This window comes from Stenotrophomonas sp. YJH_SMC_82 (genome assembly GCF_059368875.1).
Map to the genome: position 1 here is coordinate 57,672 of NZ_JCAFSE010000002.1, position 108,532 is coordinate 166,203.

Annotated in this window: 111 protein-coding genes, 1 tRNA gene and 3 pseudogenes (2 of these 115 only partly in view); 24 read left to right on the top strand and 91 right to left on the bottom strand. The window is 66.1% G+C overall.

Annotation, left to right across the window (positions count from 1 at the left end; all coding sequences use genetic code 11):
* Together AC5P53_RS07770 and AC5P53_RS07775 are read right to left on the bottom strand one after the other, a co-directional pair.
* On the bottom strand, positions 1-2,703 hold the 5' portion of the coding sequence (locus tag AC5P53_RS07770; RefSeq protein ID WP_241886770.1) for a multidrug efflux RND transporter permease subunit. 447 nt of this gene lie to the left of the window's left edge; only the first 2,703 of its 3,150 coding nucleotides appear in the window; the start codon lies at positions 2,701-2,703; its stop codon lies off the left edge, out of view.
* A 36-nt stretch (positions 2,704-2,739) separates the two neighbouring features.
* Positions 2,740-3,888: an efflux RND transporter periplasmic adaptor subunit gene (locus AC5P53_RS07775; RefSeq protein WP_032959482.1), complete on the bottom strand. Its 1,149-nt coding sequence runs from the start codon at positions 3,886-3,888 to the stop codon at positions 2,740-2,742.
* 129 nt (positions 3,889-4,017) lie between these two features.
* Between AC5P53_RS07775 and AC5P53_RS07780 the strand changes: the two genes are divergently transcribed.
* Complete coding sequence (locus AC5P53_RS07780) at positions 4,018-4,734, top strand: response regulator (RefSeq protein ID WP_014646978.1); 717 nt, start codon at positions 4,018-4,020, stop codon at positions 4,732-4,734.
* Positions 4,734-5,810: an ATP-binding protein gene (locus tag AC5P53_RS07785; RefSeq protein WP_014646977.1), complete on the top strand. Its 1,077-nt coding sequence runs from the start codon at positions 4,734-4,736 to the stop codon at positions 5,808-5,810. The genes AC5P53_RS07780 and AC5P53_RS07785 overlap by 1 nt, the downstream gene beginning before the upstream one ends.
* Here the strand turns inward: AC5P53_RS07785 and AC5P53_RS07790 are convergent.
* From AC5P53_RS07790 to AC5P53_RS07800, 3 genes are all read right to left on the bottom strand, one after another.
* Positions 5,788-7,683, bottom strand: a complete 1,896-nt coding sequence (locus tag AC5P53_RS07790) for a DUF7844 domain-containing protein (RefSeq protein WP_495227234.1) — start codon at positions 7,681-7,683, stop codon at positions 5,788-5,790. The two genes, AC5P53_RS07785 and AC5P53_RS07790, sit on opposite strands and share 23 nt — an antisense overlap.
* Positions 7,684-7,693: 10 nt before the next feature.
* Positions 7,694-7,993 carry a DUF2388 domain-containing protein gene (locus AC5P53_RS07795; protein ID WP_014646975.1) on the bottom strand — a complete coding sequence of 100 codons (300 nt, stop codon included), beginning with the start codon at positions 7,991-7,993 and terminating at the stop codon, positions 7,694-7,696.
* Positions 7,994-8,055: 62 nt separating this feature from the next.
* Entirely contained in the window at positions 8,056-9,444 is a 1,389-nt protein-coding gene (locus AC5P53_RS07800; RefSeq protein WP_126412054.1) for an FAD-binding oxidoreductase, read from the bottom strand.
* 168 nt (positions 9,445-9,612) lie between these two features.
* Between AC5P53_RS07800 and serA the strand changes: the two genes are divergently transcribed.
* Complete coding sequence (serA, locus tag AC5P53_RS07805; protein ID WP_005416356.1) at positions 9,613-10,854, top strand: phosphoglycerate dehydrogenase; 1,242 nt, start codon at positions 9,613-9,615, stop codon at positions 10,852-10,854.
* Positions 10,855-10,948: 94 nt separating this feature from the next.
* Here the strand turns inward: serA and AC5P53_RS07810 are convergent, their stop codons facing one another.
* Positions 10,949-11,563, bottom strand: coding sequence for an NUDIX hydrolase (locus AC5P53_RS07810; RefSeq protein ID WP_241886768.1), 615 nt, complete (start codon positions 11,561-11,563; stop codon positions 10,949-10,951).
* 132 nt (positions 11,564-11,695) lie between these two features.
* Between AC5P53_RS07810 and AC5P53_RS07815 the strand changes: the two genes are divergently transcribed.
* From AC5P53_RS07815 to mtnC, 5 genes are all read left to right on the top strand, one after another.
* Positions 11,696-13,171, top strand: coding sequence for an amino acid permease (locus tag AC5P53_RS07815; RefSeq protein ID WP_014646972.1), 1,476 nt, complete (start codon positions 11,696-11,698; stop codon positions 13,169-13,171).
* A gap of 81 nt (positions 13,172-13,252) precedes the next feature.
* The gene (locus AC5P53_RS07820) at positions 13,253-14,680 is read left to right on the top strand and encodes an amino acid permease (protein ID WP_134808819.1); all 1,428 of its coding nucleotides are present in this window, start codon (positions 13,253-13,255) and stop codon (positions 14,678-14,680) included.
* A 555-nt stretch (positions 14,681-15,235) separates the two neighbouring features.
* Entirely contained in the window at positions 15,236-15,877 is a 642-nt protein-coding gene (locus tag AC5P53_RS07825; RefSeq protein WP_041863375.1) for a methylthioribulose 1-phosphate dehydratase, read from the top strand.
* A gap of 92 nt (positions 15,878-15,969) precedes the next feature.
* A complete protein-coding gene (locus AC5P53_RS07830; RefSeq protein ID WP_005409451.1) occupies positions 15,970-16,527 on the top strand; it encodes a 1,2-dihydroxy-3-keto-5-methylthiopentene dioxygenase in 558 nt (185 codons plus the stop codon).
* 3 nt (positions 16,528-16,530) lie between these two features.
* Positions 16,531-17,226, top strand: coding sequence for an acireductone synthase (gene mtnC, locus AC5P53_RS07835; protein WP_014646969.1), 696 nt, complete (start codon positions 16,531-16,533; stop codon positions 17,224-17,226).
* Positions 17,227-17,312: 86 nt separating this feature from the next.
* Here mtnC and AC5P53_RS07840 read toward each other — a convergent pair whose 3' ends face one another.
* From AC5P53_RS07840 to AC5P53_RS07865, 6 genes are all read right to left on the bottom strand, one after another.
* Complete coding sequence (locus AC5P53_RS07840) at positions 17,313-19,931, bottom strand: beta-mannosidase (RefSeq protein ID WP_241886767.1); 2,619 nt, start codon at positions 19,929-19,931, stop codon at positions 17,313-17,315.
* A 77-nt stretch (positions 19,932-20,008) separates the two neighbouring features.
* Positions 20,009-21,235, bottom strand: a complete 1,227-nt coding sequence (locus tag AC5P53_RS07845; protein ID WP_014646967.1) for an AGE family epimerase/isomerase — start codon at positions 21,233-21,235, stop codon at positions 20,009-20,011.
* The gene (locus AC5P53_RS07850) at positions 21,232-22,227 is read right to left on the bottom strand and encodes a carbohydrate kinase family protein (protein ID WP_046430385.1); all 996 of its coding nucleotides are present in this window, start codon (positions 22,225-22,227) and stop codon (positions 21,232-21,234) included. Before AC5P53_RS07850 ends, AC5P53_RS07845 begins: the two co-directional genes overlap by 4 nt.
* 7 nt (positions 22,228-22,234) lie before the next feature.
* A complete protein-coding gene (fucP, locus tag AC5P53_RS07855; protein WP_134808817.1) occupies positions 22,235-23,548 on the bottom strand; it encodes an L-fucose:H+ symporter permease in 1,314 nt (437 codons plus the stop codon).
* A gap of 60 nt (positions 23,549-23,608) precedes the next feature.
* Positions 23,609-24,658, bottom strand: a complete 1,050-nt coding sequence (locus AC5P53_RS07860) for a LacI family DNA-binding transcriptional regulator (protein ID WP_014646964.1) — start codon at positions 24,656-24,658, stop codon at positions 23,609-23,611.
* Positions 24,659-24,754: 96 nt separating this feature from the next.
* Positions 24,755-27,220: a GH92 family glycosyl hydrolase gene (locus tag AC5P53_RS07865; RefSeq protein ID WP_075077211.1), complete on the bottom strand. Its 2,466-nt coding sequence runs from the start codon at positions 27,218-27,220 to the stop codon at positions 24,755-24,757.
* Between the two features lie 1,073 nt (positions 27,221-28,293).
* On the opposite strand from AC5P53_RS07865, the gene AC5P53_RS07870 reads away from it, so the two are divergent.
* Together AC5P53_RS07870 and AC5P53_RS07875 are read left to right on the top strand one after the other, a co-directional pair.
* A complete protein-coding gene (locus tag AC5P53_RS07870; RefSeq protein ID WP_014646962.1) occupies positions 28,294-31,368 on the top strand; it encodes a TonB-dependent receptor in 3,075 nt (1,024 codons plus the stop codon).
* 203 nt (positions 31,369-31,571) lie between these two features.
* Positions 31,572-31,766, top strand: coding sequence for a heavy-metal-associated domain-containing protein (locus AC5P53_RS07875; protein ID WP_008267227.1), 195 nt, complete (start codon positions 31,572-31,574; stop codon positions 31,764-31,766).
* Positions 31,767-31,844: 78 nt separating this feature from the next.
* On the opposite strand, the gene cueR is transcribed toward AC5P53_RS07875, so the two are convergent.
* The 19 genes from cueR to hisS all read right to left on the bottom strand — a co-directional run bounded on the left by cueR (position 31,845) and on the right by hisS (position 52,474).
* Complete coding sequence (gene cueR / locus AC5P53_RS07880) at positions 31,845-32,300, bottom strand: Cu(I)-responsive transcriptional regulator (protein WP_049440847.1); 456 nt, start codon at positions 32,298-32,300, stop codon at positions 31,845-31,847.
* Between the two features lie 11 nt (positions 32,301-32,311).
* Positions 32,312-34,813: a heavy metal translocating P-type ATPase gene (locus AC5P53_RS07885; RefSeq protein ID WP_241886765.1), complete on the bottom strand. Its 2,502-nt coding sequence runs from the start codon at positions 34,811-34,813 to the stop codon at positions 32,312-32,314.
* 150 nt (positions 34,814-34,963) lie between these two features.
* On the bottom strand, positions 34,964-37,921 hold the full coding sequence (locus tag AC5P53_RS07890; RefSeq protein WP_032957985.1) for a TonB-dependent receptor plug domain-containing protein: 2,958 nt from the start codon (positions 37,919-37,921) through the stop codon (positions 34,964-34,966).
* Positions 37,922-38,273: 352 nt separating this feature from the next.
* Entirely contained in the window at positions 38,274-39,005 is a 732-nt protein-coding gene (locus AC5P53_RS07895) for a copper homeostasis protein CutC (protein ID WP_164167546.1), read from the bottom strand.
* Positions 39,002-40,000 (bottom strand): glycosylasparaginase, encoded by a 999-nt coding sequence (locus tag AC5P53_RS07900; RefSeq protein WP_227864045.1) that lies wholly within the window; start codon positions 39,998-40,000, stop codon positions 39,002-39,004. Before AC5P53_RS07900 ends, AC5P53_RS07895 begins: the two co-directional genes overlap by 4 nt.
* A gap of 51 nt (positions 40,001-40,051) precedes the next feature.
* On the bottom strand, positions 40,052-41,074 hold the full coding sequence (locus AC5P53_RS07905) for a glucokinase (protein WP_169412490.1): 1,023 nt from the start codon (positions 41,072-41,074) through the stop codon (positions 40,052-40,054).
* Positions 41,075-41,158: 84 nt separating this feature from the next.
* Complete coding sequence (locus AC5P53_RS07910) at positions 41,159-41,443, bottom strand: hypothetical protein (RefSeq protein WP_046430369.1); 285 nt, start codon at positions 41,441-41,443, stop codon at positions 41,159-41,161.
* A 36-nt stretch (positions 41,444-41,479) separates the two neighbouring features.
* Entirely contained in the window at positions 41,480-43,069 is a 1,590-nt protein-coding gene (locus tag AC5P53_RS07915) for a calcineurin-like phosphoesterase C-terminal domain-containing protein (RefSeq protein WP_111206152.1), read from the bottom strand.
* 98 nt (positions 43,070-43,167) lie between these two features.
* Positions 43,168-43,788, bottom strand: coding sequence for a bifunctional phosphoribosyl-AMP cyclohydrolase/phosphoribosyl-ATP diphosphatase HisIE (gene hisIE, locus AC5P53_RS07920; RefSeq protein WP_014646954.1), 621 nt, complete (start codon positions 43,786-43,788; stop codon positions 43,168-43,170).
* Positions 43,778-44,554, bottom strand: coding sequence for an imidazole glycerol phosphate synthase subunit HisF (gene hisF / locus AC5P53_RS07925; RefSeq protein ID WP_014646953.1), 777 nt, complete (start codon positions 44,552-44,554; stop codon positions 43,778-43,780). The genes hisIE and hisF overlap by 11 nt, the downstream gene beginning before the upstream one ends.
* Complete coding sequence (hisA, locus tag AC5P53_RS07930) at positions 44,548-45,282, bottom strand: 1-(5-phosphoribosyl)-5-[(5-phosphoribosylamino)methylideneamino]imidazole-4-carboxamide isomerase (protein ID WP_014646952.1); 735 nt, start codon at positions 45,280-45,282, stop codon at positions 44,548-44,550. Before hisA ends, hisF begins: the two co-directional genes overlap by 7 nt.
* Positions 45,279-45,881 (bottom strand): imidazole glycerol phosphate synthase subunit HisH, encoded by a 603-nt coding sequence (gene hisH / locus AC5P53_RS07935; RefSeq protein WP_241886764.1) that lies wholly within the window; start codon positions 45,879-45,881, stop codon positions 45,279-45,281. Before hisH ends, hisA begins: the two co-directional genes overlap by 4 nt.
* Complete coding sequence (hisB, locus tag AC5P53_RS07940) at positions 45,878-46,951, bottom strand: bifunctional histidinol-phosphatase/imidazoleglycerol-phosphate dehydratase HisB (RefSeq protein WP_053494372.1); 1,074 nt, start codon at positions 46,949-46,951, stop codon at positions 45,878-45,880. The genes hisH and hisB overlap by 4 nt, the downstream gene beginning before the upstream one ends.
* Positions 46,948-48,042, bottom strand: a complete 1,095-nt coding sequence (gene hisC / locus AC5P53_RS07945) for a histidinol-phosphate transaminase (protein ID WP_069118396.1) — start codon at positions 48,040-48,042, stop codon at positions 46,948-46,950. The genes hisB and hisC overlap by 4 nt, the downstream gene beginning before the upstream one ends.
* Positions 48,039-49,334 (bottom strand): histidinol dehydrogenase, encoded by a 1,296-nt coding sequence (hisD, locus tag AC5P53_RS07950; protein ID WP_111206149.1) that lies wholly within the window; start codon positions 49,332-49,334, stop codon positions 48,039-48,041. The genes hisC and hisD overlap by 4 nt, the downstream gene beginning before the upstream one ends.
* Entirely contained in the window at positions 49,331-50,242 is a 912-nt protein-coding gene (gene hisG / locus AC5P53_RS07955) for an ATP phosphoribosyltransferase (protein WP_032957997.1), read from the bottom strand. The genes hisD and hisG overlap by 4 nt, the downstream gene beginning before the upstream one ends.
* 34 nt (positions 50,243-50,276) lie before the next feature.
* Positions 50,277-50,585 carry a YerC/YecD family TrpR-related protein gene (locus AC5P53_RS07960; RefSeq protein WP_144435278.1) on the bottom strand — a complete coding sequence of 103 codons (309 nt, stop codon included), beginning with the start codon at positions 50,583-50,585 and terminating at the stop codon, positions 50,277-50,279.
* 198 nt (positions 50,586-50,783) lie between these two features.
* The gene (locus tag AC5P53_RS07965; protein WP_495227237.1) at positions 50,784-51,080 is read right to left on the bottom strand and encodes a hypothetical protein; all 297 of its coding nucleotides are present in this window, start codon (positions 51,078-51,080) and stop codon (positions 50,784-50,786) included.
* Positions 51,077-52,474 carry a histidine--tRNA ligase gene (hisS, locus tag AC5P53_RS07970; protein ID WP_032958002.1) on the bottom strand — a complete coding sequence of 466 codons (1,398 nt, stop codon included), beginning with the start codon at positions 52,472-52,474 and terminating at the stop codon, positions 51,077-51,079. The genes AC5P53_RS07965 and hisS overlap by 4 nt, the downstream gene beginning before the upstream one ends.
* A 127-nt stretch (positions 52,475-52,601) precedes the next feature.
* Here hisS and AC5P53_RS07975 point away from each other — a divergent pair, with 127 nt between their 5' ends.
* On the top strand, positions 52,602-53,354 hold the full coding sequence (locus tag AC5P53_RS07975; protein ID WP_010482595.1) for a Crp/Fnr family transcriptional regulator: 753 nt from the start codon (positions 52,602-52,604) through the stop codon (positions 53,352-53,354).
* Between the two features lie 102 nt (positions 53,355-53,456).
* Here AC5P53_RS07975 and thrC read toward each other — a convergent pair whose 3' ends face one another.
* The 3 genes from thrC to thrA are packed head-to-tail and all read right to left on the bottom strand — an operon-like array spanning position 53,457 to position 58,188.
* Complete coding sequence (gene thrC / locus AC5P53_RS07980) at positions 53,457-54,743, bottom strand: threonine synthase (protein WP_241886761.1); 1,287 nt, start codon at positions 54,741-54,743, stop codon at positions 53,457-53,459.
* 29 nt (positions 54,744-54,772) lie between these two features.
* Complete coding sequence (locus tag AC5P53_RS07985; protein WP_049406512.1) at positions 54,773-55,687, bottom strand: homoserine kinase; 915 nt, start codon at positions 55,685-55,687, stop codon at positions 54,773-54,775.
* A complete protein-coding gene (gene thrA / locus AC5P53_RS07990) occupies positions 55,684-58,188 on the bottom strand; it encodes a bifunctional aspartate kinase/homoserine dehydrogenase I (RefSeq protein ID WP_241886760.1) in 2,505 nt (834 codons plus the stop codon). Before thrA ends, AC5P53_RS07985 begins: the two co-directional genes overlap by 4 nt.
* Before the next feature lie 27 nt (positions 58,189-58,215).
* Here thrA and AC5P53_RS07995 point away from each other — a divergent pair, with 27 nt between their 5' ends.
* On the top strand, positions 58,216-58,536 hold the full coding sequence (locus AC5P53_RS07995) for a hypothetical protein (protein ID WP_164077554.1): 321 nt from the start codon (positions 58,216-58,218) through the stop codon (positions 58,534-58,536).
* A 9-nt stretch (positions 58,537-58,545) separates the two neighbouring features.
* Here AC5P53_RS07995 and AC5P53_RS08000 read toward each other — a convergent pair whose 3' ends face one another.
* Together AC5P53_RS08000 and AC5P53_RS08005 are read right to left on the bottom strand one after the other, a co-directional pair.
* Entirely contained in the window at positions 58,546-59,496 is a 951-nt protein-coding gene (locus AC5P53_RS08000) for a DMT family transporter (RefSeq protein ID WP_241886759.1), read from the bottom strand.
* A 167-nt stretch (positions 59,497-59,663) separates the two neighbouring features.
* On the bottom strand, positions 59,664-60,359 hold the full coding sequence (locus tag AC5P53_RS08005; protein WP_241886758.1) for an AraC family transcriptional regulator: 696 nt from the start codon (positions 60,357-60,359) through the stop codon (positions 59,664-59,666).
* A gap of 103 nt (positions 60,360-60,462) precedes the next feature.
* Here AC5P53_RS08005 and AC5P53_RS08010 point away from each other — a divergent pair, with 103 nt between their 5' ends.
* Positions 60,463-61,269 (top strand): DUF6491 family protein, encoded by an 807-nt coding sequence (locus tag AC5P53_RS08010; RefSeq protein WP_241886757.1) that lies wholly within the window; start codon positions 60,463-60,465, stop codon positions 61,267-61,269.
* Here AC5P53_RS08010 and AC5P53_RS08015 read toward each other — a convergent pair.
* From AC5P53_RS08015 to AC5P53_RS08025, 3 genes are all read right to left on the bottom strand, one after another.
* Positions 61,266-62,318 carry a linear amide C-N hydrolase gene (locus AC5P53_RS08015; RefSeq protein ID WP_241886756.1) on the bottom strand — a complete coding sequence of 351 codons (1,053 nt, stop codon included), beginning with the start codon at positions 62,316-62,318 and terminating at the stop codon, positions 61,266-61,268. The genes AC5P53_RS08010 and AC5P53_RS08015 overlap by 4 nt on opposite strands.
* Before the next feature lie 67 nt (positions 62,319-62,385).
* A complete protein-coding gene (locus AC5P53_RS08020; protein ID WP_134808806.1) occupies positions 62,386-62,799 on the bottom strand; it encodes a DUF6691 family protein in 414 nt (137 codons plus the stop codon).
* Positions 62,796-63,233 (bottom strand): YeeE/YedE family protein, encoded by a 438-nt coding sequence (locus tag AC5P53_RS08025; protein WP_134808805.1) that lies wholly within the window; start codon positions 63,231-63,233, stop codon positions 62,796-62,798. The genes AC5P53_RS08020 and AC5P53_RS08025 overlap by 4 nt, the downstream gene beginning before the upstream one ends.
* Before the next feature lie 86 nt (positions 63,234-63,319).
* On the opposite strand from AC5P53_RS08025, the gene AC5P53_RS08030 reads away from it, so the two are divergent.
* The gene (locus AC5P53_RS08030; protein WP_049406519.1) at positions 63,320-63,643 is read left to right on the top strand and encodes an ArsR/SmtB family transcription factor; all 324 of its coding nucleotides are present in this window, start codon (positions 63,320-63,322) and stop codon (positions 63,641-63,643) included.
* Positions 63,644-63,646: 3 nt separating this feature from the next.
* Here the strand turns inward: AC5P53_RS08030 and AC5P53_RS08035 are convergent, their stop codons facing one another.
* The 5 genes from AC5P53_RS08035 to AC5P53_RS08055 all read right to left on the bottom strand — a co-directional run bounded on the left by AC5P53_RS08035 (position 63,647) and on the right by AC5P53_RS08055 (position 69,798).
* Positions 63,647-64,075: a BLUF domain-containing protein gene (locus AC5P53_RS08035; protein ID WP_495227240.1), complete on the bottom strand. Its 429-nt coding sequence runs from the start codon at positions 64,073-64,075 to the stop codon at positions 63,647-63,649.
* Between the two features lie 83 nt (positions 64,076-64,158).
* Positions 64,159-65,292 carry a hybrid sensor histidine kinase/response regulator gene (locus AC5P53_RS08040; protein ID WP_032957670.1) on the bottom strand — a complete coding sequence of 378 codons (1,134 nt, stop codon included), beginning with the start codon at positions 65,290-65,292 and terminating at the stop codon, positions 64,159-64,161.
* Positions 65,289-65,864 carry a chemotaxis protein CheB gene (locus tag AC5P53_RS08045; RefSeq protein WP_046430340.1) on the bottom strand — a complete coding sequence of 192 codons (576 nt, stop codon included), beginning with the start codon at positions 65,862-65,864 and terminating at the stop codon, positions 65,289-65,291. Before AC5P53_RS08045 ends, AC5P53_RS08040 begins: the two co-directional genes overlap by 4 nt.
* Positions 65,864-66,688, bottom strand: a complete 825-nt coding sequence (locus tag AC5P53_RS08050; protein ID WP_075076806.1) for a CheR family methyltransferase — start codon at positions 66,686-66,688, stop codon at positions 65,864-65,866. The genes AC5P53_RS08045 and AC5P53_RS08050 overlap by 1 nt, the downstream gene beginning before the upstream one ends.
* Positions 66,685-69,798 carry a response regulator gene (locus AC5P53_RS08055; protein WP_241886754.1) on the bottom strand — a complete coding sequence of 1,038 codons (3,114 nt, stop codon included), beginning with the start codon at positions 69,796-69,798 and terminating at the stop codon, positions 66,685-66,687. Before AC5P53_RS08055 ends, AC5P53_RS08050 begins: the two co-directional genes overlap by 4 nt.
* Before the next feature lie 151 nt (positions 69,799-69,949).
* On the opposite strand from AC5P53_RS08055, the gene AC5P53_RS08060 reads away from it, so the two are divergent.
* Together AC5P53_RS08060 and AC5P53_RS08065 are read left to right on the top strand one after the other, a co-directional pair.
* Positions 69,950-71,113, top strand: coding sequence for a two-component system sensor histidine kinase NtrB (locus tag AC5P53_RS08060; protein ID WP_401730139.1), 1,164 nt, complete (start codon positions 69,950-69,952; stop codon positions 71,111-71,113).
* On the top strand, positions 71,103-71,462 hold the full coding sequence (locus AC5P53_RS08065; RefSeq protein WP_014646927.1) for a response regulator: 360 nt from the start codon (positions 71,103-71,105) through the stop codon (positions 71,460-71,462). The genes AC5P53_RS08060 and AC5P53_RS08065 overlap by 11 nt, the downstream gene beginning before the upstream one ends.
* Positions 71,463-71,547: 85 nt before the next feature.
* Here the strand turns inward: AC5P53_RS08065 and AC5P53_RS08070 are convergent.
* Positions 71,548-72,442 (bottom strand): annotated as a pseudogene (locus AC5P53_RS08070) (helix-turn-helix domain-containing protein).
* A gap of 146 nt (positions 72,443-72,588) precedes the next feature.
* Between AC5P53_RS08070 and AC5P53_RS08075 the strand changes: the two are divergent.
* The gene (locus AC5P53_RS08075; protein WP_241886752.1) at positions 72,589-73,149 is read left to right on the top strand and encodes a GNAT family N-acetyltransferase; all 561 of its coding nucleotides are present in this window, start codon (positions 72,589-72,591) and stop codon (positions 73,147-73,149) included.
* Positions 73,150-73,156: 7 nt separating this feature from the next.
* Here AC5P53_RS08075 and AC5P53_RS08080 read toward each other — a convergent pair whose 3' ends face one another.
* Both AC5P53_RS08080 and AC5P53_RS08085 read right to left on the bottom strand, forming a co-directional pair.
* Positions 73,157-73,621: a GNAT family N-acetyltransferase gene (locus AC5P53_RS08080; RefSeq protein WP_142234639.1), complete on the bottom strand. Its 465-nt coding sequence runs from the start codon at positions 73,619-73,621 to the stop codon at positions 73,157-73,159.
* Between the two features lie 630 nt (positions 73,622-74,251).
* Positions 74,252-74,560, bottom strand: coding sequence for a hypothetical protein (locus AC5P53_RS08085; protein WP_142234638.1), 309 nt, complete (start codon positions 74,558-74,560; stop codon positions 74,252-74,254).
* Positions 74,561-74,660: 100 nt separating this feature from the next.
* On the opposite strand from AC5P53_RS08085, the gene AC5P53_RS08090 reads away from it, so the two are divergent.
* On the top strand, positions 74,661-74,948 hold the full coding sequence (locus AC5P53_RS08090) for a hypothetical protein (RefSeq protein ID WP_241886751.1): 288 nt from the start codon (positions 74,661-74,663) through the stop codon (positions 74,946-74,948).
* A gap of 278 nt (positions 74,949-75,226) precedes the next feature.
* On the top strand, positions 75,227-75,445 hold the full coding sequence (locus tag AC5P53_RS08095; protein WP_241887017.1) for a tyrosine-type recombinase/integrase: 219 nt from the start codon (positions 75,227-75,229) through the stop codon (positions 75,443-75,445).
* Positions 75,446-75,459: 14 nt separating this feature from the next.
* Here the strand turns inward: AC5P53_RS08095 and AC5P53_RS08100 are convergent, their stop codons facing one another.
* Positions 75,460-76,353, bottom strand: coding sequence for a DUF2207 domain-containing protein (locus tag AC5P53_RS08100; protein WP_142234637.1), 894 nt, complete (start codon positions 76,351-76,353; stop codon positions 75,460-75,462).
* A gap of 146 nt (positions 76,354-76,499) precedes the next feature.
* Positions 76,500-76,603, bottom strand: a tRNA-Ser gene (locus tag AC5P53_RS08105).
* A gap of 73 nt (positions 76,604-76,676) precedes the next feature.
* Here AC5P53_RS08105 and AC5P53_RS08110 point away from each other — a divergent pair.
* Positions 76,677-76,853, top strand: a pseudogene (locus AC5P53_RS08110) (tyrosine-type recombinase/integrase); the annotation flags it as partial.
* 107 nt (positions 76,854-76,960) lie between these two features.
* On the opposite strand, the gene AC5P53_RS08115 reads toward AC5P53_RS08110, so the two are convergent.
* From AC5P53_RS08115 to AC5P53_RS08135, 5 genes are all read right to left on the bottom strand, one after another.
* Positions 76,961-77,500 (bottom strand): hypothetical protein, encoded by a 540-nt coding sequence (locus AC5P53_RS08115; protein WP_401733636.1) that lies wholly within the window; start codon positions 77,498-77,500, stop codon positions 76,961-76,963.
* Positions 77,484-78,065: a type II toxin-antitoxin system MqsA family antitoxin gene (locus tag AC5P53_RS08120; RefSeq protein WP_197639741.1), complete on the bottom strand. Its 582-nt coding sequence runs from the start codon at positions 78,063-78,065 to the stop codon at positions 77,484-77,486. The genes AC5P53_RS08115 and AC5P53_RS08120 overlap by 17 nt, the downstream gene beginning before the upstream one ends.
* A complete protein-coding gene (locus AC5P53_RS08125) occupies positions 78,062-78,403 on the bottom strand; it encodes a type II toxin-antitoxin system MqsR family toxin (RefSeq protein ID WP_401733640.1) in 342 nt (113 codons plus the stop codon). Before AC5P53_RS08125 ends, AC5P53_RS08120 begins: the two co-directional genes overlap by 4 nt.
* Before the next feature lie 515 nt (positions 78,404-78,918).
* A complete protein-coding gene (locus AC5P53_RS08130; RefSeq protein ID WP_197639734.1) occupies positions 78,919-79,362 on the bottom strand; it encodes a RidA family protein in 444 nt (147 codons plus the stop codon).
* 314 nt (positions 79,363-79,676) lie between these two features.
* Entirely contained in the window at positions 79,677-80,609 is a 933-nt protein-coding gene (locus AC5P53_RS08135; protein ID WP_074725417.1) for an aromatic alcohol reductase, read from the bottom strand.
* Positions 80,610-80,752: 143 nt separating this feature from the next.
* Here AC5P53_RS08135 and AC5P53_RS08140 point away from each other — a divergent pair, with 143 nt between their 5' ends.
* Positions 80,753-81,145: a winged helix-turn-helix transcriptional regulator gene (locus AC5P53_RS08140; protein ID WP_312581919.1), complete on the top strand. Its 393-nt coding sequence runs from the start codon at positions 80,753-80,755 to the stop codon at positions 81,143-81,145.
* Here AC5P53_RS08140 and AC5P53_RS08145 read toward each other — a convergent pair.
* On the bottom strand, positions 81,139-81,639 hold the full coding sequence (locus tag AC5P53_RS08145; RefSeq protein WP_495227243.1) for a hypothetical protein: 501 nt from the start codon (positions 81,637-81,639) through the stop codon (positions 81,139-81,141). The genes AC5P53_RS08140 and AC5P53_RS08145 overlap by 7 nt on opposite strands.
* 471 nt (positions 81,640-82,110) lie before the next feature.
* On the opposite strand from AC5P53_RS08145, the gene AC5P53_RS08150 reads away from it, so the two are divergent.
* On the top strand, positions 82,111-82,386 hold the full coding sequence (locus AC5P53_RS08150; protein WP_197620987.1) for a hypothetical protein: 276 nt from the start codon (positions 82,111-82,113) through the stop codon (positions 82,384-82,386).
* Here AC5P53_RS08150 and AC5P53_RS08155 read toward each other — a convergent pair.
* Both AC5P53_RS08155 and AC5P53_RS08160 read right to left on the bottom strand, forming a co-directional pair.
* Complete coding sequence (locus AC5P53_RS08155) at positions 82,383-82,832, bottom strand: BLUF domain-containing protein (RefSeq protein WP_495227244.1); 450 nt, start codon at positions 82,830-82,832, stop codon at positions 82,383-82,385. The genes AC5P53_RS08150 and AC5P53_RS08155 overlap by 4 nt on opposite strands.
* A gap of 113 nt (positions 82,833-82,945) precedes the next feature.
* Positions 82,946-83,113, bottom strand: coding sequence for a hypothetical protein (locus tag AC5P53_RS08160; RefSeq protein WP_167357714.1), 168 nt, complete (start codon positions 83,111-83,113; stop codon positions 82,946-82,948).
* Positions 83,114-83,277: 164 nt separating this feature from the next.
* Between AC5P53_RS08160 and AC5P53_RS08165 the strand changes: the two are divergent.
* Positions 83,278-83,941: pseudogene (locus AC5P53_RS08165) on the top strand (SOS response-associated peptidase).
* A gap of 7 nt (positions 83,942-83,948) precedes the next feature.
* Here the strand turns inward: AC5P53_RS08165 and AC5P53_RS08170 are convergent.
* From AC5P53_RS08170 to AC5P53_RS08285, 24 genes are all read right to left on the bottom strand, one after another.
* The gene (locus tag AC5P53_RS08170) at positions 83,949-84,611 is read right to left on the bottom strand and encodes a hypothetical protein (RefSeq protein WP_495227245.1); all 663 of its coding nucleotides are present in this window, start codon (positions 84,609-84,611) and stop codon (positions 83,949-83,951) included.
* 74 nt (positions 84,612-84,685) lie between these two features.
* Complete coding sequence (locus tag AC5P53_RS08175; protein ID WP_495227247.1) at positions 84,686-85,075, bottom strand: hypothetical protein; 390 nt, start codon at positions 85,073-85,075, stop codon at positions 84,686-84,688.
* Positions 85,075-88,587 (bottom strand): TipJ family phage tail tip protein, encoded by a 3,513-nt coding sequence (locus tag AC5P53_RS08180; protein ID WP_495227248.1) that lies wholly within the window; start codon positions 88,585-88,587, stop codon positions 85,075-85,077. Before AC5P53_RS08180 ends, AC5P53_RS08175 begins: the two co-directional genes overlap by 1 nt.
* On the bottom strand, positions 88,584-89,201 hold the full coding sequence (locus tag AC5P53_RS08185; RefSeq protein WP_495227250.1) for a tail assembly protein: 618 nt from the start codon (positions 89,199-89,201) through the stop codon (positions 88,584-88,586). Before AC5P53_RS08185 ends, AC5P53_RS08180 begins: the two co-directional genes overlap by 4 nt.
* Complete coding sequence (locus AC5P53_RS08190) at positions 89,194-89,934, bottom strand: C40 family peptidase (RefSeq protein ID WP_495227251.1); 741 nt, start codon at positions 89,932-89,934, stop codon at positions 89,194-89,196. The genes AC5P53_RS08185 and AC5P53_RS08190 overlap by 8 nt, the downstream gene beginning before the upstream one ends.
* Positions 89,935-90,024: 90 nt before the next feature.
* The gene (locus AC5P53_RS08195; protein WP_495227252.1) at positions 90,025-90,717 is read right to left on the bottom strand and encodes a phage minor tail protein L; all 693 of its coding nucleotides are present in this window, start codon (positions 90,715-90,717) and stop codon (positions 90,025-90,027) included.
* Positions 90,714-91,097 carry a hypothetical protein gene (locus tag AC5P53_RS08200; RefSeq protein WP_495227254.1) on the bottom strand — a complete coding sequence of 128 codons (384 nt, stop codon included), beginning with the start codon at positions 91,095-91,097 and terminating at the stop codon, positions 90,714-90,716. The genes AC5P53_RS08195 and AC5P53_RS08200 overlap by 4 nt, the downstream gene beginning before the upstream one ends.
* Positions 91,098-91,099: 2 nt before the next feature.
* Entirely contained in the window at positions 91,100-91,651 is a 552-nt protein-coding gene (locus tag AC5P53_RS08205) for a hypothetical protein (protein WP_495227256.1), read from the bottom strand.
* A gap of 9 nt (positions 91,652-91,660) precedes the next feature.
* Positions 91,661-91,990, bottom strand: coding sequence for a phage tail protein (locus tag AC5P53_RS08210; RefSeq protein ID WP_495227257.1), 330 nt, complete (start codon positions 91,988-91,990; stop codon positions 91,661-91,663).
* Positions 91,990-94,776: a phage tail tape measure protein gene (locus AC5P53_RS08215; RefSeq protein WP_495227258.1), complete on the bottom strand. Its 2,787-nt coding sequence runs from the start codon at positions 94,774-94,776 to the stop codon at positions 91,990-91,992. The genes AC5P53_RS08210 and AC5P53_RS08215 overlap by 1 nt, the downstream gene beginning before the upstream one ends.
* Positions 94,777-94,778: 2 nt before the next feature.
* Positions 94,779-95,078 (bottom strand): DUF1799 domain-containing protein, encoded by a 300-nt coding sequence (locus tag AC5P53_RS08220; RefSeq protein ID WP_262086880.1) that lies wholly within the window; start codon positions 95,076-95,078, stop codon positions 94,779-94,781.
* Between the two features lie 8 nt (positions 95,079-95,086).
* On the bottom strand, positions 95,087-95,395 hold the full coding sequence (locus tag AC5P53_RS08225; protein WP_262086881.1) for a phage tail assembly chaperone: 309 nt from the start codon (positions 95,393-95,395) through the stop codon (positions 95,087-95,089).
* Positions 95,395-96,054, bottom strand: a complete 660-nt coding sequence (locus AC5P53_RS08230; RefSeq protein WP_495227259.1) for a phage tail protein — start codon at positions 96,052-96,054, stop codon at positions 95,395-95,397. Before AC5P53_RS08230 ends, AC5P53_RS08225 begins: the two co-directional genes overlap by 1 nt.
* Positions 96,055-96,125: 71 nt before the next feature.
* Positions 96,126-96,482: a tail completion protein gp17 gene (gene gp17 / locus AC5P53_RS08235; RefSeq protein ID WP_142234528.1), complete on the bottom strand. Its 357-nt coding sequence runs from the start codon at positions 96,480-96,482 to the stop codon at positions 96,126-96,128.
* Positions 96,479-96,982, bottom strand: coding sequence for an HK97 gp10 family phage protein (locus tag AC5P53_RS08240; RefSeq protein ID WP_495227261.1), 504 nt, complete (start codon positions 96,980-96,982; stop codon positions 96,479-96,481). Before AC5P53_RS08240 ends, gp17 begins: the two co-directional genes overlap by 4 nt.
* The gene (locus AC5P53_RS08245) at positions 96,979-97,329 is read right to left on the bottom strand and encodes a head-tail adaptor protein (RefSeq protein WP_495227262.1); all 351 of its coding nucleotides are present in this window, start codon (positions 97,327-97,329) and stop codon (positions 96,979-96,981) included. The genes AC5P53_RS08240 and AC5P53_RS08245 overlap by 4 nt, the downstream gene beginning before the upstream one ends.
* Positions 97,329-97,637, bottom strand: coding sequence for a head-tail connector protein (locus AC5P53_RS08250; protein WP_262086888.1), 309 nt, complete (start codon positions 97,635-97,637; stop codon positions 97,329-97,331). The genes AC5P53_RS08245 and AC5P53_RS08250 overlap by 1 nt, the downstream gene beginning before the upstream one ends.
* Complete coding sequence (locus AC5P53_RS08255; RefSeq protein ID WP_262086890.1) at positions 97,637-98,125, bottom strand: hypothetical protein; 489 nt, start codon at positions 98,123-98,125, stop codon at positions 97,637-97,639. The genes AC5P53_RS08250 and AC5P53_RS08255 overlap by 1 nt, the downstream gene beginning before the upstream one ends.
* 66 nt (positions 98,126-98,191) lie before the next feature.
* Positions 98,192-99,403, bottom strand: coding sequence for a phage major capsid protein (locus AC5P53_RS08260; RefSeq protein ID WP_495220398.1), 1,212 nt, complete (start codon positions 99,401-99,403; stop codon positions 98,192-98,194).
* Positions 99,400-100,047: an HK97 family phage prohead protease gene (locus tag AC5P53_RS08265; protein ID WP_142234523.1), complete on the bottom strand. Its 648-nt coding sequence runs from the start codon at positions 100,045-100,047 to the stop codon at positions 99,400-99,402. Before AC5P53_RS08265 ends, AC5P53_RS08260 begins: the two co-directional genes overlap by 4 nt.
* On the bottom strand, positions 100,040-101,299 hold the full coding sequence (locus AC5P53_RS08270) for a phage portal protein (protein WP_142234522.1): 1,260 nt from the start codon (positions 101,297-101,299) through the stop codon (positions 100,040-100,042). Before AC5P53_RS08270 ends, AC5P53_RS08265 begins: the two co-directional genes overlap by 8 nt.
* Entirely contained in the window at positions 101,296-103,203 is a 1,908-nt protein-coding gene (locus AC5P53_RS08275) for a terminase large subunit (protein WP_495227264.1), read from the bottom strand. The genes AC5P53_RS08270 and AC5P53_RS08275 overlap by 4 nt, the downstream gene beginning before the upstream one ends.
* Positions 103,136-103,489 carry a hypothetical protein gene (locus AC5P53_RS08280; protein ID WP_495227265.1) on the bottom strand — a complete coding sequence of 118 codons (354 nt, stop codon included), beginning with the start codon at positions 103,487-103,489 and terminating at the stop codon, positions 103,136-103,138. The genes AC5P53_RS08275 and AC5P53_RS08280 overlap by 68 nt, the downstream gene beginning before the upstream one ends.
* Before the next feature lie 534 nt (positions 103,490-104,023).
* The gene (locus tag AC5P53_RS08285; protein ID WP_322546782.1) at positions 104,024-104,272 is read right to left on the bottom strand and encodes a hypothetical protein; all 249 of its coding nucleotides are present in this window, start codon (positions 104,270-104,272) and stop codon (positions 104,024-104,026) included.
* On the opposite strand from AC5P53_RS08285, the gene AC5P53_RS08290 reads away from it, so the two are divergent.
* On the top strand, positions 104,265-104,648 hold the full coding sequence (locus AC5P53_RS08290) for a hypothetical protein (protein ID WP_322546781.1): 384 nt from the start codon (positions 104,265-104,267) through the stop codon (positions 104,646-104,648). The genes AC5P53_RS08285 and AC5P53_RS08290 overlap by 8 nt on opposite strands.
* 6 nt (positions 104,649-104,654) lie before the next feature.
* On the opposite strand, the gene AC5P53_RS08295 is transcribed toward AC5P53_RS08290, so the two are convergent.
* The 10 genes from AC5P53_RS08295 to AC5P53_RS08340 all read right to left on the bottom strand — a co-directional run.
* Positions 104,655-105,017, bottom strand: a complete 363-nt coding sequence (locus tag AC5P53_RS08295; protein ID WP_262086901.1) for a DUF1064 domain-containing protein — start codon at positions 105,015-105,017, stop codon at positions 104,655-104,657.
* The gene (locus tag AC5P53_RS08300) at positions 105,017-105,295 is read right to left on the bottom strand and encodes a hypothetical protein (protein ID WP_322546780.1); all 279 of its coding nucleotides are present in this window, start codon (positions 105,293-105,295) and stop codon (positions 105,017-105,019) included. The genes AC5P53_RS08295 and AC5P53_RS08300 overlap by 1 nt, the downstream gene beginning before the upstream one ends.
* 1 nt (position 105,296) lies before the next feature.
* On the bottom strand, positions 105,297-105,779 hold the full coding sequence (locus tag AC5P53_RS08305) for a hypothetical protein (RefSeq protein ID WP_021203794.1): 483 nt from the start codon (positions 105,777-105,779) through the stop codon (positions 105,297-105,299).
* Entirely contained in the window at positions 105,776-106,219 is a 444-nt protein-coding gene (locus tag AC5P53_RS08310; RefSeq protein ID WP_223224762.1) for a hypothetical protein, read from the bottom strand. Before AC5P53_RS08310 ends, AC5P53_RS08305 begins: the two co-directional genes overlap by 4 nt.
* Positions 106,220-106,227: 8 nt before the next feature.
* Positions 106,228-106,716, bottom strand: a complete 489-nt coding sequence (locus AC5P53_RS08315; RefSeq protein WP_495227266.1) for a glycoside hydrolase family 24 protein — start codon at positions 106,714-106,716, stop codon at positions 106,228-106,230.
* Positions 106,717-106,813: 97 nt separating this feature from the next.
* A complete protein-coding gene (locus AC5P53_RS08320; RefSeq protein WP_495227267.1) occupies positions 106,814-107,530 on the bottom strand; it encodes a hypothetical protein in 717 nt (238 codons plus the stop codon).
* A gap of 103 nt (positions 107,531-107,633) precedes the next feature.
* Complete coding sequence (locus AC5P53_RS08325) at positions 107,634-107,951, bottom strand: hypothetical protein (protein ID WP_445979039.1); 318 nt, start codon at positions 107,949-107,951, stop codon at positions 107,634-107,636.
* Positions 107,948-108,151 carry a hypothetical protein gene (locus AC5P53_RS08330; protein ID WP_495227269.1) on the bottom strand — a complete coding sequence of 68 codons (204 nt, stop codon included), beginning with the start codon at positions 108,149-108,151 and terminating at the stop codon, positions 107,948-107,950. Before AC5P53_RS08330 ends, AC5P53_RS08325 begins: the two co-directional genes overlap by 4 nt.
* The gene (locus AC5P53_RS08335) at positions 108,148-108,513 is read right to left on the bottom strand and encodes a Ref family recombination enhancement nuclease (protein ID WP_495220384.1); all 366 of its coding nucleotides are present in this window, start codon (positions 108,511-108,513) and stop codon (positions 108,148-108,150) included. Before AC5P53_RS08335 ends, AC5P53_RS08330 begins: the two co-directional genes overlap by 4 nt.
* On the bottom strand, positions 108,513-108,532 hold the 3' portion of the coding sequence (locus AC5P53_RS08340; protein ID WP_065200530.1) for a hypothetical protein. Its footprint extends 175 nt past the window's final position; 20 of the gene's 195 nt are visible here — the last part of the coding sequence; the start codon falls outside the window, past its right edge; it ends in the stop codon at positions 108,513-108,515. The genes AC5P53_RS08335 and AC5P53_RS08340 overlap by 1 nt, the downstream gene beginning before the upstream one ends.

The window sequence follows — 108,532 nt, forward strand, 5'->3', positions numbered from 1 at the left end:
GCCAAGTGGCACCACCAGCATCACCGCCAGCGGAATCGACCAGCTCTCGTACAGCGCCGCCAGCACCAGGAACACCACCAGCATCGACAACAACAGCAGCCACGGCGCCTGCGCCCCCGACTCACGCTCCTGCAGCGACTGGCTGGTCCACTGCAGGGCAAAACCGGACGGCAGCTTCCCGGCCAACCGCTCCATCTCCGCCATGGCCTGGCCGGTCGACACGCCGGAGGCCGGTGCGCCGGACAGATTCAACGCCGGGAAGCCGAGGTAGCGCTGCAGCTGCAGCGGCGCCTCGGTCCAGTTCGGGGTCACCAGTTCCGACAACGCCACCATGCCGCCCTCGCTGTTGCGCACGTACAGTTTCAGCACGTCCTCCAGTTCCATGCGATGCGGCGCGTCGGCCTGCAGGATCACCTGCTGCAACCGGCCCTTGTTGGGGAAATCATTGACGTACTGCGAGCCCATCGCCGCTGACAGCGTGCTGCTGATGTGCTCGAAGCCCACGCCCATCGCCTCGGCCTTGTCGCGATCAATGTCCAGCCGCACGCTGGTACCTGCCGGCAGGCCATCGGCATGCACCTCCGACAGCAGCGGACTGGCCTCGGCCAGCTTCAGCAGCTGCTGCAGGGCCGCGCGCAGCTCGGCCTGGCTCTGCCCGGTACGCGCCTGCAGGGCCAGCGAGAACCCGGACGAACGGCCCAGGCTGTCGATCGCCGGCGGCATCACGCTCATCACCTCACCCTCGGCAACCGTGGCCATCGCCTGCTGCGCGGCCTCCACCTCGCCGGCCGCGGTGGCGCCAGCACGCTCGCCCCAGTCCTTCAGCATGGTGTAGGTCAGCGCCGCGCTCGGGCCGGAACCGGAGAAGCTGTAACCGAGGATCGACTGGTTGGAGCCGATGCCCGGGCGCGAGGCCACGTGCCGTTCGTAGGCTTCGACCACCGCCAGCGTGCGTTCGGCGGTGGCTTCGGCCGGCAGCTGGATCGAGGTCATGAAATAGCCCTGGTCCTCTTCCGGCAGGAACGCGCCCGGCAGCCAGTGCAGGCCCAGCAGCAGCGCCGCCACCAGCGCGGCGAACACGCCCATCACCCGGCCGCTTCGCTGCAGCACGGAGGCCACGCCACGCTGGTAGCGCCCGGTCAACGCCTCGAAGCCACGATTGAAGGCGCCGAACAGCCCGCCACGACCATGATGGCCGTGGGTGTTCGGGCGCAGCAGGGTCGCGCACAGCGCCGGTGTCAGGCTCAGTGCCAGCAGCGCCGAGAACAGGATGGACACCGCCATCGCCACGGTGAACTGGCGGTAGATCGCGCCCACCGAGCCGCTGGCCAAGGCCATCGGAATGAACACCGCGGTCAGCACCAGGGTGATGCCGATCACCGCGCCGGTCAGCTCGCGCATCGCCTTGATGGTCGCCTCGCGCGGCGGCAGGCCCTCCTCGGCCATGATCCGCTCCACGCCCTCGACCACCACGATCGCGTCGTCGACGATGATGCCGATCGCCAGCACCATGCCGAACATGGTCAGCACGTTGATCGAGAAGCCCAGTGCCAGCATCACCGCGAAGGTACCGAGCAGCGCGATCGGTGCAACCAGCGCCGGAATCAGCGTGTAGCGCCAGTTCTGCAGGAACAGGTACATCACCGCGAACACCAGCAGCATCGCCTCCAGCAGCGTCTGCACCACCTTCTGGATCGAGATCTTCACGAACGGCGCGGTGTCGAACGGGATGCTCGCCTCCACGCCGCGCGGCAACAGCGGCGCCAGCTCGGCCATGCGCTCACGGACCGCCGACGCCGTGCGCACCGCATTCGCGCCCGGCCGCAGCTGCACCCCGGCGGCGGTGGCCGGATGGCCGTCCTCGCGGGTGCCCCAGGCATAGCTCTGCGCGCCCAGTTCGACGCGGGCGACATCACCCAGCACCACCCGTGAACCGTCGGCCCCGGCGCGCAGTACGATCGCCGCGAACTGTTCCGGCGTGGACAACTGGCCGTCGGCGCTGAGCGGCACGGTGATGCGCTGGCCTGGAACACCTGGCGAATCACCGATGCGCCCCGGCGAGATCTCCAGGTTCTGCTGCTCGATGGCAGTGGCCACATCGCCCATGGTCAGGCCGTACCCGGTCAACCGGGTCGGGTCCAGCCACACGCGCATCGCCTGCTCGGCACCGAACAACTGCACGCGACCGACGCCATCGATGCGGCGCAGCTCTTCGATGATGTTGCGCGCCATGAAATCGCCCAGCGCGGCCTCGCTGACGCTGGCATCCGGCGAACGCAGGCCGACCAGCATCAGGAAGCCGGAATCGGCGGCCTCCACGAACAGGCCGTTCTGCCGCACGCTGCGCGGAAGGCGCGGCTCGATCGCCTTGATCCGGTTCTGCACGTCCACCTGCGCCAGTTCCGGATTGGTGCCGGGCTTGAAGGTGGCGGTGATCGAGGCTTCGCCGGAGGTGTCCACCGACGATTCGAAATAAAGCAGATGCTTGACGCTGGACAGCTCGCGCTCGATCAGGCCGACCACCGCATCGTTCAACGTCTGCGGGCTCGCACCCGGGTAGCTGGCATAGATGCTGACGCTGGGCGGCGCGACCGCCGGATAGCGCTCCACGGCCAGGCGCGGAATCGCCAGCGCGCCGGCCAGGATGATGAAGATCGCCAGCACCCAGGCGAACACCGGGCGATCGATGAAGAAACGTGCCATGTTGGATTTTCCTGGAGGGGCTGTCCCGGTAAAGGCTCAGCCCTTGCTGCCGGCCTGCACCGCACCGGCGCTGGCGACCGGCTTCTGCCAGTCGCGCGCATCGACCACCACGCCTTCCTGCAGGCGCTCCTGGCCCTCGACCACCACTTTCTCGCCGGCCTTCAGGCCCGCGCGCACCAGCCACTGGCGATCGACGCTGCCGTCCACCTCCAGCGTGCGGATCACCGCCCTGCCGTCGGCGCCGATCACCCAGGCATAGGCCTGGCCACCGGCGCTGCGCAGCACCGCCTGCTGTGGCACGGTCAACGCGCTGGCCGGGGCACCCCGCGGCACCCTCGCGCGCACATACATGCCGGGCAGCAGCTGCCGCCGCGGGTTGTCCACCAGGATGCGCAGGATCACATCACCCGTCCGTGCATCGACATTGATACCGGAGAACAGCAGCTGGCCACGCTCGGGCAGCGGCTTGCCGGCGGCACCGATGATCGTCACCGGCAGCTTGTCGCCGCCGGCCGCACTGCGCTGCAGCGACTCCAGCTGCGCCGCCGGCTGGCGCACATCCACGTAGACCTGGTCGATCTGCTGTACCACGGCCATCGGCTCGGCATCGGCCACGCCGACCAGCGCACCTTCGGTCACCAATGCCTGATCGATACGACCGGCAATCGGTGCGCTGACCGTGGCATAGCGCAGGTCGAGCTGGCGACGGGACAGGATCGCGCGCGCTTCATTCACTGCCGCGCGTGCCTGCTCGTACTCGGCGCTGGCGTCGTCCCGATGCTGCTGGCTGACCGCCTGCGCGGCAGCCAGGGCGTGCAGGCGCTGCGACTGCACGCGACTGCGGCCCAACGCCGCCTCACTGCGCTGCAGTGCGGCCAGCGCCGAATCGACGTCGGCCCGGAACGCTGCCGGGTCAATCTGGAACAAAGCCTGGCCGGCACTGACTTCCGCCCCCTGGTCGAACAGGCGCCGCTGCACGATGCCGCCCACCTGTGCGCGGATCTGCGCGGTGCGCACCGCCGCGACGCGGCCTGGCAGTTCGTCGTCACGCTGCACCACCTGCGGGCCGACGCTGATCACGCTGACGCGCGGCGCCGCCTCGGGGGTGGCTTCGGGAGTGGAGCAGGCCGTCATGGCCAAGGCGAGGGCCGCGATCAACGCGACCGGAGTCCTGAAGGTTCTCATTGCTGTGCACAATGCCGCGCAGGCGGCGGATAGGTTCTGAAGCGCGCAGTCTGCGTGGCGATGATGGGGTTTCGATGGAGGAACTGTGGAGATACGATGGAGGCAAGCACCTTACGGCCCCGCCCCTGCATGCATGCCTCCCCTGCCCTCGCCGCCCTCGTCCTGATCGTCGAGGATGAGGCCGAGATCGCTGACATTCTCTGCGCCTACCTGGAACGCGAAGGACTGCGCACGCTGCGCGCCGCCGATGGCCACAGCGCACTGGACCTGCACCGCAGCGCCCGGCCCGACCTGGTCCTGCTCGATGTGCAGCTGCCGCGCCTGGACGGCTGGAGCGTGCTGACCCAGCTGCGCCAGCGCGGCGAGACGCCGGTGATCATGCTGACCGCACTGGACCAGGACCTGGACAAGCTGACCGCGCTGCGGATGGGCGCTGATGACTACGTGGTCAAGCCCTTCAACCCGGCCGAGGTGGCCGCGCGCGTGCGCGCCGTACTGCGGCGCACGCTGCGCGCCGCGCGCGTGGACGCACCCACCGCGTTGCGCGTCGGCCCGCTGCTGATCGACTCGGCCACCCACGCGGTGCACGTGGAGGGCGAAGGCTACAGCCACGAAGTGCTGCTCACCCTCACCGAGTTCAAGCTGCTGCACTGCATGGCGCTGGCGCCGACGCGCATTTTCAGCCGCAGCGAGCTGATGCACGAATGCCTGCCGGAAAGCGAAGCACTGGAGCGCACCGTCGACAGCCATGTCAGCAAGCTGCGCCGCAAGCTGGATGAAGTGGGCATGGTCAACGTCCCAGCCAGCGTGCGTGGCGTCGGCTACCGGCTGATGGCCGATCGCTGATGCCCTCCCTGCGCCGCTCCGGGCTGAGCCGCCACATCATCGTTTCGATGTCGCTGATGGTGATCGGCGTCATCGTGATGATGATCCTGTCATCGTGGCTGCTGTACGCGGTGCTGGTCGAGTTCTTCCCCGGCAGTGCCGAGGAGCCGGAAAGCTGGCTGCCGACCGGCCCGGAACTGGCATGGATGGTGGGCGTGATCCTGACCGGGCTGGCGCTGGCCATCGCCGCCTCGTTCCGCCTCGCCCACCGCATCCTGTCGCCGCTGAATTCGCTGGTGGACAGCGTGCGTGCGCTCGCGGGCGGCGACCTGGGTGCACGCGCCAGCGTCGAGGAAAATTCGCCGGGCGAAGTGGCGACCCTGGTCGAGGACTTCAATGCGATGGCGCGCCGCCTGCAGCACATGGAGAGCGAGCGCGCGATGTGGCACGCGGCCATCGCCCATGAGCTGCGCACGCCGGTGACGATCCTGCGTGGCCGCCTGCAGGGGCTGGCAGAGGGTGTGTTCCAGCCAGACGAGTCGCAGTTCCGCAGCCTGCTGGCCCAGGTCGAAGGGCTGTCACGGCTGATCGAGGACCTGCGCGTGCTGAGCCTGTCCGACAACGCGCGGCTGGACGTGCGTCGCGCGCGCACCGACGTGGTGGCCGAGGTGCATTCGGTGATGACCCTGGTCGATCCACAGTTCCGCGCCGCCGGCTTCGTGCTGGAGCTGGAAACCAGCCGCGAGGAACACAACGCGCACTGCGACCCGACCCGCCTGCGCCAGGCATTGCTGGCGCTGCTGGAGAACGCGCGGCGCTATGCCAGCCCGGGCAAGGTGCGGATTGCAGTGCATGACACGCCCGGCCACGTGCAGGTGGCGATCGAAGACGAGGGCCCGGGCATCGACCCGGAACTGCACGCGGATATCTTCACCCCGTTCATGCGTGGCGACGGTTCGCGCTCGCGCCAGGGCGGCGGCAGCGGGCTCGGCCTGGCGGTGGTCAAGGCCATCGCCGACGCGCACGGTGGCCGCGTCTACTGCATCCCGGGCAGCGCCGGCGGCAGCCGCTTCGTCATCGAACTGCCGCGCCAGTAGCCGGGCGGGCTGCCTGCGTACGCAGGTGTGCACCGAGTGCGGCCAGATTGGCGTCGATCGCATCCATTTCCTCGCGTTGGCGGATCGGCAGCTGCTGGCGCAGCTGGACGCGCAATGCCTGCCACGCCGGGACCGCCTGCGCACTGGCAGTGGCCACGGCCGCGGACAGCAGCGCCTGCTCGTCGCCCAGCGGCAATCCATAGCCGTCATCCTGCAGCAGCGTCCCCGGGCGCAGCCACTGCCCGCTCTGCTCCAGCAACCCGCGCAGGCTGCGCGTTTCAGCGCCGTCCGGTGCGGCCAGCAGCTGCCGCTTGAGCACATCGCGTGCGCGCAGCTCGGCGCGCCGCTGCGCGGCCTGTTCCAGCAGCAACAGGCCGGCGCTGGCACGCAGGTCACCCTGCAGCAGCCACGGTGCGCGTTGCTGTGCAGGCAGCTTCAACCAGCCGCGCACATCACGAGCGGGCAAGGCCAGCTGGGCCGCGGCCACTGCGAACAACTGCTGGTAATGGTCGCGCGCCGAGGCGAAGTAGTAGCCCTGCGCCTGCGCTGCAGTGCGGTCCGCCAGTACCCTCTCGTCGAGCACGTCCAGCCGCACCAGTCGCCGCTTCAGGCCGCGCGGGCTCAGTTGGGCCAGGCCCGCCTCGCCAAGGCGCGGCACCCCGGCCTGCAGCAGCTTGGCGGTTTCCACCGCGCAGTTGTTGCTGACGAAGTAATAGCGCCCGTCATAGCTCCAGTGCACCTGCGCGGTGCGCTCGAGCAGGCTGGCGATTTCGCTGCGGCCCAGCTGCAGCGGCAGCGACTGCAGCCCGCGCAGCTCGACCTTGGTGTACTCGTCCACCACCTGCTGCAGGGGCAGCACGAACAGCCGCGACGGATAGCCGCCGGTCAGGCCACGCCAGTTGGATATCTGCACGTCGCCCACGAACGCGCGGAACGACAGCACGCGGTGGTACTCCAGGTCCAGGCGGCAGTCCGGCCCAGGTACGCGGCCCGGCTTGCAGACCACCAGCCGCAGCATGCTGTGGCCCCAGCGACTCATCGGCTGCGCACTGCCTTCGGCGAACAGGTAGTCCACCGCGTAGACGCGCGCCGGGTCGAGCTGCAGCAGCGATGCAGCGCCCTCCTCCGATTCGGCCTGCAGCAGGGGCAGCGTCGTGGCGCACCGCGGCCGTGGCAGCGACGGTGGTGTTCCGAAATGCGCCTGGTACCATTGCGCCAACGCGGGCCGCCGGCAGGCGAACTCGCCGTCGAGCACGAAATGCTCGGCATTCACGGCCAGGTACTCGGCCGGGTTCGCCAGTTCATAGACATCCGGGCTGCGATCACGGAAATCGTTGTCGCCCCGGCCGAGGTGCCAGGGCCTGCGCTGCCAGCCCGCAAGGTCACGCCATCGCACGCTCTGCGACCAGTTCGCACCGCCACGGTCGGCGACGTGGGTCAGTTCATGCACCAGCGCACTGCGGCGCGCACGGCGGTTGCCGGGCATGCCGTCATCCAGCAGGGTGCGGCGCAACGTAATGCGGCCGGCGAAAGCGCGCCCGTGCACCTCGGCGGGAAGGTCATCACTCCAGCGCACCTGCACCTGAGCCGGCAAAGCGCGCAGCAGGCCTTCCGGCAGCAGGGACTGCACGTCGGCCAGGGTCTGGCTGGCGAGCTGCTGCTGCGTCGGATCGAGACCGGAGGGATCGAGCTGCAGCCGATCAGCCGCGTGGACGGAAGGGATGAGCAGCCATGCCAATGCGGCGATCCACCCGCACCGCCCGCTGTGCTTCCGTAGAGCCGAGCCATGCTCGGCTGCTGTTGCGATCCGGGTGCGCCGGGCATCCAGCCGGGCATGGCTCGGCTCTGCAGAAAGCGATGACGCCGAGGTCATGCAGCCCGCATCAACGCGCCAGCAGCGCGCGGGCCAGTTCCAGGTCGCTCTGTTGCTGTGCGGCAGCGCTCTGCTCACGCAGGTGGACCAGCGCGGCCTGCAGGCGGGCGCCACGGATCTGGCCGTCGCTGGCGACGAACGCAGCGGCATCGTCGCGCGCGGCTCGCACCACCTTGTCGTCGCCCGAGCTGCTGCCCGAGGAACCGGAGGAGGCACCGGTCGCCGAACCGGCCGAGGTGCCAGCGAAGCTGGAAGCGAAGCCGGCCAGCGGCAGGGACAGCAGGGCGAGCAGCAGAAGCGGACGGGTCATCGGTTCGAAGCCGGTTGTGAAGGTGCGTGGAGCGTAACGGGTACGTGAAGGATTTGCCCGGCTCAGGCGTCGAACAGCTTGCCGGGATTCAGCCGCGCTTGGGGATCGAACGCGCGTTTGACCGCCTTCATGAGCGCGATCTCGGCGGGGGCGCGGGTGCTGTCCAGGTAGCCCTTCTTGACCAGTCCGATGCCGTGCTCGGCGGAGATGCTGCCATCGAAGCGGGCCAGCACCTGCGCCAGCAGCTTGGTCACGTGCTCGCACTGCGCCACGAAGTCGGCGTCGCTGGTGTCGTCCGGCTTGAGCACGTTGATGTGCAGGTTGCCATCGCCGATATGGCCGAACCAGACCACGTCGAAGTGCGGGTAGGCCTGCCCGATCAGTGCCTGAGTCTCGGCCAGGAACGCCGGCATCGCCGAGATCCGCACCGAGACGTCATTCTTGTAGGGCTTGTAGCGCGCCAGCGACTCGGTGATGCCTTCGCGCAGGCGCCACAGCTGGGCGGCCTGGGCATCGCTGGCACTGATCACACCGTCGCTGACCCAGCCGTTGCCCATGCAGTCCTCGAAGGCCGCCATCGCCGCGGCTTCCTGTGCCTCGTCGTTGGCCGCGAACTCGGTGACGACGTAGTACGGATGCACCTCGTCGAACGGTGCCTGCGCGCCATGCGCCAGCACGTGCTCCAGCGCCCGGTCGGTGAAGAATTCGAAGGCCTGCAGCTGCAGGCGCGCGCGGAACGCGGCGAACACCTGCATCAGCACCTCGAAGCTGGGTACTGCCAGCAGCATCACGTTGCTGGCCGGCGGCGGATCGGTGAGTTTCACTGTCGCCTCGACGATCACGCCCAACGTGCCTTCCGAACCGATCAGCAGCTGGCGGAAGTCATAGCCGCTGGAGTTCTTGATCAGGCCCTTGTTGAGTTCCAGCAGCTCGCCGCTGGCGGTAACCACCTTCAGCCCGGCGATCCACTCGCGGGTATTGCCATAGCGGATCACGCGGATGCCGCCGGCATTGGTGGCGATGTTGCCGCCGATCGTGCACGACCCGCGCGCAGCGAAGTCCACCGGGTAGATCAGGCCGTGGTCCAGCGCGGCGTTGTGCACGGCCTCCAGCGGCATGCCGGCCTGCACCACCAGGGTGCGATCGACCGCGTCGTAGGCCAGTGCCTTGTTCATCCGTTCCAGGCTGAGCACCAGCTCGCCGTTGGCGGCCACCGCGCCACCGGAAAGGCCGGTACGTCCGCCGGACGGCACCACGGCCACGCCCTCGCCCGCACTCCAGCGCATCACCGCCTGCACTTCCTCGACCGTGGCCGGCAGTGCGATCGCCAGCGGCGCTGGCGTCCAGCGCCGGGTCCAGTCGCGCCCGTAATGCTCCAGGTCGGCCGGGTCGGTCTTCAGCTTCAGGCCGGGACAGGCCTGCTGCAGCGAGGCAATGCGGGAATCGGTCATGACGGTCCAACGCGGTGCGTGAAGACGGGCAAGCGTGCCAGCGGTACGCGCCAGCGTCCAGCCCCGCAGCGATACAGATAGCTACGGATGCAACCAATTGCGCACTGCACCATGGGCGCTTCGATCTGGCATAGTGGTCAGCCCCTGTCCCACTGGCCGTGTTGCCCCATGTCGCCGAAGAAGACCTCGTTCCCGAAGCAGGATATCCGCGTACTGTTGCTGGAGGGGGTCAGCCAGACCGCCGTGGAGGTGTTCAGCGCCGCCGGCTACAGCCAGATCGAGGCGCACACCAAGGCACTGCCCGAGGACGAACTGAAGGCGCGCATCGCCGAGGCGCACATCGTCGGCATCCGTTCGCGCACCCAGCTCAGCGCCGAGGTGCTGGCCGAGGCCAAGCGCCTGATCGCGGTGGGCTGCTTCTGCATCGGCACCAACCAGGTCGACCTGGACGCGGCCGAGCTGGCCGGCATCCCGGTGTTCAATGCGCCCTACTCCAACACCCGCAGCGTGGCCGAGCTGGTGATCGCCGAGGCGATCATGCTGACCCGTGGCATTCCGCAGAAGAACGCCGAGTGCCATCGCGGCGGCTGGTCGAAGTCGGCCAGCGGCAGCCATGAAGTACGCGGCAAGACGCTGGGCATCATCGGTTACGGCCACATCGGCACCCAGGTCGGCGTGCTGGCCGAATCGCTGGGCATGCAGGTGATCTTCCACGACGTGGAAACCAAGCTGGCGCTGGGCAATGCCCGTGCCGCGGCGAGCCTGGACGATCTGCTGGCCCGCGCCGACATCGTCACCCTGCACGTGCCGGAGACCCCGGCCACGCAGTGGATGATCGGCAGCACCGAGCTGGCGAAGATGCGCAAGGGCGCGCACCTGATCAACGCCGCGCGCGGCACCGTGGTCGACATCGACGCGCTGGACGCAGCGCTAGCCAGCGGCCACGTCGGCGGTGCCGCGCTGGACGTGTTCCCGGTCGAACCGAAGGGCAACGGCGATATCTTCGAGTCGCCGCTGACCCGCCACGACAACGTGATCCTGACCCCGCACGTGGGCGGCAGCACGCTGGAAGCGCAGGACAACATCGGCGTGGAAGTGGCGGCCAAGCTGGTGCGCTACAGCGACAACGGCAGCACGCTGTCGGCGGTCAACTTCCCGGAAGTGACCCTGCCCGAACACGAGGACAGCCTGCGCCTGCTGCATATCCACCAGAACGTGCCGGGCGTGCTGTCCAGGGTCAACGAGATCTTCTCGCGCCACAACGTCAACATCGACGGCCAGTTCCTGCGCACCGACCCGAAGGTGGGCTACGTGGTGATCGACATCACCGCCAGCGAGGCGCAGGCCGCCGCCGTCCGCGACGAGCTGGCCGCGATTCCGGGCACGCTGCGGACGCGCATCCTGTACTGACGCGCGTTCCGCCTTGCACTTGTAGAGCCGAGCCCATGCTCGGCTGCACTTCTGGCCGACATTGAGCCGAGCATTGGCTCGGCTCTACATATGGCTAGCGCGCCAGCCAGCGGTGTGCCATGCGCTGCATGGATTCATCCGATTCCGGATCGGACGCGACCTCGGTCACCGGCCGCCAGGCCAGGTCGAGCGATTCCTCGCTGAGCACGAATGCCTCGCCACCGAGCGCCCGGATCACGAAACGCACGTCGTAGTGCCAGTGTCCCGGCACGTCCTTGCGCTCCGGAATCCAGTGCTTGTCCAGATCGAAGATGGCGGGGTCTTCCAGTACCAGGCCGCTCAGGCCCGACTCCTCCTCGGCTTCCTTCAGCGCCACCCGGGCCAGGTCACGGTCGCCGTCGGCGTGGCCGCCCAGCTGCAGCCAGCGCTGCAGCTTGCGGTGGTGGGTGAGCAGCAGGCGCTGGCCATCGGCGCTGACCAGCCAGCAACTGGCGGTGAAGTGGCCGGCCAGTCGCTCGCGGCGGAACGGATCTTCCGGATCATCCAGCAATGTGCCGAATTCGGCAGCCAGGGCGTCGTGGGCGGGTTCGCGGCGCGCGTAGTCCCGGAGCAGGCCGCGCAGGCGATCGTCAAGCGCGGCAAGGGTTTCGGCGGTCTGGCTCATGAATGGGGACGGTTCGGAAAAATACTGCTCATTATCGCCGTTCATTGTTGCGATTGCGCTTGTGCGTTGGCTTCAGCTTTGGCTAAGGTACAGCGGGCCGTTCGCACGGCCTTCACCATTCAAGGCAGCCGGCAACGTATCGGCCGCCCACCCCATCCGATCACTAGGAAGTACTGCATGCTGAAAGCTCTGTTGAGGGTCAAGCCGGTCGAGCCGGCCGGGCACGTCGATGCCGGCGAACCCATCGAAGGCAGCCTGGACGGCGAAGCCACGTTGAAACGGACCCTCACGGCTAAACACCTCATCCTGCTGGGCGTGGGTGCGGTGATCGGCGCAGGCATCTTCGTGCTGACCGGCCAGGCCGCAGCCAACCACGCGGGCCCGGCGGTGATGCTGTCGTTCGTGCTGGCCGGTTTCGCCTGTGCGCTGGCAGGCCTGTGCTATGCCGAGTTCGCGGCGATGATGCCGGTCTCCGGCAGTGCCTACTCCTATTCCTACGCCACCCTCGGCGAAGGCATGGCCTGGTTCATCGGCTGGTGCCTGGTGCTGGAGTACCTGTTCGCCTCGGCCTCGGTCGCGGTGGGCTGGTCGGCCTACCTGATCAGCTTCATCACCACCACGCTGCACATGCCCTTCCCGGACATGCTCAGCGCCGCGCCCATCGCCTGGACCGGCAGCGAGTTCGTCTCCTCCGGCAAGCTGTTCAACCTGCCGGCGGTGCTGATCGTGGCGGCGGTATCCGGCCTGCTGTACGTGGGCGTGACCCAGTCGGCGTTCGTCAACGCGATCATCGTGGCGATCAAGGTCACCGTCATCTGCCTGTTCATCGGCATCGGCGCGGCCCACATCGACCCGGCCAACTGGCACCCGTTCATTCCGGAAAACACCGGCGTGCCGGGTGAGTTCGGCTGGAGCGGTATCTTCCGCGCCGCCACCATCGTGTTCTTCGCGTACATCGGCTTCGATGCGGTCTCCACCGCTGCCGGTGAGACCAAGGACCCGCAACGCAACATGCCGATCGGCCTGCTCGGCTCGCTGGCCGTGTGCACGATCGTCTACATCATCGTCTGTGCGGTGCTGACCGGCATGATGCCGTACCACCTGCTGGGCACCGACAAGCCGGTGGCGACCGCGCTGGAGCCCTACCCGACCCTGTCCTGGCTGAAGACGTTCGTGGAAGTCGGCGCCATCGCCGGCCTGTCCTCGGTGGTGCTGGTGATGATGATGGGCCAGACCCGCATCGCCTATACCATCTCCCGCGACGGCCTGCTGCCGAAGTTCTTCGGCAAGGTCCATGCCCGTTTCCGCACCCCGTACGTCGCCACCATCGTGGTCGGCGTGATCGCCGCCGCGCTGGCCGGCCTGGTGCCGCTGAACGTGCTGGGCGAGCTGGTCTCGATGGGCACCCTGCTGGCCTTCGCCACGGTCTGCATCGGCGTGCTGGTGCTGCGCTATTCCAAGCCGGACCTGCACCGCCCGTTCCGCGTGCCGATGGTTTGGATCATCTGCCCGCTCGGCGCGGCCACCTGCCTGTTCCTGTTCTGGCAGGCGTTCGTGGTGCATTGGCACCTGTTCGTTGGCTGGACGCTGCTCGGCCTGCTGATTTACCTGGGCTACGGCATCCGCAACAGCAAGCTCGCCAAGTCGCCCTGATCCGCCTTCGGGCCGGCCTCGCGCCGGCCCCTCCGTTTTCCCGCGCGCCGCCCATGGCGCGCTTCGACAAGACCACCACACATGTTCAAGCAACTGTGGGCCACCAAGCATCCGCATGCCGCCCATGAAGACGCCAACGGCCTGAGCCTGCGTCGCCACCTTGGCCCCTGGGGGCTGACCGCCCTGGGCATCGGCGCGGTGATCGGCGGCGGCATCTTCGTCATCACCGGCCAGGCCGCCGCCAACCACGCCGGCCCAGCGATCATGCTGTCCTTCGTGCTGGCCGCCATCTGCTGCGCCTTCTGCGCGCTGGCCTATGCCGAATTCGCCTCGATGGTGCCGGTCTCCGGCAGCGCCTACACCTACACCTACGCCACCTTCGGCGAGCTCTCGGCCTGGTTCATCGGCTGGATGCTGGTGCTCGAGTACGGCGTCTCCGCCTCGGCGGTGGCGGTCAGCTGGACCGGTTATTTCCTCAGCCTGCTCAGCCAGTTCGACATCCATCTACCGGCGGCACTGGTCAGCGCGCCACTGGACGCGGAGCTGCGCCCCACCGGCGCGATCGCCAACCTGCCCGCCGCCGCACTGGTGCTGCTGCTGACCTGGCTGTGCTACGTCGGCATCAGCAAGTCCTCGGCGATGAACATGGCGATGGTCGTGCTCAAGACCGGCCTGATCGTGCTGGTCATCGTGGTCGGCTGGAAATACGTGGACACCAGCAACTGGACCCCGTTCATTCCGGCCAATGAAGGCCCGGGCAAGTACGGCATGGAAGGCGTGCTGCGTGGCGCGGCGATGGTGTTCTTCGCCTACATCGGTTTCGAGGCGGTATCGGTGGCGGCGCAGGAATCGAAGAACCCGCAGCGTGACATGCCGATCGGCATGATGCTGTCGCTGGTGATCTGCACCGTGTTGTATATCGCAATGGCCGCAGTGATGACTGGCCTGGTGCCGTTCCAGCTGCTGGGCACCGACGAGCCGGTGGTGACTGCCGTGGCCGCGCACCCACAGCTGGGCTGGCTGCGCTGGGTGGTCGAGGTCGGTGCGCTGGTCGGCCTGTCTTCGGTGGTGCTGGTGATGATCATCGGCCAGCCGCGCATCTTCATGATCATGGGCCGCGACGGCCTGCTGCCACCGGTGTTCACCAGGATCCACCCGAAGTACCGCACCCCGCACATCAACACCGTGATCACCGGCATCGGCATCGCGCTGCTGGCGGCGCTGTTCCCGCTGGACATCCTCGGCGAGCTGACCTCGATGGGCACGCTGATCGCGTTCGCCGCAGTCTGTGCCGGCGTGCTGATCCTGCGCCGCACCCAGCCGGACCTGCCGCGCCCGTTCCGCATGCCGATGGCGTGGCTGATCTGCGGCCTGGGCGTGCTGAGCTGCCTGGCGCTGCTGTCGGCGATGACGATGCACAACTGGATGCTGATGGGGGTGTGGACGGTCGTCGGTTTCGTGATCTATTTCTGCTACGGGTTCCGGCACAGCCGCCTGCGGGGCCAGTAAGGGGTTTTTGTATTGCAGGGCCTGCGGCCCTGCACCCGCCTTTGAAGCCGGAGCGACGGCAAGAGCTGGGCTGAGGGTTTGGCGGGAAGGGGGGAGATTGCGGGGGACGCTGCAAGTACATCCCTGTAAGCTCGGTCGCCGCATCCATGCGGCTCACGCCCCCGCAACCTCCCCCCTCCCCGCCTCCGACAGTCTCCTGGCACGTCCGGTAGATCCACGCCATGCGTGGATGAATTGCGTCTGAGAGATGAATTCTCTCCGGTCGATGAATCCCCTGTAGAGCCGAGCCATGCTCGGCTCCGAGCAAGCCCAGCGCCGCGACCCGCTTTTCGCTTTTCCTTCTTCACTCCGTGGCTGGCCGCACGCCGGAACCTGTCCGAGGCGGGTGGGTGGGCCGTGCAGGGGCGTTGGCGCCATGTATGGCGCCATCGAGCTTACAGTGACGTACTTGCAGCGTCCCCTGCACGGCCCACCCGCCCCGCCCGCCCATGAACCGCTCTACACGACCCGCCACGAGGGGCTCAGCCGTTGGCCGAATCCAGTAAAATCGCCGGCATGAACGCCCCCACCTTCCCGTACGACACCGCGCGCCTGAGCGAACTGGCCCAGCTGCTGATCGACAACGTCCGCGAACTGGCGCACGCCGGCTGGACCCCGGCCACCAGCAGCAATTTCTCCCACCGCCTGGATGACCGCCACGCCGCGATCACCGTGTCCGGCAAGGACAAGGGCCGGCTGATCGAGGACGACATCATGGTGGTGGACTTCGACGGCCTGGCCGTCGGTCGCCCGCTGCGCCCGTCCGCCGAGACCCTGCTGCACACCCAGCTGTACCGCCGCTTCCCGGAAATCGGCTGTGTGCTGCATACGCATTCGCCGGTGCAGACCATCGCTTCGCGCCTGTACGCGCCGCAGGGTCATATCCGCCTGGAAGGCTACGAGCTGCTGAAGGCCTTCGCCGGCAACAGCACCCATGAAATGGCCATCGACGTACCGGTGTTCGCCAACACCCAGGACATGAACGTGCTCTCGGCGCAGGTCGACGACCTGCTCGACCGGCAGAACCTGTGGGGTTACCTGATCGACGGCCACGGCCTGTATGCCTGGGGCCGTGACATGGCCGAGGCGCGCCGGCACCTGGAAGCCTTCGAATTCCTGTTCCACTGCGAGCTCGAGCTGCGCAAGCTGCGCGGCTGAGCCCGCGCGCAGGTGCAGATGCCGATCCGGAATCTGCGCCTCGCCCCCACCCTGCTACCCTGTCTTCCCCCCGAGACGTTCAAGCTGCCGCCATGAGCCGACTGCGCATCTACGACGACACCCGCCCCGAATCGCCGCTGCTGGACACCCAGGACGGCGCGGTCATCGCTGCCGAGCTGCAGAAGATAGGCGTCACCTTCGAGCGCTGGCAGGCCACCGCGCCAGTCGCGCCGGGCGCCAGCCAGGAGGAAGTGTTCGCCGCCTACCGTGCGGACATCGACCGCCTGGTCGCCGAGCGCGGCTTCAAGAGCGTGGACGTGGCCTCGATCGCCCCGGACAACCCGAACCGCGCCGAGCTGCGCAAGAAGTTCCTCGACGAGCACTTCCACAAGGAAGACGAGGTGCGCTTCTTCGTCGCAGGCTCGGGCCTGTTCACCCTGCACGTGGGTGACAAGGTCTATGAGATCGAGTGCGTGAAGGACGACCTGATCGCCGTGCCCGATGGCACCACCCACTGGTTCGACATGGGCGATGAACCGAGCTTCGTGGCGATCCGCTTCTTCACCGAACCGGACGGCTGGGTGGGTCATTTCACCGGCACCGACATCGCGCAGAAGTTCCCCCGTTACGTACCTACCCAGGCGTCCTGATCCATGCAGCCCCGCGTCATCCTGACCGACATCGAAGGCACCACCAGCAGCATCTCGTTCGTCAAGAACGTGCTGTTCCCCTATGCCCGCAAGGCCTTGCCCGCGTTCGTCGCCGAACATGGCCAGCAGCCGGAGGTCCGCCGCTGGCTGGACGCGGTGGCTACCGAGATCGGCGGCGCCTGCCAGGACAGCCTGGTGGCCGAGACGCTGCAGGGCTGGATTGACCAGGACCGCAAGCACACCGCACTGAAGGCGCTGCAGGGCCTGATCTGGGATGAGGGCTACCGTCGCGGCGACTACACCGCGCACTTCTACCCGGAAGTGGCACCGGTGCTGAAGGGCTGGCATGCCTCCGGCCTGCCGCTGTACGTGTACTCCTCCGGCTCGGTGCCGGCACAGAAGCTGTTCTTCGGCTTCAGCGATGCCGGTGACCTCAGCCCGCTGGTGTCGGGCTGGTTCGATACCGAGATGGGTGGCAAGCGTGAGGCCGACAGCTACCGCCGCATCGTGCAGGCCATTGGCGTGCCGGCCGGCGAGATCCTGTTCCTGTCCGATGTGGTCGAAGAACTGGATGCTGCCCGCGAAGCCGGCCTGCAGACCCGGCTGATCGACCGCCTGGATGACTACCCGATGCCGCGTACCGGCCAGTCCGCCAACGGCCACGAGCGGGTCGAGAACTTCCAGCAGATCCAGCTGTAAGCAGGAAAAAGGGGACGGAGGGGATTAAGTCGTTTGTGGCCCATGTGTGCCACAAACGACTTAATCCCCTCCGTCCCCTTTTTTGCTCAACGGTCGTTGAGGGTCTTCACCCTCAGCGCCTCGCGCAGGGTAACCAGATCCGCCGGGCCGCGCACCGCGATATCGCGGGTTTCGCCCGGCAGCAGATCCAGCAGGTTTTCTTCGACCTGCACGTCCAGCGCGCCGAAGTCGATCCACGCCGCGCGCACGTACGCCGCGCTTTCCAGCCGCAGTCGATAGTGGTCGCCTTCGATGGACAAGGTGGCCTTGAGCTTCTGCCGCGGCAATACCTGGTCCTTGGCTTCGACGAATCCGACCACCTGCCGTGCGCTCACCGCCCCGTTCTGCAGCAGCTCAAACACCGCCACCGTGCGCTTCGGATCGGCACCGGCCAGCAACTCGGCATCGCGAAAATCACCGATCGAGGTGACGCCCGACGCCGCCAGCGTCACCGCATCCTCGCGACGGCGCAGCACCTTCCCTTCCACGTCCATCACCCGCAGCCGCCAACGTGCATCCAGCGCCACACCGTCATTGATCAGGCGTACCCGCGTGCTGCCCTCATCGCGCAGCGCGGCTACCGTGACCGGCGCGAAGAAGCGCCGCGCGGCGAAGTGCAGCGCCTTCCAGCGGCCGAAATAATCCACGCTGGACCACGAGGCGCCCGGCCAGACATCGTTGAGCTGCCAGTACAGCGAACCCATCGTGTATGGCCGGGAGGCGCGATGATGCAGCGCCGCCAGTGCGATGCCATCGGCCTGCATGACCTGGCTGAGGTAGACGAAGTCCTCGAAGTCCTTCGGCGTGCCATAGCCCTGTTCGATGTAGTGCAACAGGCGGCTGTTGCCCTCGCCGGCCATGAACTTCTGGTGTGCACGGATCACCGGGCTGTCGATGCGCTGCTCGGCGCGGGTGGCGATCTGGTCCACCGTCGCCACCGACGGCCACGCCTGCAGCCCGTACTCGGACATGAAGCGCGGCGTCTCACGCAGGTAGGCCTGCACCGGCAGCGCCGGATTGCCCCAGACCTGCCAGTAGTGCTTGTCGCCGCGGGTGGAATCGTTGGCCTTCTCGTCCAGATCGTTGCTGGGCGAACTGGACCAGTACGGTACGCCCAGTCCTTCCTCGCCCACCACCTGGCGCAGGTCGTTGCCAAACAGGTCGACATAGCCCTGCCAGACCTTCGCCGCAAATGCCGGGTCGGCCGCCTTCAGGTCGCGGCCGTGACCCCAGTCCTTCCAGGCGGTTTCTTCCTCGTTGTTGCCACACCACAGCACGATGCTGGGGTGATGGCGCAGCCGGCGCACGTTGTCGCGCGCCTCGGCCACCACGCTGGCACGGAAGGCCGGATCGTAGCCCGGCTGCATGCCGCCGCCGAACATGAAGTCCTGCCAGACCAGCAGGCCCAGCTCATCGGCGATGTCGAAGAACGCGTCGTCCTCGTAGTAGCCACCGCCCCAGTTGCGCAGCATGTTCATGTTGGCGTCGCGCGCGGCGGTCAGCACCTGGCGCAGGCGTGCTGCGTCGACGCGGGCAGGGAAGGCATCGAACGGAATGACGTTGGCGCCCTTGGCGAAGATCGGCACGCCGTTGATGACGAAGGCGAAGCCCTGCCCGCCCTTGCCGTCCTCTTCGCGGCGCAGTTCGACCGTGCGCAGGCCGATGCGCTGCTCGCGCACCAGCGTTGCGTCGGCACCGCCATCCAGGCGCGCCTGCACGGTATAGCGATCCTGCGCACCATGGCCGACCGGCCACCACCGCTTCGGTTCCGCCAGTTCAATCGGTAGTTCAACACTGTTCTGCCCGGGCTTCAGCAGTACGGTGCGCTGCTGCTGGGCCACGCTGCGACCCTGCGGATCGAGGACTTCCACATTGACGACCGCAGAACCGGTGGCGCTGCCCTGCTCCACCTGCAGCAGCACCGCCAGCTTCGCCTGCTCCGCGCTCAATGCATCGGTGCGCACGGCAATACTGGTCAGGCGGTGCGTATCCCAGGCCTGCAGGTCGACCCCGCGCCAGACCCCGGCGGTGACATAACGCGGGCCCCAGTCCCAACCGAAGTGGTAGGCCGGCTTGCGCGCGAAGTTGCCGACCATCGCGTCCTTCGGCTCATCGCCATACGGCGACGGGTAGTTGCCAGCGATCCTGTGTGGCATCGCCTGTACGCCCGGAAGCAGCGTGCGGATCGGTGAGCGGAACACGATCTGCAGTTCATTGCCCCTGGCGCGCAGATGCCCTTCCACGCGCGCGCGCCAGGTCCGGTGCGCGTTGTCCGCGCGCAGCAGCGGCTTGCCGTTGAGGCTTACTTCGGCATAAGTGTCCAGCCCGTCGAAGCGCAGTTCGGCATGGGGCTTGGCCAGCATCGCCGCGTCCACGTCGAAGCGCGCGCGGTACTCCCAGGCCGCCAGGCCGATCCATTGCAGCTCCGCTTCGGGCGCACCCACGTACGGGTCGCGGATCAGCGCATGCGCCAGCAGGTCGGTGTGCACGCTGCCCGGCACCGTTGCCGCACGCCATTGCTGCAGGCCTGGGTGGGCGGCGCCCTGCGCGTCGCCGGGCAGCATGCGGAACTCCCACTGTGCCTGCAGAGGCGCTGCAATTGCCGGGAAGGCCGACGTTGCGACCAGCAGCAGGAGCAGACGGACAACGAGGGAAAGACGATGCACGCGGAGCTCCTGTTTTTCCGCCGGGCGTGGCCCGGCGCTACTGATTCCGATTCATCATGCGTATGGCGACACGCGCCTCAACGCACCACGTTCAACACTTCGTAGCACGCGCCCATGGTGTGGTAATCCACCTTGCCGGCCGGGCTCTTCTCGTCGCTGTACTTGCGGTTGTCGGCATCGAGGATGCGGAACCAGGCGCCGAACTGATGGTCGACGAAGTGTTCCCACGAATACGCCCAGATGCGTTCGTACCACTGCCAGTAGCGGTCATCGCCGGTGCGCTTGGCCATCAGTGCGGCGGTCGCCAGCGTTTCGGCCTGCACCCAGAAGTACTTGTCGTCGTCGCAGACGAAGCTGTCGCCACCGATCGGCGCGCCATCCATGCCCGGCTGCCGGCGCGATTCCGGTGCGAAGCCGTAGTACAGGCCACCTCGCGCTTCGTCCCAGCTGCGCGCCACGGCCACGTCGAACAGGTGCTGCGCGGTCGGCACCAGCCAGTCGGCCTGCACGTGGCGATCGAGGATCAGCAGCAGCTTGGCCCACTCGGTCTGGTGCCCCGGTTGGAAGCCCCACGGGCGGAACAGGTGCTTGGGGTCGTCCAGGTTGTAGTCCCAGTCGATCTCCCAGTTCTCATCGTAGTGTTCCCAGACCAGCCCGCCGGCCTTGGCCGCCTGGCGGCGGGTCATGTTGTCGGCCAGCTGCAGCGCGCGCTCCACATAGCGCTGCTCGCCACTGGCCTCGAACGCGGCCAGCATCGCCTCGCACATGTGCATGTTGGCGTTCTGTCCACGGTAGCCGGTGAAGTTCCACTGGCCGTCCGCTTCATCCTTGTAGAGCCCGTGCTGCGGCTCCCAGAAGCGCGCTTCCAGCAGCTGCCAGGTCTCGTCCATCCACGCGCGCGCCTGCTCGATACCTGCCTTCAGCGCGCAGCTGTAGGCCAGCAGCACGAAGGCCACGCCGTAGCAGTGGTTCATGTCGTCCTCGACCTTGCCATCACGCAGGGTCCAGGCGTAGCCGCCGGTGGCGGGGTTGCGGTGCACCTCGCGCAGGTAGCGCACGCCGTGCTCGACCGCGTCGCGGTACTCGGCATTGCCGAACTCGCGGTAGGCCATCGCGTAGTTGAAGACGAAACGGGTGCTGCTCACCAGGTGGCGATGGCTGGCATCGTAGATGCTGCCGTCATCACGGAAGTAGTGGAAAAAGCCACCATTGGGATCGATGCAGCGCGGGTGGTAGAACGCCATGGTGTCGGCGATGTGCGCGCGCAGGAACGCGGGCGAACGGAAATCGGGCGAGGTGCTCATGCGGTAATGTCCTGTGCCTGCAGCAGCTGCTGCACTTCATCGAGCGAGGGCATCGCGGCGAACGCGCCCTTGCGGGTAACAGCCAGCGCGCCGACCGCAGCGCCGAAGCGCAGCGTGGCGGTGATCGCCTCGGGGTCCTGGCAGAAGGCGGTAAAACCGGCACCGGCCCCGCCGCGCTCCAGCAGGCCGACCAGCACGCCGCCGACGAAGGCATCACCGGCCGCCGTGGTGTCGACCGTGGCCACGCGGAAGCTGGTGACCGTGCCGTGGTTGTCGCGGGTGTACCAGTGCAGCGTGGCTGCACCATCGGTGACGATCACCCAGCGCGCCCGCGCGGCCAGCAGGCGCCGCAGCACCGCCGCCTCGCCATCGGCGCCCAGCGGCGCGGCCAGGTAGTCCAGCTCCTCGCGCGACAGCTTGACCAGGTCGGCGCGTTCCAGCGCCTGCCACAGGCGCGGCGCCGGGTCCTCGTTCGCCGGCCACAGGGCAGGACGCAGGTTGAGGTCTAGGCTGACCACCGCACCAGCAGCGCGGGCACGGTCCATGCCGGCGAAGGTCGCCTCGGCGATGGCCGGCTCGGTCAGGCTGTTGGAACAGACGTGGAAGCATTGCGCGCTGTCGAGGCACGCCGCCTGGAAGTCGCTGTCACGGAACAGCAGGTCAGCCGCCGGCGGGCGGTAGAAACTGAAACTGCGCTCGCCATTGGCATCCAGGGCCACGAAGGCCAGTGCCGTCTTGGCCGCGTCGGTACGCACGATGTAGTCGGTACCCACGCCATGCTCGACCAGGCTGTCGGCCAGGAAGTCACCGAACATGTCGCGGCCGAGCATGCCGACGAACTGGGTCTTCGCACCCAGCCGCGCAGCCGCCACCGCGACGTTGGCCGGCGCCCCACCCGCGTACTGCAGGAACGCACGCGGGGTATCGGCCGAGGCCGGCGGCTGTGCTAGTAGATCGATCAAAATTTCGCCGAAGCAAACGATGGCACCCATTCCGGACTCAGCCTCCCTGCGTTGCGGAGGCCGGCGTACGCGCGCCGACCAGTCCGTAGAAAATGATGTAGCCGTAGCACAGCAGCGGCAGGATGAAGCTGGCCTGCACACCGATGTGGTCGGCCAGCACGCCCTGCAGGTACGGCACCACGGCACCGCCGACGATGGCCATGATCAGCAGGCTGGACCCCTTGTTGGTCAGCGGGCCGAGGCGCTCGATGCTCAGCGCGAAGATGGTCGGGAACATGATCGAGTTGAACAGGCCGATGGCCACCACCGAGTACAGCGCGACGTTGCCGGAGCTCAGCATGGTGGTGACCAGCAGCGCCACGTTGATCAGCGCGAAGATCGCCAGCAGACGGCTGGGCGAGAAGCGCGCCAGCAGCGCCGAACCGGCGAAGCGGCCGATCATCGCCATCGTCCAGTAGGCAGACACGTAATGCGTGGCCTGCTGCTCGCTGAAGCCACCGATGTTCGGCATCGACAGGTAGTTGACCAGGAAGCTGCCAATCGACACTTCGGCGCCGACGTAGAAGAAGATGCCCAGCACGCCCAGCAGCAGGTGGCGCTTGCGCAGCGCATCCAGGTAGCTGTGGTGGTGGCCCTGGTCGGCCTGCTCGGTGGCGTCGCTCAGCGCCGGAAGGCGGAACAGGAATACGAACAGCGCCAGCAGCACCAGCGCCACCGCCAGGCCCACGTACGGACCCTGCACAGCCTGCGCCTCGGCGGCACGGTAGGCCAGCTGCTCGGCGGCCGGCAGCGCCGCGATGTCGTCAGCGCTCTTGACCGTGTTGGACAGGATCAGCATGCCGCCGAAGATCGGGGCGATGGCCGTGCCCAGCGAGTTCAGCGCCTGCGCCAGGGTCAGGCGGCTGGAGCTGGTCTGCTCCGGGCCCAGCAGCGCGACATAGGGGTTGGCGGCCACCTGCAGCACGGTAATGCCGGTGGCCAGCACGAACAGTGCGCCGAGGAAGGCGCCATAGACGCGCAGTTCGGCCGCCGGCCAGAAGCCCAGCGCGCCGATGCCGGCGATCACCAGGCCGGCGACGATGCCTTTCTTGTAGCCCAGCGCCGCCACCAACCGCCCCGCCGGCAACGACATCAGGAAATAGGTGCCGAAGAAGGTGAACTGCACCAGCATCGCCTTGGCGTAGTTCAGTTCGAACACCGCCTTCAGGTGCGGGATCAGGATGTCATTGAGGCAGGTCAGGAAGCCCCACATGAAGAAGATCGTGGTGACGACAGCCAACGCCTTGCCGTTGGTGACGGCGGGTGCGTTGCCCGAGGAACCCGATGGACGGGGCGTTGCGGAAATCGGCATGCGGTACGCGCCTCGATGCGCGGAAGGTCGTTGTTGCGTGGAAGGGGTGTATGAAAGGAATCAGTTCGGTCGCGCAGCACTGCTTTCGCGGATGCGCAGCTGCACCGGCGCGACCGTGCGCCGTGGCGGCGCATCCGGTTCGTCCAGCCGTTGCAGCAGCAGCGCGGCCGCTTGCCGGCCACGCTCGCGCGGGTCGGCAGTGAGCGTGGTCAACGGTGGCACCGCCACCGCAGCCTCGGAAATGTCATCGAAACCAGTAACGGCAAAGTCGCCACCGGGACGGATGCCACGCGAGTTCAAGCCCAGCATCAGGCCCAGCGCGACGGTGTCGTTGTAGCAGACCGCCGCACTCGGACGATGGCCATCGGCAAACAGTTCATCGGTGCGCGCTGCTGCTTCCAGGCGGTTCGGCGCCGACTCGATCATCCAACCCGGCGGCAGCGACAGCCCGGCCTCGGCCAGCGCCTGCTGGAAACCGGCGCGGCGCTGGTGGCAGGAACTGGATGCGGCGTGGCCGCCGAAGAAGGCGATCTGGCGATGGCCGCGCTCGATCAGGTGGCGCGTGGCCAGATAGGCGCCGTGCTGGTTGTCCAGGGTCAGGAAGTCCCAGTCAGCCCCGGCCAGTTCGCGGTTGAACAGCAGCACGTTGGCATTGGCGCCCAGCGCCTGCCGCAACTGCGCGGTGTCGCTGCCCTCGGCAGGCGACAGGATCAGGCCGGCCGGGGTGTGCTCCATCAGCGTGGACAGCACGGCCTGCTGGCGCTCTGGCGATTCCCCGGTGCTGCCCAGCAACGTCACGTAACCGCGCCCGCCCAGCGCCTCGTCCACGCCTGACGCGAATTCGGCGAAGAACGGGTTGGACAGGTCGTTGATCACCAGCGCGATGCTCGACGAGGTGCGCCGGCGCAGGTTGGCCGCCGCGCGGTTGTAGACATAGCGCTGGCGGCGCAGCTCGGCCTCGACCTTGGCGCGGGTATCGACATTGACCAGCGGGCTGCCGCGCAGCACCAGCGACACGGTTGCCCGTGACACGCCGATCGCACGCGCGATGTCGGTCACCGTCACCGCCTTGCCGGCGCGCTTGCTGGGACTGCTGCCGTTGTCGTTCATCGTCTTCCCGGACTCCGCTGGAAGCTCAAGCCTAATGGATCAGGGCCGTGTCGTGCCGTGCCGTTCGCTGGGTCACCGCGAACGGCACAGTCCGGCTCAGCGCAGCTGGCTGCCCGGTGCCGCGCACCAGGATACCGGCAGATCCTTCACCGCCGTGCCCCAGCCCTGCTCCGGCACCTTCGCATCCAGCGCAAAGCGCACGCGCGGGCCCTGCTGCAGGCGGTTCCAGTCCAGCCACACCGGTGCATGCGCCTGGCCATCGACCTGCACGCCCTGCACATACTGCAGGCGGCGGCCATCGGCGCCCGGCGCGTCGATGCGCAGGGTGCGGCCATTGCCCATGTCCACTTCCACCTTGCTGAAGCGCGGGGTGTGCAGCAGGAACTGGCCGCTGCCCGGCACCGCCGGGTACACGCCGATGGCACTGAACAGGTACCAGGCCGACATCGTGCCGAGGTCATCGTTGCCGGTCACACCGTTGGGGGCATTGGTGAACAGCTGCTGCGCCGCACGCACCACGGCCGCGGTCTTCCACGGCTGGCCGATCAGCGTGTACAGCCACGGCGAGTGCAGGTCCGGCTCGTTGTTCGGGTTGTAGCGGAACTGGTTGTAGTAGCTGTACGGCCCGACCACCCACGCCTTGCGGGCGGCATTGAGCGGGTCGGCCTGCAGCGCGTCCATCGCGAAGAACGCATCGAGGCGGCGGCCCGCCTGCTCGCGGCCGTCCATCGCTTCGACCAGGCCCGGCACGTCCTGCTGCGCCAGCCACTGGTACTGCCACGCCGTGCCCTCGTGGAAACCGTGGTGCGAACGCGGGCTGTAATGGCCGTCGGACGGGGTGTACCACTGGCCGTCCTCGGTACGCGGGCGCGGGAACCCGGTGAAGCCGGTCTCGGCGTCGCGCACCTGCGGGTCCCACACCTTGCGCCAGTTGCGGCCGCGCTCGCGCAGCGTCGCCGCATCCTGGGCATGGCCCAGGCCGTCGGCCATCTGCGAGAGCGCGCAGTCGGCCAGCGCGTACTCCAGCGTGGCCGAACCACCGTGGTGCGGATCGACGTCCATGCCCTTGGACGGGAACGCGCGGTCATAGGCCACGTAGCCCTTGTCCAGGTAGGTCGGGTTGCCGGAGCGGCCGGCCATGCGCGAGTTCAGCGGCGGCGTGCCGAAGGCATTGCGGCGCAGCGCATCCCACGCCTGCGATTCACGGCCCTTGAGTGCACCGAACCGCCACAGGTCGACCATGAACGGGGTGACCGGATCGCCGGTCATGATGTTGGTTTCGAAGTTGGCATAGCCCCAGCGCGGCAGCCAACCGCCCTGCTCATCGATCGCCAGCAGGGTGCGGCCGATGTCGCGCGCCACGTCCGGGCGGGTCAGTGCCAGCCACTGGTTCTGCGCGCGGTAGGTATCCCACAGCGAGAAGTACTCGTAATAGGTCCAGCCTTCGGCACGGTGGATGCCATCGTCATAGCCGCGGTAGCGGCCATCGGCATCGTTGCCGGTCATCGGCTGCAGCAGCGCGTGGTAGACCGCGCTGTAGAACACGGTGCGGTCATCGGCGGTGCCGCCCTGCACGCGTACACGGCCAAGCTGCTCACGCCAGGCCTGCTGCGACAGCGCGCGCATGCGGTCGAAACCGAGCAGCGACCCACCCTGCATGCCCTCGGCACGCAGGTTGGTGCGCGCGCCTTCGGCATCCACGTGCGAGATCGCGCTGACCGCCGTCACCGACTGGCCCTTGGCCAGGTCGAAGCTGAGCCAGGCACCGTTCGGCTTCTGCTCGCCTTCCATGCTGTGGCGCGCGCCCGGCAGGCCGCCGCCCTCACCCCAGGTGCCATGCGCCTTGAACGGACGGTCGAACTCGATGCGGAACCAGGTGGTGTACTGATGGCCGCCGCAGAAACTCTTGGTGACCAGCTTGCCCTCGACCACGCGGTCGCCGACCACATCGACCACGCTGCCGATCACCGAATGGCGCTCGTTGGCCTGGCCGACATTGACCAGCACGTGGCCATCGCCACTGCGCTGGCTGAAGGTGTAGCGCTCGGCCGCAGCACGGGTACGCGCGGTCGCCTCGGCATCGATGCCGCCGTAGCTGGTCAGCCGCACCTTGTAGTAGCCGGCCTGGCCGACCTCGCCATCGTGGGTGTAGGACGCGGCGTAGGCCTTGTGGTCGAACTGCCTGGCGTTGCCGGTATCGAAATCGCCGCCCGGACCGATCGAGCCCGTGACCGGCAGCACCGACACCTGGCCGCCCTGTTCCCAGCAGCCGGCACCGGAGATGAAGGAGTGGCCGAAGCCACGGATCTTCTCGTCGTCATAGCGCCAACCCGAATAGTGGCTGCCGATCGGGCTGACCTGGATCAGGCCGAACGGTGCCGACGCACCCGGGAACGTGTTGCCGTCGTCCTTGCTGCCGATGAAGGTGTTGACCTCGCGCTCCAGCGCTGCCGGCGCGGCCTGCAGCAGCATCGGCGCCGCCGACAGCGCAAGCAGGCAGGCCAGGCGCGCCAGCGGGCGCGAGGATGATGGGACGGCGGGAGCGGACGGCACTGGACGCATGTCGGGTTCCTGTAGTCGATGACGCAGAGACAGACGGCCCGGGCCTTCCGGCACCGTTCCGCTGAGCTCTGCCTGGACCGGCAGAAGGCTCCCCCTGGAATGACGCCCGACCCACGTGACCGTGGATTTAGATCGATTCAAGTAGAGCATGCAGGTTCAGCCGAATGCATTCTGCGGCGCAGCATGAGGGGGTATTCGGCAGGGCTGCGCCCTGCACCCGCGGTAGTGCCGGCCGCTGGCCGGCAACCTCAGAAGCAACAGCCGAAGCAACAGCAAAAGCCGGCGATCCGTGGAATGGCGGGGTGGGTCCGGTTGCGAGGGACGCCGTAAACCCATCCCTGGGGGCTTGGCCGCGGCATCCATGCCGCGGACACCCCCGCAACCGGACCCACCCCGCCTTCGACAGATTTCCGCGAACTGTGGATGGATCCACGCCATGCGTGGATGAATCTCTGTCAGATATCGAAATCAATCCGGGGTCAGATCCGTTTTCCAACGGGAAACGGATCTGACCCCATGACCCCATGTCGCTCCAGGATCAATCCAACCGTCACCGGGAAACTGTCAAAGGTGGGGCGGTGTGGGCTGGCAGGACCGTTGGCGCCATGGATGGCGCCATCGAGCCCCCATGGAAGGGTTTACGGCGTGTCCTGCCAGTCCACACCGCACCGCCAAACCCAGACAACCCAGAGCCGCTTTGGCTTTGGCTCTTGCCGGCCAGCGGCCGGCACTACCCGCAGGTGCAGGGCGCAGCCCTGCCGCCCCCTTCCCTGCGCACGAAAACGATTTCACTGATTTCAGCAAACCGTCATCCCTACGCCACGCCAGTACCATATTGCGGAGCAGCATGCGCCCAAGGGCGACCCATGCTAAAAATCGCCCGCCCATCGCTTAGATCGATCCAAGACGACGCTGCGATGGCCGGGAGTTGGGGGAGCAGCAACAGGACGTACACCAGGCCACGCGTGCGGTGCTACTGCCACTGCATGGCGACAGCGACAAATTCACTTCAAATTAGATCGATTCAAGTTGTCCGTGCCACGTCACCGGATCAATCCAGGAGAGAGGGAGAGATGGGAATGAAGCATTCAACACGTACGCACGGCCAGGACGCATTGTCGCTGGCCATCGCGCTGGCCCTGGCTGCCGCCGTCATTCCGGCAGGCGCCGCCGCGCAGCAGGCCACGACCACCGGCTCGCAGGACGCCACGACTCTGGACAGCGTCCAGGTCACCGGCTACCGCTATGCCATTGAAAAGAGCCTTGAGCAGAAGCGCGATGCCAACGCCGTGGTCGAAGTGATCACCGCCGAAGACGTCGGCAAGTTCCCCGACAAGAACGTGGCCGACGCACTGCAGCGCGTGCCCGGCGTGGTCATCACCCGCAGCGGTGGCGAAGGCAAGAGCGTCAGCGTGCGCGGCCTTGCACCGGACCTGACCCTGACCCAGTTGAACGGCAACTTCGTCGCCTCCTCGGAAACCAACAACGAAGCCACCCGTTCCTTCAACTACACCCTGCTGCCGTCGAACATGCTGTCCAGCGCCGAGCTGTTCAAGTCGCCGGAAGCACGCATCGACGAAGGCGGCATCGGCGGCACGGTCATCCTGCATACCCGCCGTCCGCTCGACATGGAATCCAACTCCGGCTACGTGAACCTGGAGGGCACCACCTCAGACACCAGCCACGACGTCGATCCGCAGGTGTCGGCGCTGTATTCCTGGCACAGCAAGGACGAGCGCTTCGGCGTGCTGGTAGGCGTGACCCAGCAGAAACGCACTACCCGCACCATGGAGGCCAGCACCGAGGACTACCAGTGGTACGGCAACGGCACCACCGCCCGCGATGCCAACGGCAACCTGCTGGAGCAGGATGGCATCCACTACTGGTGGGGCGAGTCCGGTTTCAACAACCAGACCGGCAAGAACTACAGTGAGTTCTTCATGCCGACCTCGGTGAACTTCGCGGTGAAGGAAGAGAAGCGCGAACGCAAGGGCGGGCAGCTGACCTTCCAGTTCAAGCCGGTCGACAACGTCACGATGACGGCCAACTACTTCCGCTTCGAGCTGCAGGGTGACTACACCCAGAACATGCTGAAGGTGCCGGAGTGGAACCTGGCCCGCTACAACCAGGACGGCAACTGGGCCGGCGGCCGCCTGCTCAATGGCCTGGACTTCGATCCGAGCGGCAGCATCGTCACCGGCGCGCAGTACCAGAAGCTGGCCGGTAAGACCTACTACTGCAGCGAGGATGAAGCGGCTGCCGCCGGCCTCAAGCCCGGTGGCTGGGGCCCGGACGACTGCACCATCCCCACCCCGCAGCTCACCGGCGGCTACAGCAAGGAAAAGGCACTGTCGCAGACCGCGGACCTGACCATTGACTGGGACATCAGCCCCCTCTGGAAAGCCTCGTTCACCGGCGGCCGCACCTGGTCCGAAGGTGGTCCGTCGATGAACTTCCGCATGTCGGCCAAGCCGCGCCGCAAGGTGGGCAACCAGTGGCAGTCCGGCAACCAGTACACCGCGTGGGACCTCACCGGCACGCCGTCGGTGCAGTTCTCTCCCGACCTGCAGCAGCAGCTGATGGCCGGCGTCGCCGAAGTCGATACCGGTTCCACCGACTCGTCGTGGATGCAGACCGAAGTCAAGCAGAACTACTTCCAGGCAGACGTCACCAAGCTGTTCGAGGCCGGCTGGCTGGACTCGATCCAGTTCGGTGCCAAGTACCGCGACGGCAAGGTCCACCGCAACACCGGCAACACCTACTGGGTGTGCCCGGGCCTGGACCCGTCCGACTATGACAACAACCGTTACCAGGCCGGTTGCGATCCGACCGCTGGCAACGCGCAGCCGGGCTTCTTCCTGTCCAACCCGATCAGCAACATCACCGGCGCCTTCAACGCCAATGTGTTCCCGGGCATCAACTACCCGGCCTACATCGATTACCTGAACAAGACCTACGGCGGCTCGCACAACCGCACCGAAGAAGACTTCGTCTACGACGTCAACGAGAAGATCTACTCCGGCTACTTCCAGGCCAACTTCCGCACCGAGCGCGTGCGCGGCAACGTCGGCGTGCGCGTGGTGCGCACCAAGCAGTTCGCCCAGTCCAGCGACTCGGTCGAGCGCTTCAACGACTACTTCGTCGACAACGCCAGCGGCGCGCCGATGAGCTGCGATGATCCGGCCGCCGATCCGAACCTGCGCTGCCAGGGTGGCTTCGTCCGCCTGCCCGACGCCCAGGTGCGCGACAAGGTGTACGCCCTGTCGTCGCTGGAGAAGACCTATACCGACGTGCTGCCGAGCTTCAACATTGCCTGGGACATCACCGACAACCTGGTGCTGCGCGGTGCGGCGTCGAAGGTGGTCGCGCGCCCGAGCTACACCAGCATCGCCTATCCCGGTGGCCTGCGTTACATCAGCGAGGAGTACGCCAACGATCGCCGTGTCACCGGCGGCACCGACACGCCCGGCTGGTACGGCTCGGGCAGCAACAAGGCGCTGGAGCCGTTCAAGGCGGTCCAGTTCGACCTGGGCCTGGAGTGGTACTTCCAGCCGGGCGCGGTCGCAGGTGTTTCGCTGTTCCGCAAGAACGTGGACAACTTCACCGTGCCGGTGGTGCGCGACCAGCAGATGAACGTCGGCGGGCAGTCGGTCACCGTGCAGAAGTACGAGACCCAGGCCAACGGCCGCGATGGCGTTTCGCAGGGCGTGGAGCTGTATGGCCAGTACACCTTCGACTTCGGTCTGGGCGTGCAGGCCAACTACACCTACAACGACACCAACCTGGCCTCGATCGTGCTGGACGGCGAGGAAATCGGCTCATCGCCGCTGGTCGGCAGCGCCAAGAACCAGGCCAACGTCACCGTGTTCTACGAGAACGACAAGTTCCTGGCGCGTGCCTCGTACAACCGTCGCGGTGAAGTGGTCGGCGGGCTGAACAATGGCATGACCACCTACACCAAGCCGTACAGCCAGCTTGACCTGAACGTGGCCTACAACCTGACCCCGGACTGGACGGTGACGGCTGCCGTGCTGAACGCCACCAAGTCCGAGCTGCGCAGCTACATCGGCAACGACAGCCAGGCCCGCCTGCTGTCCAACCTGTACGCCGGTCGCCAGTTGTACTTCGGCGTGAACTGGAAGTTCTAAGCCCGCACCGGGTTGGCCGGGCACGTCCCGGCGCAACCCATGCCCTGCCCTGGCGGGGACGTTCCTCCACGGCAGCCGCGCTGGTACAGGTGGCTGCCGTTTTTTTTGTCCGCGCCTTGTTCGTCGTTCAGCCCGACGCTTGACCCTGCCATCGTTGGAAGGTGCACACTGGTCCCATCCCAAGAGCAGCGAAGGAGCTACAGATGGAATTCCATGTCGACGGCATGACCTGCGGCGGCTGCGCGCGCAGCGTGACCCGTGCGATCCAGCAGATCGACCCCAACGCCAGCGTGGTGGCCGATCCGCCGACCGGGCTGGTCAAGGTGCAGACCACCGCGTCGCAGGAACAGGTGTTCGCCGCGGTGAACGATGCCGGCTTCCCGCCTCGCACTGCCTGATTCCCTGAACTGCATCCAGAACCAAGCCCGCCCCGTGCACTGTCACAGGGCGGGCTTTTCAGTGCACGCGATATCGATTCAATGCTTCTGTGCGCGTCGCCGCACCGCGCCGGTCTTGGCGGCGACAACCGGCACCGGGGCATCATGGTCTTCGCCCAACCGCTCCAGGATCGGGCATTCCGGGCGCTCGTCACCCGCGCAGCAGCTGATCAGCGACTTCAACGTGTCGGCCATCTGCCGCATGTGCTCGATGCGTTGCTCCAGGTCGGCAATGTGCTGTTCGGCCAGGTGCTTGACGTCGGCGCTGTGCCGCGAGGTGTCGTTCCACAGGCCCAGCAGATCGGTGATCTCGGCAACCTGGAAGCCGAGATCGCGCGCGCGGCGGATGAAGCGCAGGCGGTGGATGTCCGCCTGCGAGTACGCCCGGTAGCCCGACTCGGTGCGATCAGCCGCAGGAATGAGGCCGATCTGTTCGTAGTAGCGGATCATTTTCGCCGACACGCTGGAGGCCTTGGCGGCTTCACCGATATTCATGCGGTTCTCCCTCAATGGATCGCGGCGGGGGCGTCCGCCATCGGCGGCTGGAAGCGGCGCAGGCGCAGCGCGTTGCCCAGCACGAACACGCTGGACAGTGCCATCGCACCGGCCGCGAACACCGGCGAGAGCAGCACGCCCCAGGTCGGATACAGCACGCCGGCCGCCACCGGAATCAATGCGGTGTTGTAAGCGAAGGCCCAGAACAGGTTCTGGCGGATGTTGCCCAGCGTCGCCTTCGATAGTGCAATGGCATTCGGCACGCCCTGCAGGTTGCCCGACATCAGCACGACATCGGCCGACTCGACCGCGATATCGGTGCCGGTGCCGATGGCCAGGCCGACATCGGCCTCGGCCAGCGCCGGCGCATCGTTGATGCCGTCGCCGACGAAGGCGACATGGCCATGTGTGGCCTTCAAGCGGCGCACCGCCTCGACCTTGCCTTCCGGCAGCACCTCGGCCACCACGTCGTCGATGCCGAGCTGGCGCGCGATCGCCTGCGCGGTACCAGCGTTGTCACCGGTGATCATCGCCACCTTAAGGCCGAGCTGATGCAGTGCCGCGATTGCGGCCGGCGTGCTCGGCTTGATCGGATCGGATACCGCGATGATTGCGGCCAGGCGGCCGTCGATGGCGGCATACAGCGGCGACTTGCCCTGGGTGCCCAGCTCTGCCGCCAGCGTCGCAAACAAAGTGATGTCCACGCCCAGGTCGCGCATGAAGCGATCGGCACCGACCTCCACGCGTGCACCCTCGACACTGGCCCGCACGCCCATGCCGGTGACCGATTCGAAGTCGACCATGCCCGGCAACGCGATGCCCTGGCCGGTCGCGGCATCAACAATCGCGCGGGCGATGGGATGCTCCGAGCGCCACTCCGTTGCGGCAACTGCCGCCAGCACCGTGTTGTGATCGAAGCCGGCAGCAATCTCCAGATCGGTCAGGCGCGGGCGCCCTTCGGTCAGCGTGCCGGTCTTGTCCACCGCCACCACCTGTGCATCCTTCAACAACTGGAGCGCTTCACCCTTGCGGAACAGCACACCCATCTCGGCGCCACGGCCGGTCCCGACCATGATCGAGGTCGGCGTCGCCAACCCCATCGCGCACGGGCAGGCAATGATCAGCACCGCCACCGCATTGACCAGCGCGAAGCTCAGCGCTGGCGAGGGCCCGAAGATCAGCCAGACTGCGAAGGTCGCCAGCGCGGCCAGCATCACCGCCGGCACGAACCACAGGGTGACCTTGTCGACCACCGCCTGGATCGGCAGCTTCGAGCCCTGCGCCTGTTCGACCATGCGGATGATCTGCGCCAGCATGGTCTGCGCGCCCACCGCCGTGGCACGTACCGTCAGTGCGCCCTTCTGGTTGACCGTACCGCCCACCACGCTGCTGCCCGGCTGCTTCTCGACCGGGATCGGCTCGCCGCTGATCATCGACTCGTCGATGTAGCTGCGGCCCTCGACCACCTCGCCGTCGACCGGCACGCGCTCGCCCGGGCGCACTTCCACCACGTCGCCGCTCAGCACTTCATTGACCGGGACATCCACCGTCCGGCCGTCACGGACCACGTGGGCAACCTTCGCCTGCAGATTGACCAGTCGCTTGATCGCCTCGGAGGTGCGGCCCTTGGCCCGGGCCTCAAGGAAGCGGCCGAGCAGGATCAGCGCAACGATCACCGCCGCTGCTTCGTAGTAGACGTTCACCGTGCCCGCCGGCAACAGCGTCGGCAGGAACGTGGCCACCACCGAGTAGCCAAACGCTGCGGCAGTGCCCACCGCCACCAGCGAATTCATGTCCGGCGCCAGCCGCAGCAGCGCGGGGATGCCCTTCTGGTAGAAGCGGCGGCCCGGGATGGCGAGCACCAGCGCGGTCAGCACGAACTGCAGGTACCAGCTGGCCTGCATGCCGATGGTGGACATCACCCATTCGTGCATGCCGGGGATCAGGTGCGACCCCATCTCCAGCACGAACACCGGCAGCGCCAGCGCGGACGCCACGATCAGGTCGCGCTTCAGTTCGGCGCGCTCGGCATCCTTCTTTTCCGCGGCCTCGTCATCGGACTGCACGCCGGCTTCAATCACGCGTGCGTCATAGCCGGCCTTGTCGATCGCGGCGACCAGCGCTGCAACTTCCGCCACGCCACGCACCGTGGCGCGCTCCGTGGCCAGGTTCACGCTGGCCTGGCTGACGCCGGGCACGGCCAACAGCGCACGTTCGACTCGGCCCACGCAGGACGCACAGGTCATGCCCTCGACCGACAGCTCGGTGGTGGCAGCGGGCACGTCGTAGCCCACCCGCTCCACCGCCTGGATCAACGCGGCCCGATCGACCGGACCGGACGGGCGGATATCCGCGCGCTCGGTGGCCAGATTGACCGAAACACTGCCCACGCCTTCGACCCTGGACAGCGCCGCCTCGACCCGGCCGACACAGCTGGCACAGGTCATGCCCTCGATGGGCAGGCTGATGGTGGCAGGGCTTGCGGGGGCTGCAGTGGCGCGGGGCGTGCTCATGATCGGATTCCCGGGGCTCCTTCTGGATGCGGACAGGCTAAACCTTGCCATCGTGGGAAGGTCAAATCCAGCCTGTCCGCATTTCCTGAATGGGCACCCGGGTGTCCATATCCACGCATGGCGTGGACCTACCGGCGGAGGCAGGTCACCTCAGAAGGTGAACACATACTCCAACGCGAACTCGCGGCCGACCGCGCCCAGCAGGCGGGTCGGAGCGAAGTCGTAATCCAGCTTGTACGGGTCCTTGTGGTTCCAGCTGGCGGCGTTGAAGGCGTTGTTGACGTACACGTTTACCTTCGCGTGTTCGGTCAGCTGGTAGCCCACGTTGAAGTTCCAGGTGATGAACGGCCCCACTCGACCGTAGTAGCGCGCCGTCTGCTGCCCGGCGTTGGGGTTCGGGTTCACCGAACCATCCGGCAGCCGTGCCGGCTCCAGGCAGTTCAGCGACGGGCTGTCACTGGGCACGTAGCCATCGGCGAACGGCAGGCAGCCACCAGGGTTGTCCAGGCGGTCGGTACCCCAGTGGTAGCGCACGCCCGGCACCGAACCGATGCGGTCGGCATAGACATTGGCGTTCCAGTTGCCGCGCTGCCAGGCCAGGCTCGCGCGCAGCTTGCTGCGCAGGTCACGATCGCGGCGTTCCGGATTCGGGTCGGCGGCGTAGCGTTGCTCCTTGGTCGAGATCTGGTTGGTGTAGTTCACGCCCAGCTGGAAGCTGCCCCACCGCGCGGTTTCCAGGCGATAGCGCGCGGTCAGGTCGATGCCGCGCACCTCGCGGCTGGCCAGGTTGAACGGGCCGCGCTCGATCGATACCAGGCGACCGTTGCTGTCACGGTTCACGCGGGCCAGGATGCCGGCGCAGTACTCGCCACCGGCCGGGTTGGCCCATGGCGTACCGTCCATGTTCTTGCCGGTCAGGCAGCCGGCCTCGCTGGCCAGCACCTCATCGGCGCCGACGTCGACGATCATGTCTTCCAGCTTGATCGCCCAGTAGTCGGCACTGACCGACAGGTTCGGCAGCACGTCCCAGACGAAGCCGACCGTCCACGAATCACCGGTCTCCGAGCGCAGCAGCGGCGTCCCACGCCGGTTCACGTCGAACGTGTACCAGACGTCGGTGTTGCCCACGCCACAGTTGTTGACCAGGTACGCGCCGCTCTGGATGCAGCGCAGGCGGTCATAGGTCTGCACTTCCGAACTGCTCGGCTGGCCCAGCAGGTAATGCATGTCCGGCGCATGGAAGCTGGTGGCGTACGAGCCACGCACCAGCAGCGATTCGACCGGGCGCCATTCCAGGCCGACGTTCCAGGTGGTTTCCTTCTGGCTGCCGATGTCCAGCGCTTCGCTGCTGTCATCGGCCTTGTAGTTGCCATAGCGGTCGTAGCGCGCGGCCGCAGTAGCGGTCACGCTGTCCAGCAGCGGGATCTTGAACTCGACGCCGGCCGAGTAGCGGGTACGCTCGCCGCCGCCGCGATCGACATTCTGCAGGTCGAAGTCGATGCCAGCGCGCGGGTCCGGACTGAGGTGATAGCCCTGCTGCGCGACTTCAGCCACCGCCGCAAACGAAATCGGGCCGGCCCAGCCCTGGAACAGCTCGCCGGTGATATCCGCCGACGCCTGGTTGACCCATGACGCCGCGCGGTTCTTCGCCACGGTCCCCATCTGCCAGTACTGGTCCGGCGTCAGCGGGTTCCACCAGCGCGATTCGTTCAACGCATAGATCGCCTCGCCATCGGCGGTGGTGCCCAGGCGCGGGCCAAGGAAGTAGTCATACGACTTCTGCTTGTCGACCACGTTCTGCCGTTCTTCCACGCGGTAATAGGAACGCCCCACCGTGGCACTCCAGTCAAAACGGTCGGCCAGGCGCCCGCGCAGGCCCGCGCTCCAGTCCCAGGACAGTTCGCGGTTGGTGTTGCGCAGCGTATCCAGGCCCCCGACTTCGTTCGGGGTGAACTGGCGCACCCCCAGGATCGGCCGGTTGCGGTTGGCATCCCAGTAATAGCCGTTGTCATCGTCGATCAGCGACACGCCGGGCGGATTGGTGCCCCAGATCGCTTCGGAGCGATACACCGCCAGGTTGGTCCAGGCCTGCAGGTCATTGCTGAAATCGAAGGTGGCGTACAGGTTTCCGGACACGTTCTCGGCGCCGCCGGTAAGCAGCCAGTTGGCGTAGTCGGCGCTCATGCCGCACAGGCGGCCGGTGTTGGTGATGCGGTTGGCGGCGTAGTTGTAGACCAATCGATCGGCGGTGTAATACTCGCCGTCGAATTTTTCGCAGGTGCCGGTGGGCGGCGCCAGGCGCTGGCCCGTGGTCGGATCGATCAGCGCCAGACCGGCGGTGGGACGGAAGCCGACCTTGCGTTGTTCCATGTTCCAGGACGGGTACGGCGCATCGTCGGCATCGTCCATCTGCGGGCGATCACGCCCGAACAGCGGGTCGCGCTTGGTGTACTGCAGCGCGTAGGTCACGCTCCAGTTGTCGCCGGTCTTGCCACCGGCCCAGGACAGATCCCAGGTATCACGTCCGCCTTCGCTGGAAGTGCCGCCGCGCACGCGTACTTCGTCGCCGTCGTAGTTGGTTTTGAGGATGACGTTGACCACGCCGGCGATCGCATCCGAACCGTAGATGGCCGAGGCGCCACCGGTCAGCACTTCAATGCGCTCCACCGCCGCGGCCGGAATGTTGCCGTAGTTGGAGAAGTTGGTTTCGCCACCGTAGGGCAGCGGGTAATCCGCTACACGACGGCCATTGACCAGCAGCAGCGAGCGGTTCGGGCCCATCCCGCGCAGGTTCAGGCCGCTGGCATTGGGCGTATGCGAGCCCCATTGCGATGCGGCTTCAACGGTGCCTGTGGCCTCGGTGAGGGTCTTCAGCGCGTCGTACACGCTGACAAAGCCTTCCTTCTGGATCTGCGCGGCGGTGATCACGTTGACCGGCGCCGGGCCCTCGACGCTGGCGCGCTTGATGCGCGAGCCGGTGACGGTGACCGCGTCCAGATCCTTGGTGGACGAACTGGCAGCTTCCTGCGCGCTGGCCGCCAGCGGCAACAGGGCCAGGATCAGGGCCTGGGACAGCAGGTGGCGACGCTTGTGGACGATCTGAGCCATGGGTGGTTGCTCTTCGAAGATGTGGACGCACGGGCGGACGGTGGCGCGGCACTACGACGGATCCAGGCGCTTGGATCGGTTCACGACCGATATGGCACCTCCCCTGTGGATCGATCCAAACTAAAGCACAGCTGAACCACGCCCGGCATGCGGCAACGCAGCAACAGCCGGCGAGATGCCGCTATCGGCTGCCGGTGTCCAGAACAATCAAAGAGTTGCGACGCATTGCTGACAGAACGGCGCACGAAGTAGTGACATGATCACGACAATCGCGCGCGGAACGGTTTTGTCCGTCGCGGGACAGCCCCGGGGTCAGAGCCCTTCTGCGAAGGGATCCGACCTTGGGCAGCGATCAGCCGTCCAGCGCCTGCCGCAGCGCGGCCACGGTAGCGGTGGCGGTCTGGCTCCAGTCCGGGTCCAGACCGCGCAGGGCCGGGTTCTGGAACTGCATCGCCGAGCGGCGCAGGCCTTTTGCGGAGGCGTGCAGTTCGGTACAGCCGGTCTGCCGCGCGACGGTTGCGATGTTGCCCGGGGCCAATCCGGCGCCAGCCATCACCGTGATGCGCCCCGCCGCCTGGGTGACCAGGCCCGCCAGCACATCGGCACCGGCCTCGGCGCTGGCCTGCCCGCCCGAGGTCAGCACGCGCTGGCAGCCCAGCCCGATCACCTGCTCCAGCGCCGCCGGCAGATCGCGGGCGGCGTCGAAGGCGCGATGGAAGGTCACCTGCAACGGCCCGGCGGCCTGCACCAGTTCCCGGCACAGCGCCAGGTCGATGCCGCCCTGCACGTCCAGCGCGCCGATCACCACGCCATCGCAACCCAGCGCGCGGCACTGCGCGATGTCACGCAGCATCAGTTCGGTTTCCAGCGCGTCGTAGTGGAAGTCGCCCGGGCGTGGCCGCACCAGCACGAACAGCGGAATCGACAGGCGCTCGCGGGCCATCGCGATGCTGGCGAACGACGGCGTGGTGCCGCCCTCGGCCAGGTTGTCGAACAGTTCGATGCGGTCGGCGCCGCCAGCCTGCGCGGCCAGCGCCGAGGCCAGCGAGTTGCTGGCGATCTCCAGGGTCAGCCGCGTACTCACGCCTGGGTGCTCGTGTAGATCGACGGCGAGTCACGCAGGTCATCCTGGCGCTGCGCATCGCACACCGCATAGACGAAGCCACGATGCAGCGCATAGGCGCCGACCTCGCCCTGCTTGTTCATGGCCAGGAAGCACACCTGCAACGTTCTGCTCGCTTCCGGGCGCTTGCGCACCACGCGGTCGATGGCTTCACGGCAGGCCTGCGCCGGTGAACGCCCCTGGCGCATCAGCTCGACCACCAGGAACGAAGCCGCGTTGCGGATCATCTCTTCACCCACCCCCGAAGCAGTGGCCGCGCCGACGTCGTTGTCGACGTACAGGCCGGCGCCGATGATCGGACTGTCGCCAACGCGACCGTGCAGTTTCCACGCCATGCCGCTGGTGGTGCAGGCACCGGCCAGCTGGCCCTTGGCATCCAGTGCCAGCATGCCGATGGTGTCGTGGTTGTCGCTGTTGCCGGGAATGCCACGGCGCTCGGCATTGATCTGCGGCTGGTACTTCTCGGTCTTCAGCCACTCGCGCCAGGCCGCTTTGGCCTGCGGCGTCAGCAGATGCTTGCGCTCGAACCCCTGCTGCACCGCGAACTGCTGCGCGCCCTCGCCGACCAGCAGCACATGCGGGCTGTTCTCCATCACTTTGCGGGCCACCGACACCGGATGCAGGATGTCCACCAGCGCGGCCACTGCACCACAACGGCCATCGCCGTCCATGATGCTCGCATCCAGGCTCAGCACGCCGTCGCGATCCGGATTGCCGCAATGGCCAACGGTAGGGTTGCACAGCTCGCTCTCGGCCCAGCGTGCGCCCGCCTCCACCGCATCCAGCGCGCTGCCACCCTGCGCCAGCACCTTCCATGCGGCCTGGTTGGCCGGTACGCCGAAGTCCCAGGTGGAGACCACCCGGGCCCCACCCTGCGTGCGCGCCTGCACGCCCGGCAATGCCGCCATGCCTGCGGCCAGTGCACCGGCCTGCAGGAACTGCCTGCGATCCACCATTTTCCCCTCCCAGTCTGCAATGCACGGCCGGCCCGATGCCAACCCTGCCGATCAGTCGTGCGTGGGCTGCCGTGCGGCGTGCCAGACCGCTGCGCCGAGCACGCCCAGCTGGCCATGCTCCACGCGCCACACCGGCACCTGGCGCAGCACCTCGGTCAGCACGCCCTTGTTGAGGAAGCGCTCACGGAAGCGGCCATCGGCCAGGAAATCCTGCACATGCGCGGAAATGCCACCGGCCAGGTACACCGAGCGCGCGCCGACGGCGATCGCCGCGTCGCCGGCCAGGCTGCCCAGCCACGCACAGAAGACCTGCAACGTTTCCACCGCCAGTGCATCCTCACCGCCACGCGCGGCGCCGATCAGCGCCTCCGTACTGGTCCACACCGGGGTGACGCCGCGCAGTTCGCACAGGCACGGATACAGGTTCATCAGGCCGCTGCCGGACAGCACGCGCTCGTTGTCCACGTGCGGCCAACGCTGCAGCAGACGGCCCAGCACCTGCAGTTCCAGCGCGTTGCCGGCGCCCAGCGCGGCATGACCGATCTCGCTGGCCAGCACCGGACGCTCGCCATCAGCGAAACGCAGCGCGGCGCCCAGCCCGGTACCCGCGCCCAGTACCAGCGCCGGGAAGGCCTGCGCCGGATCGGCGTCGCCGTTCAGTGGCACCAGGGTTTCCGGCTGCAGGTAGGGGATGGCCAGCGCCACCGCTTCGAAATCATTGATCAGCTGCAGTTCGTGCAGCCCGGACTGCGCGCGGGTGGCCGACAGCGAGACCGTCCACGGCAGGTTCGAGTTGATCAGCACATCGCCATCCAGCAGGCCAGCGATGGCGACCACCGCGGTCTGCACCGGGTGGCCGAGGCCGGCGGTGAAATCGGCCAGGATTGCGGCCAGGCTGGAATGCTCGGCACAGGCATAGGTACGGTGGCTGCCCAGCAGCGGCGTCTGGCCGGGTCGGGTTTCCGCCAGCGCGAGCCGGGCAAAGGTGCCGCCGACATCGGCGACGACCAGACGGCGCGGAAGACCGCCGCGGGCGGAGTCGGAGGAAACCGTTGACGCTGCTGCGATGGTCACGCTGGCCTGCTTGGATCGATTGAATCGCCCCGATTCTCAGGCATCGGGGCGGCTTTGCCTAGCGCGCCGGTGGTTCAGGTGAACCTACATGCCTTCCTCTTCGGCCACCTGCACCCCATCCACCAGCACGCGCAGGCGCTGCGGGCGGAAGCCGGCGAACAACAGCGGCCGGGTGCGCTCGACCAGCACTTCGTGGCCGGCGATGTGGCGCAGCCACGACTGTACCAGCGAGAACGAGAAGTGGGTGCCCGGATGCAGCGGGTGCTGCACCCAGACCTTCTCGGTGGCGCTCTGCAGCAGCATCGCGCCGGTGAACCAGTGGCGGCTGAGGGTCACCGGCGTGGTGCCGGCCATGAAGCGGATATCCATGCGGGATCCTTTCGCTGGAGCGCTGGTGCGTGGGGGTCAGGGCTGGGCAGTCTGCAGGCTGTAGCTGGTGGTGGCGGTGAACACTGCGCCATCAGGCTGGGTGGAGCGTACTTCGACCTTATGGCTGCCCACTGCAAGATCGGTCGGCAGCGCGCCACGCCACAGGTGCGGCGACGCAGTGGCCTCGGGCGAACGGTCGTAGCCGCGCAGGCTGCTGGCCAGATCATCGGCCACGTTCTCCACCATCAGGCGCGGGTCGGGCTGGCTGACCTGCTTCATCGGCTGCCAGGCGCCGCCATCGACACGGTACTCGACCACGCTCCGATCCTCGCCCATGTAGACGTTGGCGTAGACACCCCACGCCGGGTAGGCCCCCTGGCGCAGCACCTTCGGCGCGTGCAGGCCGATCTGCTCGCTGGCCGGCCTGCCGGCCACGCGGTACTGCAGGCGATAGCTGCCGTTGCCGGCCACGTCGAGCAATGCATAGCCCTTCGGCGTGCCGTCGCTCATGGTGCTGTCCGGCACGCCAGCGGCATTCTTCACGCCCGACCAGAACGCACCGCAGTTGGCACCGACGTTGTATTCGTGCAGCGGCTTGTCGCCGTTCCAGCCCTCGGCCTTGCCGTGGTAGACGTGCTGCTGGGTGTGGCTGTGGCCGCTGAGCACCAGTACGTTGCGGAAGTCCTTCAGCAGGTCGAACAGGCGCTGGCGGTCAGCATGGCGGAAGGTCTCGCGCCCCGGCGCCGCGTCGAACAGCGGGATGTGCATGCCCAGCACCAGCAGGCGGTCCTTGTGCAGGCCCTTCAGGTAGCTGGCGAGGAAGGCGAACTGGTCTTCGCGCAGGCCGCCGACGTACTTCGGCCTGGCCTTGGGGTCGTACACCACGTCGTCCAGGAACACGAAACTGGCGCCGCCCTCTTCCACCGCGTAGGTGTCCGGGCCGTAGATGTTGCGCCAGCTGTCCAGTGAGTGTTCGTCGCTGGCCGCATCGAAGTCGAGGTCATGGTTGCCCGGCACGTGGAACCACGGCACGCCGAGTTCGGTGGTGACCTTGTTGATCGCCGGGTACAGGGTCAGGTCGTCGTTGACGATGTCGCCCAGGGTGGTGCCCATGCGTGCCCTGGTCTGGCCGACCAGTGGCGCCACGATCGACTGCTGGTAGTAGCCGATGTCCTTCAGGCTGGCGGTCTGCGAATCGGTGAATACCAGCATCTGGAAACCACGACGGCTGTCATGCCGATCCGACTGCAGGGCGAAGTCCCAGTTGCGGGTGACGTCGCTGGTCGCGGCGATGCCGCCGTACTTCAGCGCCGGCGAGCCGTTCGGGCGGTAGTGGCGCCAGAACGAAGGCAGGCCGTCCGCCGCCTTCGGGAAGGCGTAGGCATCGGGCTTGATCACGAATACGGTCTGGCCGTCGCGCACCGGCAGGCTGTAGCTGCCGTCAGCGGCAGTCTTGACGATGGTCTCGCCGTTGGAAACCTGCACCCCGGCCAGGCCCGGATCGGTCGCACCGCGGCCGGGTTTGCCGTCACGCTCCAGATACACCTTGCCGCTGACCACGGTGTCCGCGGCCCAGGCCGGCGAGGTCAGCAACAGGCAGCACAGCCAGGCGGCAGGCAGTTTCATGGGCGGTCCGGGAAAGAAGAAGACCACCTATTGTAGAGCCGAGCCATGCTCGGCTGCATTGCAGAGGTGGGTGCGGACCGTTGGTCCGTACGCCTTCCTCAACGATGGCGTTTTTCCAGTACCGCGCGCGCATCATCCAGCGACAGCCCGCGCGCGCGCAGCAGCACCAGCAGGTGGTACAGCAGGTCCGACGCCTCGCCCAGCAATGCCTCATCATCCTGCGCCACGGCGGCCAATGCGGTCTCCACGCCCTCCTCACCCACCTTCTGCGCGATGCGGCGGATGCCGCCTTCAAACAGGCTGGTGGTGTAGCTGCCGGGAGGGCGCTGCGCGTCACGCATGGCCACCAGCTGGCCCAGCCCACCCAGGAAATCCTTCGGCGCCTGGTCGAAACAGCTCTCGGCACCGGTGTGGCAGGTCGGCCCGGCCGGGCGCGCCATCACCAGCAGCGTATCGGCGTCGCAGTCGACACGGATCGACTGCACCACCAGCACGTTGCCGGACTGCTCGCCCTTGGTCCACAACCGCTGCTTGCTGCGACTGAAAAAAGTCATGTGGCCGATGGCCAGCGTAGCCGCCAGCGATTCGGCGCTGACATAGCCCAGCATCAGCACCTGCAGGGTATCGGCATCCTGCACCACGGCCGGCAGCAGGCCGTCGCCCTTGCCCCAGTCCAGCGCCTGCAGCGCATCCAGCGATGGCCTCACTTCAATAGACATCCCGCACCTCGATCTGCTGTCCGCGCAGGTAGCGCTTCAATTCTGGAATGGCGATGGCGCCGCTGTGGAACACACTGGCCGCCAACGCACCGTCGACGTCGGCCTGGTCGAAGGCGTCGGCGAAGTGCTCCATCGCTCCGGCACCACCGGAGGCAATCAGCGGCACCTGGCACAGCGCCCGCGCCTGCTGCAGCTGCACGACATCGTAGCCACGGCGCACACCGTCGCTGTCCATGCAGTTCAGCACGATCTCACCGGCTCCACGCCGTTGCGCTTCGACGATCCAGTCGAGCGTGCGCAGCGGCACCGCCTGGGTCTTGTCCGGATCGCCGCTGAAACGACGCACCCGCCATTGTCCGTCGGCCTCGCGCACCGAATCGACCCCCACCACAACGCACTGCACGCCGAACTCGTCCGCCAGCTCGGTGATCAGCTCCGGCCGGCCCAGCGCCGGCGAATTGATCGACACCTTGTCGGCACCGGCGAACAGCACGCGGCGCGCGGTTTCCACGCTGTCGATGCCACCGGCCACACAGAACGGAATGTCGATCAGGCGCGCGATGCGCTCGATCCAGGCGACGTCAACCGACCGTGCCTCGGGGCTGGCGCCGATGTCATAGAACACCAGCTCGTCCGCGCCCTGGTCGCGATAGCGCTGTGCCAACTCGGCGATGTCGCCCATGTCGACGTGATCGCGGAAGCGCACGCCCTTGACCACGCGGCCATCGCGCACGTCCAGGCACGGAATGATGCGGCGGCTCAACATGCCAACGCCTCGCTCAGGTCCATGCGCTGCTCCAGCAGCGCCTTGCCGAGGATGGCACCGCCGCAGCCGGCAGCACGCGCCTCGGCCACATCGGCCACGTCACGGATGCCACCGGACGCCTGCACCGCCACACCCGGCAACAGCGCCGACAGGTGCTGGTAGAGGCTGATGTTGGGCCCGGCCAGCATGCCGTCGCGGGCGATGTCGGTGCACAGCAGATGGCGCATGCCGGCGCGCGCGTAGCGCCGGGCCAGGTCATCCAGGGTCACCCCGGCGTTCTCGGTCCATCCGTGCACCGGCAGCTGCCACTGCCCCTGTGCGTCCTGGCGCGCGTCCAGCGCAATCGTGATGCGATCGGCGCCGAATTCCTCCAGCCAGCCGACCACTTCATCGGGACGACGCACCGCCAGCGAACCCACCACCACGCGGCCGGCGCCAGCGTCGAGGATGCGCGCCACATCGTCGCGGCCGCGCACGCCACCGCCGGTCTGCACCTGCAGCGGGGTCTGCGCACGAATGGATGCCAACAGCGGCGCCAGCGTGTAGCCACCGGCCCGTGCGGCATCCAGGTCGACCAGATGCATCCACTGCGCGCCCTGCGCGGCGAAGGCCTGCGCCCGCGGCAGAGGGTCATCCCCATAGGAGGTTTCCTGCGCGTAGTCGCCCTGGCGCAGCCGCACCACGCGGCCGTCGCGGATATCCAGCGCGGGGTAGACGATGAAACTCATGCAGCAGTGCCCTCGAGGAAGTTGCGCAGCATCAGCGAGCCGGTCTCGCCGGAGCGCTCGGGATGGAACTGTGCGCCGTAGTAGCGCCCCTGCTCCACCACGGCGGTGAACAGGCCACCGTGGTCGCAGGCAGCGACGGTGTGGGTATTGAGCGGCGCCGCATAGCTGTGCACGAAGTAGGCGCTGGCGCGTTCCGGCACGTCCTGCAGCAACAGCGATTCGCGCAGCGGCAGCAGGCGGTTCCAGCCCATGTGCGGCACGCGGATGCCACAGGCCGGCACCAGCTTGCGTACCACGCCCGGAATCAGTCCCAGTGTCTCTACGCCCGCTTCCTCGGAGCGTTCGAACAGCAGCTGCATGCCAAGGCAGATGCCCATCAACGGCACCTCCAGTCGCTGCAGCGGTTCCACCAGGCCCTGAGCGTGCAGGCGCTGCATGCCGGGACCGGCGGCGCCGACGCCGGGCAGGATCACCCGCCGCGCACCAACCAGGCCGTCCGCATCGCGCACCAGCCGCACCGTCGCGCCCAGGCGCTCCAGTGCGTAGCGCACCGAGCCCAGGTTGGCGCCACCGGCATCGATCAGCGCAACATCGCTCACAACGCCCCCTTGGTACTCGGCAGTGCCGTGCCCTGCCGGGCCAGCGCCGGACGCAGCGCGCGCGCCAGCGCCTTGAAGCAGGCCTCCACCTTGTGGTGATCATTGTCGCCGCGCACCTGCAGGTTGAGGTTCAAACCGCTGGCATCGCACAGCGAACGGAAGAAGTGCGGCACCAGCTCGGTCGGCATATCGCCCACGCGCTCGCGCTTGAACTCGCCCTCGAACACGAAATAGGGACGGCCGCTGAAGTCCAGCGCAGCGCTGGCCAGGGTCTCGTCCATGGGCAGGGTGAAGCCGTAACGGCCAATGCCGCGCTTGTCGCCCAACGCCTCGCGCAGGGCCTGGCCCAGGGCCAGCCCGGTGTCCTCGATGGTGTGGTGCTCGTCGATGTGCAGGTCACCCTCGGCCTGGATGTCCAGCGCGAAGCCGCCGTGCTTGCCGATCTGCTCCAGCATGTGGTCGAAGAACGGCAGGCCGGTGGCAATGCGTGCATCGCCCGCGCGGTCCAGGTCCAGCTCAACGCGGATCTTCGTTTCTTTGGTGTTGCGCTGGACAACGGCGGTGCGCGGCGCGTCGGCCAGCGCATGGGCGATTCCCGGCCAGTCCCACTGCCCACCAAACTGCGCGGTGCGCAGCTGGAAACCACGGATGTTGAGGTTGGCGGCAAACTGCAGGTCGGTGATCCGGTCACCGACCATGCCCGAGCGTGCCCAGTCGATGCTGCGGTCCTGCAGGTAGGCGGTCATCAGGCCGATGCCCGGCTTGCGGGTCGGCGCATTGTCCTGCGGCCAGCTGGAATCGATCAGCACGTCACGGAAGGTGATGCCCTGGCTCTCGAAGATCTGCAGCATCAGGTCGTTGGGGCCATCGAAGCTGGCGCGCGGGTAGCTGTCGCTGCCGAGGCCGTCCTGGTTGGTGACGATCACGAACTGGTAGCCGGCATCACGCAGCTTCAGCAGCGCCGGGATCACCTGCGGCACGAAGCGCAGCTTTTCGTAGGCGTCGATCTGGAAGTCGGACGGCTCCTCGATGAGGGTACCGTCGCGGTCAATGAACAGGATCGGGGTCATGCTGCGGCCCTCCGCGCCGACAGGGCCGCAAGCACGCGGTCATTCTCTTCGGGGCTGCCGATGCTGATGCGCAGCGCATCACCCAGCTGCGGCGCAGCGCGCTGGTCGCGCACCACCACGCCCGCAGCCAGCAGCGTATCGAACGCGGACTGGGGATCGGCGAAGCGGACCAGCAGGTAGTTGCCGGCCGAGGCATACACCCGGCACACGCCGGGCAGGCCGGCCAGGGCTGCACGCAGGCGCTCGCGCTCGGCGATCACCGTGGTCACGCGCTCGGCGGTGCGCGCCAGCGCGGCCGGCTGCAGTGCCTGCACGGCCAGTTCCGCGCACGGCGTCGGCACCGGGTACGGCGCCTGGCAGCGACGCAGCAGGGCAATCAGCTCCGGGGCAGCGATCAGCGTGCCAACGCGGGCGGCCGCGAGCGCGTGCGCCTTCGACAGCGTGCGCAGCACCGCCAGATTGGCGTGCGCGGCCAGCAACGTGGTCGCCGACGGCCGTTGTGCATACTCGACATAGGCCTCGTCCACCACGACCAGCGCCTGCCCGCGCAGCGCAACCGCCACGCGCTCGACCTCATCCAGGGCGATGTCACTGCCGGCCGGGTTCGACGGCGCACACAGGAACACCAGCTTGGCACCCTGCGCCTTGGCCGCGTCGATCACCGCATCCAGATCGGTGCGCAGTCCATCCTCGCTGTCCACCAGCGGCACTTCAATCAAGGCGGCACCCTGCAGGCGTGCGCAGACGGCGTACATGCCAAACACCGGCGGCGTGACCAGCACGCCATCGCGACCCGGCACGCACAGCGCGCGCACCAGCAGATCAATGGCTTCGTCGCTGCCGCGACCGATCAGCAGCTGCTGTGGCGTCACGCCGTACAGCGCCGCCAGTCCCTCGCGCAGCGCGAGCGGCTGCGGCTCCGGATAGCGCCGGCTGCTGCCTGCGGGATCGGCCGCATTGGCCCAGGCCGACTCATTGGCATTCAACCAGACCTCGCCCTGCACCGCCGCGCTGCGTGCCGAGCTGTAGCCGGCGAAGGCCTGCAGGTCCGGGCGCACCAGTGCCAGCACCTCATCGATCGCCGCGCTCATGCCGCCACCTCCATGCGCAACGCAACGGCACGCTCGTGCGCATCCAGGCCTTCGGCACGGGCGATGATGCGCGCGCAGCCGCCGATCGCGGCCAGGCCGGCGGCGCTGGCGCTCTGCACGCTGATCAGGTTCTGGAAGCTGGCAACGCTCACGCCGCTGTAGGCACGCGCGGCACCGGCGGTGGGCAATACGTGGTTGGTGCCGCTGCAGTAGTCACCCAGTGCTTCGGGGGTGTAATCGCCCAGGAACACCGAGCCGGCCGCCTGCACCTTGTCCAGCCATGCGCGCGGATCACGCAGGGCCAGGATCAGGTGCTCTGGTGCATAGCGGTTGCTGATCGCGAACGCCTCGGCCAACGCATCGACCAGGATCAGCCGAGACGCCGACAAGGCCTGCCGTGTGATCTGCTGGCGCGGCAGCAGGGCGACCTGGCGCTCCACCTCGGCTTCGACCGCGGCCAGCATCGCCGCATCTTCGGTCAGCAGCAGCACCTGCGAATCCGGGCCGTGCTCGGCCTGCGACAGCAGGTCGGCGGCGACGAACGCCGGATTGGCGCCAGCATCGGCAATCACCAGCACCTCCGAAGGACCGGCAGGCATGTCGATGGCGGCGGCGCCGTCCTGTGCGACCTGCTGCTTGGCTTCGGTAACGAAGCTGTTGCCCGGCCCGAACAGCTTGTCGCAGGCCGGAATGCTGGCCGTGCCATAGGCCATCGCCGCGATCGCCTGCGCGCCGCCCAGCTTGAACACGCGCTGCACGCCGGTCAGGCGGGCGGCTACCAGCACTGCCGGATCGGCACTGCCGTCGGCGCGCGGCGGGGTGCACAGCACCACCTGCGGGCAACCGGCCAGCTGCGCCGGAACGCCCAGCATCAACGCGGTGGACGGCAACGGCGCGCTGCCAGCCGGTACGTACAGGCCCACCCGGCCGATCGGGCGCAGCATGCGTTCGCAGACCACGCCCGGCGCGGTTTCAACTGCATAGCCTTTGCCCATGCCAGCGGCGTGGAAGCGCGCAATGCGTTCGGCGGCGTCCACCATCGCCTGTCGCAGTTCGGCGGGCACGGCGGCTTCGGCAGCGGCGAATTCGGCTTCGGAAACTTCAAACGAGGCCAGCTCGACGCCATCGAAACGCGCCGTAATCGCACGCAGCGCATCGTCGCCCTGTGCACGCACCTGCGCGATCAGGGCCGCTACGGCATCGCGGGTCTGCTGCGCCACAGCCTGCACCGGGCGGGTCAATGCCGCGCTGCGCGCGGCCTCATCAAGTCGGGACCAGATCAGACGGTTCATGCCAGCGATCGCTCCACGCTCAGTACCATCAGGCCCTGCGCGCCCGCGCGCTCGAGTTCTTCCATGCGCTGCCAGCTCAGCGGGCCGGGGCACATGGTCTGCAGGCGCAGCGCGCCACCATCGGCCGGCAGCCGCACCAGCGGCTCGGCATCGGCCAGCAGCTGCGCCAGCGCGTCGACGCGATCTTCGCTGGCACGGAACATCAGCAGCTTGCGGTCCTGGCGCTGCACCACGCCGTCGAGGCGGCGCAGCAGCATCGCGCGCAGCGATGCACGTGCGTCATCCGGCACGCGCATCGCACCAGCCAGCACCGCCTCGCTGTCGAGCAGGTTGTGTACCGGGGTCAACTGGTTGGCACGCAGCGTGGCGCCGCTGGAGACCAGATCGCAGATCAGGTCGGCGGTACCCAGGCGCGGGGCGATTTCCACCGACCCGGACAGCTCGACCACCTGCGCGTCCACGCCCTGCTCCGCCAGCCACTGCTTGAGGATGGCCGGGTAGCTGGTGGCGATGCGGGTGCCGGCCAGCTGCGCCGGACCCTGCCACTGCCATTCCTCGGGCACCGCCAGCATCAGCCGGCACTGGCCGAAGCCCAGCCCGCGCAGCGCCTGGTAGGCGTCCGGCAGGCCGATCTGGCGACGCGCTGCGGCCTGCTCGTCCAGTTCATTGCGACCGACGATGCCGAGGTCGCAGACGCCATCGGCGATCAGGCCGGGGATGTCGTCGTCGCGCACCAGCAACAGGTCCACCGGCAGCGATTCGCCGTAGCAGAACAGCTTGTCGCGGCTTTCGCGCCAGCTCAGACCACAGGCGCTGAGCAGGTTGCGGGCGGGCTCGGCCAGCCGGCCACTCTTCTGGATGGCGATACGCAGCCGGTCTCGTGCCGGCGCTGCCTGGGTTGCACTCATGGGGGAGGTCTCGAAGTTCGGAACGGGGCGCGGATCAGCGCGAAGCAAGGCGGTCGATGGCGGCGGCATAGCCTCGATGGCCATGCTCGAGCGTGCGTGCCACACGTCCGGTGGTGGTCACGCTGACGCCGGTGCGCTCGTGGATCTCGCGGTACGGCACGCCCTGCTGCAGCAGCGGCACCACCTTCCAGCGGTCGGCCATGGCCTCCAGCTCGGCCGGGGTGCACAGGTCGCGCAGGAATGCCTCGACCTGCTCCGGCTGGCGCAGCGCGGCAAAGGCCCGGGCCAGGGCTTCCAGGTCGGCCTTCGGGTCTTTGGCGGCAATCTCGGGGCGGGCTTTCACGGGGTCGGGTCCATGCATCAATGTAATAGCGCGTTAGTACATTAGCGCATTCTTGCGCAGTGCGTCAAATCGGAGCCTCATGGGGTCAGATCCGTTTTCCAAAGGAAAACGGATCTGACCCCTGGACCGGATGCCGGAAATGCAGAACGCCCACCAAAGGGCGGGCGTTCTGCTTTCAAATCAACAACCTGGCTCGACTCAGGGCAGGCAACGCACCTCCGCCTGCAGCGTCCCGCGCCGCAGGCACTCCCCGAACAGACTGCCCTGCCGGCTCGGCAGGAACTGGATGTTCTGCAACGCCCCTGCACCCGCCGGGCACGTCCGCGAGGCCAGGGCCCGCAGGTCGCCCTCAAGCTGCGCGCGGTCGATCACGTGACAGCGATCAACCTGCAGCCGGTACTGCGCCGGGCCCAGCCGATCACTGCGCAGCACCGGGTCACTCTGGCAGCCCGCCAACAGGAGCACGGTGAGTACCCCTGCGACGGCCGGCTTCACACCATCGCCCTGGACTGCTCCAGCTCCACCAGCAGGGTGCTGGCCAGCTCGTCGCGCGACACTTCGAACTGCTGTTCACGCAGCAGGTCCTTCACCGCCACCACGCCGCGCGCGAGCTCGTCTTCACCGGCCAGCACCACGAAGCGGATGCCGGCCTTGGCCGCGTACTGGAACTGCTTGCCGATCTTCTTCGGCTCCATCTGCACTTCGGTATTGATGCCACCGGCGCGCAGGCGGCGCGCGATGTCCAGCGACTGCGGCATGCCCTGCTCGTCCATCAGCGCCACCAGCGCCTGCACGCTGCTGGCTTCGATGCCGTCGATCAGGCCCGCCTCGCGCAGCTGCCAGAACAGGCGCGACAGGCCGATGGAGATACCCACGCCCGGCAGCTTCGACTTGCTGTAGTGGCTGGCCAGGTCTTCGTAACGGCCGCCCGAACAGATCGAGCCGATCTGCGGGTGGTCGGTCAGCGTGGTCTCGTAGACGGTGCCGGTGTAATAGTCCAGGCCGCGCGCAATGGAGAAGTTCAGGCAGTATGCGGTTTCCGGCACGCCCAGCGCCTGCACCAGCTGCAGCACTTCGCGCAGTTCGGCGACGCCGGTACGCAGGATCTCCGAAGAACCGGCGTCGGCTTCCAGCGTGGCCAGCTGCGCCAGCGCATCGGCATGGCCCTGCGAACGCACAGCGACGAAGGCCAGGATCTTCTCGACCTGTTCTGCCGGGATGTTGAAGCCCTCGCCCACCAGCGTCTCGCGAACGTAATCGGCGCCACGCTTGTCCAGCTTGTCCACTTCGCGCAGCACCGCCAGCTGGCGCTCGCCTTCAGCCACGCCCAGGCTCTCGAAGAAGCCGCGCATCAGCTTGCGGTTGTTCAGCTGGATGCTGAAGTCACCGATGCGCAGTTCCGAGAACACCGCATGGATGACCGCCAGCACTTCAGCGTCGTACCGCACGCTCAGGCTGTCCTTGCCGATCACGTCGATGTCGCACTGGTAGAACTCGCGGAAACGACCGCGCTGGGCACGCTCGCCGCGGTACACGCGCTGCATCTGGTAACGGCGGAACGGGAAGGTCAGTTCGTGTTCGTGCTCGGCCACGTAGCGTGCCAGCGGCACGGTCAGGTCGAAGCGCAGCGCCATTTCCGGCAGCGAACGGTCGCCCGACTCGGCCGCGTTGGCCAGCGCGCCGGTGGACTGCACGAAATACACCTGGCGCTCGGTCTCACCACCGGACTTGGTCAGCAGCACGTCGGACAGCTCGAACACCGGCGTCTCCACCGGCAGGAACCCGAAGCGCTCGTAGTTGCGGCGGATGACGTCCAGCATGCGCTGGAACGCAATCTGCTCGCGCGGCAGCAGCTCAAGGGTGCCGGGCGGGGTACGGGGCTTGATCACGGGCGGAACTCCTGCTGGAACGGGACGTGGGAGGGGGCAACATTCTAGCGCCCCCGCCTCCGGCAGGGTCGAACGGCCGCTTGAAGTATCATAAGGCCCTCCCCGCCCGCGATACGCCCCCCGCAACATGTCACGGCCTTCCGGCGCTCCGCCCGCCACCAACGATCCCGCCTCGCCGTCCTGCACCACGCTGGACTGCCTGCACTGCTCGGTTCGGCACCTTGCGGTGTGCTCGGCGCTGTCGCCAGACGAAGTGCAGGCGCTGGAACAGGTCACCGTCTCGCAGCAGGTCAGCATGGGCAGCACGCTGGCCCGCACCGGCGAAGAGCGCGACCATGTCTATACATTGACCGCCGGCGCACTGCGCCTGGTGCGCACCCTGGCCGACGGCCGGCGCCAGATCAACGGTTTCGTGCTGCCCGGCGACTACCTGGGCCTGAGCGGCAGCGACCACCATCGCTACGACATCGAGGCCATCGCCGACAGCCGCGTGTGCCGTGTCGCGCTGCCACAGATGAAGGCCCTGCGCAGCCGCTTCCCGCACCTGGAGCGCAAGCTGCTGCAGCGCGCCTGCCAGGAACTGGATGCCGCACAGGATGCTGCGCTGGCGCTGGCACGCCTGCAGCCGGCCGAGAAGCTGGCCGATTTCCTGCTGCGCCTGGCCGCGCGCGAGGCCAAGCTGGGGGGCGACGGCCTGCGCGTGTCGCTGCCGATGGGCCGCGGCGATATCGCCGACCATCTGGGCCTGACCATGGAAACGGTCAGCCGCACCTTCACCAAGCTACGCCAGCAGGGGCTGATCGCCCTGCCCCACCTGAACGTGGTGGAGATCCTCGACGAGGATGGTCTGCGCACGCTGGCCGGTGAAGGGTTGATCTGACCGTATCGCGGTTGGTTGGGTTGCCGGCCAGCGGCCGGCACTACCGGACGGATGCAACACGGGTAGTGCCGGCCGCTGGCCGGCAACCACCTCCATCTGCGATCAACGCAGCAACACCTCGCGCAAGGCCGCGTAATCTGCCGCCAATGGTTCGGCGCGCGCTGGTCGCTGCAGCAAGGCATCCAGCGCAGGTGGCACCGCCACCGTTTCGCCGATCAGCGGCTCGACCACAGCCTCGAACTTGGCTGGATGCGCCGTAGCCACCGCCGCCCAGTCGCCCTTGGCACCGCGCGCGCGCAGATCCTGCAGCACCTTCACCGCCGTCGCCGTGTGCGGGCAGAACAGCTCGCCGCGGCTGGCATGCGCTGCGGCAATCGTCGCGCGGATGGTCACGTCATCCACCGCGAACGCGCGGAAAGCTGCACGCAGTTCTGCGTCGTCGCCGTGGTAGAGCCAGCGCAGTCGCTCGAAGTTGCTCGGCGCACCCACGTCCATTGCATTGGCCACCGTCGCCACACTGGCCTGCGGCTGGTAGTCGCCACCATTGAAGTACGCCGGCAGCACGGCATTGGCATTGGTGGCCAGCACGACCTGGCCGATCGGCACGCCCAGCGCGCGCGCCAGCACGGCCGCCATCGCGTTGCCCAGATTGCCGGTCGGCACCACCAGGTTGAGCCGGCGACGATGCGCGGCGTAGTGGGTCAACGCTGCATGCGCGTAGTAGCTCATCTGCGGCAGCAGTCGGCCCAGGCTGATGCTGTTGGCCGAGCTCAACGGCACCTGCGCCTGCAGTTCGCGGTCGGCCAGCGCCTGCTTGACCATCGCCTGGCAATCGTCGAATGCGCCCGTCACGCGCAGGGCCTGGATGTTGTCGCCGAAACAACCGAGCTGATGCGCCTGGCGCGGAGACACGCGGCCCTCCGGATACAGCACCACCACGCGCACGCCCGGCTGGCGATGGAAGGCCGCCGCAACGGCGGCACCCGTATCGCCGGACGTGGCGACGACGATCGTCAGATCGCGATCCTTGCCGACCTGCAGCCGCGACAGCGTACCGGCCAGGAAGCGCGCGCCGATATCCTTGAATGCCGCCGTCGGCCCATGGAACAGCTCCAGCACATGGTCACCCTCGCCGAGCGCACGCAGCGGCACCGGGAAGTCGAACGCTTCGCGGCAGATCCCCGGAAGCGCAGTCTCGAGTGCATCGCCCGCGAAGAACGGTGCCAGCAGATCGGCGGCGGTATCGGCCAGGGTCGCCCCGGCCTGCAGCTCGCGCGCGGCCGGCAGATGCGCGGGAACATACAGCCCGCCATCGGGCGCCAATCCGGCGGCGATCGCGGCGCTGAGGCCAACGGCGGGAGACTGGCCGCGGGTCGAAACAAATTGCATGGGATCGTTATCCAGAGAAGGGGAAGGATTCAGCACAGCCGGGCTCCCGGCGCATCCAGCGGCGATACCCAGGCGTCACTGTCGAAGCCGGCCGCAGCGAACGCTGCCTGCACCGGCGCCACGGCGGCACGGGCCTGGTCAGCATCCTCGAACCAAGCGAACACACTGGGTCCGGCACCGGAGATGCCCGCGCCCATTGCATGGGCCGACAGCGCTGCATCACGGGCGGCCTCGAAGCCGGCAATCAATCCGGCCCGTCGCGGTTCGACCAGCACATCGCGCAGCCCCGCGCGTACCAGCGTCGCATCACTGCGATGGCAACCACTGAGCACCAGCGCGAGGTTCGCGCTCTGGGCCACGAACTCGCCCAGCGCATAGCTGCCCTGCAGGGCCTGGCGGGCACGGCGCGTTTCCAGCACCGCGTGCGGATGCACCAGCAGGCTGTGCCAGCTGGCAGGCACCGGGACCGGCAACAGGCGATCGGCCGTACACAGCGCCAGGCCACCCAGCAGCAGCGGGCCGACGTTGTCACCGTGACGGCCACCACTGGCCACCGCCTCACCATCCAGCGCGTAGGGGTACAGCGCCTCGCGCGGCAACGGGGCCTGCAGCAGCGCATTGGCGGCGACCAGCGCCGCGACACTCGACGCTGCCGAACCGCCCATGCCGGAACCGAACGGGATGCCCTTGTCGATCTCGACTGCGAAACCGAAATCCAGGCCCAGGCCTTCGCGCAGCGACATCAGCGCAGCCCCGGCGGTGTTGCCGGCGGCGTCCAGTGGCAGCGCGACAGCACTGCCACGGATCGCATCGATCCGCACCGCCGGCTCGTCGATGCGGCGCACGCTCACGGTATCGCCGATACCGGCAATGGCATGGCCGAGAATGTCAAAGCCCACTGCCACGTTGGCCACCGAGGCAGGCGCGAACGCACGTGCGATCACAGCCGCGCTCCTTCACCGGCGGCGACCCGCAGCAGGTCCGCGAACACACCCGCTGCCGTCACCTCCGGACCCGCACCCGGCCCCTGCACCACCAACGGGTTGTCGCAGTAGCGACGGGTGCGGAACTGCACCACGTTGTCGGTCAGCCGCAGGTTGGCGAAGGCATGATCGGCCGGCAGTTCCTGCAGCCCCACCGAGGCGCCGTCGGCACCCAGCCGTGCCACATAGCGCAGCACCGCACCACGCGCCCGCGCATCCTGCAGGCGTTGCAGCAGGCTGGCGTCGGACTCGCCCAGCCGCGCCATGAAGTCATCCACGCTGCCCTCGCGCAGCAGCGCCGGCACCAGGCTTTCCACTTCCACCTGCTCAAGACTGAGCGCGTGGCCGGCTTCGCGGGCCAGGATCACCAGCTTGCGCGCCACGTCCACGCCCGAAAGATCGTCACGCGGGTCCGGCTCGGTGTAGCCCATCGACCGCGCCTGCGCGACCAGCTGCGAGAATGGCTGGCTGCCATCGAAGCGGTTGAACAGCCAGGCCAGCGTGCCGGAGAAGATGCCTTCGATGGCCAGCACCTCGTCACCGGTATCGACCAGGTCACGCAGCGTGGTGATCACCGGCAGGCCCGCGCCCACCGTGGCCTCGTAGCGGAAACGCGCACCACTGGCCGCCGCCGCGGCGCGGATGCGCTGGTAGCGCGGCAGCGGCCCGGCGCCGGCCTGTTTGTTCGGGGTGACCAAGTGGATGCCGGCTGCCAGCCAGCCCTCATAGCGCTCGGCCACCTCGGCACTGCCACTGCAGTCGATCACCACCGCATGCGGCAGGTGCGCGGCCAGCAGGTGTTCGGTGAAGCGATCCAGATCGCTGGGCTCACCCGCCTGCTGAAGGGCTTCGCGCCAGTCGGCATGCAGCCCATCCGCATCCAGCCGCATGCGCGAACGCGAGGCCAGTGCGCGCAGGCGCAGGTCGACATTGGCCTTGGCCAGCAACTGCGGGCGCGCGGCCAGCAGCTGGTCCAGCAGCGCGGCACCGACGTTGCCAGGCCCGATCACACCCACCGCGAAGGTCTGCGGCGACAGCCAGAAGCCGGCATGCGCGGCGCGCAGGGCGCGGGTGGCATCGGCACTGTCCACCGCCACCGAAATGTTGCGCTCGGACGAGCCCTGCGCGATTGCCAGGATGTTCACCTGTGCGCGGCCCAGCGCCTCGAACAGGCGTGCCGCCACGCCGGGTTGGCCGGCCATGCCGTCGCCCACCGCCGCCAGAACGCTGACGCCCTCGCTGACCTGCACGCGCTGCACCTGGCCCACCGACAGCTCATGCGCAAACGCATGCAGCAGCGCCTCGCGGCCACGTGCAGCTTCGGCGGCGCGCACCACGCAGCAGATCGAATGTTCCGACGAACCCTGCGAGATCATCACCACCGACACCTGCGCCTGGCGCAGGGCAGCGAATACGCGCTCTGCAGTGCCTGGCACGCCGATCAGGCCGGTGCCTTCCAGGTTCAACAGGGCCAGGCCCGGGCTCAGGGTCAGGCCCTTTACCGGCCCACGCGGCGAGCGCTCGGCACTGATGCGCGTACCCGGATGCGCCGGTTGGAACGTATTGCGGATGAAGATCGGCAGGCCCAGGCGGATCGCCGGCGACATCGTCTGCGGGTGCACCACTTTGGCGCCGAAGTAAGCCAGTTCGCAGGCCTCGTCGTAGCTGAGCGATTCGAGCTGCACGGCTTCGGGTACCAGCCGCGGGTCGGCTGACAGCACGCCGTCGACGTCGGTCCAGATGTGCAGTTCATCGGCGTTGAACAGCGCGGCGAAGACCGCGCCGGAGTAGTCACTGCCGTTGCGGCCCAGGGTGGTGATGCGGTCATCACGGTCACGCGCGACGAAACCGGTGGCGACCAGGCGCGGCTGAGGATGTTGAAGGCGCCATTGCGCGAGGCGGTCGGCGCTGGCTTCCCAGTCGACATCGACGCCCAGCTCGCCATGCCCGACCACCAGCACATCGCGCGCATCGAGCACCGCACAGTCTTCGCCCAAGGCACGCAGGTGGGTGCCAAGCAGCTGCGCGGAGAACACTTCGCCCAGGCCCTGCACGCGGTCCAGCACCTCGCGCGGCAGCTCGCCGATCACCGCCAGCGCCGCCAGCACTTCGGCCAGCTGATCGAAGCGGGCGTCGATCCATTCGACCGTCTCGCCGACCTGCTCGCCCAGCAGCGCCACGGCGGCGCCACGGTGGCGCGCGCGCAGGGCATGCCAGGCCTCGCGCCAACCCTGGTCACCCTTTGCCGCCAGCTGCGCCAGATCGATCAGCGCGTCGGTGACCCCCTTCATCGCCGAGACGACAGTGACCTGCAGCGACTCAGGACGGGCCAGCAGCAGGCCGGCAACATGGCGATAGCGTTCGGCATCGGCCACCGAGGTGCCGCCGAACTTGTGCACGACAGTGGACGGTGCAGCCAGATCGGCCGGGGCAACGGGATGGGCGGGGGCGTGGGAAGACATGCAGACCTCGTTAGGAGGCCCCGTCGCATGCAGGTGTCGAGTTTCCCCGTCACCTGGATGGTGCGGGGCCGTGGTTTTCGGGAGTTACACGAAGACGACGGGCCGCACCAGGGCAGTGGTGACGGTGGTGGTGGTAATGGTGGTGGTGGCGACCGGCGCAGTCGGACGGCCCGCAATGGCGGGGGCGATCAGGCTGGCGTGGGCGGCATCAAGGACCATGACGCACAGAAAACACTGTGCGCCGGTCCGCTGTCAAGTGCTGCGATGCAAAAAATCATTGCGGCGATCATCGGCCAACGTGCCGGCATTTGGTTGCATCTGAGACCAAGCCGACATCAGCACGCTTGACGCCCACATTCAGCCTGCATGTTCGGCGATCGCCCGTGGCGAGCGATGGGCATGCGCGCACAGCATCACGCCGGCCACCAGGAACACGATCGCCAGCGCCTCCAGCAGCGAGGGCCAGCGCTGCTGCCAGGCGAAGGCATACGCCAGCGCGAACAGCGTCTCGAACACGATCATCTGCCCGGTCAGGGTCAATGGCAGCAGGCGGCTGGCACGGTTCCAGAACGCGTTGCCGAGGATCGAGGCCACCACTGCCACGCCGGCGCTGATCGCCCAGAAGCCACTCCACTGCGCCGCGGTGTGGGTACCGCTGTGGCCGATGAAGGCCATCGGCACCAGCAGCAGGGCCAGGCCGCCAGTGGTGACGCCGGTCAGCAACGACCAGTCGTGGCTGGACAGGTCCGGCCGGCGCGCCAGCCAACGACTGTTGCCGATCGAGTACAGCGCCCACGAGAACAGCGCACCGAACGCACAGAGCAGGCCAATCAGGCGCTGCCGCCACGGTGTTGCGAGGTGTTCGGACATCAATGCTTCCCAGCCCACCAGCGCCACGCCGAGCACGCACAGGCCCAGCGCCGGCAGCAGCTGCTTCAACGGCACCGCGCCCTGCTCGCGCACGCCAACCAAAGTGACCACCACCGGAATCAGGCCGACAATCAATGACGCCGCCGCGCCACCGGCCCACTGCACCGCCGTGGCCAGCAGCAGGAAGTACACCAGGTTGCCGGCCAGGCTCAGCCACAGCAGCCCGAACCATTCGGCGCGGCCCAGCCGCGGTGCCAGCCGCTTCCAGCGCGGCAGCAGCAGAGCGATGGCAATCAGGCCATAGACCAGGTAGCGACCGGCGGACAGTTGCAGGGCATTGAACGACTGCAGCACGGCGGGCGCGAGAAAGACCACGCCCCACAGCGCGCCAGCGGCAACGCCATTGGCGATGCCCAGGGCCATCGGGTTGTTGCGCATTCGGGTTCTTCGGGGGAAGAGAACGGGCCGCGCAGTGTAAGCGCTGGCCAGCGGGCGCTCTTGACCGAGGCTATTGCCTTGTCATCTCTGTAGAGCCGAGCCAATGCTCGGCTGCGATTGGCCGCTGTGCAGATAAGGGCAGCCGAGCGTGGGCTCGGCTCTACAAATCAGATGCCGCCCCTGCGCCAGGCGGCCGGCGTCTGCCCGCACTCACGACGCAGCGCACGGGTCAGTGCACTCTGCTCGGAATAGCCTGCCGCCAGCGCGATATCGCTGATCGGCGCCGCACTGGTACGCAGCTGGTGCTTGGCCCAACGCAACCGGCTTGCACTGAGCCAGGCCTGCGGGCTCAGCCCGAACTCCCGCTGGAACAGCGCATGCAACCGGCTTTCGCTGACACCGACGAAGGCGGCCATGCGTGCTACCGGCCACGCCTGGCCCGGATCAACCTGCACCGCCGCGCACAGGCCCTGCAGGCGCGCACCACTGCCCGCCGGTGCGAACACCTGGAGCAGCTGCGGCAACAGGGCCGGCAGTGCCTGGCCCTCACACACCTGCGCCAGGCGCTGTCGCAGCGCCAGTGGCAGATGCAGCCAGCGCTGGCGGCACAGGTGTTCCTGGGTACCGTCATCGAGCACACCCGGGGGGCAGTCGACGATCACGAAAGCATTCGGGCCATCGGCCATCTGGTCGTGTGCTTCGCCAGCCGCGACGAAGGCCCCCTGCAGCAGGTCCAGGCGACCACCGCGGCCTTGCATCTCGAACTGCAGTTCGCCCTGCAGCGGCAGCACCCACTGCGCGTAGTCATGACGGTCCAGGCCGGTGGCCTGGCCGTAGTGCCGCAGGTGGAAGATCGCGCCCATATGACGAGTGTGCGCGTGCTGGCATTTCCCTGCAACGCGGCCCCGGCACCGGCCATGCTATGTTCCAGCCAGTTACAGACGCAGGGATGGCAGGATGAACAGCATGATCCGATTGCTTCCGCTGGCACTGGCCAGCGCCTTACCCCTGGCCGCCCTGGCCCAGGCGCCATCCGCGCCATCGGCCGCCGAGCGCATCGCACCTGCACCGCACTGCCTGGACGCACGTGACGTACGCCAGGTCGAGCAGGAGACACCGACCGCCATCGCGGTCCGTGATGGCAGGGGCCAGGCCTTCCGCATCGACTTCAGCGCAGCCTGCCCGGGTGTCAACGAAGCCAGCGCACTGCGGCTGGAGGCGCCTTCGGGCTGGGCCTGCGGCCGCCCCAGTGAACAGGTGATGGTGGATGGCCGCCGCTGCGGCGTCGGCAGTGTCACCCCCATCGACAACCGGGAGTTCGCCAGCACCGCTCGCCAGAGCAGCCGCCTGTACGCGGCCACCCTGCCGCCGGTGAACGTGACCGCCACAGGCAAGCCCAGCCGTGGCGGCAGCAGCCCGCGCCATACCTTCCAGGCCTCGCCAGCGTTCTGCTTCGCCACCCGCCATGTGCGCAGCTGGAACGAGGATCCGCAAGGCGTGGTGGTGGAGACCAATCCGCGCCGCAATGGCGGCAATCGCTACTACCGCGTCGAACTGGCCGGCAGCTGCTCGATCCTGGCCGGGGCGACCTCGGTGGAATTCCAGTCCGGTTTCCAGAACGGCCTGATCTGTGGCAATCCGGGCGATCGCATCGTGGAGACGTCGTCCGGAATCCCCGGCGACATGCGCGCCAGCACGCCGCGCTTCGCCCGCCCGGGCTGCAGCGTGCTGGCGGTCTATCCGAAGGACGCGCCGGACCAGGCCTCGCGCTAGCCGTCCACGCCGAGGAAGGCGAACGGTGCACTGGGTACGAAGTGACCCAATGCATCGCCGGCGAACGTGTTGCGCTGGTCCTTGCCAAGGTCGAGCTTGAGCACCTGGCCGCCGAAATCGACCTTGTTCAGATCGATCCAGAAGGTGTTGGGGGTCAGCGCCGATTCGAAGAAGTACAACCGCCGCTTGTGGTCGGCCACCGTGCGCCAGCGCGTCGATGAGATGTTCGGCTCGCCCGGCGTGGTGATGCCATACGGCACCGACGCATTGCGGATCACGCTGAACACGCTGGCCAGCGCTTCCACCGGGTCCTCGGCCTTGGGAATGGCATTGATGTAGAACGACGCACGCGCGAAGCGGTCGGACGAGCGGTTGGTACCTGGCAGCATCACCGTGCCACCGATCTGCTGCCAGTAGCTGTTGAGTGCCAGCTGCTGCTCGAAGATCGGCGAGTTGGTCATCACCTGGTAGCGCCGGTCATGGTGGATCACCTGGCGCCCCCCGATGTACTCGACGATGGCACTGTCGCCGCTCGCGTCGGACAGCGACAGATGCAGCGTTGCCTGGCGGTCCTCGCCCGGCACCTTGTCGGTGACGATCGAGTACGGCTCGCGCTTCAGCGCCGCCACTGCCTCATCCACGGTCGCGAAATTGTCCAGCACATACTGCGCCCACAGCGAGATCGCCAGTCCCGGCTTGTTGCCGCGCTGCTGCGGATACTCCGATTCGACCAGCCACAGCAGGTTGGCCACCAGGCCCTTCTCGTTCATGCCATCGGTGGTCGACACGTCGTAGCCGGTGGCCACCACCGAACCATAGCGCGCTGTCCAGGCCAGCGACTTCGGTCCGGCCTGGCCGGTGCGCGCGATGCCGCGCGGCAGCACATAGAGGTTGGTCGCCACGTCGACCTTCCAGTCCATCGAGCGTGCGGTGATCACATCACCGTTGTCACCCAGGTACACCGCGCGCGTGCAGGCCAGCGCCGGTACCACCGCAGCGGCCAGTGCGACCGCCAGCATTGCCCTGCCCGTCCACTTCATCCGTACCATGTCGTTGTGCTCCTTTCCCCGTGAACCCCGGATCTGACCGCACGCAGGGTGACACAGGGGTGAAGCCTCAGCGTACGACCCGATCGTGCAGCCAGAAACCTGCAAGCATCGCAGGCACGAACCACAGCCCTTCACGCGATGCGACTGCCAGCCCGGCGATGGCCGGTCCCGGGCAATAGCCAGCCCATCCCCAGCCGATACCGAACAGTGCGGCGCCCAGCAGCAGGCGCGCATCGACATCACGCGCACTGGGCAGCTGGAAGCGCACCGCGAACCACGGCTGCGCGCGGCGCAGCACCCAGCGCTGGCCGACCGCACTGACCAGCAGCGCCGAGCCCAGCACCCACACCAGGGTGGGATCGAAATCACCTGCAATGTCGAGGAAGCCGAGCACACGGCGCGCGTCGGTCATCCCCGAAAGCGCCAGCCCCGCACCGAACAGCGCACCCGCCGCTGCCGCGGCCCCTGTCGCGCGGCTCATGCCGGGCCTCCGCCGTGGCGGATGAGGAACGTCGTCAGCATCGCGCAGGCCATGAACACCAGCACCGCCAGCAGCGAGCGCTTCGAGCCGCGAGCCATGCCACAGACGCCGTGACCACTGGTACAGCCACTGCCCAAGCGGGTGCCGAAGCCCACCAGCAGGCCGGCGCCGATCAACTGCCAGGCAGGCAAGGCATCGCGCAACTGTACCCGCGGCAACGCTTCGGGCAGCGACTGCCACCACAGCACCAGCCCGGCCGCCGCGAGCAGGCCAGACAGGAAGGCCCAGCGCCATCCGCGCTCGCCTTCCGCTGCGCGCAGGCTGCCTGCGGCGATCCCGCTGATACCGGCCACACGCCCGAGGGTGGCGAGCAACAGCACTGCGGCGGCGCCGATCAACCCACCGCCGGCTACCGCAGTCCACGGCAGGTTCATGCCCCGCCCTCATTCACGCCCTTCATGGGATTGCCCTTTTATTTAGATTTATCTAAATTAGACACGTCTAAACAAAAAGGTCAACCATGCCCAGCACCCCGCTCGACAGTGCCGCGATGGCCAAGCACGCCGCGCAGGCCGCTGCCCTGCTCAAGCGCCTGGCCCATCCTGCCCGCTTGCGCGTGCTGTGCCGCCTGGTCGAAGGCGAAGCGCCGGTACCGGAGCTGCAGGCGCTGACCGGATTGAGTGCGTCCGCGCTGTCGCAGCACCTGGCTGTGCTGCGCGATATGGACATCGTGGCGACCCGGCGCGAAGCACAGGCCATCCACTACCGCATGCAGGAAGGGCCCGCATTGGGCGTGCTGCAGGCGCTGCATGCCGCCTATTGCGGCGGCGGCGCCTCGGGCTGACGCTCAGCCGGCGTGCAGTGCTGGCTGCACAATGTTGTCGAGCAGGTCCACCGGCGTCGGCGCGGAGCGATCACCCTGCAGCGTACGGGTAAAGCCCGACCAGTCACTGGATGACAGCTGGCGCAACAGCGCCTCCTCCACCGGCAGCGCGCGCATCGACCAGTACGGAAACTGGCGCTGGCCCAGGCGGCCGCGCGCCAGTTCAATGATGTCGATATGGCTGCCGGCCTGCAGGATGCGTTCGTAGACCGAACCGATGCCATCCGGCGGCCCTTCGATGTACTGCAGGAAACGCCCGCCGTCGTGCAGCAGCACGCCGGTCACGCCGGCCATCTTGTTGAAGCGGGCCGCATCGTCGACCAGCGCCTGCAGCCGTCGAGCGGAGAGATCCGGCAGCGCCCGGCTGACATAGGCGATCGCACGCAGTGGCATGGTGCTTCCTTGGCAATATCTGCCGCCACGGTAGCAGTTGCGGACGAGCCCGTCTCAGATCCACGCGTCGCTTGCTGAAGGATTCAGCTGGCCGCCGTTGCCGGGCTTTCAGAGCGCCGTGGCAGCGTCGCCTCGAACACCACCTGCCCCGCCTCGTTGCGCGCGCCGATGTGGCCGCCGTGCGCGCGGACGAACTGATCAACGATGTACAGGCCCAGCCCCAGGCCATTGCTGGGGTGGAAACTGGCCTTGAACGGCTCGAACAATCGCGGCAGCAGCGCGTCGTCGATCCGCCCGGCGTTGCTTACCCGCAGCAGCACGCTGCGCGGATCGCGGCCGTCCACCTCCACCCTCGCCTCGCTGCCATGGGTAAGCGCGTTGCCGACCAGGTTCGCGGCGACCTGGCCAAGCCGATCCAGATCACCCTGCAGGCGGGTATCGCCCTGCATGTCGAGATGCACCCGTGCGTGGCCGTGGGCGCTGCCCGCTTCGGCCACCACGGCACGCGTCACTTCCGCAAGATCGCAGGCACTTGCCTGCAGGCGCAGGCCGCCGCTGCGGATCCGCGAAAAGTCCAGCAGCTGCTCGACCATCCGCGCCATGCGCAGGGTGCTGGCTTCCAGGTGCTTCAGGGTCTGCTGCGCACCGGCATTGTCCTCTGGAAGCTCCAGCGCCAGCTTGTCGGCACACAGCAGGATCGCCGACAGCGGCGTGCGCAGGTCATGGGTGAGCACGGCCGCCATCGTCTCGTTGAGCTTGAGCGAACGTTCCAGCGCCTCGTTGCGCGCCTTCAGCAGCTGGCGCTGCTGGTAGAGCTCGATGAAGACGTTGACCTTGCTCAGGATCACCTGCGGTGCGACCGGCTTGTGCAGGAAATCGACCGCACCGGTTTCGTAGCCCTTGAAGGCACGCACCGGGTCATCCGGCGAGGCGGTCAGGAAGATGATCGGCACATCGCGGCTGCGGTGCGAACCGCGCATCAGCTCGGCCAGGGTGAAACCATCGATCTCCGGCATGTGCACATCCAGCAATGCCAGCGCCACCTCGTGCTCCAGCAGCAGCTCCAGCGCCTGCGCACCCGAGCCCGCAAGCAGCAGGTTCACGCCCTCGCGCTGCAGCAGCGCCTGCATGGCTACCAGGTTCTGCGGCACGTCATCGACGATCAGCAGGTTGACCGGGGTCTGCGACTGCGCAGGGTCCGGTGGCAACAGGTTCATGCAAACAACTCCTTCAGGCGACGGCACATCAGTTCAAGGGGCAGCACGGCATCGGCGCCAGCGTGCTGCAGGGCGGAGGCCGGCATCATCGATGCCTCGGCCTCCTCGGGACATTGCAGCCAGGCGCGGCCACCAGCGGCGCGCACGGCGGCCACGCCTTCGCTGCCATCACTGCTGGCACCGGTCAGCAGCAGGGCCAGCACCTGCGCGCCGAACACCGCTGCCGCCGACTCGAACAGCGGATCGATGGCCGGGCGAGAAAACAGCACCGGGGCGTCCACCGACAGCGCCAGCGAACCGGCGTCTTCCACCAGCAGGTGATAGTCCGGTGGCGCAAAGGTCACCGTGCCAGGCTGCAGCGGCTGCTTGTCTTCGGCCTCGCGCACCGGCAGCGCGCAGTACGGCGCCAGCACTTCGGCGATGCGGCTGCTGCGATCGCGTGGCAGGTGCAGCACTGCCAGCACCGGCGCCGGCAGTGCCGCAGGCAGCGCGCCAAGCACCGTCTGCAGCGCTGCGACCCCACCCGCAGAGGCCCCGATCACCAGCACGGCCGGTCGTATCGGCAGGCTCATCAGGCGACTTTCCGGTACAGGCGATGCTCGCGCGAGCAGACCTCGAACGCACCGTGGTGGCGCCCGAACTGCAGCGACTCCTTGCTGCCCAGGCCAAGGAAGCCGCGATGCACCAGCGCATCACGGAACAGGCCCACCGCGCGATCCTGCAGGTCGCGGTTGAAATAGATCAGCACGTTGCGGCACGACACCAGGTGCACTTCGGAGAACACGGTGTCGGTGGCCAGGCTGTGGTCGGCGAACACCACGTTGCGGCGCAGCTGGCGGTTGAACACCGCGCCATCGTAGGCCGTGGCGTAGTAGTCGGAGAGCGAAGCGGTGCCGCCGGCCGCCAGGTAGTTGCGGCTGAACTGGGCCATGCGGTCGATGCCATAGGCGCCGGCTTCGGCGGTGGCCAGCGCTGCCGGATTGATGTCGGTGGCGTAAACGATGCTGCGCTCGAGCAGGTCTTCCTCGTGCAGCAGGATCGCCAGTGACCACACTTCCTCGCCCGTACTGCAGCCAGCCACCCACAGCTTCACCGAGGGATAGGTGCGCAGCACCGGCACCACCTGCTCGCGCAGCTCACGGAAATAGGCCGGGTCACGGAACATCTCCGACACCTGCACTGTGAAGAACTGCATCGCCTGCGCGAACAGGTCCGGCTCGTGCAGCAGGCGGTGCTGCAGGTCGGCCAGCCGCTCGCACTCGTAGCGCTGCATGGCCTGGCGGATGCGCCGCCGCAGCGACGATACCGCGTAGCTGCGGAAGTCGTAGTGGTAGCGCTGGTACAGCGCTTCCAGCAGCACCTTCAGTTCCAGGTCGAACAGCGCCTGCTCGTTCATTGCCGCGAGCACCAGACACGGCACAGCGAGACCAGCTTGTCGACATCGATGGGCTTGGCGATGTAATCGTTGGCACCGGCCTGCAGGCATCGCTCACGGTCGTCCGGCATGGCCTTGGCGGTCAGCGCGATGATCGGCAGGTCCTGCAGGTGGCGCTGTGCGCGGATCTCGCGCATCGCGGCCAGCCCATCCTTCTCCGGCATCATGATGTCCATCAGCACCAGATCGACCTCGCGCTCGGCCAGGCGATCCACCGCTTCCTGGCCATTGCGCGCGATCTCCAGCGTGACGCCGAGCGGTTCGAGCACGCTGGACAGCGCGAAGATGTTGCGGACATCGTCTTCGGCCAGCAGCACGGTACGGCCATCGAGCACGGTGTCGCGACGGCGCGCTTCGCGCAGCAGGCGCTGCTGGTCGGTCGGCAGGCTGGCCTCGACGCTGTGCAGGAACAGGGTCACTTCATCCAGCAGGCGTTCCGGCGAACGCGCACCCTTGATGATGATGCTCTTGGAATAGCGGCGCAGGCGCTGCTCTTCCTCGCGGCTGAGCGCGCGGCCGGTATAGACGATCACCGGCGGGAAACCGACCTCATCGTTGCCGGCCATGTGTTCAAGCAGGTCGTAGCCGCTGCCGTCGGGCAGCGACAGGTCCATCACCATGCAGTCGAACGTGACCGTGCTGAGCTGTTCCAGTGCGCCGGCCAGGGTGCCCACCGCGACGATCTGCAGCTGGTCGCGGCCCAGCAGCAGTTCCAGGTTGCTGCGCAGCTCGCTGTCGTCCTCGACGATCAGCAGGCGCCGCACGTCGCGCTGGCTGGTCTGTTCCAGCTGCTCGATGGCCGTCACCAGCCGCTCGCGCGTGGTCGGCTTGATCGCGAAGCCGATCGCGCCCAGCTCGCGCGCCACCTGGCTGCGGTCCGTTGCCGAGACCACATGCACCGGGATGTGGCGGGTTTCGGGGTTGCGCTTCAGGCGCTCCAGCACGCTCAGGCCCGACACGTCCGGCAGGCCGATATCAAGCAGGATGCCGTTCGGACGCAGCTCACTGGCAAGTGTCAGCGCTTCTTCCGCCGTACCCGCCACCACGCAGTCGAAGTCCAGTTCATGGGCCAGGGCCACCAGTGCTTCGGCAAACGTGGCATCGTCCTCGACCGCCAGGATCAGGCGCCCGGCGCGCTGGCGGCGGCCGCGGTCGTCGGCCACGCCGGCCGACGCAGTGGCCGGCGCCGCCGCAGTGGCAGCGCGCACCGGCGCCGGCGGCAGCACGGCAGATGTCCGTGCCGGCGCCGGCACTGCCACGGGGGCCTCGGCAGCCTCGGCTGCGCTCGCCGCGGGGGCGCCCTGCAATGGCAGCTCCAGGATGAAGCAGCTCCCGCGCCCGGGCTCGCTGTCGACCTGGATCTGGCCGCCCATGCGCTCGGCCAGATCGCGCGAGATCGACAGGCCCAGGCCGGTACCGCCGTAGCGACGGCGGGTGCTGCCGTCGGCCTGGCGGAAGGCTTCAAAGATGACGTCCAGCTGCTCGCGGGCGATGCCGATGCCGGTGTCGCAGACCTCGAACCGGATGCGGCCATTGCCGGCCGCACGCACGTGCAGGCTGACCTTTCCGTGCTCGGTGAACTTCACCGCGTTGGCCAGCAGGTTCTTCAGGATCTGCTGCAGCCGCTGGCTGTCGACCACCAGCTGGCTCGGTGCCAGCGCATCGGCTTCGATCTGCAGGGCCAGGCCCTTCTGCCGCGCCATCGGCTCGAAGGTCTCGCGCAGGCGCTGCAGCGCGCTGTCGACCACCACCACTTCATCGGACAGCTCGACATGGCCGGCCTCGATGCGCGACAGGTCGAGGATGTCGTTGATCAGTGCCAACAGATCGTTGTTGGACGAGAGGATCGCACGGGCGTACTTCACCTGTTCCTCGGTGAGCGTGCCGTCCTTGTTGTCGGCCAGCAGCTTGGCCAGGATCAGCGAGCTGTTCAGCGGCGTGCGCAGTTCGTGCGACATGTTGGCCAGGAACTCGGACTTGTAGCGCGACGTCGCGGCCAGTTCGTTGCTGTTGCGCACCAGCTGGCTCTGCGCGACCAGCAGCGCCTGCTTCTGCGCCTCCAGCTCGTGGGTGCGCTCTTCCAGCTGCACGTTGCTCTGTTCCAGCTCGGCCTGCTGTTCTTCCAGGTGGCTCTGCGACTGCAGCAGGCTGCGGCTCTGCTCTTCCAGTTCCTCGTTGGCCACGCGCAGCTCTTCCTGCTGGGCCTGCAGCTCCTCGCCCTGGCGCTGCGACTCTTCCAGCAGCACCACCAGTTGCGCACGCAACAGCGATGCGCGCAGCGCCATGCCGATGGTCTCGGCACAGCGCTCCAGCAGCTCGCGATCCAGATCACGCTGTTCACCGACCCGGGCGCGGCCCAGTTCGATGATGCCGACCACGGCACCGTCGCTGCTGAGCGGCGCCAGGATGCGCTCGCGCACCGGCAGCCGGCCCAGGCTGGTCTGCAGTTCAAGCACGGCGGCATCGTCGCCATGCAGGTGGCGGATCCGTTCATCACGAGCGACCTGCCCGGCCAGCCCTTCGTGCAGGGCCAGCGAGGCCGGCGCGCCCGAAGGCAGCGCCATGCCACCGGTCAGCTGCAGCCGTCCGCCTTCCAGCCGATAGACCGCACCGACCTCCGCGTCCAGCTGCCCGGCCAGGCTCGTCGCAGCCGCCTCGGCGATCTGCTCCGGCCCCAGGTCACCGCGCAGGCTCGACGCCACCGCGTTCTCGGCCTCCTGCAGCCAGAGCGCGCGCATGGCCTGGCGGCGGGCCTGGATGGCGCGCGAGACGATCAGCGCGATCATCAGGAAGGCGCAGCCACCGATGGTGCGGTTGACGAACGAGAACGACGAGTTGTTGCTGGCGGGCGCCACGTTGAAGCCGATCACCAGCAGGACACAGGCGATCATCGCGACCACGAACGGCGCGCGCGCACTGCGCTGGAACACCGTGACGCCCACGGCCAGGAAATAGGCCAGCCAGACCGCGTATCCCAGCGGCACCACCAGTTCCAGCGCGATGGTCGCCGCCAGCAATACGGCAGAGGTCATCCAGATCCAGCGGTCACGCGTAGTCGCACCAGGACGCATGCAGGTCGGTTCCAGAAGGCAAAGGGTGGAAGATGGTACTCCGTGTCGCATTCAGCCGCACAGGACAAATGGCACGTGTCAGGTGTGCACGCATCCTTCACACTTGAATGCCTAGCTTCACGTCCCTCACAGGGGTAACACTTATCTACACGTGGACGCAGCTGCCTCTACGACGTCCGTGCTGACGGACCCTTCCCGACAACTGCGATTGCTGATCGACAGCGTGCGCGACCATGCGCTGTACCTGCTTGATCCTGAAGGCATCGTCTGCAGCTGGAACCCGGGCGCCGAGCGCATCAAGGGCTATTCAGCCGATGAAGTGGTGGGTACGCACTTCGGTCGATTCTACCTGGCCACCGAGCGCGAGGCCGGCGAACCGCAGCGCCTGCTCCGCCTCGCGGCGCAGCAGGGCCATGTTGCAAGCGAGGGCTGGCGGGTACGCCGCGACGGCTCCTCGTTCCGCGCCAGCGTGGTCATCGAGCCGGTCGTTGAAGCGGGCGAACTGCTTGGCTTCGTCAAGATCACCCGCGACATCACCGAGCAATGGCAGGCACAGCGACTGCTGCGCGATGCCCAGCGTGCGCTGCGCAACACCCAGCAGTTCGAGACGGTCGGCCGGCTCAGCCGCGGCCTGTCGCACGAGTTCAACAACCTGCTGACCACCATCGGCAACGCACTGGACCTGCTGTCGCTACGCGTCCGCGGTGACGATGCACGCGCCGCCGAGCTGCTGGACGCTGCGCAGGCGGCCACCGACCGCGGCGCCCTGCTGACCCGCCAGCTGCTGGCCTTCAGCACGGGCCAGACCCTGATCCGCGAACCGCTGGACATCAACACGCTGGTACAGCAATGGCTGCCGGGCCTGCAGCGCGCCTGCCCACCCACGGTGACGCTGGACGCCTGCCTCACGCCGGGCCTGCCGCAGGTGTGCACCGACGCGATGCAGCTGCAGGCTGCCCTGGCCAACCTGGTGGCAAATGCCGTGGAGGCCACCATCGATGGCGGGCGCATCCTGATCGGCACCGCGCTGGAACATCGGCTCGACCCGGATGCGGACACTACGCTGCAACGCGGCTATGTCACCCTCAGCGTCTGTGACGAAGGCCATGGCATGGCGGCCGACATCGCCGAGCGCGCCAGCGAGCCCTTCTTCACCACCAAGGACATCGGCAAGGGCAGCGGCCTGGGCCTGAGCCAGGTGTTCGGATTCACTACCCAGAGCGGCGGCTTCGTCGATGTGTCCACCACGCCCGGTGTCGGCACGACGGTAAGCCTGCTGTTACCCGCATCAGAGGAAGCAACCCATGACCGATGAACCCATCCGCGTACTGATGGTGGAGGACCAGAACGATCTGCGCGAGATGATCGGCCTGGCCCTGCGCGATTTCGGCATCGAGGTCGCCACCACCGCCGATGGCCACGAGGCGGCGGAGCTGCTCAAGGGCGAGGCGCGTTTTGACGTGGTGTTCAGCGATGTCAGCATGCCCAACGGCATGTCCGGCATCGAACTCAGCGAGCACGTCGCCCGCGAACAGCCGCAGGCACGCATGATCCTGTCCTCCGGCTATGCGCGCTCGCAGCTGCCGCCGCTGCCGGAGCAGGTGGAGTTCCTGCCCAAGCCCTATCGCCTGCGCCAGCTGGTCGAGCTGTTGAAGCAGGATTGACCTTTCGCCAGGCCTGGCGAAGCCGATCTGCGGGTGCTGGGGCCCTACCGCCGCGACTGCGTGGTCGAACGCGTGCTCGGCGGGGTTACCGAGGATCTGCTGCCCGAATTGCCGGCACCGCTGTTCGCATCCCACCAGCGCCGCCCTGCCCTCGCACGGCGGTAGCCAGTCAGCGACTGCCCGGTGTGCCGCCGGAAGTAGCGGCACAGGTAGGACGCATCCTCGAAGCACAATCGCTCGGCGATGCGCCCGATCGGGAGCTCGCTGTAGCTCAGCAGCGCCTTGATCTCCAGCACCACCTGGCGGTCGATCAACGCCTTGGGTGTTTCATCGAAGCACTCGCGGGTCAGCTGTGAAAGATAGAACGGTGTGATGCACAACGCATCGGCATAAGACTGCACGTCGCGCTGGCGGGTACTGCGCTGGCCGACCAGTTCCCAGAAATTCCAGGCCAGGCGCTCGCGCCGGCTGACCGGCGCTGCGGCCCCCTTCTGTGCCGGCAACAGCGTGGCGAATTTCAGGAAAAAGGTCTGCAGTAGATTGCGCAGCATCACGTGCCGATAGCGGCCCCCAGTATGTTGCGCGTCCATCAGCTGCTGCAGCCAGCCCTGCAGGAGCGGCACCTCCAGCGGCGACGGCACGCAATGGGGATGCTCATGCAGGAACTTGAACAGCGCGTTGGGCAGTACGTAGGCCACCTCCGACGCCAGCGCCTTCGGCATCAGGCAGACCACCGCCAGGAAGCCACGCGATCGCTTCCGCAGCAGCGCCAGCGTGTCCTCGGCCAGCACCAGCACGTCGTGCCGCTGCACCGCCACCTCACGGAAGTTCAGTGCGAAGCGCGCACGCCCGGACACGCACACCAGTACCGCCAGATACGCGTGCCCGAACGACAGCGGAACCCCCTGCCCCTCGGCCAGCGTACTGACCTCCAGGCGCATCGATTCGTCCTGATCCAGAAGCTGGGGTATGCGGTCCATTGGCCGATCCGGCTGCATTCCGGGGCACAGCATACCTGCGCCAACGAGGCAGTTGTGAAAAGTACCGAAAACATCAAGGTCCCGCCCTGTGCCGGTAACGCGGCACGGCCTAGCCTGTGCGCTCTCTTCCTGCCCCTGGAACGGCCATGCCGCTGCATACCGAACGCTTGATCCTGCGCCCCTGGCGCGACACCGACGCCGCCGACCTGTACGAATACGCCCGCGACCTGCGCGTCGGGCCCATCGCCGGATGGCCAGCCCACACCAGCATCGAGGAAAGTACCGAGATCATCCGCACCGTGTTCAACCGGCCGGAGGTCTATGCCCTGCAGAGCCGCGAAGATGGCCACGCCATCGGCTGCGTCGGCATCCTGATCGGTGCCGACAGCAACTTCGAGATCGGCGAGCGCGAAGGCGAGATCGCCTACTGGATCGGCGTACCGTACTGGGGGCGCGGCCTGGTGCCCGAAGCAGTGCGCGAAGTGATGCGGCACGCCTTCCTCGGCCTGCGCCTGGACGCACTGTGGTGCGGCTACTTCACCGACAACCTGCAGTCCCTGAGCGTACAGAGCAAATGCGGTTTCCAGCATCACCATACCGAAGTGAACAAGTTCAACAGCTTCCTCGGCGACTACCGCACCGAACACATCAGCCGCATCACCCGCGAGCAATGGCAGGCGCAACAGGCTTCCGTGCTGCGCGCGTGATCACCACTCAGCCGGCACGGTGCTGCATGAACAGCAGTTCCGGCGTCGAAGCGTCTTCCATCGGCTGAAAGCCCAGGTCGCGGTACAGGGTCACCGCCGCGACGTTGTCACGATAGACACGCAGGGTCAGCCGCTCCGCCCCGGGCGACTGCAACGCCTGCGCCATCAGCGCCTGCATCAGTACACGTCCCAGTCCACGCCCGCGTGCCCGCGGCGAAACGATGATGCGGCCCAGGTGCAGCGTGCCGGAGGTCGTTGGCCAGTACTGGCCGAAACCAAGGCAGTGGCCATGCGCATCCAGCAGCACCCAGCCCGGGCGCTGCTGCAGTTGCAGTGCGTGCGCGAATGCGTCCGGCACGAGCGGATACGCCACGCCGGGACCGGCCCAGCGCCGGGTTGCGCTGGCCGAATCCAGCCACGCGCCGATGGCGGCGAAGTGCGGAGGCTGCACGGGGCGAAGGTACTCAGTCATGGCGTGCGCGCAAGGAAGGATGGCCGCCATGGTGCGCGATCCCGGCGGCCGGATCACGTTGCACGGCAGCGCTTGAATTTTGTACCAGGGCAATAAGCAATGCCGATCGTCCACCGCCGCCACACCTGACAATCCCTTTTTTCCTTCTGCCCTCGGGATCCGGCATGATCCCCGGCCTCAGCGCCTTTCCTCTTACGCCGGTGACCGAATCGGGCATCGACCTGCACGCCTTCGCTGGGCTGGTCGAGCGACTCGCAGCCGCTAGCGTGGACTCGATGGGCGTGCTCGACTCAACTCCTTCGCGTGGCGCCACTCAAGCACCACGGTTGTGCTGCATCCTAGCGTGCGGCAGCGAAGTTGATCTGTGTCATTCGATACGAATCACGCTTTAGAGGCATCGACTTCGAGATGCTACCATCCAAGCGTCACTTCATAGGGATATAAAGCATGGGTGGTTTCAGCATCTGGCATTGGATCATCCTGCTGGCGGTTATCCTGATCCCAGTAGCGATTATTGCGATAGTCCTTGCACTCAGTCGCCGCAAGAAATAAGAAGCCAATTGAGAGTTCAAACAAAATGGGGCCGCTAAAGCGGCCCCATTTGCCTATTGCAAGTCGCCCAACACGCCATCAGCGGATCATATACTCGACGTTGCAAACCTTAGCGACCCCGGCGCCACTACAGGTAATTGCCTTGACACTACCCGTCGACGGCGGACCAGATGCCGACATCGTTGCACCGAGACCCTGAAGATGGGTGACCATCCTTGCAAGATTCTCTCCGCCGTAGTCAGTCCAAGTACCACTCACCTGCTGAATATCGGTCGGAATCAACTGCCCTGCGGCGGTACGCTCACTACCGACTTCGGACTGTCCATTCTGATGCTCGAGGTTGACGACGACAACAACCGAGGAGCCGTCCTTAAACACGACCTTCATTATGATCCTCGCTTGATCGCGCAGGCCTGTGTAGTTCGTAACGTGCTGGAGTAGGTCGCTCCAATACCGTACCGTCCGCCTGGGTGGTCAGCTTTTCGAAGTGAAACGTTACAGGGCCATCGTTGGTGTACGGGTTCCAGTCGATGCCTATGCGCGGCGCAATTACTTCTACTGCGCCGCCGTCGTCGGCCCGCTGCTGGCGCTGCTCGCGCGCGCCATCTACACCGATGCCGGCTCACTCCTCCCACCCTTTGCTGCTGGCGTTGTCTTCTTCACCTGGTGCGGCGTGCGCGACCTGCGGCGCAACTGGCCCGCGTTCCGCGACGAGATGCGGCAGCACTCGGCTGAGAGAGCGCGCACAGCGCTACCCGCCGACGACACCCACTGACCCCTGCCCTGCGCTCTCCCCCTGTAGCGCAGGGAGCCCGTGCCGGCCGGGTTCCAACAGCCGGCAACCCATCCACGGAGGTCGCTTGCGCAACCAGCTCGACATTTTCAGCTTCCCGCCCGACAAGAAGGTCGACCCGCGCACCCTGCTCCCGTTCGATCCGCAGTGGCGAAGGCAGAACCGAGTCAGGGAGGTGGCGGGAGGTTCCACTGAACCGCTATGCCAGGTGGGCGTTGCGCCACCTGCCCGATCCGCTCGTAGTGGTGCACAAGGACACCGTGTCGGACTGGTTCAAAAGAGATTCGGAGCGGGCCGGGGTCGGTGGCCACTTACACCGGCTCCGGCATACCTTTTGCGCGCATCTCGTGATGGCAGGTGTGCCGCTGCGGCGTGTCCAACTGCCTGCCGGACACGCAGAATACGCTACAAACGAGAAGTACTACGCCCATCTGACACCGGACGGCGACGACACGGCTGTCGCAGCTCTAAGGTTCTGATTGCCATCCCAGAGTCATCCGCGTACCAACTTGGAAATTGATGCCATCAGATCCGCAACCAATTTGGGATCCAAGCCATGGCTGGAGTCATCGGCAGGGCGATAGCCTTCAGGCGCAGGTTCAATGACAGTCGTTGCGAGCTGCAGGCGCTGCTGATCCGATTCAGCCCAAGCGGCAACTAATGCGGCTTCCTTCAAGGCCAGAGCGTTCAAATCAGCGTGAACGGCACGAGACTCCACTAGCGACGCTCTATAGAGCCTCAAGAAGAAGAACGCGAACACCTCCAGCATCACAATTACACCAAGTTTTGGCAGATAAGCCCATAACACTTGCTCCCACCGAAGGGAATACATCGGGATGGGCGGGAACGCAAAAGCCAGGAGAATTAGAACGGCTCCCACCGCTATGCCGCTTCCGGTTACCAAGCTGACTTGAGATCGCTTATTGATTTGAGAAGCATTTTCGAGCAAACGCTTTCTCGCTTCGTCAATGACCGCACGCGAATGCCGTAGTAGCCGATCTGCACCTGAACTATCATCCTGTGCTGACTCGCGGAATCTACTGCCCAAGTCGCTCAACACGTTGCGCAGATCAGTAATTTCCTCTTCCGTGAGGCTGTTGGCCCTCATCGGAGTGATGGTCACCGTTGCAGTACTTCCCAGGGTGATTTTTCCGCGGAGGTATAGGCTGACAATGTCGGCGGTGCATAGACCCGCGATGATCGCCGACGCGCTGATCATTAGAGTGCGCGGAAGACCGAGAGCATCTGAAAGTAGAATTGCCCCAACCACGCTGGCAAAGCCCGCGCCAATACCTAGTCCGTCAAGAGAAGCTCGCAGGTTAAGCAGCCGCTGAGCACGCTCGCTGGAGCCGCGACTTAATGCCGCCCTAGAGTGCTTCTGGGTCATAATCGTCCAGCATCCCTGACTAGAGTAGAGCACCAATGGACCCGGCCTGGCACGCAAACGCTGTGCCAACTGTGCCAAAACCTCACCAAAAAAGATCCAAATAGAGCACATCCTGCCAACGGCCGATAACGTAAGCCGTTGATTTATGGTGACCCCGGCCCGATTCGAACGGGCGACCTTCCCCTTAGGAGGGGGCTTCCACTGTGCCTTCAATCAACGACTTGCAAGCTGGATGGGACCAGCTTGGGTCCATTTTGCTCAAACGCCACGCTGCAGTGGCATGAGCGGGCGGACACTACTACGTCTCGCTCATACGCTCAGCCCTGCGCTTCCGCCCAGACTTCATCGAGAACCAACTGGCGCATGAAGTGAAGGATCTGAACGGACGGGCCTACAACCGCACGACCCACCTCGAGGAGCGTATCCGCATGATGCAGGAGTGGGCTGACTACCTAGATCGGCTGCGCTCCGGCAATGTGACGCGGCTACGGGTTGCTTGAGCGCCGGCACCTAGTTGCGACTGATGCAGCCTTGTCCTCGCTCGCGCCCTGCGGCCAGACGATAGTGGAAGGCCTGCATTATGCAGACTGGATTCCCAAGTTTGACACTATTCAACGGCGCCGATCTTGGCGATCTTCTTCTTTTTAGCTGATCCGCGCCCAGCAAAAAGCGGTACGGCCGGTATGGGCAAGGAGGCCTGTCTAAGAGTAGACAGAACGTGCTCTCTCCAGAACGGCCATACATTATGGACGCAATTAAAATCCACAAACCCCAGAAAATCTTCCTTAGAGGGGTTATCAAGGACGAAGTACTCCACCGCAAAGGTAGCTTCAAGAGTGAAAATTACTTCCTCGTGTGCATCATCATCTTCATGCTCAGCGACGCTGTGCGGGTCGGCCTGAAGAACGGACCGGACGCCCAAATTCACCAGAACTCTAAGAAGCACCGACGACTCATCCTCACCCTCCACGTCCACCTTGAACACATCCGGGGTGGCGCGCTGGAACGACTGTGCGACTAAACGCCCTTTGTGAGCAGAGGGATCATAGCTCCCGTCACGAGACAAGGAGCACGACCAAAGATATATCTCATTAAGCGAGAAATACTCGGTCGGATCGAAATCCGTACGCTTAGACGGCCTCGGCATACATCACATCCTGGGCTTCCCAATTCGCCGCAGCATGCTGCTGCAATCCATGTAGCCCACTCACATAATCCATAATGTTATCGATCCTAACGGCAGCAGCTTTTACATTAGGCACTACTATATCTTCTTGACGCTTCCAGCCCAAGGCATCCAGCTCGCCGGCCTGGGCAAGAAGGAAATTTCTAGCCTCCGCACTTTCATTAAATACTCGCATTAACAAGTCCATAGACTTGCTTTGGACCACCTCTCCACGCTCATACTTAGAAAACGCGTTAACACCACCACCAAGGATCTTCGCGGCTTGCTGCTGACTTATGCGCCAGCGAGTCCTCCACTCCAAGATGCGATCAGAGGTCCACAAGCCATCAGCGCCGCGCTTGGCATCCGCATATATCTTGTCATTCGCCTTGGCCACTTCTGGGAAAACCAACTCCTCCCCACAGCACTCACACTTGGCGAACCCAAGTCCGTGTACGACAAGGCTCTTGCCGTTATAGGAAATTGTTTGACTACCTGTCCCAGGGACCAAAGATCCGACTTCGCAGATAGGGCAAATATCATTCATGGAGCAATAACCTTCTCGGCATGGAAGGAGGTGACAACGACGTGTTGAACGGAAGAAGGTGACGGAATTCGCAATTTTATGTAAACACGACGCATTGTCTTCGTGGCAGGACAATGAATTTTCGCCACGTAGTCGTCCCAGAACTTTCCGTCTTCATACTCAAGCGTCGTGCGATACTCACTCGGATCGAGCCACAGAATGCACTCAATCGCTTGCTCTTTCGTCTCGAAGCCGAGCTCTTGATAGCCTGCTTGCGCATTAGAGGTGAAGATGCACTTGTCGTCTCGCAAGAGATCTTGTATGTCACGCAAGTTGTATAGTGGGCCTTGGGCTGCCACTTTTCAACCATGATGGTTAGTTGGCGCCTCGATTCGAGGCCAATGAGCCGACGGCTTACCCGCGTCAAGCCCATAAAAACCACAATATGTTGTGGTCAGCGCGCCTTTCATCACTATCCCCTGTGTTCGCCGTTCCTTTGCGACGAGCCAACCTAACAGACTGCCACGTGAACGTCTAGAACTTCGTCGCCGCTGGAACCTGCTTAGAGCCTTCACTCCGCGCACCAGTGCATGGAAACAAGGCTAACAGCCTAGACGCGGTTCAGCTCTGAGTCCCGCACCGAAGCCTGGGCGCCGCTACCCAGCGTCGGCAGCGGAGCCTCCAGCATTCCTTCGGTAGCTACGCCATATCCGCGCGTGTCCCGCCCCACCCAAGCCTTGATTGGATCCTTCCGCCCAGGACTTGGTCTCCTTCGGCGGCGGGCGCACGCCGCGGCCCGCACTCCGCCTGCGGCCTCCGGCCTCCGGCGCGGACTTGGCGTATGGGACGCATACGCCCCCATCCGCTCCTGTCTTCAGCTCTGGACTTCTGCCCGGAAGGCAATCTCGATCAGCTGCTCGGGGAAGGCCAGCGCCGAGACCCCAATCAGGTTACTGGCCACCTGCGGCACCGGCTGGCCATACACGGCCGGCCGGACCTTGCCACTTGCGGCGAAGGCCGCCGGCACATCGATGACGAACAGCGTTTCCTCGACCACGTCCGCAAGCGACCCACCCAGCTCTGCCAGCAGCACCTGGGCGTTCTCGTAAGTGCGCCTCATCTGGGCTTCCATGGTGTCGAAGTTGGCGGGCTTGCCGTCAGCCCCCAGCTCCGCCGGCGCGACCAGCTCCCCCTGTGGCGTGTGCGAGAGCTGACCGGACACGAAGATCGTGTTGTTGACGCGGACGGCCTGTACGTACCCGTAGGCCGACTCCCACGGCACTCCGAAGCTGGCGGTCTTGCGATTGCTGGCGCTCATCGTTGCTCTCTCTAGTGAAAGGGCAAGTGTGGCAAGCAATCAGCGGCGACCGCCTCCCCTGAACGGGGGATCAGATTCGAGCGCTGGACAGCTGCTCTCTACCTGCCCTGACCGACGCCTTCATGGGATACCTCGCCCTTGGCTTGATCTCCTTGGGCGGCCGGCGTGGTTCCAGCGCTTCCTTCACCCGCTCCACCTCCTTCGCCCCGGCCTCGGCCAGGCGCCGGGCCTGCTGCAGCTGCGAGGCCACGCCCATGCCATGCCCAAAAGAGAAGGCACCGGATCCCGGTGCCCTTCTTAGAAGCCAGCAACGCCTACGAGGTAGTGAGGTTGGCCCTCATCCAGTCCCTGACGCTTTCCAGCTTCGCTCCGGTCTTGGCATTGAAGGTCTTTTCCATTCCCCAAGATACGCCCCTGCCCTGAGCGAAGGCAGCGCGGTACTTCTTGATCATATTCGAGGGGTCGTCTGCCAGCTCCCGCATCAATCGCGGAACGTCCCACACTGCGAAGTCGAAGGGGCTACCAAAGTGTTCTTCCAACATGGCCGGCAGCGCTTCATACCGAATCGTGTCACCCGCAAGATAGACGATCTCGTTGCGAATCGTGGGTGTATGGAAGACGATCTGAGCGGTCATTGCGCCAATGTCATCCGGTGTGGTGAGCGTCACAGCGTTAGTCGGCGAACCCAAGGCATTCACCCTCTTCCCCTTCAGATCGATGACACCAAATTCGGGCTCGAAAAGATAGCTCGTGAACATCCCGGTGGAAATGACGACCCAGTCCATGGCGGACTGAGAACGCAGATAGTCGCGCACATCGAGCTGGGCATCGAACAGATCCTGCGGACCACCTCGCCCAATTGCGTCGAAGTCCACACCGAACTGCCAAGGGAAGTACCTCGGGATACCCGACTTCACTGCAGCACGCGCAACCTTCATCGGCGTGTCGCGGCCAGCCGCGTAACCCGTGCAGCCAATCACGGTGTCGTACTTGGAGAAAATGGCCGCCAACTCGTCCACAGTGGCAGCCACCAGGTCGCCAGAAACAATGGCCACACCCAGCGAGCGGATTTCATCAACCACAACGCGCTTCTCAGGCAAGTCCGAAGCAATGGAAGCGGATCGGAGCATCACGCTGATGCTTGCGCCGTGCTCCTTTCCTAGACGGGCGAGATTCCGAATAACTGGCATTCCGAGCTCACCGGCACCCAAGACCAGGATCGCGCGGGATTGGATCGGGGTAGACATTCAAACCACCATGTATGTGTACGATGGCGGCGATTCTGCCCCCCCTCCTCATCGCGACGTAAGAAGGCACACCGATGATACCGACCGTACCGTTCATGAGTTCTGACGAGCTCCTGCGGCATTCCCAATCGATATGCGACGGCATGAGCGCGGACGACGACGGCCTTAGGCGTGAGGTTCTTGCGCACGCTGGCAGCCGCTGGTCGCTTGGCATCATTCATGCCTTGGGCGTGTACGGAACACTGCGTCACGCCGATGTTGCGCGGAGGATGAAGGGAATCACCCAGCGCATGCTGACACGCACCCTCCGCCAGCTGGAAAGGGATGGCTTGATCTACCGACACGATTTCCGAGAAGTTCCCCCTCGCGTTGAATACAGCATCACCCCGCTGGGCAAGGACCTTCTAGTTCTGATGATCCCCATGTGGACTTGGGTCGTGCAGCACGCCGAGGAGTTCCGGCACTGCCGCGAGATCTACGACAGCAACCAGGCCTCACTTGTACCTGAATCGCCTCGAGACAACGAGTCTCAATAGCGAGAAATCACCTGTCCTCGTCCCGCCCTGACCCAAGCCTTCATCGGGTCCTTCGCCCTCGGCTTGGTTTCCTTCAGCGGCCGGCGCGGCTCCAGCGCCTCCTTGATTCGTGCCAGTTCCACAGCCCCGGCTTCGGCCAGGCGCCGAGCCTGTTGCTGCTGCTCGCGGGTCGGCGGCAGGCCTGGCAGGGGCGGCGGCGGCTGGGTCGGGGTGCTGTCGGTCAGCCGGGCAACCGCCTGGCGCAGGGGCAGATCGGGATAGAGCCTGGCCGCACACCAGCGCTCGGCGTACCGCTTCGCCTGCCGGACGTTGGCCGCGCGCACTTCCTTCACCTGCCACATCTTCTGGCCTTCCATCCATAACCGGACCCCAGGGCCGCCGTCAGGCGTGACGCTGGCCGTCTCCCGGCCGTTGTACCAAAGCGCCCAGCGCTCGCCGGTCTGGACCCAGCCAGAGGGAATTGGGGCGGTGCGGAAGCCGGCGGAGGAATACATGGCCGGAAGGATACGACCGGCCGTCGCAGATCCTGCGAAGGCACGCCACCGCTCAGCCCGCTGTGATGAAGCGTTCACTTTAGGGCGAGCACAGTACGGTCTCACGGCTCTTCTCCGGCGCAGAATCCTTTGCTCCCGTGTCCAGCCCTCAAGCGGCACGGCTATGCACCCTCCCAACGCTTTCAGGATCCATTCGATCCTGCCGCTGCTTGCTCCCAATGGCGCAATCATCCGATTGGAACAGGTGCGATCAACCTGTAAGAACTGTGGACTCAGGTCGTCGATGACTGAGGGGACAGGCTTTCAAAAGGATCGAACGGGAACCACGCTTACGTGCCCGGCTTGCGGAGCGACAGGATTGATGGACGAAATGGAGATCTGGCATCACTGGCTCGAGCAGTGCCGTCGCGAACGACTCCTGGCGCTGATCGACCCCGAGCGCGATGATCAACTCGATAGCGAGGACCCGAAATGACCGATGGCATCTCCGAACTGATGGACCGCCTCCACTGCTGCGAAGTTGCGATCGAGGTTCACCGCGGCTATCTCAAGGCAATGGAGTATGCGCTGCGGGTTTCTGTCCTGACCCACCCGGCGCCCGAGCAGTTGACCGATACTTGGTTGCGCCTGCTACCCAGCATCGCGGCGAAGCACAAACACGATGGCGGCGTTCTCTTCGCCGCCGCCTTCGAGCAATCGCTGACGGTTCTGACCGAGCAAATAGGCGAGCCAAACGACAGGACCTAGACTGCGATGGCGTACGGCTCTACCACCCCGACCAACAGATCCACGGCAGTCGCATAGGCTGCCTGGTGATCGCCCCGCTGATTGAATCGGGTCCAGTCCGCATGGGCCACACGCCGAAGCTCATCCGATTCAACGGGGAGCCATCTCATCGGCCAGAACGGCAGGCGACGCTGGCCCACCCTGCCCCGCTGCAGCTCCACGATCCCGTTATGGCTCCTTGCGCCCAACACGCGGGAATACGCGACTGACAGTCCATCCTCCGGCCCCTCCAGGTACTGGAGAAAGCGATCGCCATCGAAGAGGAGCACCCCCGTAACTCCAGCGTTACGGTTGAACCGGGCCGCGTCGTCCACAACTTGATCCAGCTTTCCGTTGGACAGGCCCAGCTTGTCGCCGGCGATCGCCTCGCCAGCGCTGCTCACATATACAACCGCCCTGATGGGCATGGCGCACCTCCTTGATGAGCCACGACCCTATCAGCAGCGGGCTCATGCGAGCGTGAGGTCTTTGAATCGTCCTGAACGCGTCAGGTTCGGGTGTTGCTGAATTCGGACCTTCGTCACAAGATGCACGCACCACAAAGCGCAGCATGCGCAAAATTTTCCGGTAGTTCGCAATGCCAGATACAGGCCTTTTTCACGTTATCGATCTCGACGCGGACCGCGACGAGCTGGGCAAGCTGAAGCACGTAAGTGCCATCACCATCCGCTGCAACCAGTGCAGACATGTCACCCATTCAAGCGCTCCGGACCTAGAGACAATGCCGGGAGGAACCCTGCTCGCTTGCGGTGGATGCGGCAAGCGTCAGGCAGTCAGCAACGCCCGCTTGGTCGAATGCGACCAAGTGTTGGGGCCTACGATGCCGTTAGCGATACCGGCCTGAATCGCGCCATGTGCGGCCGATTCGTCCAGCTACCCGTTGTCGACTTTGGCCAGCCGGGGCTGGCTGACCTTGTCCCGGGCCTGGCCGAGATCCAGCCCAGCTACAACCTAGCGCCGACACAGCGCGCCTCGGTGATCCTAGACCGGGGCGAAGGCCGGCAGGTAACCCGGCTGGCGTGGGGCCTGCTTCCGTTCTGGGCCAAGGCAGGGTCTGCAGGGCTCGACCATCAACGCCCGGATCGAGACGGTGGCCACTAAGCCAGCATTCCGGTCGGCGTTCAAGAAGCGCCGCTGCGTCGTTCCCATGGCCGGCTACTACGAGTGGTCGGTGAGTCCGATCGACGAGAAGAAAGATCCCTGGTTCATCCACGCCACAGGGCCGCTGCTGGCCGCTGGCCTGTGGGAGGACACCAGTCCGCTGCTGCCCGACGGCAACCTCGGCACCTTCACCATCATCACTGGCGACAGCAGTGGTGTCTCGGCCGACATCCACGACCGCATGCCGGTGTGGCTGCAGGCCGGCCAGATCGACGAGTGGATGGCCGCCAGCCCGGACGATGCTATGGCCATGCTGTTGGCCAGCGAGCCGCCGGCGATGGAGGCGTACCGCGTCAGCCGCGCGGTGAACATGCCGCAGAACAACCGCGAAGATCTGCTGCAGCCGGTTGCATAGCCGCGGGTCAACCGAACCCCAGCGGAACCTCGGTCAGGTCCACGATGAAGATCGTCGCGTTCTGCGGGCCCATCGTCACACCGCCCACCGGGAAGGTGTTGGTGATCAAGGTCTGTTGAGTTACCTGCAAACGCGAGAGGAAGATCCGGTTGTCGCTGGTCATGTGGAAATGGTCGGCATTCATGGTGCACCGATCCTGTGACTGCGAGAAGTAGTAGAAGCGCGGCGACGGGATGGCAATGCCGATCTTCGTCCCTGGGAAGAACTGGCCAATCTCTACGGGGGGGCCAAGGACCGTTGGCAGCGCCACCACCTGGAGCACCCGCAGACCCTTGCGTCGGGAGTCGTAGAAGACCGTGCCGTCTTCGCCACGCATGCGCAGACCAACCGGTCCACTGCCCGCACGCTCGGTGGCATTGAACGTGTAGTACTCCAGCGTCTTGTTCGGCGCTTGGTTGGAAGCGTAGACGAAACACGTCACACCGGTCTGAACCAGAGTGAATCCCGTTGTAGTCGCCACGCTGTCGTTGATGTAGCGGCAGACATGGAGGTTCGTTGTCCCGTTCGTTGAAGCCAGGACCCCGCTCGGCGACCACAAGGCAGACGGCGGCGAGCCGCCGGTCCCGCCGCCGGAGAAAGTTCCGGTGTTGAGCGTCCCTGACTTGGCCAACTGTAGATTCCGATAGCCAGCCCCAATCTGGATCTGCCCGGTTCCCTGGTTCCGTACGCGTAGTCCGACGGCCATCAGCTGTATACCCCGTAATGAAGGGTGATGCCGCCGACGGTGTCCGTCGTGGGCTTGCTCGGGAACATCTCCATCCTGACGTGGTAGTTCACCACGTCAGGGTCCCAGCTCCAGTTGATGCTGTTCCCCGAGATGGTCACCGAAGGAACCAGCATTCCGTACACCGATCGTTGGCCCTCGCAGGTGAAGTAGTAGAAGGGCTCACCGCCTAAAAAGTCATTGACGATGAGCCCTCCATTTGCCTCCGGCGGCGCTACCCACTTGTTGTTGGAGTTGACCGGGTTGTAGAGCGGGAACCTGTACGACCCGATGATCTTGCTCAGACGTGTGGTGACCGTAGTCTCCACATACCCGCTCTCGCTCCTCACCCGCAGCCCCACATCGGCCATTACAGCAGCACTCCAAGTTCGACGGCCGGGTTGCCGTTCGGGTAGTAGATGTAGACGCCCTGGTTGGTGATGTTCAGGCGATATCCGCCGGCCACCATGCCGTTGAACTGGAACCCACCGCCGGCAGCCTTGTCGATCCTCCAGCCGGTCTGGCCAGCGACGTAGTCATCGGACTGGATGGCCCCACTGATCTTCGCGTTGGTGATCGCGGCATCGGCGATATTGGCGCTGGTGATCCACGCGGTGCCGATCAGGGCCTGGTTGATGAAGGTCTGGCCGCCCTGGATCACGAACGGCGAGGTCAGCTGCCCGTTGACCAGGTTGACGAACGCGAAGCGGTCGGCAGTAAACAGCACCTGGCTCTGGTAGCTGCCATCCGGCTGGTTCTCGATGCCGATGCCCATGCCAGCTGCGTAGTACTGGCCGTTGGCTGCAATCTGCAGCTTCAGGCTGTACGAGGCGCTGATCTGTCCGTCCAAGTCGACCAGAGCCTGCGAGGTAGCCTGCACCATCGCCCGGGTCTCGCCTACCGCTGCCTCGGTGGTATCCACACGCCGGCCCAGCGCGTAGTCGCCGCTGGCGATGACCGTCAGCGTGGTGATCGTGCCGGCAAACGCGTCCTCATCGCCCGCGTTCCAGTCCCCATCGCCGGCGTGCTCCGCGCTGTATTGCGCCACCAGGCCATCTACGCGGTTGCCCACCGCCGTGACCTTGCCGTCCACCTCCGTAACATCCAGCTCCAGCTGATCGATCCGCCCGGCCAACGCACCGGCCTCGGCCACCGCATCACCGACGCTCTTCCACTTCGTGCCCGGGGGCTCCTCGTTGCCGGGCGCGGCGTCGGTCCACAACCAGATCTTGCCGTTGTGCACCACCGTCTGGCCCGATTCGTACGTGGCATCTGCGGCCCAGATCAACGGCGCGATACTGCTGATGCTCTCGATCTCCGACAGCAGCTCCCGCCCCAGCGCGCTCTTGTTGATGAGGCCAGAGAAATAGGCGTCGTACTCGGTCACGTCGGTGCTCGACTCGCCCACGACACCAGCGCCAGCGGGATACCACGGCCCGATGTTGCCGCTGCGGTCCACCAACCGACCCCAGAAGTAGAACTTCGCGCCGGCGGCCAGGCCATCGAGCCGGTGCCGGTTCTGGGGATAGGCGAAATCGCCCAGCTTCGTCGCGTTCTCCAGGTTCGGGCCGGCGCTGCGCCAGATCTCGGTGCGTTCGGTGTCGGTTGCCCCGGGCGGGAACGCCCAGGCCAGCTGGATGCCGAACACCACTGACGCTGCCGTCAGTGAGGTCAGCGCCGGCGGCGGCTCCGTCTTCCCCTGAATGTCGGTGAGGACGCTGAGGGCCGGCTGCGACACCGCATTGAGCGTATTCACGGCACGCACCCGGGCCAGGTACTTGCCCGCATAGACCCCGCGCACCTCCACGCTAGCCGTGCCCACGCGCCCCACACGCACCCAGTTCAGATCATCCCGGCGCCATTCCACGTCGTAGGCAATCGCCTTGTCGGCCGCGTCCCATTCAATGGTCAGCACCGGCGTGGCAATGCCCTGGTCGATCACCACATGTGAGGACAGGCGCACGTTCGCCGGCGGCGGCTGCACGCTGGGCGGTACGATGCTGATTGGCGGCGGCTCCAGCCGGGTGCCGTCATCGATGGCCGCGAACTTGTCCGGGCGGTGCTGCAGCGCGGTGACGCGATAGGTCAGCCCATCTTCCTCGGTGATGCTGATCACCCGGAACTGCTGCATCACCAGGTCGGTCGACTCCGTCGCCCAGATCGACTGCACCACCGGGATCGCGCTCCAAGGCGCAGAGACGGTCACCACGCGCGTCTCCGGGTTGACCGCGCTGATGGTGCGGGCCTCGGTCTTCCCGCCCGGCAGCGCCGCCCGCAGGAGATCCCCGGCCTGCATCGAGGGCGGCACCACATCCAGGGTAAGGCTGCTCGCCGCGGCCGCGCTGATGCGGCCGGAGTTGCGCCGCCCCGCGCGCTTCGCATCGGCGACCTGGATCACGTCACCGGGCATGCAGTTCAGGGCATCGAGACCCACGGCGAAGTTGACGGTCTCCGTCTCCAGATTCTCGCTGTAGAGGATGTGCAGCCCCACGCGCTGGGCCTGCGACTTGGAGTGGCAGCCGAAAGCCGTCACCTCGATCTGGTTCACGCCGTAGCGTGCAATCCCTTCCTGCAGCTGGACCGGTTCGACCTTCTGCCGGCCGAAGTCGTCCGGGTCGGACCAGGAAACCAACGCCACCGTGTGCCGTGCCTTGCTGCCGCTGCCGGTGTACGTGAACTTCCCGTCGACCACGTTGGCCTGGCTGTAGGTATAGACCGGGTCCTTCGGCATGTCGGCCGAGGCCATGATCTGCCCCGCCGCGTAGAAGCTGATGCCGCGGAACATGCTGGCCATGTCCTGCAGCACCTTGTGGGCCGACTCCCGGGTCTGCAGGTACAGGCTGCAGGTGAAGCGCGGCTCCATGCCGCCCATGCCGTCGCTGACCAGCTGATCGCAGTACTGCGCAATCTCGTACAGGCGCCACTTGTTGACCCAGTCCAGCGGGATTCGGTCGCCCAGACCGAAACGGTCGTTGGTGACCATGTCGAAGAACACCCACGCCGGGTTGTTCGTCCAGGCCGACTTGAAGGTGCCATCCCACACCCCGCTGTAGGTACGCGCGATCGGGTCGTAGTTGCTGGGCACGCGGATGATCCGGCCCCAGATGCGGTAGGCCGTGGTCGGCTTGCCCTGGAACTGGCTGCCGTCGATCTGGATCGCGGCCAGTGCGCAGTTCGGGTAGCGCAGCTTCACGTCGATGATCTCCGTCATGGAGATCACGTTCACGGTGTCGGCGACGGTGGAGCTGTTCGCGTTCGGTGTAAGGCGGCGGATCCGCGCCTGCCACTGATTGCCCGGCGGCAGGTCGATGCGGTGGCTGCGCTGGTACTCGGTGGTGGTCTTGCCGCGGAAGGCGTTGCTCAGCACCGTGGTGAAGGCGCCGCCGTCAGTGGACAGATCGATGGCGTACTCGACGGCATAGCCCTCGGTGTCACCGTTCTCGGTGTTCTGCCTTTGCAGGGCGGGAACACCAAACCGGATCCGAACCGCAGACAGATCCTGCCCGGAGGCTGCTCGCACCACCGGTGTGTCGCGCAGCTCGACGCCGACGCCGATCTCGTTCTCGACCGACGGGAAGCCTGGGATGTACTCCTGGTCCTGCGTGCCCGAGCGCGTCTCGACCTTCACGCCGTTGAAGTTGAAGCTGCCGTCGCTGTTCTGGATCGGCACCTCATTGAGGTAGATGGACTGGTTGCCGGCCACCAGACCCCGGATCTCGCCCTCGCTGACCAGGTCCAGCACCTTGGCATAGGAGATCGAGTGCAGGCTGTCCGGGGTCTCCACCGGCGTGCGGGCGTTGGTGCTGCTCTTGCCGCCTGCGCCGACAACGTCCGCACACGCGCTGGCCAGCGGATCGTGTTGATAGCTGACGGCTCGGTTCACTGCTGGTCCTCCGCGTAGATGCCGCCGCTGATCACCACGGATCCGACGACCATCCCCTTTGTGTCGTGGCCGCCGTAGGCGACGGGCACTGGGTTGCCTTGGGCCTGCACGTTCACAGGCCCGTTCATGCTGTAGTTCGGCGTGTTCTCGGCGGCCTCCTTCGTCCCTAGGCCACGGGGCTGGGGCGACAGCATCTGCGCCACGCCGCCGATGGCCAGACTCCAGCCGGCCGCGCCGACAGCGCCCCAGAACTTGGCCGCTGCGGCGCCGGCGCCCGGACCGCCGTAGATGGAGGCCACCACGATCAGGGCCACACCGACGATGGTCTGCAGGGCGCCCCCACGTTTGGCGCCGACCAGCACCGGTGCAATGCGGATATCGTCGGCACCCGGGGGATCGTGCAGCTGCGCCTTGCTCAGGTTCTCCCGCCCGATGAACACGGCAAACTCGATGCCCTGGTCCTTGCAGCCTGTCAGGAACTGCCGGAAGCCGGGCAGCAGGATGCCGAGCGCGAAAATGGCCTCGGCCGGGCTGTTCACCGCCAGCTGGAACTTGCGGCCAAAGCGAGCGCCGAGGCGGCCGTACAGCCGGACAGTACGCAGGCGATCAGTCATGGCCGGCCTCCTTGTGACGGACGATGTAGCGAGTGCGCTCGGCCCAGATGCCGCCGTAGACCACCGTTTCAGACAAGCGGCCGTGCATGTGGTGCAACATCTTCCCGCCGCCCAAGTAGACGCCGGCGTGATTCGGCACCGGTGAGCGGATCTGCATCAGGATCATGTCGCCGCGGCGGGGCACGCCCTGGATGACCGCGAAGCCCTCCGCCTGCAGCCGGTCCAGGCTGTAGAGGTCCTGGCCCTTCTCCCACCAGTCGTCTTCCCGCTCGTACTGGCTGAGCTGAATACCCAGCTCGCGGGCGTAGAAATCACGCACCAGGCTGTAGCAATCCAGCACGCCGTGGGCGAACTGCCGGCCCACCAGCGGCGCCTCGTAGCCGCAGGGCACTATGGTCTGCAGGTCGCCACATTCGGGATCAGCTCCAACGCACTGCCCCACGCTCACGATGTGCCACGGCAGGCCGCTGGCCTCGCACATGATGCGGTCGGCATCAGAGGCAGCCGCAGACGCGTTCGGGTGGCTGTGCACGACGGCCAGCACCTCGCCGCTGTCCTCGGCGTCGGCAAAGTCCTCTGCCGGCAGCCGGAAGTGCTCGCTGGGAGTTGTAGCCAGATTGCGGCACGGGACGTATATCTCCCCATCGCAGCCGGCCACGATGAGGCCGCAGCACTCGCGCGGGTAGTCGGCCATGGCATGCGCCTGGATGGCCTGCAGGGTGCTCTGTTGCATGGATCTCGCCCATAGAAAAGGCCCGCGCCTGGCGAGCCCTGTGGTGCTGCTGGTGCAGCGCGAATGGTCTGGAGCTTGGGTATGGGGGCGTCAGGTCCGCAGCAGGCCGGCGGCGGGGAATCCACCGTGCGGAATCGGCTTGTCCTGGCCGAACCGCAGTTGACAGCTTCGGACCAGGCCGGCGCACACGTCCCTGGCCGGGTCGTCGACCGGCTGGTCGTTGATATCGAAGTAGGCCGAGCCGGTGTAGCCGCAGTAGGGACCGCGATAGCCCCCGTGCAGCAGCGCACTGCAGATCCTCGTGCATTGCCGGGCGGGAAGCTCCCGCCCGTTGAAGTCGGCCACCGTGGTCAGCTCGAACTCGACCGTTTCGTCGTCCTCGCCCACCTTGCGCTCGATGTACCAGATTTCATCCGGGAAGTGTTCGCCCGGATCAGCCAACGGGTTCCCCTCGGGGAAGTTGGCCGCGTCCAGGTACTTCACCAGCGTCTGCCGGCGGATCAGCTTGGCGCCGGCCAGGTCCTGGAACATGCGGCACAGAGCGCCGATCCGGCCGTCGATGTTGCTGACCCTAAGCCGCGGGTTGGGCTGCTGCTCGCTGGTGCGCTCGAAGCCGGTAGCGATGATCGGCCATGGCCCATATTCCTGGCCCTGCCACCAGATCACCCCCGACTGCAGGTGCTGGTGAAACCAGAGCTGATCTGCACCGAAGCTGGTGCAGTCCAGTTCATAGACCGTGACGCGGCCGCCTGGCTCGAGCTGCTGGGCATCTGCGGTGATCATGCCGCATCGACCTCCGCATCCTCGGTTTGTTCGACCTCCGGAACGTCAACGACGACACGTACCGTCAGCAAGTAGACAATGTCCCTTGCCTCTCCGGTCGCCGGATCGGTACACGTGTAGAGCACCGCACCCGCCTCCTGCTGGATGGCCAGACGGATGGTCTGTTCGTCGTTCTCGTCACGGTATACGCTCGCGCGCCACCCGGTGGCCGGTTTGATCCCCGGACCAGCTACCCGATACACACCAGTCGCAACACGAGCGCACGCGATGCCCAATGCATCAAACGAGCAACCGATGCTTGTGCCAGGAGCATGGTCTCCATCGAGCACGATCCCGCCATCAGGCTGGATGTTGAAAGCTGCAGTGCAGATGGGCTCCATGTTCAGGCTCTCTTGATGAAGTTGTTGGCATCCACCGTCGTGTTTCCCGCGTGCCACAAGGCACTGCCCCTGAAGGTGACAGCCGTTCGGGTGATCGTAAGCACCTGGACGTAGGCCGAATTGAAGAAGTCGCCGTCCTTCAACCAGACTTGGCATTGGGACTCGAATCCGTTGGGCCCCGTAGGGACCAGGAAAACACCGGCCAGATCGCTGTTGCTGGCGTTGTAGGACAGGGTGAGCTTGGCTCCGAAATCGCTCGTAGCATTCGCATTGTGGAAAAAGTTGGCGCGACGAACTGCCGTTCCTCCACCTCGCATGACGAGCGTCCCCGTCATCGCGCCGGCTTCACCTCCAGCCTTCGGAACGGCCGCCGCCGCTGCGGAACCAGCATTGGTCGCCTTCGTGTCCGCGGTGGCCGCAGCTGTGGCGACAGTATTGATCCGACCATCGAGGTACGCGTCGTTATCGTTGACCTTCCCGAAGGCGATCCTGGCTGGATCGCCCTTCTTGCCGTTCGGCTGGACTGTATCGATATTGATTGGCTGAAGTGCCATGTTCTCTCCTTACGGCTGGAAAGTCTGTTCGAAGGTGGCCGTGACGCTGTAGGTCAGGCCACCAAGGTGGGAGTCGGTGTAGGTGTCGCAGTAGTAGAGGCCCGTTCCCCACGGGGCGGCCCACCAGAAGGACATGCCGGCGTGTGCATCGAGGAAGGCAATGATCTCGGTGATCACCGCCTTGGGCGCAACGAAGCTCACCTGGTACTTTCTGGCAACGGAATTGATGCCCTCCGCGACCTGCTGGGTGTAACCATCCCCGAACTTTGCACGCCTCACCGACGCAGTCGCTGATCCGCTGCTCTGGCTGGTGGCTTTCCAACTGAATGTGTCGGTCATCAACCTTTCCCCATCACCCTCATAGCGCCGCCGTCCTTCATGGACCGGAGCTGCGCATCGTTGATCTTCATGTCGATCAGCTGCCCGATCTCCTTGCCGAACTGCTGCCACATCGGGGTGTCGGCTGACACATCGGTCGATCCGTCGCTGTTCACCACGACGTTCACGTTCACCTGTGACGACCCTGAGCCGCCGCCATGTGCAGCGACGCCCAGGCGACCATCTGGTCCACGCTGCAGAGGCATGATGGCCTCCGGCCCGGCCTCACCGAACACGCCCGCTCCCTTCGCGAAGGCGAAAAGCTGCGGGGAGCTGTAGACGCCGCCGGAATACGCCGACAGGCTTGGCGATGTGTAGACACCACCGTTCGCATTGCGGCCAATGTTCGCGAGAAGGTCGGAGTTGATCTGCTGCGTTCCACTGGTAGCCGCGGCGTTCCCCGCAGCAGTGACCCCACCGCCCCAGGCACTGGCGATCATCCCGGCAATGCCGACGATGGCCTGCTTTGCGGCAATACGTGCTAGGTCGGCAATGATCGAGTTGGCCAGGTCGCGGAACGACAGCTTCCCGGTCATGGCGAACTGAACCAGCGCGTCTTCCGCGCCCTGGAATGCGTTCGTGAGCGCGGAATGGGCCTGGCCAGCCGCGTTGTTCGCCTCCGTGGCGTAATCCTCGAAGGCGGCTCGGGTGCCGTTGCGCCAGTCTCCCATCGCGGCAAGCCGGCGGGCTTGGTAGTCCATCTCCAACTGCAACTGCTCGTCCCTGTGCCTAGCCGCATTCGCCGCCAGCTGGTCCCACTGGTCCTGATCGGTGGCCACCTTTCGGTCGCCCAAGCGCTTCAGTTCGTCCTCGTACTCCCGTTGCACGTCCATCTGCCGGCGCAACTGGGCGACCGCGTCCTGGCCACGGCCGTAGCTCATCAAGTCCAGCTCATTACCCCGACGCCGTGACTCGGTCTGCTGGTCGAAGATGGCCTGCTGGCGGGTTAGCGCCTCCAAGGTCTTCTTCTGCTTATCCTTGGCCTCCACCAGGTCGCCGGTCGTCTTCAGCTCCTCCAGCATCGTCCCGATGCGCTTCCGATCCGCTTCGGGAATCTTGGACCCCAGCCTGTCCAGTTCTTCCAGCACCTGCACCCGCAGGCGCTGGCTGACAGTGAGCTTCTCCTCGCTGCCTGACTGCTCTTTGTTCAGAGCTACCTGCTGCTGAATTCTGGCAACGATAGACGTGGCCGGGTTTGTTTTGGAGCCACCACCGCGGCGCGCTTCTGCCTCAGCGAACTGCTTCCGCGACGCTGCGACTTCCCGGTCGATATCAGCCTGGTCCTTGCCGAGCTTCTTGCCCAGGGCGACGATCTGCGCCTCTTCGGCGAGCTGCTTCTGGCGCTTGGACAGGTTCTGCCCGGCCAGACGATCCCATTCCTGTTGGTCCTTCTTCCGCTGCTCTAGGCGCTTCCGCTCCCCAGCGCTGTCGATCGATTCCTCTGCGCCATTGCCGTAGATCCCTGCCATCGTGACGGTGGGCTTGGGGCCAAGGCCCCAGTACCGCTCGGCGAAGTCATTCGCCGCGCCAAGCAACCCACCCGCGAGCTTTGCCTGGCCTGCTATCGGGGTGAAGAATGATGCCGTCTCCGCCACCGCACCTCGTTTCACCCCCGTGGTGCGCGTGAGGAGGCGATCAGTGAGATCGATGTACCGCCCGAGCTCACTGAAGGCCGATGAGGTGTCGTCCTTTACTGCCTTCCACCACTGGCTGACGCCCGAAAGGGACTCACGCGCCTTTGCAGAAACATCTCCAAGGCTGGCGTGATAGATCCGGATCGCCTCCGTTACCGCCTCTTGCTGCCTCCCTTCTTCTTGAAGCGCGGTCACCCGGTCCAGTTGCGCGCGCGTGAGGAAGTGCTCGGCCTCGTTCAGCTTTAGCAGGCCTTCTACCGGGTCCTTCGCCAGCTCCTTGAACTTGTCGATGGTGGAGTCGATGCTCTGACCAGTCGCTCCTTCCATTTCGGCCGCTGATTCCGACACCAAGCGGAACTGTTCGCCAGTGAACCGGCCCGATGCGGCAACCTGAGTCAGCGCCGCCAGGGCCTTGCCCCGTGTTACACCGCCAAGGTTGTCCATCTGCCGAGCGAGCGCCGCAATCTGCTCGGCACTGGTTCCGGCATAGTTTCCGGTCGTGATCAGCGCCAGTTCCGCCTGCCGCTGCGCCTCTCCGACCTGATACCAAGCCACGCCAAGCGCTGCAGTCGCCGCGGCTGCGGCTGTGAGCGGGTTGATCATCGACAGCAGCTGCGACGCCAAGGCGGCGGCCGCTGGCCGGATGCCGCCGAACATGTCCTTGAGCTGTCCGCCCTGCTGCAGGAAGACAGTCAGCGGGTTCTGCCCACCCTGCAGGCTCACAGCAATGTCGGTGATCTGCGCGGGCACGCCGCGCATTGCCGCTGCCTGCTGGGCCGCGCTGACACCGTATGCATTCAGCTCCTTTCCGGAGCGCTTGGCCGCAGCTTCAGCGCGGGCCAACTTCTGTACGATCTCATCCAGCACCGGCCCACTCGTGCGCAAGGCGGCGTTGTAGGCCAACTGCTGGGACCGGGTCATGCCCAGGGTGTCCGCCTGGCGCACCAGCGTATCGACGCGCGAGCGCTCAGCGCGCGACAGCTGCTGATACTGCTGCTGTGCGCTGCCCGACATGTCGGCGACACCGCGCTTTGCTGCGGTGATCGCACTGTCGAACTGCTGCGTATCGACGACCAGGTCGATTCGAGCCGCGCCAATTGATTGGTCGGTCATGGTCAGCCCTTGCTAATTTCGGTTAGGGCAGCGCCCTCAATGATGCGTATCGCGGCCATCACCTCGGCCCGGCGATCACCGGTCAACCCTTCGCGGTCCAGCTCCTGGAACACGACGTTGTAGTCCAGCCCAAACGGACCTCCGGCGCTTGCACGCCACTGGGTGGAGACCCGCGAGAAGATCTCGATAGGCAGCGAACACTCGGGCCACAGCTGCACGTCCGGCGGCTGGTAGTGCTTCGCTTTGAGGCCGACCTGGGCAAGCTCGGCCTCGGTGGGGGCGCGCCAGTACAGCGCCCCCACCGCCTCGATCAGTTTCCCTTGCGGGCCACTTGGATCGCCTGCGCGTAGCCGGTGATGATCACTGCATCCAGGCCGATCTGCTGCTGCAGGGCCTCATCCACGCCGGCGGTATCCAGCGACACGTCCGCATCCCATTCCGCCACCATGTCCAGGATCGCTTGAGCCGGCGTGATCTCCTGCCCCGCCAGGCGCTGCAGGAGCGCCGTGTACGCCTCCTGTGTCAGGTGCCGATAGATCAGGTTGAGCTTCTGCTCGCGGCCGTGGCCGACGATGGTCAACGATGCCTTGAAGGTCTCCGGGGCCTTTACCTTGAACATCAGGCGCCCTCCACCAGGATCGAATCGGCCAAGGCCGTGAACGTCGCGGTGGTGCCCATCGGGGTATTCGCGGTCATGGTCGGGTCACCGTCGTAGCTCAGGTAGCCATACCAGTACAGAACGTCACCGCCGGCAAGCTTGGCCCGCAGCACGACCGGCTCGCCCTTGGCGTCGACCGTCTTCAACGCCGGATACCAGGGCTTGGACGGGTCGTAGTAGAGCGGGATGGTGATGGTCTTGGCGTTCTTGAAGGTCGGGATCTGGATCTGGCGGCCGGTCGGGTCCTCCAGCAGTGTCCCGCTCCAGTACTGCTGTTCTCCGCCGGCGGTGGTCGGATCGCCCTGCTGGTCCAGGTCGATGAAGGCGGCCACCTTGCGCAGCGAGCCGGCGCCGCTGGTGCCCGGGTACAGGGTGGTATCGGTGGTGTCGGTGCCGAGCAATTCGATTGCACCGGTGGATTCGGCGCCAGCGCGGGTCGTGCGGTTGTTCAGGGCCGGCCAACCCGGGATCTCCAGCACCACCACGTCGTCGGTGTCGACTGCATCGGCAGCAATGCTCGCCAATGCCGGCGCCGCCTTGGAGATGCCGGTGGTTGCGATCTTGGTGGCCAGCACCGGCGCGAAGCCGAACTGGGTGCCCTTCGGGAGCTTGAGTGCCATGTTTTGTCTTCCTCTGGTTGAAAACGAAAAGCCCGGCGCATGGCCGGGCTGATACGGGGTTGGTGGGCCACTTACGGGTCAGGGAACCAGAGCCCGAAATCGAGACGGGCGCCGTATGCCTTGATGGGCGCCTCGTACATGGCGACTGCGGCGCCATAGGGCTCGGAATGTGGAACGCCGGTACAGATCACATCCTCAATACGACGGATCAGCGTGTTGGCCTCGGGCCTGGACTTGGACCATATGGTGATCTGCACCCGCGCATGCTTGTGGTCCGGCATTGATCCTTCGAGGAACCACAGGGCCTGGCCTCCAACCTGCTGATAGAGCGCAAACGGGAAGACCGGCTGGTCTGGCGGAACGTCGGGATAGAAGCGCCCCTGTACCAAGGGTGCAATCAGGGCATGGAGAGACGGTTCGTAGCTCATCCGCTGCCTCCTAGCGCCTCTCGCAACAATTCGGGAAGCCGCTCCCTACCCCTTTCCACCATCGCCGCCTGCGCGCGCGCCAGGGACGCCTCGTAGCCTGGCCGCACGAAGGGCTTGGCCGGAACCCACTTGGGCTGCGCCAGCGGCGCACCCAGCGTCCAGGAGCCGTCCTTGTCCTTATAGACCGCGTGCGTTTGCCAGTGCCCGAACTCGATCAGGTGTCCGTGGGGCGCCTTCTTGGCGTTCCAGGAAATCGAGTACATCTGCCGGCTGTCGGTGGATCTGCCATCGCGGTAAGCCAGGTAGACCGCATCGCGCAGACTGCCCGGGCGCAGGCTTCCACCCTCCTCCGCGCCCACCGGTGCACGCAACCTCACTTCATCCCGAATGACCTGGCCACCGGCAACTCCCATGGAACGTGCGAGGCTGACGCGGGAGTCCAGAAGTGCCTCCAAACCCTTCACCGCGTCGGAGAAGTCAACGTTCGCCTTGATGCTCATCCGCTGTTCCCTCCCTCCTCGGTAACGATGAAGGCGCGATCCTTGCTGTTCAGGTCACGAGTGATCCCCTTCACCTCAAACACCAAGCCATCGAAGAGGATCCGCATCGTTGCATCGATCCCCAGCGCCCTCACGGTCTGATACCTGGCCATGAAGCTGTATCGGGAGATCGATGCCGGGACGCCGCCTTGGAGGCCGGCGCGAATTGCTCCGACACCGGTTTCTCCGGCAACGCTGACCATGATCTCGTCGACCAGCTCCCATCCTTGGGCTGGTTGACCCCAGTCATCCGTTCCTGACGCCGGGCGCTCCACCCGGACCTTTCGATTGAGCAAGCCGGCGCGCATCAGAATGTCTTCCTATACCAGAGGAGTCGCTCGACGCCGAACTGCACCTCAGTGGATACCTCGCCGACCACAATCGCCTCACGGTTGGCGACCCAATGCCCCACCAGCAGAAGTGCAGCCTGCAACACGTCTGGCGACAGCTTCATCTCATCCGGGCCGGCAGGCTCACCCTCGACCAGCCTCCGGTCGCAGTGCTGCTCGATGTGCGCCAGCGCGGCTGCCACGTACTGCTGCAGCAGGGCGTCGTCCACGTCGGCAACGATGTTGCACTGCTTGCGCACCAATTCCAGGTCGAGGGTGACGGCCATCAGGCGGGATCCTTCTTCTGGGCTTCGGCCAGAACTGCTGCCAGGCGATCAGCACCCCAGCGGCGGTCGAACTCGACGCCGGCGGCCTCGAGCTGCTGGATCAAGAGCGCCTTCTTGTCGGCACCGCCCTGGTCGGAAGTGGTCGGCGCGCCAGAGGCTGCGCCGCCGGTGACGGGTTCGGCCGGACCGGCACCGCCGGACGCTTCACCATCGCCAGACTGGTTGCCTGCAGCGTCGGTCGCTCCTTCAGTACTGGAGGTTTCGACCCCACCGCCGCCCTCGCCCGTCTTCAGTTCGCTGGGTCGGGCCGGTTTCGTCTCCTGGGGTGCAGCACCTTCGTGAACTTGTACCACCAGACCCTTGCCGACCAGCGCGTGCCCGTATTCCGGATCCACGCCGTCGAATACGTCGCCAGCCTTCACATCGGCGGACTCGGCATTAAGCTTCGGGGCGTCGCCGCGGAAGCCCCATTCGGCTTTGATCTTCATGTTCCTGCTCCGTATAGAAAGAGAGAGGCCGGCACGTGGCCGGCCTCGTTCGGGATCAGCTCGCTATCACGCCTGCGGCTTGAAGCGGCCCTTCACGAATGCCTCGACGCGGCGCTTGGCCAGGCCCAGGCGCTCTTCGACCAGCAATACGCGCTGGTTCTTCACGAAGTCGTCGTTGATCAGGCCGACCTTGAACAGGAAGCTCATGCGGTCGTAGATCGTGGCGCCGCGCTGGAAGTTGGCGACCAGGAACTCGCCACCGGTGGTGGTGCCGTCGCCTTCGTCCATGCTGTCCGAGGCGACCACCGGCCGACCCCAAAGGATCGGGGTCACGAAGCCCTGCAGGTTGGCGAACAGGTAGCGGTTCTGGCTGTCCTTCTCCAGCTCGATGTTCATCCAGTCCAGCTCGGTCATCACCGTGGCGTCGGCCGACAGCTTCGACTGCTTGCGCACCTGGTAGATCGCGCGGCGGACAGTGTCGATCGAGGTGTCGCTTGCCTTCGAGAGGGCGTCGTCGAACACCGTGGCATCAGTCATCAGGCCGGGCAGGTTGTTGCCCAGGCCGTCGCCCTTCAGGATCTGGACTTCTTCTTCCAGCTTCAGGTCGTAACGCAGCAGCTGCTGCAGGTAGCCGTACATCTGCGGCACGTCGTCCAGAGCTTCGTCGGTGACCGGGATCCAGACCGCCAGCTTCTTCACCAGGTCGGTCTTCTGCTCGAAAGTAACGTTGCTCTGCGGCTTGGTCCCGCCTTCGCCGACCGGGCCAGCACCACGGGTATGCAACTTCTCGCGGAAGTAGGTATAGCTCTGGCCGGTGACGGAGATCGACGGGATCAGATCGCGGATGCGCAGTTCCTGGCGGATGCCCGGCTGGATGGTCGGGTCGTAGTTCGGCACGACGATGCCGGCGCTGGTGACGGCCTTGGTTTCTTGCATGGACGCCAGCTCGTCCTTCTTGATCTCGATCTCGGCCGCCGACTTCTCGCGGCCCTGCAGCGCCTTGTACTCGTCGTTGCCCTTGATGAAGTCGATGAAGCCCTTCTTCGTACCGGGCTGGTTGCCCAGGCCGATGCCCTTCTCTTCCAGCTTCAGCACCTTGTCGACCACCTTCTGGATCTCGTCGGTGGCGGTCTGGATCTGCTTCTTCAGATCGGTGGTGACCTGGTTGCCCTTCTCGATCTCGGCCGAGGCGCTGTCGTACTTCTTCTGCAGGCCGGCGAAGCCGTCCTTCAGCTGCTTTTCCAGACCCTCACGGATATCGCTGATGTTCTCGCTCATTGGTGCATTCCTTTGAAGATGGATTCGATGGATGTGCCGAGTTGCTGCAGCTGCTTCACGGTCTCCGTGTCCCCAATCCCACCGTCACGGTGGATTGCGGGAAAGCCGAGCGAGGCGACGGCCGCCGCCTCTTTCTGGGACAGCCCCATGCGTTCGCGCAGGGCCGATTCGAAGGCGCGAACATCGGACTTGACGCTCATCACCTGTGCTTCCGGGTTCATGCCGAAGGGGACGACCGATGCCTCCCACAATTCGGCCTTCTTGATGACGCGCACCCGCCGGCCCTCGCGGTTCTCGATCGCGTCCTCCAGCGTGTTGAAGCCGACTGACATTTCGTCCAAGGTGCCGGCCTTCATCAGCTCGTAGGCGTCCTTGGCGTAGCTGACGTTGAGGTTGACCTTGCCCTTCAAGTGCAGGCCGTTGCCATCCTGCTTGAACTCGGCATCGCCGATCAGCCGGGTCAGGTTGTGGTACAGCGCCAGGCGCAGTCGGCCAGTCCGAGTCGTCTTCACCTTGACGAACGCGCCCGGCAGGATCAGGTCCTCACCGAGGTCCACGTTGTTGAACACCGAGGCATAGCCCTCGAAGTTGCCGGAATCGTCTGCCGCCTTGACCTCGAACGGGCAGGAGTACTTGCTAAGCATTGGCGGGATCTCCCGTTGTGTCGTCGTTACTGGAATCGGGCTTGTTGCTGGTCCACCGTGTGACCTGGTTGTATTGCTCGCCTTCCAGCACAGGTAGGTTCTCCTTCACCCTGACCTCGTTGATGGCCATCCAGCCCGAGCCGCCGGAGCCGCCAAGGGCGGTCTTGTAGTAGTTGGCTCGCGCTCCGCTGTCGGCGCGCAGGAGCCCCTCTACGACGGCCTCCACGAACATGTCGCCATCGGCGAACAGCTTGTCGTTGATCTCGCTCTCGATCGCGTCGAGGTAAGGCTTCAGGCCGAAGGTGACAAAGCCGCTGGTTTGCTGCTCCAAATTGGAGCCCAGCACCGAAGTGGAGCGAGCGCGGTTGGTCAGGTACAGCGGAACGCCCCAGATACCGGCGAGCGCCTCCTCCTGGAACTGCTGCGATTCGATGAACTGGCTGTCTTTCTGGGTCAGGCCGGCCGGCGTGATCGTCGGCCCACCCTGCAGGATGGCCATCTTGCCGAGGTCGTCCACATCGCCCTGGCGGATATCAGGCAGCTTCGCCTTGATTTGCGCCTGCTGCTCCTTCGTCAGGAAGCCGGGATAGATGATGTATCCACCGGTAAAGCCACCCTTGCGCATGAAGCGGGCGGACCAATCCTGCGCAGCGCGCGCCAGGCCGATGGTTTCAGCCTGGTACTCCACCGGTGACAGGCCCACGATGCCGTCGGAACTGAACAGCTTGAAGTGCAGCATGTTCTCCGGGGAAACCGGGGTTTCGCTGCCGTTGATGATCGCCCAGTAAACCAAGCCGTCGTCGGTGTCGATTCGAACGTTGTCCACCCCCACCGGAATCAGGCCGATCCATTCACCGCTGTCATCACGTCGAATGATGATGAATGCGTTGCCACGCAAGGCCATGTTCACCACAACCGCCTTGATCAGGTCCAACCACTTGATGAAGGGGTTGGGCTTGCTCAACAGGCGCAGCAGCCGTCGGCGCTGCGGGCTGGTTCCCTTGACCAGCGCTCGCACGCCGCTCTTGTCCTCATACAGCTTCCAAGGCAGACCCGCGGCGGACTCGGACAGCACCTTCACGCACGACCAGACGATGCTGACCGTCAGCGCCTTCTTGGGCGTCACCCGGACGCCCGCCTTGGTGCCTCGGCCACCGGTGGATAGGTCGACCTCCACGTAGTTGCCGGTGGCAGGGTCGTCGTATCCGAAGAACCGCCAGCTCAGCGGGTTGTACCAGCGAAAGGTAGTCATCCGATCAGTCCAAAGAAGCCGTTTTCCAGGTAGTCGTCTATGCCGCCGGCATCCGGCGGCATGGCGTGTGCCGCGCCGATGGCCATGCAAAGGGCCACCGCGGCGTCGATCTTGTTTGCCGATCTGGCCTTCGACAGCCAGCTGTTGCCCCAGCGGTCCGATTCGATGACGGCGGACATGATTGCGGACACCAGAACCGGGTTGCGGCGCAGGCGCAGGCGACCCTCCAGCAGCGCCTCTTCCAGCAGGCGCAGCGATCCGGGCATCCACATGCCTTCAGGTACGGGCTGCCCCGACTGCTCGGCGGCTTCCACCGCCGCTTCCAGCGGCTTGCCCTTTTTGCAACCGCCCTGCGGGTGCTCCGCGAAGGTCACAGATAGGCCAATGTCGTTGACCTCCTCTTCGAAGCGGCGGAACGCGTAGCGGTCGTACGCGACCAGCTGCAAGTCATAGCGGCTGTCGTACTCGGCCATGACCTGGGCCACGTGCCGGAAGTTGATGGCCTGCCCTTGCGGCGCATGCAGGAATCCGCCATTGACCCAGGTGCGATAGGGCAGCTTGTCCTGCAGCTGCCGCGCATCCAGCGTGTCTCCGGGTGTCCAAGCCTCGATCCAGGCGTCGAACGTCGGCTTCTCGATGATCAGCTTCTCGCCCTCGACTTCCACCTCCACCGGGACTGTGCCGGTCTCCACGACCGCAGCCATGGCGGTGATATCGCGGACCTGCGACAGGTCAAGGCCGAGGTAGAGCTTGCGCCCCTCATGCATGCGCGGGTCGAAGTCGGCCAGCGCCGGTTCCAGCGTTGGGCGCGTCATCCAGGCGGTCTCCGCATCGGTCCACACGCAGAAGTGCAGACGAAGAATGCCGTTCAGTGACCCGGGGATCGCTTTGGCTTGAGCCACCACGCCCGCCAGGTACTGCTCGGTGATAGTTACCCCCAACAGGGGATTGGCCTTCGCCCAGCAGCTGGGATCCTCAAGGGGGTCGTCCCCGTCGTCCAAGCTGCACACGTAGCTGAAGGTGCTGTCGTCGATAACGTCGCCGACGAAGGTCGGATCGTTCACCGCCTCGGTATGACCGGCGGCGACCTTGACGGCATGCTCGTGCTCCTCCCAACACACAGAGGTCCGGTCGCTGCCGGAGTTGGTGATCATGAAGAGCAGCGGCTCGCGGCGGAACTTGAAGCCGCGCTCCAGCATTTCGATGATTCGCCGGTCGGGAAGCTCGTGCACCTCATCGACCAGCACGAAGAACGGTCGAGGACCGGAGCCGGTCCGCCCCGTGTCGCGCGACACTGGCCGGAAGAAGCTCGCGCTGGCGTGGTGCGCCATGCTGAACTCCCGACCCTCACCGCCAGCGAACTCGATGCGCTTGGCCAGGAGCGGCGACTTCTTGACCATCTTCACCGCGTCGGCGAACAGGATGCCCGCCTGGTCCTTCTTCGCTGCCGCCGAGTAGATCTGTGCGCCGGCCTCGCCTGCGGCCGTCATCCCCAGCAGGCCCAGCCCACCGGCCAGCGGACTCTTTCCGTTGCCCTTTCCCTGCTCGATGTACGCGCGACGGAACCTGCGAAGCCCGTCTGCGCCCTTCCAGCCGAAGAGCGAGCCGATGATGAACGCCTGCGAAGGGTGTAGCTCGAACTTCCGGCCCTCGAACTGACCCTCGGAGAGCATCAGGACGTTCTCGAAGTAGCGGAATGCGTACTCGGCAGCCCCGTGGTCAAAGCAAAGGCCCCGTTCGGGGCCTTCGATCAGATCCTGCAGGTGGCGCCGGCAGGCGTTTCGGACATGGGGGCCGGCAACGATCCGGCCAGCCACCACATCCAGCGCATACGCCTTAGTGCGGTCGGCCGGAGCTGGGGCCACCGAAGAATTCTTCGCCCTGGTCTTCTTCGTCACCGCCATGCGAGACCTTCGATTCATCCACAGGTGTGGCGCCCAGCTTCGAAAGGATCGAGCTGAGCGCCTGGGTTGCTGACACGCCGAATTCGGCTTTGGGGTCCTCCATCCGCGCAGTCCAGAGACACGCCAGGCGAAGAAGCACCCGGTGGCTGGAATTGAGCCATGGCATTTCCGATGCGAATTCCTTCCACGCCCGCTTTTCGGCAGCCGTCATGGTTTTGAACGGCTCGCCCAGGGCGCGCGTACCTTTTGGCCTCTTTCTCCCGGCATGCCGGCCTGGATTCTTCATGGCGGCGCCGCTTGTCGCAGCTTTTGCGACGGGCAATCGGGGCCTTGGCATGAATTCCTCGGGAAAATGCGGGATTTCTTGGCTGGGATGGCCCGTTCGAGGGTCGTCCCGTGAATTGTGGATACGCGAATTTGGGGGGACGGTCGGTCTAGGCCGGTCGAAATGGCATAAATTCACCCCCCCCTGTGGAACAGGAGCGTGGAACGCGTCAGCCGGTCACCGGCCACCCGTCCTCATCGCACCCTCGGACCTGCACCGCACCCCGTTCCAAACGGGCCTGATCGACGTTGTGGCAGTCGGAGCACTGGCTGTCGAAGGGTCCAGACCAGAACATCTCCTCGGTCTCCCCAGGCGGGTGTCCGTTCGTGTGGTTGCACACCGTTGCCACCGTCACGTGCCCGCGGGCCTTGCACCGACTGCAGAGCGGTTCACGGTCGAGCTGAGCCTTGCGCGTGCGCTGCCACCGAGCGGTGCCATACAGGTGGGCGAAGGCGCTGCCGCCGGTCTGCCGGGTCCTGCGGCCGCGAGCCACGCTCACTGCTTGGCACTCCCTGCCCTTGCGGCCAATCGCAGCTCATCCTCGTTTCGCTTGAGCGATCGTGCTTGCTGGATCAGGCAGCTGATCAGCTTTCGTCTCGCAGGTCCCTGATCCATGGCAGCAATAGAATCCAGGGTGCGCAGCGCGCCAGAGGCGATGTACCGGCTGAGGTCACCCTCCTTACCGCCGCGCACGCACATTTCCACACGGACGACGCCGTCATCAGGATTGAACTGAATGGACACCACTGATCTCCATGAAGCACGACTCGTACTTGCCGAGCTGCTCCGGGTACATGACGAATTTGAAGAGATTGCCGCAGCAGGCGACCGCCATCGATCCCTGGCTCCAGATGAACTGCAGGACTACCGCGCGCGCTTGGTAGAGCTGAAAGCCCACCTGAAGCAGCGCGCGGCCACCGGCACTGTCGACGGCTCGAAGCGACGGCTGACCAGGATCGAGGATGCGTTCTACGAGCCAGCTATCAGGCAGGCATCCGCCAACTTCTCCTTGCGGACCAATGCCCCACCGTCTGAGTGGGTCACCGGGCTCTACGGGCCATCCTCTGATATCTCCTACCTCGCGAGCCAGCTGCAGGAGTTGCTCAGGGAGCATCAGTAGGGAGGGTCAGAACTCCTCCACTTCCCAGCCACCGCCGTCGCGCTTGCGCCTGACCTTCACCGCGATGAAGCGGAATGGGTACATGGCGGCGGCGATTTTGATCTTGGCCCGTGCATCGTCCTGCCAGTGGCCCTTCACCTCGTGGCACTCCATGACGCCGTCGGCAGCCATGACTGCAAAGTCCGGGGTGTAGAACGTGTTGTCGGCCAAGCGCAGCTTCATGCCCTCGAACCGGTGCCACTGCACCTCGCCTGCCGCTTGCAGCGCGCGCAGCCGCTCGGCATACGCGGCCTCGGTCTTGTTCATCTCGCCTGTCTTCAGGCGACCCAACGCCAGCACGCGGCGTTCCCGCGCCGTCTGCCGGACCATCAGGGCAAATCCGGGACAGGTTTGCCCTGCACCTGGTCGATGCCGTCGAGCTGCGCCTCGTACTGCAGCAGGCAACGCTTCCGGCCGTTGCTCACCTCGAATACGGCGGACGGCGCCGCCTCTTTCACCCACTTGCAGCGCTTGCGCAGTTGGGGATCGATCGGGACGTAGGTGGCCACCGGCATGGTGATGACGGCTGCCGCCGGCGGGTTCGGCTTGGTAGGTGCTGCCTGGCACGCGGCCAGGAGGGCAGCGGTAGCAACCACGATGACGCGCATGTCAGTACCCCTTCAGTGCCGGGCAAGCGGAATCGAGCAGCTCCAGTGCTGCCTTGCAGGTGTCGGGCCGTTGCTCATAGCGACCGCGCCAGGTGGATGCCTCTTTCTCGGAAGCCTCGACCTTTCCTGCCAAGGCCCGCAGTGCCTCCGCACTCTCGTCCCGGAGGGCTTGCAGCTTCTCGGCTTCCGCCCTCAGTGCGGCGGCGACCTCGGCCAGACGCTGATCGCGGCTGTCCACGTCGGCCTGCAGTCGGGCGGCATCGGCCTGCCAGTCCGCCCGGACCTTGATCACCTGGGCGCTGAGGTCGCGGATCTTCTGCTCCTTCTCCCAGGCAGTCAGCCCGGACACCATGCAGCCGAAGGCCAGCACCGCGCACACCAGTTTGACCTTGCTGCCGGGCTTGCTCAGCCACTGCAGCGCGTCGGCAGCGGCGCCTACGATCAGGGTCCACAGCGCGCGCAGGAATCGAATCAGTACGCTCATGGCTTATCGCCTCCGATGGCACCGGTGGCCCGCTCCACCATGCGCACGTAGCCGGGCAACAGCCGGCGGATCAGGACGCCGGACAGGCCGGCCAGGGGAAGCTGCGGGGCGCCCGCCAGCGCCGGCCAGATGGACGCGGCAACGGCGATGACCCATGCGGCCACGATGGCGTAGGCCACGACCGCCACAGCCAGGGCAGCCCAGCGCGCGGCAGTCTGCAGCAGGCGGTGGCCGCGCCGGCGGCTGGCGTCAGCGGCCACGCGCTCCGCGTCCTTTTCCGGCAGCAGCAGGACGCCGATCAGCGCTCCCGCCATGGCAACCAGCAGCACGGACTGCGGTACGCCGAGGATCACCCTTTCGGCCTCCCGCAGCGCATCAGCGGTCGCCGGCGCCACAACGGCCGCGGTGAACGTCCCGACAATGGTTTTCAGAGTGCTCACGGGCTCAGTCACGGCACCACCGTCCCGCCGGCCTTGCGGTACACGGCCAGCAGGTCGGCAAGCTTCTGTTCGTGCTGGCCGTAGCCAGCTCCGGGCAGGCTCGCCCAGATGTTGCTGACCGCCTTGATGGCCTCGGGAATCCTGCCCGCCTGGATCAGCGGCAGCGCGCGGCGCTCCCGGATCTGCTGCAACGCAATCAGATCCTGGCTCAAAGGCGAGAAGTCCTTCAGGCCAAGCGTCTTCTTGTAGGCGTCGTAGTAGCGGCGCAGCAGCTGGTAGCGGCCGGCTGCGGTCGACTGGATCTTCAGCCGCGGCAGATCCACCACCACGCGCGGGTGGTCGGCGTAGCCACGGAACAAGCCACCACCGACCAGCACGTCATAGCCGCGGTCGTTGGTCGGCTGCCGGCCGTTGTCCGTACCTTCGGACCAGGCCAGCATGTCGAGGAAGGCCACGACGTTCACGCCGCCAGCCTGTTGGGGAGTGATCTGCGCCATAGCGTCTCCGGGCAAAGAAAAAGCCCCGGCTGGGCCGGGGCTTGCGTCTGGATGGTGGTCAATCTGCCCGCCATTCTGCGGACCCTGCAAGTCCTCACTACGCAGCGCGATTCAGCGCGCGGGAGAACTGCTCGGCAGCAACATGCTCCGCACTACGCATGCGCTCAAGGATCCATTCGTACACCGGGCGCCAGAACCGTCGATACGCCGCATCGTCAGCGCCGATCGCCACCCCGCGCTTGCGGCCGCTGAGCTGCTCCAGCCCCATGCCGCCGCATGCCTCGCATTCAACGACTCCGCTCCCCGTCGGCGCGGCCTGAACCCGCGTGCCTTGGCACGTCTTGCAGCAGCCACAGCTGGCCATCTCCGCAATGACTGCGCCGGCCAGCACCCCAAGCTGCTCCATGGTGTTGTTCGGCCAGGCCGCAGCGCGCGCCTCATCCAGCGCGGTCTCGGTCCTCAGTAGTTCGCGCCGCTGCGCATCCGTCACCTGACCGCCACCCCACCCCATGCATGCCTTGGCGATGCCGAATTCAGTCCGTGCGGTGGCCAGATCGTGCATCTGCCGGATGAACTCCGGGGCCACCAGCCCGATTACCGCTTTGCGCAGGTGCTCACGGCGGCGAGATGCGCTTTCTGGCCACCACAGTGCCTCCATCAGCTCCCGGCCAAGCCCGTCCGGCACGTACGCCATGGCAGCGGCAATGTCCTGCGTCGTCAGATCGGGGCGTCCACCGCCACCGCAGGCGTCAAACCTCTGCGTTTTCGGCCCCATGCGACTTGCCAGCAGTTCGCGTGCCTTGTTCATTTCCATGCGCCTTCCCCTTGGTGGATTGCTCGTGCAGCGCGCGATCGCGCATCGTGGTCATTCAGTGCGGGCCTTTTGAGGGCCTCTTTCTCTGTCCGGTTGTGGCCCGTCAAGAAGGCACCTCCGGGCCGGCCGGCTCGGCCGCAAAGTGCGTGATCTTGGGGTTGTCACCCCGCCAGCTCCCGAACACCGGCCGGTTGCTCACCGAGTCCCACAGCATCAGCCTTGTGCCGTCCTGCGGCGCCTCGGCTATCGGCTTCCAGTTCGGGGCCAAGGCCGCTCGGATCGCGCAGAGCGCGGCGGCCGTTGGAACGATGCCAAGCTGTGGGATCGACAGATCCATCATCAGCTCGGCAGTGACGCCGTCCGGTGGCAACCTCATGGCTTTGCACAGGAGGCTTCGCGCGGCGTGCTCAAGCGCGCTCATGCTCGCTGCTCCCAGCTGGCCGTCAGGTGCTGCACCTTTCCGCCGCGCGCCTTGAACTGCTCCACCGTCTCGGCCGGGCCATCGGCGAGCACACGTGCCTTGGCTCGCTTGGGCCGGGACACCGTGTTGTGGTCCATCCGCCGCTCGCGGGGCGCACGCTGGGGGTTGATCCTCGGCGCCCTGGCCTTCGTCTTCTTCATGCTGCCGCCCTCAATTCGTTGATGTAGGTCTGCTGTGCGATCAGGTCGTCGTCGGATCCGAACGCCTCGTGGAATCTCTTGGACCAGTGCAGCGGCGGGCCCCAGCGGGCCACCATTTGCTTTTGCGTCATGTGTTCCATTCGGTAGCGCTGGTGATGCCACTGGCACAGCGCGTAGCCGAAGAAATGGCCGCGCCGGATGTTTCCCGACTTGGCGTGGTTGTATTCGCAGCCGTAGATCACGTGCTTCTTCGCCATCAGGCCTTGCGCGTAGCGAACGAGGCACGCCATGCACGGCCCCGTCTTCGCCAGCTCGATTCGCGCTGCCTCTGCACTGGTCGGCGGCGGTGCGTTCGACCACATCAGCGCAGCTCCGGGATCG

What these genes read in the sequence shown, in the direction of transcription:
- AC5P53_RS08230 (WP_495227259.1), bottom strand. Translation starts at nt 96,054, where the DNA reads ATGGCACTCAAGCTCCCGAAGGGCACCCAGTTCGGCTTCGCGCCGGTG.
- cueR (WP_049440847.1), bottom strand. Translation starts at nt 32,300, where the DNA reads ATGAATATCGGTGAAGCCGCCAAGGCCTCCAGCGTGTCGGCGAAAATG.
- AC5P53_RS08205 (WP_495227256.1), bottom strand. Translation starts at nt 91,651, where the DNA reads ATGGCACTTCAGCCAATCAATATCGATACAGTCCAGCCGAACGGCAAG.
- hisG (WP_032957997.1), bottom strand. Translation starts at nt 50,242, where the DNA reads ATGAGTGCAACCCAGGCAGCGCCGGCACGAGACCGGCTGCGTATCGCC.
- AC5P53_RS07795 (WP_014646975.1), bottom strand. Translation starts at nt 7,993, where the DNA reads ATGACCCGTCCGCTTCTGCTGCTCGCCCTGCTGTCCCTGCCGCTGGCC.
- AC5P53_RS08010 (WP_241886757.1), top strand. Translation starts at nt 60,463, where the DNA reads ATGATCCGATTGCTTCCGCTGGCACTGGCCAGCGCCTTACCCCTGGCC.
- AC5P53_RS08190 (WP_495227251.1), bottom strand. Translation starts at nt 89,934, where the DNA reads ATGCAACAGAGCACCCTGCAGGCCATCCAGGCGCATGCCATGGCCGAC.
- AC5P53_RS08000 (WP_241886759.1), bottom strand. Translation starts at nt 59,496, where the DNA reads ATGCGCAACAACCCGATGGCCCTGGGCATCGCCAATGGCGTTGCCGCT.
- AC5P53_RS08320 (WP_495227267.1), bottom strand. Translation starts at nt 107,530, where the DNA reads ATGGAAATGAACAAGGCACGCGAACTGCTGGCAAGTCGCATGGGGCCG.
- AC5P53_RS07860 (WP_014646964.1), bottom strand. Translation starts at nt 24,658, where the DNA reads ATGAACGACAACGGCAGCAGTCCCAGCAAGCGCGCCGGCAAGGCGGTG.
- AC5P53_RS07885 (WP_241886765.1), bottom strand. Translation starts at nt 34,813, where the DNA reads ATGAGCACGCCCCGCGCCACTGCAGCCCCCGCAAGCCCTGCCACCATC.
- AC5P53_RS08155 (WP_495227244.1), bottom strand. Translation starts at nt 82,832, where the DNA reads ATGCCCATCAGGGCGGTTGTATATGTGAGCAGCGCTGGCGAGGCGATC.
- AC5P53_RS08065 (WP_014646927.1), top strand. Translation starts at nt 71,103, where the DNA reads ATGACCGATGAACCCATCCGCGTACTGATGGTGGAGGACCAGAACGAT.
- AC5P53_RS08035 (WP_495227240.1), bottom strand. Translation starts at nt 64,075, where the DNA reads ATGCCACTGCGTGCGATCGCCTATGTCAGCCGGGCGCTGCCGGATCTC.
- AC5P53_RS08015 (WP_241886756.1), bottom strand. Translation starts at nt 62,318, where the DNA reads ATGGTACGGATGAAGTGGACGGGCAGGGCAATGCTGGCGGTCGCACTG.
- fucP (WP_134808817.1), bottom strand. Translation starts at nt 23,548, where the DNA reads ATGCCGATTTCCGCAACGCCCCGTCCATCGGGTTCCTCGGGCAACGCA.
- AC5P53_RS08245 (WP_495227262.1), bottom strand. Translation starts at nt 97,329, where the DNA reads ATGCGCGCCGGCTTGCTCAATCGAAAGGTCCGGGTGGAGCGCCCGGCG.
- AC5P53_RS08210 (WP_495227257.1), bottom strand. Translation starts at nt 91,990, where the DNA reads ATGACCGACACATTCAGTTGGAAAGCCACCAGCCAGAGCAGCGGATCA.
- AC5P53_RS07975 (WP_010482595.1), top strand. Translation starts at nt 52,602, where the DNA reads ATGTCACGGCCTTCCGGCGCTCCGCCCGCCACCAACGATCCCGCCTCG.
- AC5P53_RS07815 (WP_014646972.1), top strand. Translation starts at nt 11,696, where the DNA reads ATGCTGAAAGCTCTGTTGAGGGTCAAGCCGGTCGAGCCGGCCGGGCAC.
- hisA (WP_014646952.1), bottom strand. Translation starts at nt 45,282, where the DNA reads ATGAGTTTCATCGTCTACCCCGCGCTGGATATCCGCGACGGCCGCGTG.
- AC5P53_RS08305 (WP_021203794.1), bottom strand. Translation starts at nt 105,779, where the DNA reads ATGAGCGTACTGATTCGATTCCTGCGCGCGCTGTGGACCCTGATCGTA.
- AC5P53_RS08255 (WP_262086890.1), bottom strand. Translation starts at nt 98,125, where the DNA reads ATGAAGATCAAAGCCGAATGGGGCTTCCGCGGCGACGCCCCGAAGCTT.
- AC5P53_RS07810 (WP_241886768.1), bottom strand. Translation starts at nt 11,563, where the DNA reads ATGAACGGCGATAATGAGCAGTATTTTTCCGAACCGTCCCCATTCATG.
- AC5P53_RS08195 (WP_495227252.1), bottom strand. Translation starts at nt 90,717, where the DNA reads ATGATCACCGCAGATGCCCAGCAGCTCGAGCCAGGCGGCCGCGTCACG.
- AC5P53_RS08150 (WP_197620987.1), top strand. Translation starts at nt 82,111, where the DNA reads ATGACCGATGGCATCTCCGAACTGATGGACCGCCTCCACTGCTGCGAA.
- AC5P53_RS08290 (WP_322546781.1), top strand. Translation starts at nt 104,265, where the DNA reads ATGGACACCACTGATCTCCATGAAGCACGACTCGTACTTGCCGAGCTG.
- AC5P53_RS07850 (WP_046430385.1), bottom strand. Translation starts at nt 22,227, where the DNA reads ATGGGTGCCATCGTTTGCTTCGGCGAAATTTTGATCGATCTACTAGCA.
- hisIE (WP_014646954.1), bottom strand. Translation starts at nt 43,788, where the DNA reads ATGTCTATTGAAGTGAGGCCATCGCTGGATGCGCTGCAGGCGCTGGAC.
- AC5P53_RS08120 (WP_197639741.1), bottom strand. Translation starts at nt 78,065, where the DNA reads ATGAATGATATTTGCCCTATCTGCGAAGTCGGATCTTTGGTCCCTGGG.
- AC5P53_RS08005 (WP_241886758.1), bottom strand. Translation starts at nt 60,359, where the DNA reads ATGGGCGCGATCTTCCACCTGCGGCACTACGGCCAGGCCACCGGCCTG.
- AC5P53_RS07870 (WP_014646962.1), top strand. Translation starts at nt 28,294, where the DNA reads ATGGGAATGAAGCATTCAACACGTACGCACGGCCAGGACGCATTGTCG.
- AC5P53_RS08275 (WP_495227264.1), bottom strand. Translation starts at nt 103,203, where the DNA reads ATGGCGGTGACGAAGAAGACCAGGGCGAAGAATTCTTCGGTGGCCCCA.
- AC5P53_RS07820 (WP_134808819.1), top strand. Translation starts at nt 13,253, where the DNA reads ATGTTCAAGCAACTGTGGGCCACCAAGCATCCGCATGCCGCCCATGAA.
- AC5P53_RS08085 (WP_142234638.1), bottom strand. Translation starts at nt 74,560, where the DNA reads ATGAAGGTCGTGTTTAAGGACGGCTCCTCGGTTGTTGTCGTCGTCAAC.
- mtnC (WP_014646969.1), top strand. Translation starts at nt 16,531, where the DNA reads ATGCAGCCCCGCGTCATCCTGACCGACATCGAAGGCACCACCAGCAGC.
- AC5P53_RS08100 (WP_142234637.1), bottom strand. Translation starts at nt 76,353, where the DNA reads ATGACCCAGAAGCACTCTAGGGCGGCATTAAGTCGCGGCTCCAGCGAG.
- AC5P53_RS08075 (WP_241886752.1), top strand. Translation starts at nt 72,589, where the DNA reads ATGCCGCTGCATACCGAACGCTTGATCCTGCGCCCCTGGCGCGACACC.
- AC5P53_RS07910 (WP_046430369.1), bottom strand. Translation starts at nt 41,443, where the DNA reads ATGGATATCCGCTTCATGGCCGGCACCACGCCGGTGACCCTCAGCCGC.
- AC5P53_RS08250 (WP_262086888.1), bottom strand. Translation starts at nt 97,637, where the DNA reads ATGGCCGTCACCCTCGACCTGGAATTGGTGCGCAAGCAGTGCAACATC.
- AC5P53_RS08240 (WP_495227261.1), bottom strand. Translation starts at nt 96,982, where the DNA reads ATGAGCATCAAGGCGAACGTTGACTTCTCCGACGCGGTGAAGGGTTTG.
- AC5P53_RS08330 (WP_495227269.1), bottom strand. Translation starts at nt 108,151, where the DNA reads ATGAAGAAGACGAAGGCCAGGGCGCCGAGGATCAACCCCCAGCGTGCG.
- AC5P53_RS08225 (WP_262086881.1), bottom strand. Translation starts at nt 95,395, where the DNA reads ATGTTCAAGGTAAAGGCCCCGGAGACCTTCAAGGCATCGTTGACCATC.
- gp17 (WP_142234528.1), bottom strand. Translation starts at nt 96,482, where the DNA reads ATGAGCTACGAACCGTCTCTCCATGCCCTGATTGCACCCTTGGTACAG.
- AC5P53_RS08300 (WP_322546780.1), bottom strand. Translation starts at nt 105,295, where the DNA reads ATGCGCGTCATCGTGGTTGCTACCGCTGCCCTCCTGGCCGCGTGCCAG.
- AC5P53_RS07775 (WP_032959482.1), bottom strand. Translation starts at nt 3,888, where the DNA reads ATGAGAACCTTCAGGACTCCGGTCGCGTTGATCGCGGCCCTCGCCTTG.
- AC5P53_RS07845 (WP_014646967.1), bottom strand. Translation starts at nt 21,235, where the DNA reads ATGAGCACCTCGCCCGATTTCCGTTCGCCCGCGTTCCTGCGCGCGCAC.
- AC5P53_RS08215 (WP_495227258.1), bottom strand. Translation starts at nt 94,776, where the DNA reads ATGACCGACCAATCAATTGGCGCGGCTCGAATCGACCTGGTCGTCGAT.
- hisB (WP_053494372.1), bottom strand. Translation starts at nt 46,951, where the DNA reads ATGACCCCGATCCTGTTCATTGACCGCGACGGTACCCTCATCGAGGAG.
- AC5P53_RS07915 (WP_111206152.1), bottom strand. Translation starts at nt 43,069, where the DNA reads ATGAAACTGCCTGCCGCCTGGCTGTGCTGCCTGTTGCTGACCTCGCCG.
- AC5P53_RS08280 (WP_495227265.1), bottom strand. Translation starts at nt 103,489, where the DNA reads ATGAAGAATCCAGGCCGGCATGCCGGGAGAAAGAGGCCAAAAGGTACG.
- AC5P53_RS07790 (WP_495227234.1), bottom strand. Translation starts at nt 7,683, where the DNA reads ATGACCTCGGCGTCATCGCTTTCTGCAGAGCCGAGCCATGCCCGGCTG.
- AC5P53_RS08270 (WP_142234522.1), bottom strand. Translation starts at nt 101,299, where the DNA reads ATGACTACCTTTCGCTGGTACAACCCGCTGAGCTGGCGGTTCTTCGGA.
- AC5P53_RS08115 (WP_401733636.1), bottom strand. Translation starts at nt 77,500, where the DNA reads ATGCCGAGGCCGTCTAAGCGTACGGATTTCGATCCGACCGAGTATTTC.
- AC5P53_RS08160 (WP_167357714.1), bottom strand. Translation starts at nt 83,113, where the DNA reads ATGTCTGCACTGGTTGCAGCGGATGGTGATGGCACTTACGTGCTTCAG.
- AC5P53_RS07830 (WP_005409451.1), top strand. Translation starts at nt 15,970, where the DNA reads ATGAGCCGACTGCGCATCTACGACGACACCCGCCCCGAATCGCCGCTG.
- AC5P53_RS08295 (WP_262086901.1), bottom strand. Translation starts at nt 105,017, where the DNA reads ATGGTCCGGCAGACGGCGCGGGAACGCCGCGTGCTGGCGTTGGGTCGC.
- AC5P53_RS08260 (WP_495220398.1), bottom strand. Translation starts at nt 99,403, where the DNA reads ATGAGCGAGAACATCAGCGATATCCGTGAGGGTCTGGAAAAGCAGCTG.
- AC5P53_RS08025 (WP_134808805.1), bottom strand. Translation starts at nt 63,233, where the DNA reads ATGAACCTGCCGTGGACTGCGGTAGCCGGCGGTGGGTTGATCGGCGCC.
- AC5P53_RS08325 (WP_445979039.1), bottom strand. Translation starts at nt 107,951, where the DNA reads ATGAGCGCGCTTGAGCACGCCGCGCGAAGCCTCCTGTGCAAAGCCATG.
- AC5P53_RS08130 (WP_197639734.1), bottom strand. Translation starts at nt 79,362, where the DNA reads ATGAGCGCCAGCAATCGCAAGACCGCCAGCTTCGGAGTGCCGTGGGAG.
- AC5P53_RS07825 (WP_041863375.1), top strand. Translation starts at nt 15,236, where the DNA reads ATGAACGCCCCCACCTTCCCGTACGACACCGCGCGCCTGAGCGAACTG.
- AC5P53_RS07865 (WP_075077211.1), bottom strand. Translation starts at nt 27,220, where the DNA reads ATGCGTCCAGTGCCGTCCGCTCCCGCCGTCCCATCATCCTCGCGCCCG.
- AC5P53_RS07785 (WP_014646977.1), top strand. Translation starts at nt 4,734, where the DNA reads ATGCCCTCCCTGCGCCGCTCCGGGCTGAGCCGCCACATCATCGTTTCG.
- AC5P53_RS08185 (WP_495227250.1), bottom strand. Translation starts at nt 89,201, where the DNA reads ATGACTGATCGCCTGCGTACTGTCCGGCTGTACGGCCGCCTCGGCGCT.
- AC5P53_RS08140 (WP_312581919.1), top strand. Translation starts at nt 80,753, where the DNA reads ATGAGCGCGGACGACGACGGCCTTAGGCGTGAGGTTCTTGCGCACGCT.
- thrC (WP_241886761.1), bottom strand. Translation starts at nt 54,743, where the DNA reads ATGCAATTTGTTTCGACCCGCGGCCAGTCTCCCGCCGTTGGCCTCAGC.
- hisD (WP_111206149.1), bottom strand. Translation starts at nt 49,334, where the DNA reads ATGAACCGTCTGATCTGGTCCCGACTTGATGAGGCCGCGCGCAGCGCG.
- AC5P53_RS08175 (WP_495227247.1), bottom strand. Translation starts at nt 85,075, where the DNA reads ATGGCCGATGTGGGGCTGCGGGTGAGGAGCGAGAGCGGGTATGTGGAG.
- serA (WP_005416356.1), top strand. Translation starts at nt 9,613, where the DNA reads ATGTCGCCGAAGAAGACCTCGTTCCCGAAGCAGGATATCCGCGTACTG.
- AC5P53_RS07995 (WP_164077554.1), top strand. Translation starts at nt 58,216, where the DNA reads ATGCAGGTGTCGAGTTTCCCCGTCACCTGGATGGTGCGGGGCCGTGGT.
- AC5P53_RS08040 (WP_032957670.1), bottom strand. Translation starts at nt 65,292, where the DNA reads ATGAACCTGTTGCCACCGGACCCTGCGCAGTCGCAGACCCCGGTCAAC.
- AC5P53_RS08020 (WP_134808806.1), bottom strand. Translation starts at nt 62,799, where the DNA reads ATGAGCCGCGCGACAGGGGCCGCGGCAGCGGCGGGTGCGCTGTTCGGT.
- AC5P53_RS08030 (WP_049406519.1), top strand. Translation starts at nt 63,320, where the DNA reads ATGCCCAGCACCCCGCTCGACAGTGCCGCGATGGCCAAGCACGCCGCG.
- AC5P53_RS07875 (WP_008267227.1), top strand. Translation starts at nt 31,572, where the DNA reads ATGGAATTCCATGTCGACGGCATGACCTGCGGCGGCTGCGCGCGCAGC.
- AC5P53_RS08145 (WP_495227243.1), bottom strand. Translation starts at nt 81,639, where the DNA reads ATGTATTCCTCCGCCGGCTTCCGCACCGCCCCAATTCCCTCTGGCTGG.
- AC5P53_RS08045 (WP_046430340.1), bottom strand. Translation starts at nt 65,864, where the DNA reads ATGAGCCTGCCGATACGACCGGCCGTGCTGGTGATCGGGGCCTCTGCG.
- AC5P53_RS08200 (WP_495227254.1), bottom strand. Translation starts at nt 91,097, where the DNA reads ATGGAGCCCATCTGCACTGCAGCTTTCAACATCCAGCCTGATGGCGGG.
- hisF (WP_014646953.1), bottom strand. Translation starts at nt 44,554, where the DNA reads ATGTTGAGCCGCCGCATCATTCCGTGCCTGGACGTGCGCGATGGCCGC.
- AC5P53_RS07780 (WP_014646978.1), top strand. Translation starts at nt 4,018, where the DNA reads ATGCATGCCTCCCCTGCCCTCGCCGCCCTCGTCCTGATCGTCGAGGAT.
- AC5P53_RS08055 (WP_241886754.1), bottom strand. Translation starts at nt 69,798, where the DNA reads ATGCGTCCTGGTGCGACTACGCGTGACCGCTGGATCTGGATGACCTCT.
- AC5P53_RS07800 (WP_126412054.1), bottom strand. Translation starts at nt 9,444, where the DNA reads ATGACCGATTCCCGCATTGCCTCGCTGCAGCAGGCCTGTCCCGGCCTG.
- AC5P53_RS08335 (WP_495220384.1), bottom strand. Translation starts at nt 108,513, where the DNA reads ATGTGGTCGAACGCACCGCCGCCGACCAGTGCAGAGGCAGCGCGAATC.
- AC5P53_RS07900 (WP_227864045.1), bottom strand. Translation starts at nt 40,000, where the DNA reads ATGGTGGATCGCAGGCAGTTCCTGCAGGCCGGTGCACTGGCCGCAGGC.
- AC5P53_RS08135 (WP_074725417.1), bottom strand. Translation starts at nt 80,609, where the DNA reads ATGTCTACCCCGATCCAATCCCGCGCGATCCTGGTCTTGGGTGCCGGT.
- AC5P53_RS08315 (WP_495227266.1), bottom strand. Translation starts at nt 106,716, where the DNA reads ATGGCGCAGATCACTCCCCAACAGGCTGGCGGCGTGAACGTCGTGGCC.
- AC5P53_RS07890 (WP_032957985.1), bottom strand. Translation starts at nt 37,921, where the DNA reads ATGGCTCAGATCGTCCACAAGCGTCGCCACCTGCTGTCCCAGGCCCTG.
- thrA (WP_241886760.1), bottom strand. Translation starts at nt 58,188, where the DNA reads ATGTCTTCCCACGCCCCCGCCCATCCCGTTGCCCCGGCCGATCTGGCT.
- AC5P53_RS08080 (WP_142234639.1), bottom strand. Translation starts at nt 73,621, where the DNA reads ATGACTGAGTACCTTCGCCCCGTGCAGCCTCCGCACTTCGCCGCCATC.
- hisC (WP_069118396.1), bottom strand. Translation starts at nt 48,042, where the DNA reads ATGAGCGCGGCGATCGATGAGGTGCTGGCACTGGTGCGCCCGGACCTG.
- AC5P53_RS08265 (WP_142234523.1), bottom strand. Translation starts at nt 100,047, where the DNA reads ATGCTTAGCAAGTACTCCTGCCCGTTCGAGGTCAAGGCGGCAGACGAT.
- AC5P53_RS08050 (WP_075076806.1), bottom strand. Translation starts at nt 66,688, where the DNA reads ATGAACGAGCAGGCGCTGTTCGACCTGGAACTGAAGGTGCTGCTGGAA.